At 64.6% G+C, this 99,603-nt stretch carries 99 protein-coding genes and 1 pseudogene; 45 read left to right on the forward strand and 55 right to left on the reverse strand.

The window, feature by feature from the left end; translation table 11 throughout:
* Window positions 1-46: 46 nt before the first annotated feature.
* The 3 genes from CV770_RS12530 to CV770_RS12540 all read right to left on the reverse strand — a co-directional run bounded on the left by CV770_RS12530 (window position 47) and on the right by CV770_RS12540 (window position 869).
* The gene (locus CV770_RS12530) at window positions 47-298 is read right to left on the reverse strand and encodes a hypothetical protein (RefSeq protein ID WP_028140285.1); all 252 of its coding nucleotides are present in this window, start codon (window positions 296-298) and stop codon (window positions 47-49) included.
* A 23-nt stretch (window positions 299-321) separates the two neighbouring features.
* A complete protein-coding gene (locus tag CV770_RS12535) occupies window positions 322-540 on the reverse strand; it encodes a hypothetical protein (protein ID WP_028140284.1) in 219 nt (72 codons plus the stop codon).
* 122 nt (window positions 541-662) lie between these two features.
* Window positions 663-869 (reverse strand): YdcH family protein, encoded by a 207-nt coding sequence (locus tag CV770_RS12540; RefSeq protein WP_008546179.1) that lies wholly within the window; start codon window positions 867-869, stop codon window positions 663-665.
* A 329-nt stretch (window positions 870-1,198) separates the two neighbouring features.
* Here CV770_RS12540 and CV770_RS12545 point away from each other — a divergent pair, with 329 nt between their 5' ends.
* Complete coding sequence (locus CV770_RS12545) at window positions 1,199-1,378, forward strand: YdcH family protein (RefSeq protein WP_026201910.1); 180 nt, start codon at window positions 1,199-1,201, stop codon at window positions 1,376-1,378.
* 173 nt (window positions 1,379-1,551) lie between these two features.
* On the opposite strand, the gene CV770_RS12550 is transcribed toward CV770_RS12545, so the two are convergent.
* Entirely contained in the window at window positions 1,552-2,655 is a 1,104-nt protein-coding gene (locus CV770_RS12550; RefSeq protein ID WP_104462561.1) for an NAD(P)/FAD-dependent oxidoreductase, read from the reverse strand.
* A 202-nt stretch (window positions 2,656-2,857) separates the two neighbouring features.
* Between CV770_RS12550 and CV770_RS12555 the strand changes: the two genes are divergently transcribed.
* The 6 genes from CV770_RS12555 to CV770_RS12580 all read left to right on the forward strand — a co-directional run bounded on the left by CV770_RS12555 (window position 2,858) and on the right by CV770_RS12580 (window position 10,634).
* On the forward strand, window positions 2,858-5,545 hold the full coding sequence (locus tag CV770_RS12555) for a sensor domain-containing protein (protein WP_104462562.1): 2,688 nt from the start codon (window positions 2,858-2,860) through the stop codon (window positions 5,543-5,545).
* A 139-nt stretch (window positions 5,546-5,684) separates the two neighbouring features.
* Entirely contained in the window at window positions 5,685-7,145 is a 1,461-nt protein-coding gene (locus CV770_RS12560) for a glycerol-3-phosphate dehydrogenase (protein WP_104462616.1), read from the forward strand.
* Between the two features lie 74 nt (window positions 7,146-7,219).
* Complete coding sequence (locus CV770_RS12565) at window positions 7,220-8,392, forward strand: ABC transporter ATP-binding protein (RefSeq protein ID WP_104462563.1); 1,173 nt, start codon at window positions 7,220-7,222, stop codon at window positions 8,390-8,392.
* Window positions 8,389-9,303, forward strand: a complete 915-nt coding sequence (locus CV770_RS12570; RefSeq protein WP_104462564.1) for an ABC transporter permease — start codon at window positions 8,389-8,391, stop codon at window positions 9,301-9,303. The genes CV770_RS12565 and CV770_RS12570 overlap by 4 nt, the downstream gene beginning before the upstream one ends.
* A 4-nt stretch (window positions 9,304-9,307) precedes the next feature.
* A complete protein-coding gene (locus CV770_RS12575; RefSeq protein ID WP_091956459.1) occupies window positions 9,308-10,120 on the forward strand; it encodes an ABC transporter permease in 813 nt (270 codons plus the stop codon).
* Window positions 10,121-10,136: 16 nt separating this feature from the next.
* The gene (locus tag CV770_RS12580; protein WP_091956460.1) at window positions 10,137-10,634 is read left to right on the forward strand and encodes a DUF6622 family protein; all 498 of its coding nucleotides are present in this window, start codon (window positions 10,137-10,139) and stop codon (window positions 10,632-10,634) included.
* Here the strand turns inward: CV770_RS12580 and CV770_RS12585 are convergent, their stop codons facing one another.
* The 5 genes from CV770_RS12585 to CV770_RS12605 all read right to left on the reverse strand — a co-directional run bounded on the left by CV770_RS12585 (window position 10,635) and on the right by CV770_RS12605 (window position 16,152).
* Complete coding sequence (locus CV770_RS12585) at window positions 10,635-11,627, reverse strand: hypothetical protein (RefSeq protein WP_104462565.1); 993 nt, start codon at window positions 11,625-11,627, stop codon at window positions 10,635-10,637. It abuts the gene before it with no gap.
* Window positions 11,628-11,740: 113 nt separating this feature from the next.
* Window positions 11,741-12,592, reverse strand: a complete 852-nt coding sequence (locus CV770_RS12590; RefSeq protein ID WP_091956462.1) for a carbohydrate ABC transporter permease — start codon at window positions 12,590-12,592, stop codon at window positions 11,741-11,743.
* Complete coding sequence (locus CV770_RS12595; protein ID WP_104462566.1) at window positions 12,589-13,461, reverse strand: carbohydrate ABC transporter permease; 873 nt, start codon at window positions 13,459-13,461, stop codon at window positions 12,589-12,591. The genes CV770_RS12590 and CV770_RS12595 overlap by 4 nt, the downstream gene beginning before the upstream one ends.
* A 95-nt stretch (window positions 13,462-13,556) precedes the next feature.
* Window positions 13,557-14,942, reverse strand: a complete 1,386-nt coding sequence (locus tag CV770_RS12600; RefSeq protein ID WP_091956464.1) for an ABC transporter substrate-binding protein — start codon at window positions 14,940-14,942, stop codon at window positions 13,557-13,559.
* A 229-nt stretch (window positions 14,943-15,171) separates the two neighbouring features.
* The gene (locus CV770_RS12605) at window positions 15,172-16,152 is read right to left on the reverse strand and encodes a LysR family transcriptional regulator (protein WP_091956465.1); all 981 of its coding nucleotides are present in this window, start codon (window positions 16,150-16,152) and stop codon (window positions 15,172-15,174) included.
* Between the two features lie 118 nt (window positions 16,153-16,270).
* Between CV770_RS12605 and CV770_RS12610 the strand changes: the two genes are divergently transcribed.
* Entirely contained in the window at window positions 16,271-17,344 is a 1,074-nt protein-coding gene (locus CV770_RS12610) for a 4-oxalomesaconate tautomerase (RefSeq protein WP_104462567.1), read from the forward strand.
* A 68-nt stretch (window positions 17,345-17,412) separates the two neighbouring features.
* Window positions 17,413-18,798, forward strand: coding sequence for a C4-dicarboxylate transporter DctA (dctA, locus tag CV770_RS12615; RefSeq protein WP_104462568.1), 1,386 nt, complete (start codon window positions 17,413-17,415; stop codon window positions 18,796-18,798).
* 115 nt (window positions 18,799-18,913) lie between these two features.
* Here the strand turns inward: dctA and CV770_RS12620 are convergent, their stop codons facing one another.
* The gene (locus tag CV770_RS12620) at window positions 18,914-20,854 is read right to left on the reverse strand and encodes an AsmA family protein (protein WP_201759828.1); all 1,941 of its coding nucleotides are present in this window, start codon (window positions 20,852-20,854) and stop codon (window positions 18,914-18,916) included.
* 272 nt (window positions 20,855-21,126) lie between these two features.
* Between CV770_RS12620 and CV770_RS12625 the strand changes: the two genes are divergently transcribed.
* From CV770_RS12625 to CV770_RS12635, 3 genes are read left to right on the forward strand one after another with little or no spacing between them, the layout of a single operon-like run.
* A complete protein-coding gene (locus tag CV770_RS12625; RefSeq protein WP_104462570.1) occupies window positions 21,127-21,834 on the forward strand; it encodes a CoA transferase subunit A in 708 nt (235 codons plus the stop codon).
* 18 nt (window positions 21,835-21,852) lie between these two features.
* A complete protein-coding gene (locus tag CV770_RS12630; protein ID WP_011089829.1) occupies window positions 21,853-22,503 on the forward strand; it encodes a 3-oxoacid CoA-transferase subunit B in 651 nt (216 codons plus the stop codon).
* Between the two features lie 22 nt (window positions 22,504-22,525).
* Window positions 22,526-23,170 (forward strand): GNAT family N-acetyltransferase, encoded by a 645-nt coding sequence (locus tag CV770_RS12635; RefSeq protein ID WP_104462571.1) that lies wholly within the window; start codon window positions 22,526-22,528, stop codon window positions 23,168-23,170.
* 77 nt (window positions 23,171-23,247) lie between these two features.
* Here CV770_RS12635 and CV770_RS12640 read toward each other — a convergent pair whose 3' ends face one another.
* The 4 genes from CV770_RS12640 to CV770_RS12655 form a co-directional block, all read right to left on the reverse strand.
* A complete protein-coding gene (locus CV770_RS12640; protein ID WP_104462617.1) occupies window positions 23,248-24,126 on the reverse strand; it encodes an SUMF1/EgtB/PvdO family nonheme iron enzyme in 879 nt (292 codons plus the stop codon).
* Between the two features lie 52 nt (window positions 24,127-24,178).
* Window positions 24,179-25,276, reverse strand: coding sequence for a copper-containing nitrite reductase (gene nirK / locus CV770_RS12645; RefSeq protein WP_201759824.1), 1,098 nt, complete (start codon window positions 25,274-25,276; stop codon window positions 24,179-24,181).
* A 123-nt stretch (window positions 25,277-25,399) separates the two neighbouring features.
* Window positions 25,400-26,275, reverse strand: coding sequence for a copper chaperone PCu(A)C (locus tag CV770_RS44035; RefSeq protein WP_104462573.1), 876 nt, complete (start codon window positions 26,273-26,275; stop codon window positions 25,400-25,402).
* A gap of 25 nt (window positions 26,276-26,300) precedes the next feature.
* Entirely contained in the window at window positions 26,301-26,486 is a 186-nt protein-coding gene (locus tag CV770_RS12655) for a hypothetical protein (protein WP_104462574.1), read from the reverse strand.
* Between the two features lie 204 nt (window positions 26,487-26,690).
* Here CV770_RS12655 and hemN point away from each other — a divergent pair, with 204 nt between their 5' ends.
* Window positions 26,691-28,043, forward strand: a complete 1,353-nt coding sequence (gene hemN / locus CV770_RS12660; protein ID WP_104462575.1) for an oxygen-independent coproporphyrinogen III oxidase — start codon at window positions 26,691-26,693, stop codon at window positions 28,041-28,043.
* Between the two features lie 109 nt (window positions 28,044-28,152).
* Complete coding sequence (locus tag CV770_RS12665; RefSeq protein ID WP_028140266.1) at window positions 28,153-28,350, forward strand: DUF1858 domain-containing protein; 198 nt, start codon at window positions 28,153-28,155, stop codon at window positions 28,348-28,350.
* A gap of 330 nt (window positions 28,351-28,680) precedes the next feature.
* Here the strand turns inward: CV770_RS12665 and CV770_RS12675 are convergent, their stop codons facing one another.
* On the reverse strand, window positions 28,681-29,391 hold the full coding sequence (locus tag CV770_RS12675) for a Crp/Fnr family transcriptional regulator (protein ID WP_104462576.1): 711 nt from the start codon (window positions 29,389-29,391) through the stop codon (window positions 28,681-28,683).
* 127 nt (window positions 29,392-29,518) lie between these two features.
* On the opposite strand from CV770_RS12675, the gene CV770_RS12680 reads away from it, so the two are divergent.
* Window positions 29,519-30,730 carry an NnrS family protein gene (locus tag CV770_RS12680; RefSeq protein WP_104462577.1) on the forward strand — a complete coding sequence of 404 codons (1,212 nt, stop codon included), beginning with the start codon at window positions 29,519-29,521 and terminating at the stop codon, window positions 30,728-30,730.
* Window positions 30,731-30,732: 2 nt separating this feature from the next.
* Here CV770_RS12680 and CV770_RS12685 read toward each other — a convergent pair whose 3' ends face one another.
* Entirely contained in the window at window positions 30,733-31,770 is a 1,038-nt protein-coding gene (locus CV770_RS12685) for an AraC family transcriptional regulator (protein WP_104462578.1), read from the reverse strand.
* Window positions 31,771-31,976: 206 nt separating this feature from the next.
* On the opposite strand from CV770_RS12685, the gene CV770_RS12690 reads away from it, so the two are divergent.
* Together CV770_RS12690 and CV770_RS12695 are read left to right on the forward strand one after the other, a co-directional pair.
* Window positions 31,977-32,597, forward strand: a complete 621-nt coding sequence (locus tag CV770_RS12690) for a response regulator transcription factor (protein ID WP_104462579.1) — start codon at window positions 31,977-31,979, stop codon at window positions 32,595-32,597.
* 171 nt (window positions 32,598-32,768) lie between these two features.
* A complete protein-coding gene (locus CV770_RS12695; protein ID WP_104462618.1) occupies window positions 32,769-34,445 on the forward strand; it encodes a mucoidy inhibitor MuiA family protein in 1,677 nt (558 codons plus the stop codon).
* Window positions 34,446-34,449: 4 nt separating this feature from the next.
* On the opposite strand, the pseudogene CV770_RS12700 reads toward CV770_RS12695, so the two are convergent.
* From CV770_RS12700 to CV770_RS43285, 4 genes and pseudogenes are all read right to left on the reverse strand, one after another.
* Window positions 34,450-35,277 (reverse strand): annotated as a pseudogene (locus CV770_RS12700) (heme ABC transporter ATP-binding protein).
* Window positions 35,274-36,365 (reverse strand): FecCD family ABC transporter permease, encoded by a 1,092-nt coding sequence (locus CV770_RS12705; RefSeq protein WP_104462580.1) that lies wholly within the window; start codon window positions 36,363-36,365, stop codon window positions 35,274-35,276. The pseudogene CV770_RS12700 and the gene CV770_RS12705 overlap by 4 nt, the downstream one beginning before the upstream one ends.
* Window positions 36,362-37,315, reverse strand: a complete 954-nt coding sequence (locus CV770_RS12710; RefSeq protein ID WP_091956481.1) for a heme/hemin ABC transporter substrate-binding protein — start codon at window positions 37,313-37,315, stop codon at window positions 36,362-36,364. Before CV770_RS12710 ends, CV770_RS12705 begins: the two co-directional genes overlap by 4 nt.
* A 6-nt stretch (window positions 37,316-37,321) precedes the next feature.
* Window positions 37,322-37,528, reverse strand: a complete 207-nt coding sequence (locus CV770_RS43285; protein ID WP_165637320.1) for a hemin uptake protein HemP — start codon at window positions 37,526-37,528, stop codon at window positions 37,322-37,324.
* A gap of 267 nt (window positions 37,529-37,795) precedes the next feature.
* On the opposite strand from CV770_RS43285, the gene CV770_RS12720 reads away from it, so the two are divergent.
* The 6 genes from CV770_RS12720 (at window position 37,796) to CV770_RS12745 (ending at window position 43,191) form a co-directional block, all read left to right on the forward strand.
* The gene (locus tag CV770_RS12720) at window positions 37,796-40,147 is read left to right on the forward strand and encodes a TonB-dependent hemoglobin/transferrin/lactoferrin family receptor (protein ID WP_201759825.1); all 2,352 of its coding nucleotides are present in this window, start codon (window positions 37,796-37,798) and stop codon (window positions 40,145-40,147) included.
* A 94-nt stretch (window positions 40,148-40,241) separates the two neighbouring features.
* Window positions 40,242-40,574, forward strand: a complete 333-nt coding sequence (gene hmuQ, locus CV770_RS12725) for a heme-degrading protein HmuQ (RefSeq protein WP_104462582.1) — start codon at window positions 40,242-40,244, stop codon at window positions 40,572-40,574.
* A 24-nt stretch (window positions 40,575-40,598) separates the two neighbouring features.
* Complete coding sequence (gene hutX, locus CV770_RS12730; RefSeq protein ID WP_104462619.1) at window positions 40,599-41,114, forward strand: heme utilization cystosolic carrier protein HutX; 516 nt, start codon at window positions 40,599-40,601, stop codon at window positions 41,112-41,114.
* A gap of 26 nt (window positions 41,115-41,140) precedes the next feature.
* Window positions 41,141-41,917, forward strand: a complete 777-nt coding sequence (gene exbB / locus CV770_RS12735) for a tonB-system energizer ExbB (RefSeq protein WP_104462583.1) — start codon at window positions 41,141-41,143, stop codon at window positions 41,915-41,917.
* A 3-nt stretch (window positions 41,918-41,920) separates the two neighbouring features.
* A complete protein-coding gene (gene exbD / locus CV770_RS12740; RefSeq protein ID WP_104462584.1) occupies window positions 41,921-42,361 on the forward strand; it encodes a TonB system transport protein ExbD in 441 nt (146 codons plus the stop codon).
* Window positions 42,361-43,191, forward strand: a complete 831-nt coding sequence (locus tag CV770_RS12745) for a TonB family protein (RefSeq protein WP_104462585.1) — start codon at window positions 42,361-42,363, stop codon at window positions 43,189-43,191. Before exbD ends, CV770_RS12745 begins: the two co-directional genes overlap by 1 nt.
* Before the next feature lie 137 nt (window positions 43,192-43,328).
* Here CV770_RS12745 and CV770_RS12750 read toward each other — a convergent pair whose 3' ends face one another.
* The 5 genes from CV770_RS12750 to CV770_RS12770 form a co-directional block, all read right to left on the reverse strand.
* Window positions 43,329-44,393 carry an esterase-like activity of phytase family protein gene (locus tag CV770_RS12750; RefSeq protein WP_104462586.1) on the reverse strand — a complete coding sequence of 355 codons (1,065 nt, stop codon included), beginning with the start codon at window positions 44,391-44,393 and terminating at the stop codon, window positions 43,329-43,331.
* Between the two features lie 85 nt (window positions 44,394-44,478).
* Complete coding sequence (locus CV770_RS12755) at window positions 44,479-45,381, reverse strand: carbohydrate ABC transporter permease (RefSeq protein WP_038948453.1); 903 nt, start codon at window positions 45,379-45,381, stop codon at window positions 44,479-44,481.
* Window positions 45,374-46,330 carry a carbohydrate ABC transporter permease gene (locus CV770_RS12760; protein ID WP_018317857.1) on the reverse strand — a complete coding sequence of 319 codons (957 nt, stop codon included), beginning with the start codon at window positions 46,328-46,330 and terminating at the stop codon, window positions 45,374-45,376. Before CV770_RS12760 ends, CV770_RS12755 begins: the two co-directional genes overlap by 8 nt.
* Window positions 46,331-46,470: 140 nt before the next feature.
* A complete protein-coding gene (locus tag CV770_RS12765) occupies window positions 46,471-47,811 on the reverse strand; it encodes an ABC transporter substrate-binding protein (protein ID WP_104462587.1) in 1,341 nt (446 codons plus the stop codon).
* A gap of 85 nt (window positions 47,812-47,896) precedes the next feature.
* The gene (locus CV770_RS12770) at window positions 47,897-48,940 is read right to left on the reverse strand and encodes a C-terminal binding protein (protein ID WP_028140247.1); all 1,044 of its coding nucleotides are present in this window, start codon (window positions 48,938-48,940) and stop codon (window positions 47,897-47,899) included.
* Window positions 48,941-49,198: 258 nt separating this feature from the next.
* Here CV770_RS12770 and CV770_RS12775 point away from each other — a divergent pair, with 258 nt between their 5' ends.
* The gene (locus tag CV770_RS12775) at window positions 49,199-50,884 is read left to right on the forward strand and encodes a methyl-accepting chemotaxis protein (protein WP_104462620.1); all 1,686 of its coding nucleotides are present in this window, start codon (window positions 49,199-49,201) and stop codon (window positions 50,882-50,884) included.
* Window positions 50,885-51,118: 234 nt separating this feature from the next.
* On the opposite strand, the gene CV770_RS12780 is transcribed toward CV770_RS12775, so the two are convergent.
* From CV770_RS12780 to CV770_RS12790, 3 genes are all read right to left on the reverse strand, one after another.
* Window positions 51,119-52,096, reverse strand: coding sequence for a Bug family tripartite tricarboxylate transporter substrate binding protein (locus tag CV770_RS12780; RefSeq protein WP_091956490.1), 978 nt, complete (start codon window positions 52,094-52,096; stop codon window positions 51,119-51,121).
* A gap of 97 nt (window positions 52,097-52,193) precedes the next feature.
* Window positions 52,194-53,129, reverse strand: coding sequence for a DMT family transporter (locus CV770_RS12785; protein WP_165637299.1), 936 nt, complete (start codon window positions 53,127-53,129; stop codon window positions 52,194-52,196).
* Window positions 53,130-53,417: 288 nt separating this feature from the next.
* Window positions 53,418-54,350 carry a DMT family transporter gene (locus tag CV770_RS12790; protein ID WP_104462589.1) on the reverse strand — a complete coding sequence of 311 codons (933 nt, stop codon included), beginning with the start codon at window positions 54,348-54,350 and terminating at the stop codon, window positions 53,418-53,420.
* 421 nt (window positions 54,351-54,771) lie between these two features.
* Between CV770_RS12790 and CV770_RS12795 the strand changes: the two genes are divergently transcribed.
* Window positions 54,772-56,064: an adenylosuccinate synthase gene (locus CV770_RS12795; protein ID WP_104462590.1), complete on the forward strand. Its 1,293-nt coding sequence runs from the start codon at window positions 54,772-54,774 to the stop codon at window positions 56,062-56,064.
* A gap of 37 nt (window positions 56,065-56,101) precedes the next feature.
* A complete protein-coding gene (locus CV770_RS12800; protein WP_104462591.1) occupies window positions 56,102-57,709 on the forward strand; it encodes a hypothetical protein in 1,608 nt (535 codons plus the stop codon).
* Between the two features lie 75 nt (window positions 57,710-57,784).
* On the opposite strand, the gene CV770_RS12805 is transcribed toward CV770_RS12800, so the two are convergent.
* The 3 genes from CV770_RS12805 to CV770_RS12815 form a co-directional block, all read right to left on the reverse strand.
* Window positions 57,785-58,051, reverse strand: coding sequence for a hypothetical protein (locus tag CV770_RS12805; RefSeq protein WP_165637300.1), 267 nt, complete (start codon window positions 58,049-58,051; stop codon window positions 57,785-57,787).
* A 259-nt stretch (window positions 58,052-58,310) separates the two neighbouring features.
* A complete protein-coding gene (locus CV770_RS12810; protein ID WP_026202008.1) occupies window positions 58,311-58,541 on the reverse strand; it encodes a hypothetical protein in 231 nt (76 codons plus the stop codon).
* 36 nt (window positions 58,542-58,577) lie between these two features.
* Window positions 58,578-58,820, reverse strand: a complete 243-nt coding sequence (locus CV770_RS12815; protein WP_201759826.1) for a hypothetical protein — start codon at window positions 58,818-58,820, stop codon at window positions 58,578-58,580.
* A gap of 143 nt (window positions 58,821-58,963) precedes the next feature.
* Between CV770_RS12815 and CV770_RS12820 the strand changes: the two genes are divergently transcribed.
* Window positions 58,964-59,389, forward strand: a complete 426-nt coding sequence (locus tag CV770_RS12820; protein WP_091956494.1) for a DUF5413 family protein — start codon at window positions 58,964-58,966, stop codon at window positions 59,387-59,389.
* A gap of 59 nt (window positions 59,390-59,448) precedes the next feature.
* Window positions 59,449-60,003 carry a DUF4112 domain-containing protein gene (locus CV770_RS12825; protein ID WP_104462593.1) on the forward strand — a complete coding sequence of 185 codons (555 nt, stop codon included), beginning with the start codon at window positions 59,449-59,451 and terminating at the stop codon, window positions 60,001-60,003.
* 136 nt (window positions 60,004-60,139) lie between these two features.
* Here CV770_RS12825 and CV770_RS12830 read toward each other — a convergent pair whose 3' ends face one another.
* The 4 genes from CV770_RS12830 to msrA all read right to left on the reverse strand — a co-directional run bounded on the left by CV770_RS12830 (window position 60,140) and on the right by msrA (window position 62,072).
* Window positions 60,140-60,433 (reverse strand): hypothetical protein, encoded by a 294-nt coding sequence (locus tag CV770_RS12830; RefSeq protein ID WP_018318374.1) that lies wholly within the window; start codon window positions 60,431-60,433, stop codon window positions 60,140-60,142.
* 213 nt (window positions 60,434-60,646) lie between these two features.
* The gene (locus CV770_RS12835) at window positions 60,647-60,811 is read right to left on the reverse strand and encodes a DUF3309 family protein (RefSeq protein ID WP_165637301.1); all 165 of its coding nucleotides are present in this window, start codon (window positions 60,809-60,811) and stop codon (window positions 60,647-60,649) included.
* Window positions 60,812-60,916: 105 nt separating this feature from the next.
* Window positions 60,917-61,336, reverse strand: coding sequence for a peptide-methionine (R)-S-oxide reductase MsrB (msrB, locus tag CV770_RS12840; RefSeq protein WP_091956496.1), 420 nt, complete (start codon window positions 61,334-61,336; stop codon window positions 60,917-60,919).
* Window positions 61,337-61,367: 31 nt separating this feature from the next.
* On the reverse strand, window positions 61,368-62,072 hold the full coding sequence (msrA, locus tag CV770_RS12845; RefSeq protein WP_091956497.1) for a peptide-methionine (S)-S-oxide reductase MsrA: 705 nt from the start codon (window positions 62,070-62,072) through the stop codon (window positions 61,368-61,370).
* A gap of 240 nt (window positions 62,073-62,312) precedes the next feature.
* Between msrA and CV770_RS12850 the strand changes: the two genes are divergently transcribed.
* Window positions 62,313-63,995, forward strand: a complete 1,683-nt coding sequence (locus CV770_RS12850) for a tetratricopeptide repeat protein (protein ID WP_104462594.1) — start codon at window positions 62,313-62,315, stop codon at window positions 63,993-63,995.
* Window positions 63,996-64,293: 298 nt separating this feature from the next.
* Here the strand turns inward: CV770_RS12850 and CV770_RS12855 are convergent, their stop codons facing one another.
* The 7 genes from CV770_RS12855 to CV770_RS42120 all read right to left on the reverse strand — a co-directional run bounded on the left by CV770_RS12855 (window position 64,294) and on the right by CV770_RS42120 (window position 69,844).
* On the reverse strand, window positions 64,294-65,409 hold the full coding sequence (locus tag CV770_RS12855; RefSeq protein ID WP_104462595.1) for an ATP-dependent DNA helicase: 1,116 nt from the start codon (window positions 65,407-65,409) through the stop codon (window positions 64,294-64,296).
* A 100-nt stretch (window positions 65,410-65,509) separates the two neighbouring features.
* Window positions 65,510-66,163, reverse strand: coding sequence for a NapC/NirT family cytochrome c (locus CV770_RS12860; RefSeq protein WP_104462596.1), 654 nt, complete (start codon window positions 66,161-66,163; stop codon window positions 65,510-65,512).
* Window positions 66,160-66,630: a nitrate reductase cytochrome c-type subunit gene (locus CV770_RS12865; protein WP_165637302.1), complete on the reverse strand. Its 471-nt coding sequence runs from the start codon at window positions 66,628-66,630 to the stop codon at window positions 66,160-66,162. Before CV770_RS12865 ends, CV770_RS12860 begins: the two co-directional genes overlap by 4 nt.
* A complete protein-coding gene (gene napA / locus CV770_RS12870; protein WP_104462597.1) occupies window positions 66,627-69,140 on the reverse strand; it encodes a nitrate reductase catalytic subunit NapA in 2,514 nt (837 codons plus the stop codon). Before napA ends, CV770_RS12865 begins: the two co-directional genes overlap by 4 nt.
* Window positions 69,141-69,157: 17 nt before the next feature.
* The gene (locus CV770_RS12875) at window positions 69,158-69,472 is read right to left on the reverse strand and encodes a chaperone NapD (RefSeq protein WP_104462621.1); all 315 of its coding nucleotides are present in this window, start codon (window positions 69,470-69,472) and stop codon (window positions 69,158-69,160) included.
* A gap of 26 nt (window positions 69,473-69,498) precedes the next feature.
* Window positions 69,499-69,684, reverse strand: coding sequence for a periplasmic nitrate reductase, NapE protein (gene napE, locus CV770_RS12880; protein ID WP_018318384.1), 186 nt, complete (start codon window positions 69,682-69,684; stop codon window positions 69,499-69,501).
* Window positions 69,671-69,844 carry a hypothetical protein gene (locus CV770_RS42120; protein ID WP_161499988.1) on the reverse strand — a complete coding sequence of 58 codons (174 nt, stop codon included), beginning with the start codon at window positions 69,842-69,844 and terminating at the stop codon, window positions 69,671-69,673. The genes napE and CV770_RS42120 overlap by 14 nt, the downstream gene beginning before the upstream one ends.
* A gap of 106 nt (window positions 69,845-69,950) precedes the next feature.
* On the opposite strand from CV770_RS42120, the gene CV770_RS12885 reads away from it, so the two are divergent.
* From CV770_RS12885 to CV770_RS12895, 4 genes are all read left to right on the forward strand, one after another.
* Complete coding sequence (locus CV770_RS12885) at window positions 69,951-71,153, forward strand: LLM class flavin-dependent oxidoreductase (protein ID WP_104462598.1); 1,203 nt, start codon at window positions 69,951-69,953, stop codon at window positions 71,151-71,153.
* Between the two features lie 237 nt (window positions 71,154-71,390).
* A complete protein-coding gene (locus tag CV770_RS12890) occupies window positions 71,391-72,167 on the forward strand; it encodes a helix-turn-helix transcriptional regulator (RefSeq protein ID WP_104462599.1) in 777 nt (258 codons plus the stop codon).
* A gap of 244 nt (window positions 72,168-72,411) precedes the next feature.
* On the forward strand, window positions 72,412-72,600 hold the full coding sequence (locus tag CV770_RS41585) for a hypothetical protein (RefSeq protein WP_129590837.1): 189 nt from the start codon (window positions 72,412-72,414) through the stop codon (window positions 72,598-72,600).
* A gap of 164 nt (window positions 72,601-72,764) precedes the next feature.
* Window positions 72,765-73,142, forward strand: coding sequence for a hypothetical protein (locus tag CV770_RS12895; RefSeq protein WP_104462622.1), 378 nt, complete (start codon window positions 72,765-72,767; stop codon window positions 73,140-73,142).
* A 292-nt stretch (window positions 73,143-73,434) separates the two neighbouring features.
* On the opposite strand, the gene CV770_RS12900 is transcribed toward CV770_RS12895, so the two are convergent.
* Window positions 73,435-74,610 carry a hypothetical protein gene (locus CV770_RS12900; RefSeq protein WP_245453749.1) on the reverse strand — a complete coding sequence of 392 codons (1,176 nt, stop codon included), beginning with the start codon at window positions 74,608-74,610 and terminating at the stop codon, window positions 73,435-73,437.
* A 222-nt stretch (window positions 74,611-74,832) separates the two neighbouring features.
* Window positions 74,833-75,195 (reverse strand): DUF6984 family protein, encoded by a 363-nt coding sequence (locus tag CV770_RS12905; RefSeq protein ID WP_104462601.1) that lies wholly within the window; start codon window positions 75,193-75,195, stop codon window positions 74,833-74,835.
* Window positions 75,196-75,410: 215 nt separating this feature from the next.
* Here CV770_RS12905 and CV770_RS12910 point away from each other — a divergent pair, with 215 nt between their 5' ends.
* Window positions 75,411-76,175, forward strand: coding sequence for a bestrophin-like domain (locus CV770_RS12910; RefSeq protein WP_104462623.1), 765 nt, complete (start codon window positions 75,411-75,413; stop codon window positions 76,173-76,175).
* Between the two features lie 415 nt (window positions 76,176-76,590).
* Entirely contained in the window at window positions 76,591-77,454 is an 864-nt protein-coding gene (locus tag CV770_RS12915) for a L,D-transpeptidase (protein ID WP_201759827.1), read from the forward strand.
* Between the two features lie 310 nt (window positions 77,455-77,764).
* Here the strand turns inward: CV770_RS12915 and CV770_RS12920 are convergent, their stop codons facing one another.
* Window positions 77,765-78,016: a hypothetical protein gene (locus CV770_RS12920; protein ID WP_104462603.1), complete on the reverse strand. Its 252-nt coding sequence runs from the start codon at window positions 78,014-78,016 to the stop codon at window positions 77,765-77,767.
* A 449-nt stretch (window positions 78,017-78,465) separates the two neighbouring features.
* On the opposite strand from CV770_RS12920, the gene CV770_RS12930 reads away from it, so the two are divergent.
* From CV770_RS12930 to CV770_RS42555, 8 genes are all read left to right on the forward strand, one after another.
* Window positions 78,466-79,629, forward strand: coding sequence for a cytochrome P450 (locus CV770_RS12930; RefSeq protein WP_104462605.1), 1,164 nt, complete (start codon window positions 78,466-78,468; stop codon window positions 79,627-79,629).
* Between the two features lie 533 nt (window positions 79,630-80,162).
* Window positions 80,163-81,113, forward strand: a complete 951-nt coding sequence (locus tag CV770_RS12935; RefSeq protein ID WP_104462606.1) for a sulfonate ABC transporter substrate-binding protein — start codon at window positions 80,163-80,165, stop codon at window positions 81,111-81,113.
* A gap of 38 nt (window positions 81,114-81,151) precedes the next feature.
* Window positions 81,152-82,105: a sulfonate ABC transporter substrate-binding protein gene (locus tag CV770_RS12940; RefSeq protein ID WP_104462607.1), complete on the forward strand. Its 954-nt coding sequence runs from the start codon at window positions 81,152-81,154 to the stop codon at window positions 82,103-82,105.
* 8 nt (window positions 82,106-82,113) lie between these two features.
* Entirely contained in the window at window positions 82,114-83,280 is a 1,167-nt protein-coding gene (gene ssuD, locus CV770_RS12945; RefSeq protein ID WP_104462624.1) for an FMNH2-dependent alkanesulfonate monooxygenase, read from the forward strand.
* A complete protein-coding gene (gene ssuC / locus CV770_RS12950; protein ID WP_104462608.1) occupies window positions 83,277-84,083 on the forward strand; it encodes an aliphatic sulfonate ABC transporter permease SsuC in 807 nt (268 codons plus the stop codon). Before ssuD ends, ssuC begins: the two co-directional genes overlap by 4 nt.
* A gap of 20 nt (window positions 84,084-84,103) precedes the next feature.
* Window positions 84,104-84,946, forward strand: coding sequence for an ATP-binding cassette domain-containing protein (locus CV770_RS12955; protein ID WP_104462609.1), 843 nt, complete (start codon window positions 84,104-84,106; stop codon window positions 84,944-84,946).
* 32 nt (window positions 84,947-84,978) lie between these two features.
* The gene (locus tag CV770_RS12960) at window positions 84,979-85,560 is read left to right on the forward strand and encodes a flavin reductase family protein (RefSeq protein ID WP_091956513.1); all 582 of its coding nucleotides are present in this window, start codon (window positions 84,979-84,981) and stop codon (window positions 85,558-85,560) included.
* A gap of 96 nt (window positions 85,561-85,656) precedes the next feature.
* The gene (locus tag CV770_RS42555; protein ID WP_165637304.1) at window positions 85,657-85,815 is read left to right on the forward strand and encodes a hypothetical protein; all 159 of its coding nucleotides are present in this window, start codon (window positions 85,657-85,659) and stop codon (window positions 85,813-85,815) included.
* Window positions 85,816-85,929: 114 nt separating this feature from the next.
* Here CV770_RS42555 and CV770_RS12965 read toward each other — a convergent pair whose 3' ends face one another.
* The 10 genes from CV770_RS12965 to CV770_RS13010 form a co-directional block, all read right to left on the reverse strand.
* Window positions 85,930-87,078: a M20 family metallopeptidase gene (locus CV770_RS12965; RefSeq protein WP_104462610.1), complete on the reverse strand. Its 1,149-nt coding sequence runs from the start codon at window positions 87,076-87,078 to the stop codon at window positions 85,930-85,932.
* Window positions 87,079-87,273: 195 nt separating this feature from the next.
* Window positions 87,274-88,524, reverse strand: a complete 1,251-nt coding sequence (locus CV770_RS12970) for a vanadium-dependent haloperoxidase (RefSeq protein WP_104462611.1) — start codon at window positions 88,522-88,524, stop codon at window positions 87,274-87,276.
* A 264-nt stretch (window positions 88,525-88,788) separates the two neighbouring features.
* Window positions 88,789-90,174 carry a sigma-54-dependent transcriptional regulator FlbD gene (gene flbD / locus CV770_RS12975; RefSeq protein WP_104462612.1) on the reverse strand — a complete coding sequence of 462 codons (1,386 nt, stop codon included), beginning with the start codon at window positions 90,172-90,174 and terminating at the stop codon, window positions 88,789-88,791.
* Window positions 90,175-90,207: 33 nt separating this feature from the next.
* Window positions 90,208-90,558 (reverse strand): flagellar motor switch protein FliN, encoded by a 351-nt coding sequence (gene fliN / locus CV770_RS12980; RefSeq protein WP_018318401.1) that lies wholly within the window; start codon window positions 90,556-90,558, stop codon window positions 90,208-90,210.
* A gap of 3 nt (window positions 90,559-90,561) precedes the next feature.
* Window positions 90,562-91,185, reverse strand: a complete 624-nt coding sequence (locus tag CV770_RS12985) for a FliH/SctL family protein (protein ID WP_091956517.1) — start codon at window positions 91,183-91,185, stop codon at window positions 90,562-90,564.
* Complete coding sequence (fliG, locus tag CV770_RS12990; RefSeq protein ID WP_091956518.1) at window positions 91,185-92,276, reverse strand: flagellar motor switch protein FliG; 1,092 nt, start codon at window positions 92,274-92,276, stop codon at window positions 91,185-91,187. The genes CV770_RS12985 and fliG overlap by 1 nt, the downstream gene beginning before the upstream one ends.
* A 47-nt stretch (window positions 92,277-92,323) precedes the next feature.
* Window positions 92,324-93,934, reverse strand: coding sequence for a flagellar basal-body MS-ring/collar protein FliF (gene fliF, locus CV770_RS12995; RefSeq protein WP_091956519.1), 1,611 nt, complete (start codon window positions 93,932-93,934; stop codon window positions 92,324-92,326).
* Window positions 93,935-94,126: 192 nt separating this feature from the next.
* Entirely contained in the window at window positions 94,127-94,402 is a 276-nt protein-coding gene (sciP, locus tag CV770_RS13000; protein WP_002714638.1) for a CtrA inhibitor SciP, read from the reverse strand.
* Window positions 94,403-94,794: 392 nt separating this feature from the next.
* The gene (locus CV770_RS13005; RefSeq protein WP_091956520.1) at window positions 94,795-95,502 is read right to left on the reverse strand and encodes a flagellar hook assembly protein FlgD; all 708 of its coding nucleotides are present in this window, start codon (window positions 95,500-95,502) and stop codon (window positions 94,795-94,797) included.
* A gap of 13 nt (window positions 95,503-95,515) precedes the next feature.
* Complete coding sequence (locus tag CV770_RS13010; protein WP_104462613.1) at window positions 95,516-97,144, reverse strand: flagellar hook-length control protein FliK; 1,629 nt, start codon at window positions 97,142-97,144, stop codon at window positions 95,516-95,518.
* Window positions 97,145-97,490: 346 nt separating this feature from the next.
* Here CV770_RS13010 and mnmA point away from each other — a divergent pair, with 346 nt between their 5' ends.
* Together mnmA and CV770_RS13020 are read left to right on the forward strand one after the other, a co-directional pair.
* Entirely contained in the window at window positions 97,491-98,672 is a 1,182-nt protein-coding gene (gene mnmA / locus CV770_RS13015; RefSeq protein ID WP_104462614.1) for a tRNA 2-thiouridine(34) synthase MnmA, read from the forward strand.
* Window positions 98,673-98,753: 81 nt separating this feature from the next.
* A complete protein-coding gene (locus tag CV770_RS13020; RefSeq protein ID WP_104462615.1) occupies window positions 98,754-99,392 on the forward strand; it encodes a class I SAM-dependent methyltransferase in 639 nt (212 codons plus the stop codon).
* The last annotated feature ends 211 nt before the right edge of the window (window positions 99,393-99,603 follow it).

Here is a 99,603-nt window from a genome sequence, read left to right on the forward strand (position 1 = left end):
GCAAGGCGCACCGGCGGCACGAGCCGCGGGTCAGGCTGGGCGGCAGCTAAAGCGCGCTGAGATCTGGCGGTACGTTACCGAATTTCCGCAGCAATTTGGCGTCGCCAAACTCGCCGGTCAGGGGATCGCCGCTGCGGCTGAAGGCGACGGCGCCGATATGGCCGGCGCCGTGCGCCAGCATTTCCGCACGACGCAGGGCGGCAGCCGACGTCTGGCATTCCTCGGCAGCGCCCGCCACCGGCGATCCGTCCTCGTCGATCAGGAAGGGCAATGCAACGTAGTAGGTGACGTCGGGCATGGTCGGCTCCGATAGCTGACGGTTCAGGCGGCGCTGCTCTTGCTCCGCATCTTGCTGCGCGAGGTGTCCGGAATGCAGCCGGCGGAAATCGCCGCCTGCAATTCCTCCAGCTCGGCCTCCAGATATTCGTTGGCCATGATCAGCGCCTTGATGGTGCTGCGCAGATTGCCGTCGCACATCGCGATCGCCTGATCGCAGGCCTGTTCATAATGGCTGTTGTCGAGAAGGGCGGCTGTCGACATCTGCATTGTCCTTGTCAGTTGTCCTGGGCGTTTTCTGGGGGCGCTGGGGTCCTCAAATGTTCCTATTTTGTTCTTTTGGAGTCAAGCGGATTCATCCGCGCGAGGGAAAACCGGATCGCAGGTCAGGCGATGATGTCGGGGGTGATCTGGTCTTCGATGAACGCGATGCGGTCTCGTAACAACAGCTTGCGCTTCTTCAGGCGCTGTAACCGCAATAGGTCGGGGGCGGGCGATTGATGCAGTGCATCGATCGCCGCATCGAGATCTCGGTGTTCCTGCTGCAACCGGGTGAGCTCGGCTTCGAGCTCACGCTCGTCTTCATTGGTCATGTCTGCGGTGGCCGAAAACCGATAGGCGTGGGATTAAGGCTGTGGATGCCCTGTGGAAATTATCGTCCTTGCGCGGCGTGATCGCAAGCGATCTGCGACCATCGTTCGCCGATCTCCAGCGACATATTTCCGCTGATCGCTGCGGCGCTGCGCAAGCGCATTGATATCATGGATTTTTCCCGCGCGGTTCCTTTACTCACGCTTCGTTACATATGAATTTTCAAAAATGAAGCTGCGCCGGCGGTTACCCATCGACAGAACGAATCGCTGATGTACACTTCGGTGTCCGGATCGAATCCTGAGGTTCAACCCTACCGAGGAGGTTTCGAATGACAATTCAGGCACATCTCGTTGAATTGGAGCGGAAGCACAAACTTCTCGAAAACGAATTGCACGAAGCTCTCGTGCACCTTTCAACAGACGACCTGCAAATTGTTGAGTTGAAGCGCCGGAAGTTGATGGTCAAGGACCAGATCGAGCGTCTGAGGCACGGCGACACGCTCCACTAGTAACCCCCGTAACAGCGTAGAGTTGAACGTACCCTTATCCCGCAGGGGTGAGAGCTTTTGCGCTCATCCCTGCAGCAAGGTGCGAAACCGTGCAGGAAGTTTGCGCGGTGTTTGGTTTTTGTCGCAACGCGTAGTCTTGCCGCGAACTGATATCCACGTCGCTCGAAAACGCTTCAGATGTCTGCGAGCTCGGCGACGTGATCTGCGATCGCGAGCGACGACGTCAGTCCCGGCGATTCGATGCCGAACAGATTGATCAGGCCAGCGACGCCGTGATCGCGCGGGCCCTGCATCAGGAAGTCCTGCGTGGCCACCGCGGGCGGTACGATCTTCGGCCGGATACCCGAATAGCTCGGCATCAACGCGCCGTCAGGCAGCGTCGGCCAGTATTTGCGGATCGCCGGGTAGAACCGCTCGGCGCGTGACGGGTCGACCTCGTAGTCGATCGTCTCGATCCACTCGACGTCAGGGCCGAAGCGCGCTTGGCCTGCCATGTCCAGCGTCAAATGCACTCCTAACCCGCCGGGTTCGGGCACCGGGTAGATCAGGCGCGAGAACGGCGCCTTGGCATTGCAGCTGAAGTAATTTCCCTTGGCGAGATAGGCGCGCGGAATTCGGTCTAGCGGCATGCCGTCGATGTTGCGCGCCACATTGGTCGCCGAGAGCCCCGCGGCGTTGACGAGGAGGCTGCATTGCAGCGTCATTGGCGCCTCGCCGCCGGCGTCGATCTCGATCAGGCCGTTTGCCGCCTTGGCGCGGATCAGCGGGGTATGAAACGCGAAAGCCGCGCCGGATTCTTCGGCTTCGCCGCGCAGCGAGAGCATGTAGGCGTGGCTGTCGATGATGCCCGTCGATGGCGACAGCAGCGCGGCGTCGCAGGCCAGCGCCGGCTCCAGCGCGCGTGCCGCGTCGCCCGTGAGCTGCTGCATGTCGAGCACGCCATTGGCCTCGGCATGCGCCTTGATCGATTGCAGCTTCTCGGTCTCCTGCGGGCTGGTCGCGACGATCAGCTTGCCGCAATTCTTGTGCGGGATGCCGCGCTCGGCGCAGTAGCGGTAGAGCGCGTGCTTGCCGTCGACGCACATGCGCGCCATCCAGCTCCCGGCGCGATAGTAGATGCCGGCATGGATCACCTCGCTGTTGCGCGAGGAGGTGATGGTGCCGATCGCCTCGGCCTCTTCGAGCACGATGACCTCGCGTCCGGCCTGCGCAAGCTTTCGAGCCACCGCGAGCCCGACCACGCCGGCTCCGATGACGACGCAATCGACCTTATCCATGGTTGTGCAGGAGGTCCGCTGGAGGCGCCGGTGGCATCAGGCCTGGAGAGAATGCCGCGGGGCCATTTTCCGTTAAGGAAGAATTTATCATGTCAGGGCAATTGCCGCATTTCACGTCACATTTTTCTGTTGCGCGTACAGGCGTTTACCCGATCCAAACGCGTGAAGCCAGACAATCCGACGTTGAAATCGCGGGTGGCTGATGGCTGAGAAGAACTGGCACGAGGGCAGCACGCTTCCGATTGCTGTGCAGGCCGTTGTGTGCCTGGCCGGCACGGTTGCGCCCGCGCGCGCCTTTGCGCTGTCGGACAGCTTCGCCGCGCCGAGCTATCTCGGTCAACTCGATCCCAACGTCGTCTGGGAAGTCCTGATCGCGGGCATCGTCGTCTGCGCGTTCCTCGCCGCAATCGTGCTGTGGATCCATTCCTCGCTGCGCCGGACCAGGCGTTTGCAGTTGCGGCGCAACGCCTTCGTCTCCTCCGCCATGAACAATCTCAATCAGGGCGTGGTGATGACGGATGCGCAGCGCCGCATCATCTTCTGCAACGACCGCTATCTCGATCTCTACGGCCTGATGCGGTCGGAACTCTGGGCCAATATGGACGGCCATGAGCTTCTCGATCTCAGGCGCAAGCGCGGGGTGCTCGGCGGCATCTCCGACGATGAATTCTACGAGAAGGCGGCGAGCCACAACGGCCTGATCACCGAGCTGCCCGACGGGCGAGCCATCCTGGTGAAGTTTTTCGTGCTGCCGAACGGCGGCTCGGTGGCGACGCATCTGGATGTCAGCGAGCAGCGCAAGCTGTCGCGACAGCTCGCTTCCACCAAGCAATTCCTGGAATCGGTGCTGGACCATGTGCCGGCCTGCGTGGCCGCGAAGAACATCGAGGACGGCTGCTACATCTTCGCCAACAGCGCCTATGAGCGGTTCTGGGGGCTCTCGCGGGATCATGCCGTCGGCAAGAACGCACGCGAGCTGTTTGCGCCGGTCTCGGCAGCCAGTATCGAGGCGACCGACCGGGCGGCGCTCAACTCCCCGGACGGCCAGTTCCGCAACGAGTTCGAGGTCGACCGCGGCGGCGAGCGGCGCATGGTCGCCTCGATCCGGATCGTGGTTCGCAACGAGAGCAACAAGCCCGAGTTTCTGCTGCTGGTGTTCGAGGACATCACCGACCGCCGGTCGCTGTCGCAGGAATTGGAGAGCACCAAGAAATTCCTCGAGCTCGTGGTCGACAACATCCCGGTGGCGCTGATCGTCGAGCAGGTCAAGGACGGCCGCTATCTGCTCGCCAATCGCAGCGCGGAGACGATCCTCAACCGCCGGCGCGAGGAGGCCACGGGCCTGACCGCGTCCGACATCTTCAACCCCAAGGAAGCCAAGCTGATCATCGCGCGCGACGAGGCCGCGATCAAGAAACGTGGGATGATCACCGAGGAGCATCCGATCTCCACCAAGGACGGCCTGCGGCTGTTCCTGACCCGCCGCGCCACCGTGCTCGGCGATTCCGGCGAGCCGCAATACCTGATCAAGACCCACGAGGACGTCACCGACCGCCGGCAGACCGAGTCGCGCATGGCGCACATGGCCTATCACGACGGCCTCACCGATCTGCCGAACCGCGCCGCCTTCCTTCAGGCGCTGACCCAGATGATCGAGGCCTGCGAAGGCACCGGCGAGGAGTTCGCCGTCCTCTGCGTCGACCTCGACGGCCTCAAGGAGGTCAACGACGTCTTCGGTCATGCGCTCGGCGACAAGCTCCTGATCGAGGTGGCCCAGCGGCTCCAGGACTCCGCCCGTGGCGGCGTGGTGGCGCGCCTGTCCGGCGACGAATTCGGCCTGATCATCGACGGCAAGCAGCCGGACGCAGGTCTTGCGCTGGCGCAGCAGATCGGCGACGCCGTCGCCAAGGACTTCCAGATCGACGGCCGGCCGGTCCGCGCCGGCGTCACCACCGGCATGTCGATCTTCCCGCACAACGGCACTGACGGCGCCTCGCTGCTCGCCAATGCCGGTGCGGCGCTGTTCCGCGCCAAGCAGAAGTCGCGCGGCACGATCAGCCTCTACCAGCCCGAGATGGACCAGCAGATCCGCGACCGCCGCGTGCTGCACCAGGACCTGTCGGTGGCCATCAAGAACGGCGAGCTCTCGCTTGCCTTCCAGCCGCAGGGCGCCGCCGGCCACAGCGTCGCCGAGAGCGAGATCATCGGCTTCGAGGCGCTGGCGCGCTGGCAGCATCCGGTGCGCGGCCAGGTCTCGCCGGCCGAATTCATCCCGATCGCCGAGGAGAGCGGCCTGATCGTCGAGATGGGCGAGTGGATCCTGCGCCAGGCCTGCCGCGAGGCGGCGTCCTGGCCGAAGCCGCTCCAGGTCGCGGTCAATCTGTCGCCGGCGCAGTTCATGCACGGCGACGTGGTTGGCCTCGTCCATTCGATCCTGATCGAGACCGGCCTGGCACCCGGCCGGCTCGAGCTGGAGATCACCGAGGGCGTGCTGATCGAGGACTTCGACAGGGGCCTCGCGCTGCTGCGCCGCCTGAAGGCGCTCGGCGTGCGTATCTCCATGGACGATTTCGGCAGCGGTTACTCCTCGCTGAGCTATCTCCAGGCGTTCCCTTTCGACAAGATCAAGATCGACCGGGCCTTCATCACCAATCTCGGCCGCAACCCGCAATCGGCTGCGATCGTTCGCGCGGTGATCGATCTCGGCCACGGCCTCGAGATGTCGATCATCGCCGAGGGCGTCGAGACGGTCGAGCAACTCGCCTTCCTCGCCAAGGAGGGCTGTGACGGCGTGCAAGGCTATCTGCTTGGCAAGCCCCTGCCGATCGGGAAATATGCGGGGCTGGTCGGCCGCGCTGAAGTCATGGAGCTTGCGCTCAAGACCGGTTAGAGCTTTTTCGAGCGAAGTGGACGCCGGTTCGCGTCAAGAAAAAACCGTCAGAGTAGGAATCTAGAGCCCCGTTCCGATTTCATCGGAACGGAAATGGCTCTAGTGATGATGGGGCGCTTTGCTCCCATTCGACGGCTTCATGGCGGATTACGATCTCGCGATCATCGGCGGCGGCCTGAACGGTGTCAGCCTCGCGCGCGATGCGGCAGGCCGCGGCCTGCGGGTGATCCTGTTCGAGCAGGGCGATCTCGGCGGCGCGGCTTCCTCGGCAACACCGCGGCTGATCCACGGCGATCTGTCGGTGCTGGAGCGGCGCAGGTTCCGGCGGGTGCGCCGGGCCCTGGCCGAGCGCCGGATCTGGCTCCGGATCGCGCCGCATCTGGTCCGGCCGATGCGCTTCGTGATCCCCGCGCATTCCGACGAGCGGCCGCCATGGCTGCTGCGCGCCGGCCTGTATGTCTATGACGGTCTCACGAACCGGGGCGGCCTGCCGCCATCGGCCACCCTCGACATCACGCATCATCCGGTCGGCAATGCGCTGAAGCGCCCGTTCGGCACGGCCTTCGAATATTCGGACTGCGTTGTCGATGACTCTCGCCTCGTCGTGCTGACGGCACTGGATGCCGCTGAGCATGGGGCGGCGATCCGGACTGGTGCGCGTTGTGTCCGTGCGGACAGAACCGACACATGGCGGCTCGCGGTGGTCGATCGCGGCCACCGCCGCACGGTCACGGCGCGGGCGCTGGCCAACGCCACCGGCGGCTGGACGCCAATGGTCGCTGAGACCGTGCTGCGGCAGCCGCAGCCCGCGATGGCGGCCACTCAGATGAGCCAGATCATCGTGCCCAGGCTGTTCGATTCCGAGAACGTGTACGTCTTTCAGAACAATGATGGGCGGCTGATCTTTGCCCGGCCCTTCGAGCGCGACTTCACGCTGATCGGCACGGTCACACACGCCTTCACCGGCGATCCCGCAATTGTGGCGATGCCGGGGGCCGACGTCGGCTATCTCTGCGAAGCGGCGAGCCGCTATTTTCGTGAGCGCGTCGCCCCGACCGACGTGGTCCGGACGGTCTCCGGCGTCAACCTGACGCTGGCGTCCGCGCGCGGCCGCGACGGCACGATGCTGTTCCATGCGCGCCGGCGCAAGGCGCCGCTGCTCACGATGTTCGGCGGCGACGTCACCACCTCGCGCCTGCGCGCGGAGTGGGCGGTGACGAAGCTGACGCCGTTCTATCCGATGTCGCCGCCCTGGACTGCCGGCGCCGCGCTGCCCGGCGGAGATTTTGCCTGGGACCGTTTCGACACCGAAGTCGACCTCGCGCGCGACCGCTGGCGCTTTCTGTCGGAGCCCGAGGCGCAGTGTCTGGTCGGGGCTTATGGGACGCGATTGCCGGCTGTGCTAGGCGAGGCGAAGACCCGCGACGAACTTGGCCCGGTGTTCGGCCCCGAGCTGACCGGTGCCGAGGTGCGTTATCTGATGGCCCGCGAATGGGCGCGCTTCCCCGAGGACGTCCTGTGGCGCCGCTCCAAGCTGGGCTTGACCATGCCTGCGGCGGACCGCGACGCGCTGGCGGCGTTCATGGCGAATGTGATGTGAACGATCTCCCCCGGCACGGTTGAGCTGGGGACGATCGGCCGCTAGCGTGCGGCGGAATCGGGGTTGGCAGGATCATGAGGGACGAGTTGCCCAGAACAGGGGCCGCGGCTGATGCGGCCGGCGGAGATGCGCATCCTGCGGCGGGCCAGCCGCTGCTGCGCATCGAGGGCGTTGCCAAAACCTTTGGCACCTTCCGCGCCGTGGATGGCGTCTCGCTCGACATCAAGGCCGGCGAGTTCTTTGCGCTGCTCGGCCCGAGCGGCTGCGGCAAGACCACGCTGCTGCGCATGCTCGCCGGCTTCGAGGCGCCGGACGAGGGGCGCATCCTGCTCGGGGATAAGGACATCGCGCAGGCGCTGCCGCATGAGCGCCCGATCAACATGATGTTCCAGAATTACGCGTTGTTTCCGCATCTGTCGGTGCGCGACAACATTGCCTTCGGCCTGAAGCGCGCCGGCATGGCGCGCGCCGACATCGCCGCCCGTGTGGCCGAGATGGTCGCCCTGGTGAAGCTCGAAGGGCTCGAGAAGCGCAGGCCGGACCAGCTTTCCGGCGGCCAGCGCCAGCGCGTCGCGCTTGCCCGCGCACTGGCGCGCCGCCCGCAACTGTTGCTGCTCGACGAGCCGCTCGCGGCGCTCGACAAGAAGCTGCGCGAGAATACGCAAGGCGAGCTGATGGAGCTGCAGCGCCGTCTCGGCATGACCTTCATCGTCGTCACGCACGACCAGGAGGAAGCCATGACGATGGCGAGCCGGATCGGCGTGATGAACGCCGGCAGGCTTGCTCAGGTCGCTAGCCCCCGCGAACTTTACGAAGCGCCGCGCTCGCGCTGGATCGCCGAGTTCGTCGGCGACGTCAATGTGTTCGACGGCGAGACCAGATTGCGCGACGGTCATCGTCTGGTCATTGGCACGCGTGATGCGGGTACGTTGGTGGTGGCCGAGCCGCGCGAACCGGTCGGTGCGGGAAAATTCTCGATCGCGATTCGTCCCGAGAAGATCAAGTTGTCGCGCCGCGCCCCGGTGAGCGAAGTCGGTCGTGAAACCACGATCAACAGCATAGACGGCGTGATCGCGGACATCTGCTATCGTGGCGGCACCACCACCTACAAAGTGAAGCTCGATACCGGCGGAATCGTCCGGGCCTCTGTCGCCAACAGCGCGCGTCTGGACGTCGACGCCTATAGCGTGGGCCAGCAAATCGTCGCCTGGTTCACGCCCGATGATTGCGTGGTGCTGCCGTCATGAGCTCCCGCCGCATCTTCGCGCGCCCAGCGCGCTTTGCCGCGATCACGCCCTATGTCTGGATGGCGCTGTTCTTCCTGGTGCCGTTCGCCTTCGTGCTCAAGATCAGCCTGTCGCAGACGGCGATCGCGCAGCCGCCTTACGAACCGGTATTCGACCTGATGGCGGGGTGGGATGCGCTCAAGACGGGCTTTGCCGCACTCTCGATCGACAATTTCAAACTGCTCGTCTCCGACGACATCTATGTGTTCGCCTATGTGCGCAGCCTCACCGTCGCTCTGACCGCGACTGCGCTGCTGCTGCTGATCGGCTATCCCATCGCCTACGGCATGGCGCGGCTGCCGAAGAGTTGGCAGGCGGTGGCGATGGTGCTGGTAATCGTGCCGTTCTGGACCTCGTTCCTGATCCGCATCTATGCCTGGATCAACATCCTCCAGCACGACGGCCTGCTGAACCAGATCCTGCTGGGTCTGCACCTGGTCAGCCAGCCCGTGGTCTGGCTTTCCACCGACAGCGCGATGTATATCGGCATCGTCTATTCCTATCTGCCGTTCATGATCCTGCCGCTCTACGCCACGCTCGCCAAGATGGAGCCAGCGCTGGAGGAGGCGGCCTCCGATCTTGGCGCGCCGCCATGGCAGGTGTTCTGGCTCGTCACCTTCCCGTTGTCGCTGCCCGGCGTCGGTGCCGGCGTGCTCTTGTGCTTCATTCCCATCGTCGGCGAGTTCGTCATTCCGGACCTTCTGGCCGGCTCCAATTCGCTGATGATCGGCCAGACCCTGTGGCTCGAATTCTTCACCAACAAGGACTGGCCGGTCGCCTCTGCCGCCGCCATCGTGCTGCTGGTGGTGCTGCTGGTGCCGCTGCTGCTGTATGAGCGGCTCCAGAAGCGGCAGCTGGAACACGGGCGCTGACGCGATGCGCAAGGTCTCACGCCTGTCCCGTTTCAACGTCGCCTCGCTCGCGCTGGGGCTGGCGTTCCTTTATTTGCCGATCCTCATTCTCGTCATCTATTCCTTCAATGCCTCGCGGCTGGTGACGGTGTGGGGCGGCTGGTCGCTGCGCTGGTATCACGAGTTCTTCAATGACCGCGCCATGATCGAGGCGGCCTGGATGAGCTTTCGCGTTGCGGTCTCCTCCGCGACCATCGCCACGCTGCTCGGCACGCTCGCCGCGGTCGCATTGTCGCGCGGCGAGCGCTTCCGCGGCCGTACGCTGTTCTCCGGCATGCTCTACGCGCCGCTGGTAATGCCCGAGGTGATCACGGGCTTGTCGCTGCTGTTGTTGTTCGTCGCGCTGAACGCCGAGCGCGGCTTCTGGACGGTGACGATCGCCCATACCACGCTGACGATGTGTTTCGTCGCCGTGGTCGTGCAGTCCCGCCTCGGCTCGCTCGACCGTTCGCTGGAGGAGGCGGCGATGGACCTTGGCTGCGACCCGGTGCGCGCCTTTCTTTCGGTGACGCTGCCGTTGATCGCTCCCGCGATCGTCGCGGGCTGGATGCTGGCCTTCACGCTGTCGCTGGACGATCTCGTCATCGCGAGCTTCACGACCGGGCCGGGCTCGGCGACCTTGCCGATCCGGATCTATTCCGAGGTGCGGCTGGGCGTGAAGCCGGAGATCAACGCGATCTGCACGCTGGTGATCGCCCTGATCGCGGTGGTCATCGTGATCGCCTCGCTCGCCTCAAAACTGTCGAGCTCGCAGGGCGAGAGCGCGGCGCCGCTGTAAGCCGAGGAGGGCGACCATGACGATGGCCTACCAGATCCTGACCCATACGCCGCTCTGGGTCTGGATCTTGCTCGCTTATCTCGTCTGGCAGGGTATCCAATCGATGCAGCCACGCACGACGCCGATCTGGCGTGCGCTGATCCTGCCGGTCGTGTTCATCGTCTGGGGGGTGTCCCGGATCGGCTTCGGGCCTCAGGGCAGTGCGTGGCCGCTGATGGCGTGGATCGCGGCCGCGCTGGCACTGCTGCCGCTGGGCGTGCTGACGCCGCGTCCTTTCGACGTCGATCACAAGACAGGTGAGATGATCCGCCCGGGCAGCGCGTTTGCCCTGATCCGCAACCTTGTCGTGTTCTCGCTGCAATATGCGGTCGGCGTGATCTCGGCGATAGACGCGGCCGACCGTGCATTTGCGATGATGTTCGGCCGCGCCGTCTCGGGCGCGACCGCCGGCTACTTCATCGGCTCGACGATCGCGCTGGTGATTGCCTATCGACGAAAGCGCGCCCTCGGATAATCAGCGCGACCGGGGCGGACGTTTCGAGCCTCTGGTGCCTGTGGGGCGCGGCCGCGTTGCGGTGGCTGCGACGGGGGCGGCATACCGCGCGCGCACTGCGCCCTGCACTGCCGCCCCGAGCTGCCGCAGCGCCAGGGCGTCGAGCGGAAATTCCAGCAGGATATGGATCAGGCTCAGCGCCAGCAGGAAGGTGAAACCGAACGCGTAGTCGTAGAAATAGAGCGCGGTGGAAGCTGCGCTGGCGGCGGCCATCGCCGCCAGCCGCGCCTTCGGGACTGCGGTCCAGCGGATCACGTCGGCTTTGATGAACCAGTTGAGGTAATGATAGGTGTAGACGAAGGCCAGCAGGCTCGTCAGCCTGGTGTCGAGGACGAGGCCGGGCACGCCGAACAGCCGGCTGAGCGCCGGGCCGACATTGCCGAAATAATCCTGTCCGACCCGGGCAAAGCTTGCGATCCGGATTTCAGCGGTTGGCGGCAGCAGCAGGATCGTAGCAATCGCGATGAGGTAGACAGCCACCAGCGCAGCCTGGACGCGGCTGCCGGATCGGTGCGCGCCGAGCACCATGAAGATCAGCGTGAACAGCGAGACGTGGATCAGGGTCGGAATCAGGATGCCGATCACGGCGAGCGAGGATCCGCTCGAATACATGAGCGCGGACAGCGCGATCGCCGTCATGAACAGCAGCATGCTCTCGATCGCCGAGGTGGTGGCCGCTAGCATGGCGCAGACGATCAGCGCGCCCCACATCGCAAAACCGAACCAGGAGGCGTTGTCGATCAGGGCCGCGATCACGGCGATGATTGCGAGGGCTGCCGCAATCCCGCGATGTGGCAGGTAGTAGCTGCGGTCGTGCAGCCACGAAATCTCGGTGAAGTAGTGCGCCGGGCCGAGCACGACATAAGCCAGCAGCAACAGCTCGAACGGCATCAGATAGGCTGCCGCGAGCGCCAGCAGCATCAGGCCGAGATGGATCGCGTCGTTGCTGCGCATGATGCCGTGCCCTGCATTGGGGCACGGAGGTTAGAGCAGGCGTGGACAACCCGCAATTGTCCACGTTGTCGCTCGAACGTCCTGCTTGCGGCGACTCGATGCGTCCTGTCGCGTCAGGACTTCACCGCACCTGCCGTGAGCCCGCCCACCATGTAGCGGCGGAAGGCATAGTAGATCGCGGCCGGCGGCAGCGCATAGATGAAGCCGGTCGTCATCAACAGCTCCCACGGCGAGTCGTCGGCGGCGAGGAAGTTGCCGAGCGCGACGGGGAGGGTGATCTCGCGGTCGTTCGACAGCAGCAGGAACGCGTAGAGATATTCGTTCCAGGCCAGCAGCACCGCATAAGTGCCGATCGCGACCAGCGAGGGCATCATCAGCGGCAGATAGACCAGGCGGAAGATCTGGAGCGTCGTCGCGCCGTCCATCACGGCGGCCTCGTCCAGCTCGACCGGCAGCTTGTCGGAGGCCTGCTTGAGCACCCAGATCGCGTAGGGGCTCGCAATCGTTACCATGGCCAGGATCAGCGACCAGTGATTGTTGAGCAGGCCGTAATTGCCCATGGTGCGGTACATCGGCACGGCGAGGAACGCCGCCGGAATGAAGTAGGTGAAGAGCGCGAGGTTCATCACCGCGCGTCCGCCCGGCACCTTCAGCCGGGAGATCGAGAACGCAGCGGCAGTCGCGATGAACAGCGTCAGCACGCCGACAGAGGCGGCGATCACCAGCGAATTCCAGAACTGGATGTAGAAGTCGCGCAGGAAGTAGTGCTGCTGCTTGAACACGATTTCGAAGTTGTGCAGCGTCGGATGGTCCGGCCACAGCTTGCCGGAGAATGCGTCCTCCTTCGGCGAGATCGCGAACAGGAACATATGGTAGATCGGAATCATCGTCCAGAGGAAGACGGGAATGCCGATCAGCAGCAACCGCGCTTCGGTTGCGACTTCGCGCAGGGTGGGGAGCTTCATCGCGACAACCGTTTCATCATGAAGTACACGAGCGGCAGGACGAACGGCATTGCGCAGACGATCGACGCCATGGCCAGGCTGAGCTGGTCGAGCCGGAGATAGCGGATGCCGAGCGTCGCCAGCACATGCGTGAGGTCGGCCGGGCCGCCGCCGGTGAGCAGATAGACGCTGTTGAAGTCGCCGAGCGTCCAGATCATCGAGAGCAGCGTGCAGGTGATGTAGAGCGTCTGCATCGACGGCCAGGTGATGTAGCGGAATTTCTGCCACCAGCTCGCGCCGTCGACCTCGGCGGCCTCGAACAGATCGTGCGGGATCGCAAGGCGGCCGGTGATCAGGATCAGCGTCCAGAACGGCAGCGACTTCCAGATGTGCACGCCGATCGCCATGGTTAGCGCCACGGTCGGGTCGTTCAGCCAGTTCGGGCCGTCATCGCCGGTCAAGGAGAAGATGAGGTGGTTGATCACGCCCCATTCGGGATTGAGCATGAACCGCACCGACAGGATGGTCGGGATCGACGGCACCGCCCAGGGCAGAATGAAGATCACCGAGAGCCATTTGATCCAGGTGCGCTGCACCGCGAAGAAGCCGGACAGGAACAGCGCGATCAGCATCTTCACGTTGATGCCGATGACCAGGAAGATCAGCGTGTTGACCGCGGCGCGCGCGAAGATCGGATCGTTGTAGAGCGCGACATAGTTTGCCGGGGCGCGCGCCAGCCAAAGCCCGTAGCAGACGGGATAGACGACGAAGGCGAGGAAAACGAGCAAATAGGGCGCGGGCAGCACGATGCCCCAGACCTGCGCCGGGGTCAGCCGTGACGACAGGGGCGGGGCGGGCATTGCCTGATCGCCAGAGAGCGTGATCGCCATTCTTTTCGGACTCTTCAAAGAGATGCCGGCCGCGAAACGCGGCCGGTGTTGTTCTTACACCTCTCCCCGCACAGCGGGGAGAGGGAAAGGATGATTTAGCCCGCGACCTGCTTGATGCGGGCGATCAGTTCGTCGACGGCCTTGTCGACCGGAACCTTCTCGCTGACGACGCGATTCATCGCCTTCGCCCACACGTTCTCGTTGTTAAGGATCGTGAACTTCCAGTTCTTGGTGAAGTCGAACGCCGCGGTGCCGCCCTTGAACTGCGTGTAGACGGCCTTGCGGTGCTTGTCAGCCTGCCAGAACGGGCTTTCCTGGCTTTCCTTCGTCACCGGGAACCAGCGGCCGAGCGCGCCCTCGATGTAGGGACGGACGTTCTCTTCCTGGAGCAGGAAGCTGATGAACTGCTTGGCCTCGGCCTTGTTCTTGGCCGCGGTGAAGACCAGTCCGGTCTTGACGTCGGAGCGGTAGCGGATGGTCGAACCATCCGGCGCCTTCGGGAAGGACGCCGTCACGATGTCCTGCTCGTAGGCCTTCTTGCCGGCTTCGCGCTGCTCGGGCGTGAGCGCCTGGTTCTGGGAGTCCTCGAACCACTTCGCGGCGATCGAGATCGTGAAATTGTGGGTCATCACGATGGTCTTGTTGTGGAACGCGACGTTGTTGTCGGGGTCCTTCCAGGTCGTGGAGGATGGCGGCGTGCAACCCTTGATGTAGGTGTCGGTGTAATCCTTCATCGCCTTGATCAGGTTCTCGCGAACCTTGGGATCGTCGACCGTGAGCTTGCCGTCGTCGTCGACCAGCTTGACGTGGTAGGCGTCCATGAAGGTGTAGAACGACTGGAAGGCGTCGGTGGATTCCACGCCCATCGGCTGGCCGACGGCATAGATGCGCTGGCCGGTGGCCTTGCGGATCCCCGGCTGCACCTTGTCGCACCAGAACGTCCAGTAGCCCGTCCAGTCGTTCGGGATATCGGTGAGCTTGAAGCCGGACTTCTCCAGCATGTCGTTCCAGATCTGGACGTGCATGCTCTGCTGCTTCAGCGGGAAGCCGTAATAGGCCTTCTTCTTGGTGACGTCGTTATAGAGGATCGACGCATCCAGCGTGTTCTGCACGAACCGGCCCTTGATCGGCTCCATCACGTCGGAGAGATCCTCGAGCTTACCTTCATAGGCCCACTTGCCCTGCGCCTGGACGTCATAAGAGTCGGAATAGGCGACATCGGGAACGGTGCCGGCATCGAGCGCGGCGACCGTCTTCGGAATCATGTCCTGGATTGCGTATTGCGACAATTCGACCTTGATGCCGGTCTTGGCTTCGAACTTCTTGATGGTCTCGATCAGTGCGTCGTCTTCGGAGCGATAGAAGCCCTTGCCCCACCAGACCGTGATCGTCTTCTGCTGCGCAAATGCGGGTGCAGCGGCTGCAAACAGCCCGGCCGCAGCGACCGCCAGTGATACTGCGCCAATAACCTTGGATTTCACGTTTTTCTCCCTCAAACGGCCGGTGTTTTTAACCGGTCGTATAAAACACTAGCCCATGGCGTTAGCTCGATCTAGCGGCATGTTGTCAGACATAGGTCGTGGGGATGGGCCTTGCGGAGATGCTTAACCCGTGCATCGATCCAATCGCCGCATCAATTCGCGGCAATCAATTCGCGCCATGCGAGGAACTCCAGTTTGGGGAACGGTCTCGTCCCGCTCTGGCGAGCCGTCAGCGTTTCCGCTTTAGACCCGTCGATATCGTGTTCGAACTTGCCTCAGCGGATCGGGGCCGCGGCTTGCCATGCCCGCTGGCTCGAGAAGGAGAGCGCCATGCCTCGAGGAGCATCTTCAAAAACTGGCTGGCATGCGGCGATAGCGTCGCCCCGCGCCTGCGCACGATTCCGATCGTCCGTGACACTTCCGGCTCGATCAGCCGAACGGTGTGAATGATCGGATGACCGGCGGCGGGCGTCGCGAGCCTCGGCAGCACGGCGATGCCCAATCCCTCTTCGACCAGACCAAGCGAGCCGGAGAGGTGAGCGACTTCATAGGACCAGTTCAGCTGCAGGCCCTGCCGCGCCAGCGCATTGTCGATCAACGCGCGATTGCCGCTGTTGCGACCGACGGTGATGACCCGGTGCGACACGATCTCCGACCAGCTCACCTGCTTGCGCGATGCCAGCGGATGGTCGTGACGGCAGGCCAGGACGAAAGGGTCCTCGACCAATTTCTCGAATTCGATTTCGGCATGCGAAGCGCCGATGAAATTGATGCCGAAGTCAACTTCTCCGCGCGCCACCGCTTCCAATCCCTCGTTGGCGCCGATGTCCAGAATGCGGATGCGAATGCGCGGATAGGCTTCGGCAAACCTGCCGATCGCTCGCGGAAGAAAATAGAACACCGCCGTCGGCACTGCGGCCACGGAGACCAAACCCGAACTTCGCGCGCCGATATCATGGATGGCGAGCACTGAGGTCTCGAACTCGTCGATGAGGCGGCGGACCTTCGGCAGGAAGTCGCGGCCCGTCATGGTGAGATTGACGTGGCGCGTGGACCGTTCGAGCAACGGCGCACCAAGGCTCTCCTCCAGCTTCTGAATGCGTCGGCTGAGCGCCGGCTGTGACAGGTTCAGCGCCTTCGCGGTCCGGACGAAGCTGCCCATCTCCGCGACGGTGATGAACGCCTTGAGGTCGAGCAGTTCTGCGTTCATGGCAAGACTCCATTATGTCGGTCAGCGAAATAATACCTCAGATATTTGCATTTCACAAAAGAGTTCGGAGAGAGGATGCTCTCGTTCAGGCGAACATGTCGCCGAACGGAAGAACATCATGAACGATCAGATTGCCATTCCCTGTGTGGTCATGCGCGGTGGGACCTCGCGCGGACCGTTTTTCCTGGCCCGCGACCTTCCTGCAGACCCCAGCTCGCGCGACGCGGTCCTGTTGTCGGTGATGGGAGGTGGGCACGATCTCGGAATCGATGGAATCGGCGGCGGCAATGCCGTGATCAACAAGGTCGCGATCATCGGACCGCCATCGGTGCCCGGCGCCGATGTCGACTACCTGTTCGCCCAGGTGCGCGTCCGTGAAGGGATCGTCGATACCTCGCCGAACTGCGGAAACATGCTGGCGGCCGTCGGCCCGTTCGCAATCGAAGCCGGCCTCGTCGCCGCTACCGCAGATCGCACCCATGTACGCATTCACAATGTCAATACCGGCAAGCTGATCGACGCGACGGTCGCCACCCCCGGAGGACGGGTGACCTATGAGGGCGAAGCGCGGATCGACGGTGTACCGGGAACGGCCGCGCCCATCGAGCTGTCGTTCCCCAACGCGGCCGGCGCACGCACCGGTCGCCTGCTGCCGACAGGACGTCCGGTCGACCGCATCGGAGGGATCGACGTGACCTGCATCGACGCAGCCATGCCCGTCATGCTGGTCCGCGCGGCCGATCTCGGATGGACCGGCCGCGAGGCCCCTCCGGCCTTCGCCGACGGCGCCTTCCGCGGGCGGCTCGAACATTTGCGCATCGAGGCTGGACGCCGGATGGGTTTTCCGGATTCCGCGTCAATGGTGATTCCGAAGCCGGTTCTGATCGCGCCCGCAAGCGGGGCGACGTTGAACGTCAGGTACTTCATGCCGCACGACTGCCATAGCGCGCTGGCGGTGACCGGCGCCGTCGCGATCGCGACCGCGTGTGTGACGCCCGGGACGATCGCCGCAGAGATGGTCGGATTGCTGGCACCGCCGGTGCCGATCACGCTCGCCCATCCCTCCGGCCAGCTCGTGGTTCGGCTGGAGTCCGGCCCGGTTGCCCGGGTGCAGCGGACAGCCCGGCGAATTCTCGAGGGCCATGTTTTCGCCCGTCGATCGCACGTCCCTCATTCGGTCCTGGCGGCCTGAAGCCGGACCGCTTTCAAAGCCTTCAAAAATCAGAGCCATGAAAAATCAGAGCCATGGGAGAAACGAGAATGCAGAAGCAAGCGCTGGTCGGGCCCGAGAACAGTGAGGCGCGAAAACCATTTTACCGGATCCTCTACGTCCAGGTGCTGATCGGTCTCATGCTCGGCGTCCTCACCGGCCACCTCTGGCCTGAGTTCGGTGCCGCGTTGAAGCCGTTTGGAGACGGCTTCGTCAAGCTGGTCAAGATGATGATCGCGCCGATCGTGTTCTGCACCATCGTCAGCGGCATCAACAGCATCAGCGATTCCCGCGAGGTCGGCCGCACGCTGGTGAAATCCATGGCGCTGTTCTACCTGCTGACGGTGCTCGCACTGCTGGCCGGGCTGGTCGCCGTGTCGCTGATCCAGCCGGGCGTCGGCATGCATGTGTCCGTCAGCACGCTGGATCCGTCGGTGGCTGCGAAATTCACCAAGCAGGCGAGTGCGACCGGATTTGCGGACTTCATGCTGCACATCATCCCGCATTCCTTCTTTGGCGCGTTTGCCGATGGTGAAGTGCTGCCGGTCCTGCTGGTCTCCATCCTGATCGCCTTTGGCTTGAGCCGCGCCGGCGATGGGGGTGCCGTGGTGACGAAGGCCGTCGATTCCTTCTCTCAGGTCCTGTTTGTGTCCTTTGGCTTCGTCATGAAGCTCGCGCCGCTCGGCGCCTTTGGAGCCATGGCGTTCACGGTGGGTCGCTACGGCATTCGATCGATTGGCTCGCTCGGATTGCTGATCCTGACCTTCTATATCGCCTGCTCCGTCTTCGTGGTCGTCGTGCTCGGCACGCTGGCGCGGCTGAACGGCTTCAGCCTGTGGAAGACCATCCGCTACTTCAAGGAAGAACTGCTGATCGTGCTCGGCACGTCATCGTCGGAACCGGCGCTGCCGGGAGCGCTGCGCAAGCTGGAGCAGCTCGGATGCCGGAAAGGCGTGTCCGGCCTCGTGTTGCCGATGGGATATTCCTTCAATCTGGACGGCAGCGCCATCTATCTCACCCTGGCTTCCATCTTCATCGCGCAGGCCTGCGACATCCACCTGTCGTGGGGGCAGATTGCGGCGATGCTCGGACTGATGCTGCTGACGTCCAAAGGCGCGGCCGGCGTCACCGGCAGCGGCTTCGTGGCGCTTGTCGCAACCCTCTCAGTCATGCCGGATCTGCCGGTGACCGGCGTGGCGCTGCTTGTCGGCATCGACCGTTTCATGTCGGAAGCGCGGGCGCTGACCAGTATGATCAGCAACTGCGTCGCAGCCATTACCGTTTCCCTGTGGGAGGACGCCTGTGACCGCGAGGTGTTGGCTCGCGAACTGGGAGGAAGTGGCTCTCTCAAGGTCGCGGCCGGATCGAAGATCGGTGGAGGAGCAGTGCTGCAGGGGGACAAGGCCTGGATTTCAACGACGCAATCGGCCGCTTAACGCCACCTCCGGGATGAAATCGGACGCACCACTCGATTTGGATTTGGCAAGTCGCCGGCATGTCGAGCGTCTTGAGCTCGGGCTACCGAAATCCGCGAAGGCTGCGTTGATCAGCCTAGTTGGATTTGGCGTTTTCCTTCGCGTTCTCTTTGGCGTTCTCCGCCGTCGGCGATTCCGCCGGTGGAGGACGCTTTCCGCTGCCGGTGATGCGCTCGATCGCGGAGCGCACGGCGTCGCCCCCCTTGCGGTCCTTCAGCATGTCGAGCAGCGGCGCGGAGGCCGGCGAGCGGCGGATCAGGCTTTCCGGATCGGGGAAGATCAGGGGATCGTCCCAGGGGCCCTGCACCACGAATGGCAATTCGAAGCCCGACGTGCTGTTGAGGCTCGCCACGCCCTTCATGTCGTATTCGCGCGTCGGCACCGAGGCGGTGCCGGTGAGCGTGATCTTCGCCGCCGGCCCTTCGACACGGATGTCTTCGGCGGTCGCGACCCCATCGGAGAATTTCACGGCGATGGTGAGATTGTTGTACGGCGTCGAGCCGTTGCGGAAATTGCCGCCGCCCGACAGCGGCCGCCGCTCCAGGCGCTTCAGCAGCTGCTCGGCATTGAAGCCCGAGATCGCGCCGTCATGACCGGTGACGGTGGCGCTGCCGTCGAGCGACTGCACGAGGCCGAACGGGCTCGAGCCCGAGGCGAAGAGCGACACGTTGATGTTGCCGCGACCGGATAGCTTGCTGAGGCCGAACAGTTCGGTGGCGCAGGCCTGGAGATCGACGTCGGTGAACTGGAATTGTGCCTTGATGTCGGCGACGGTGTCGGAGCGTGCGATGCCGAACGAGCCCTTGGCGATGCCGCCATAGACCTGCGCCTCGCCGACCGAGAGCGCCAGCGTGCCGTTGCGCAAATTGGCGCCGATCGCGGTGCGGCCGAGCCTGGTCGGCCCCACCGTCAGCCTTGCTGCCGACAGGCGCATGTCGAGGTCGGTCGTCGACAATCCGTTGAGATCGAACAGCTGCCTGTTCCAGTCCCGCGCGCCGCTCGCGAGCAGGCGGAAGGTGGAGATATAAGGAGTGAAGTCGAGCGCGTCGGCGGCAAGCGTCGCCTGCAGCGTCTGCCGGCCGTTATTTGCGTAGGTCATGACGCCTTCGGCGGCGTTGCCGTCGAGCTCGACATTGACGTTGGTGAGTGCGATCGAGGCGCCGACGACGTTGGCGCGCGCCTTCAGCACGAAGCGGCCGAAGCCGCCACTGGCGGGTTGCGGCTGCCCGGTCCAGCGTAGCGCGTTGCGCAAGGAGGGGCTGTCGATCGTCAGCGTCCCTTCCATCATCGGGCTGGTGCGGTTGGCGACGCTGCCGTCGAAAGCGAGCTTGAGCGGTGCGCTGGCGATCCGCGCCTTCAACCCCGAGCGCTCGCCGGAGAGGGCGGCGACGAAATCGGAAAAGCTGATCGAGCCGTCGACACGCTCGCCGCGCCAGTCGAACTGTCCGGTCGCGGCGAAGGAGCGCGAGATCGAGGGCCAGGCCAGCGACAGGTCGATGTCCTCGAATTTCTCGGTGCCGTGCGTGGCGGCGTCCTGGTAGTCGAGCACGCCGTCCTGGATCCGGATTTCGGAGAACGAGACCTGGTTCTCGGCCCCGGGCTTCATGGTGCGCGCGATGGTCTGGATGAAGGGCGTCCAGTTGCTCTGGCCGTCCGGCTTCAGGCTGACATGGATGCGCGGCCGCAGCAGCGTCAGGTCGGCGATCTCGAACCGTTGCAGCAGCAAAGGCAGCAGCCGCAGATTGGCGGTGAGCACGTCGACCTGGAGCGCGGGATCGCTGGTGCCACCGCCCTTGAGGCCGACGTCGCGGAAAGAGATGTAGCTCGCCGGCAGCACCGAGATGTCGATTGCGCCCGCGACACTGAGCTCGAGCCCGGTGACGTCGCGGATCTGCGCTTCGACCGCCTTGCGCAGCGCGTCGCGGTTGATGAGCCATGAGGTCGCGATCAGGGCGATCAGCGCGACGCCGAGCAGCGCCGCGATCGGCGTCCCGAGGCGCTTCATTCCTTGGGCCATGGTCAATGGCATGTCCTGATCGGGTTGGTCGTTGGAGCCAGGAGGGCGGGTCGGAAAACCTGCGTGCCCACGCCCAACCCCCGCAACTTGATGGGTTTTCTTGTCGCTTTCAAGGCCGGGGACGGTTCTGCCCACGGTGTGGGCAGCTTCTATCACCCGGGCGCGGTGCGGAGAACCCCGTATCATTGACGGCTTTGGAGGATTTCGCCTAATAATCGCCGCCAATAGGGCGCGCCGCCTCCAAGCCGAAGGTTCAGTCGAAGGTTATTTGCATGAACAAGGTCTATCCCGACGCCAAGTCGGCTCTGTCAGGCATTTTGAATGACAACATGATGATCATGTCGGGAGGCTTCGGCCTCTGCGGCATCGCCGAGGAGCTCTCGGACGCGATCCGCGAGTCCGGCGTCAAGGGCCTGACGGTGGTCTCCAACAATGCCGGCGTCGACGGCATCGGGCTCAGCCGCCTTTTGGAAACCCGGCAGATCAAGAAGATGATCTCGTCCTATGTCGGCGAGAACAAGCTGTTCGCCCAGCAATTCCTCGCCGGCGAGCTGGAACTCGAATTCAATCCGCAGGGCACGCTTGCCGAGCGCATCCGCGCCGGCGGCGCCGGCATCCCGGCCTTCTACACCAAGACCGGCGTCGGCACGCTGATCGCCGAAGGCAAGGAAGTGAAGGAGTTCGACGGCGAGAAGTATCTGATGGAACGCGGCCTGTTCGCCGACCTCGCCATCGTGCATGCTTGGAAGGGCGACACCGCCGGCAACCTCATCTACCGCAAGACCGCGCGCAATTTTAACCCGATGATGGCGACCGCCGCCAAGATCACCGTCGCCGAGGTCGAGCATCTGGTTCCGGCGGGTGAACTCAATCCCGACCACATCCACACGCCCGGCATCTTCGTGAAGCGCATCGTCGAGGTCGGCACGGCCAAGAAGCGCATCGAATTCCGCAACACCCGCCCGCGTACCGCCGCTTAAGCGTATCAGGAGACACACATGGCCTGGACCCGTGAACAGATGGCCGCGCGCGCCGCAAAGGAACTGCGTGACGGCTACTACGTCAATCTCGGCATCGGCATCCCGACGCTGGTTTCGAACTTCATCCCCGACGGGGTCGATGTCAGCCTGCAGAGCGAGAACGGCATGCTCGGCATGGGCCCGTTCCCCTATGAAGACGAGGTGGACGCGGACCTGATCAACGCCGGCAAGCAGACAGTGAGCGAGCTGCCCTCGACCTCGTATTTCTCGAGCGCGGATTCCTTCGGGATGATCCGCGGCGGCCACATGGACCTGTCGATCCTCGGCGCCATGCAGGTGGCCCAGAACGGCGATCTCGCCAATTGGATGATCCCTGGCAAGATGGTCAAGGGCATGGGCGGCGCGATGGACCTCGTCGCCGGCGTCAAGCGCGTCGTCGTGGTGATGGAGCATTCGGCCAAGGACGGCTCCAAGCTCCTGAAGAAGTGCAATCTGCCGCTGACCGGCGAGCGCGTGGTCGACATGGTCGTCACGGATCTGGCGGTCTTCACCATCGACAAGCACGGCGACGGCGGCATGGCCCTGATCGAGCTCGCCGACGGCGTCTCGCTCGACGAGGTCAAGGCGAAGACCGAAGCCGAGTTTCGCGTGGCGCTGAAGAACACGTAAGGTCTTCGAGAATGGGGCGCGTATGACGATAAGGTCAGCGCGTCCCGAGGACGCTGCTTTCATCGCAAGAACCATCCTGTACTCGATGCGCGGCTATCGGCCGCGCGGCTGGTTCGACGTGGCGCTCGGCTGGCCGGAAGCGGAGTGCCTCGATTTCATCGCGCGCGTCGCCGTCGCACGCGCGGTGTCGATGTGGCACGCGTCGCAGTTCCTGGTCGCCGAGATCGATGGCAAGCCTGCTGCTGCACTTTGCGCTGTGCCTGCGGCCGGCACCGGACCTGCGGCCTGGCGCGCGCTCGAAGAGGTCGGTCTCTCAACTGGGCTCACGGCGTCAGAGCTGGACGCCATCCGCCGGCGCGGCGCCTATTCGCGGGCTTGCTGGGTCCAGGGCGGCGAGGGCGACTGGATGATCGAGCATGTCGCGACCGATCCTGCCCATCGTGGTCGCGGCCTGATGCAGGTGCTGATCGCGCACGCGCTGGACAAGGGGCGGGCAGCCGGGTTTGCCCGGACGACGATATCGTTCCTGATCGGCAACGAGCCCGCCGAGCGCGCCTACGCCAAGGCCGGATTTGTCTTTGCGGAGGAGAAACGCGATCCCGCGTTCGAGACGATCATCGGAGCACCGGGCTTTCGCATGTTCGCGCGCGATTTGACGTGTCCGTAGCCCGCATGTGCGAAGCGATATGCGGGACCTTCCCGGGTGTCGCTTCGCTCACCCGGGCTACGCGGCGATAATCTTGGCTACGACCTCACCGCCCACACCTTGCTCCACCGCGCCGACACGCTCGCGACCCAGGAGGTCTCCTCGCGCACCAGGCGGAAGCCGAGATTGGCGGGCGGCACGCCCTGGGCGCAGCCGCCGGCGCGGGCGTCGCGGATGAAGTCGGTGACATAGGCGCGGTGGGCGCCCTCGACGACACGCACGCCGCAGTTCACGGTGGGGCGGCCGGCATTGCCGGCGGCGTCGACACGCGAGCGCACGAAGCAGGTCGAGGTCCATTCCCAGACGTTGCCGGCGAGGTCTTCGACGCCGTGCTCGTTCGGGCCGAACTTGCCGAACGGATAGGCCGTGGTGTCGGAGAGGTCGCGTTCGGATTCGCGCTCGTAGCGGCTGATCCAGCGTTTTGAAGGATCGTCGGCATCGACAGCGACGCCATCGTCCTTGAATCTGGAGCCGGCTGCAAAGGCCCATTCTGCATCGCTCGGCAGGCGGTAATGGTGGCCTGTCTTGCGCGACAGCCAGCCTGCATAAGCCTCGGCATCGTGCCAGCTCACCTGCACCGCGGGGCGATCGGCGGCGACCGCGACGTCGCGATCGAGCGCGCGGCAGGCGCCATCCCGCACGCAGAGCTGATAGTCGGATGAGGAGACCTGATTTCGCATGATGTGGAGCGGTCGGTCGACGCGCATCGCGCGCAGTGGCGCTTCCGCCTGCTGTCCGCCGCGCGTGAAATCGCCGGCCTCGCGATAGGACAGGCTGCCCGCTGCGACCCTGACGATCGCAGGCTCCGACGCCGTGCCGTGGACGGTCATGTCCGAGACCAGCGGCGCCATCGCGATCGGCCCGGCGAGTCCGGCGGCGCAGGCGAGTGCCAGTTTGAGTTTGAATGCGATCAGCATGGTCATTCCTCGAAGAAAGAAGGGGCCGGTGATGACCGGCCCCTTGTCGCGTTTAGTTGGTGTTGGCTGCCGGTATTTCGGCAGGGGCCTTCACCTGCATCATCAGATCGTCGTTCCACTTGCCTTCGACCTTGAAGTGCGCGGTGGCGCCGAGGTCGGCGGCCTCGATCAGATTGTGCGTGACGTAGGCGTAGATGCCGGGCTGCTGGAACTTGTACAGTGCAGCTCCCGCCGAGCCGCCGCGGATGAACCAGGTCTCGAGCCCGACTTCGGGGGCATTGCCGAACTTGCCAGTCTCCCAGACATAGTCGCCATGGCCGCCGATCAGGTGCGGACGGCTGTCGCGGTTGGCTTGCGAATGCACGATCAGCACGTTCTCGCCGACATTGGCCGTCAGCGCGTTCTTGCCGGTCAGCGCACCGGCCTTGCCGTTGAACACGACATGGGTCGGGATCAGCTTCTTCATCACCTCTTCGGTCTCGGTGAAGGCCTCGCCAGGCGACTCGTAGGACTTGAAGTTGCCTTTCTCGTCGCGCGGCACGTACATGTCCTGCTCGCCGATGTAGTAGACCTTGTCGTATTTCAGCGCGCGGCCTTTGCCGTCGTTGAGGCCGTCACGCGGCAGCACCATCACGGCGCCGTTCATGCCCGAGACGACGTGCCAGGGGATCATCGGGCCGCCCGGAGCGCAATGGTAGACGAACACGCCGGTTTTGGTTGCCTTCCAGCGCAGCACGACCTGCTCGCCGGGATTGACCAGGGTGAGCGCGCCGCCGCCGAGCGCGCCGGTCGCGGAATGGAAGTCGATGTTGTGCGGCATGGTGTTGGTCGCGGGATTGACCAGCGTCGTTTCGACGTAGTCGCCCTCGTGCACGACCATCAGCGGGCCCGGCATCGAGCCGTTGAAGGTCATCGCCTGGAAGGTGGTGCCCTTCTCGTCGATGACGACCTTCTTCTCCTCGATCGTGAGCTTGAATTCGATGATCTTGGGGCCTTGCTTGGTCGCCTGCTCGTGCGCATGCACGAAGGGCGGAGCGACCAGCTCTACCTTCTGGCGCGGCAGCTTGAGATCATCGGCCGCGAAGGCGGGGGTCGCCAGCATCAGCGCGGTCGCGGCGGCGCTGATCAATGCGGCTCTGCGGGTGAACATCGGAAGCATCCTTCATCTGGAAAGGTTTTTGATGACGGATGCAGTGTGCGCCGATCGTGGCAAGAGTGTTTGCGCTGCGACAAGGTTTTGCCGGATTCGGCTCCGCAACAGTCCTTAGGTGTCTCAACGGAGCAGGATCGGTGACACGACGTTGACTGCATCCGAGGGCGTGATGCGGATGTCGAGGCCGAGCGACCAGCGGCCTGACAGCGGTGCCGACATTCTGACTCGCCACTGATCGTTGCCGACGCGTTCGGCGTTCGCGGTGATCGGCGCGACGCCGTGCTCGGGGTTGCCGAGCGTGACAGCAACCGCGTCGGCGCTCAGCGGCAACTCATTCGCATCTTCAAGCTGGATTGCGATTTCAACCGGACCGGCGCGCCCGGGCGAGACCGTGACGTTGGCCATGGCCTTTTCAGCATGGAGATGCGTGAAGAAGCTCTCGTCAGCTTCGGTCGTCGACGCGGGTGGGACCGCCGCAGCCTGCTCCACGCGATGTGCAGGCTCTGCGGCCGCCGTTGTCTTCGTGCTTTCGGGAGCCTGTGCGCCGATGGCCTGCACGTCCAGCGTCACTTTCACTGCGCCGGCATGCTGGAACGACAGCGTCACGGGCATCTGGTCGCCGGCATGGAGCGGCACATCGAGACCGATGAACATCAGGTGTCCGCCGCCGGGTCCAAGCGTCACGATTTGTCCGGGTGCGATGACAAGGCCCTTGTCGAGCGGACGCATGGTCATGACACCGTCGTTGACGGTCATCTCGTGGATCTCGGTTCGAAGCGCATGGGCGGCCGATGCGGCCTGCAGCCGCTCCGGCGCGCGGCCCCTGTTCTCGATCGTCAGATAGCCGCCGGCGACCCTGGCTCCGCCGGGCGTCGCCCGGCTCCAAGCCCTGGTAATGACCAGATCGCCGCTGGTCGTGTCGGCCGCGAAGGCCGGCGCTCCGACAAGACATGTCAGGATGATCGTGCCGGCGAATGCGCGCTTGGATGAGATCATGGTCGAGGCCTTCGCGAAGACGTGACTAAAATAGACGTGTGGCAAGCCAGACCGTTGCCCAGATCGCCAGCGACAGCACGGCGAAGACAGCAATGGCCGCGGCCAGAGCGCGCGCGGTGCCGGCCGGGGCCGGCCGAAAGTCGTCGAAACGCGGGATATGGCCGCGGACGTCGAGCAAGGAAAGAATCAGTTCGAGTGCGAGAAGCCTCATGGGCAAACGCTCCGGATGGCGTGCGAATTGCCATGATCATGGCCCCGAACCGGCCGCTGCGCTTTGCGCGAGCGCAATGTCTGCTGCACCCCCGGCCGACTTTGCGCGAGCGCAAGGTCGCCTCCGCGGATCCGGGTTATTGGAGTGCATTCCGTGATTTGCCGTGATGTCTGCGCACGGCGGAAATTTACGAATGGGTAAGACATGAGAGCTGATCTTGCGGCGAGCTACGGCGAAGAACGATTGCCACGCTACACGAGCTATCCGACCGCACCGCATTTTTCGACGGCGGTCGGACCGGACGCCTACGCCAGTTGGCTGGCGGATCTGCCGGCGGGCGCCAGCGCGTCACTCTATCTCCATGTGCCGTTCTGCCGCGAGATGTGCTGGTATTGCGGCTGCCATACCCAGATCGTCCGTCGCGACGAGCTCATCGCCGGCTATCAGCGGACGCTGCGCAACGAGATCGAGCAGGTCGCCGAAACCATCGGGCGCCGCATCAAGGTGGAGCACATCCATTTCGGCGGCGGCACGCCGACAATCATGCAGCCGGAAGCTTTCGCCGAGTTGATGGCGACAATGCGCCAGAAGTTCTTCGTGCTGCCCTCGGCCGAGATCGCGGTCGAGATCGATCCCCGCACATTGACCGCCGACATGGTCGATGCCATGCGGCTCTCCGGCGTCAACCGCGCGAGCCTTGGCGTGCAGAGCTTCGATCCGGTGGTGCAGCGGGCGATCAACCGCGTGCAGAGCTTCGAGCAGACGGCTTCCGTGGTCGACATGCTCCGGCGCGCCGGCATCGAGGGACTCAATTTCGACCTGATCTACGGGCTGCCGCACCAGACCGTCGCGTCATGTCTGGACACCGTCCGGCGCAGCCTCACGCTCGCGCCCGACCGCTTCTCCGTGTTCGGCTACGCTCATGTGCCCAGCTTCAAGAAGCACCAGCAGATGATCAACGAGGCCGTGTTGCCGGACGGACTCGCGCGCCACGACCAGGCTTGCGCGATCGCGAATGCATTGAAGGAGGCCGGTTACGTGCAGATCGGGCTCGATCATTTCGCGCGTCCCGGCGATTCCATGGCAGTGGCCTTCGAGGAACGGACGCTGCGGCGCAATTTTCAGGGCTACACCACTGACAAGAGCGAAGTCCTGCTCGGTTTCGGCGCAAGCGCGATTGGGCATTTGCCGCAGGGTTACGTCCAGAACGAAGTGCAGATCGGCGGCTATGCGCAAAGCATCGCCGCCGGCCGTCTTGCCACCGCCAAGGGCTATGGGCTCACCGACGACGACCGGCTGCGCGCCGACATCATCGAACGCATCATGTGCGAGTTCAGCGCCGATCTCGGCGACATCTGCGCGCGCCATGGCGCGGAGGCGGGTGCGATGCTGAATTCGGCGGCGCGTCTGAAGCCGCTGATCTCCGACGGCATCGTGAGGTTGGACGGCAACCGCCTCGCAGTCGCAAAGGATTCCCGCTTCCTGGTCCGCAGCGTCGCGGCCGCGTTCGACGCGCATCTCAATCCGGCGAAGCAGCTGCACAGCCGGGCTGTGTAGTTCCTCTTCCTCGCTCCTCGCCGGGCGAGGGAGAAGCCGCCGCCAGCTTGCGCTTCGACAAGGAGTCTCCGGTCCATTCTGCTATCGTCGTATTGGAACGGAGTTGTCCATGTCTTTTGGATCCGACGATCTGGTCGATGACATCATGCGTACGGCGCCGCACACGATCCGCGTGTTTCTGGCCTTCAGGATGGCTTGTGTCGGTTGCCCGATCGCAACCTTCCACACGGTGGATGATGCCTGCCGCGAGCATGGCATCGACCGCGAAAAATTCCTCGCCGCGTTGTGCGATTGCGTGCCGGCGTGAAGCAGTCTCGAATTCGCGCGGGCGCGCGCGGATTCCCGGGTGAGGGACGGCTTTCGCCGTAAGCGGAAGCGCCCCTCACCCCTAATTCCCGAGGTCGAGGTGGTGTTCACCTCTCCCCGCTTGCGGGGAGAGGTCGGATCGCCTCGGCGATGCGAAGCATCGTCCGGTGCGATCCGGGTGAGGGGGTACAGGTCTCACCGTGATCTAGCGTGTGGAGAGAGAGAGAGAGAGAGAGAGAGAGAGAGAGAGAGAGAGAGAGAGAGAGAGAGAGAGGCCGCTCACCCCAACCCTCTCCCCGTAAGAACGGGGAGAGGGAGAACAAAAGCTACGTCACGCGGCGCCGCTGTCGGCGCTCCGCTCCGCCAATACGACGATCCTGTGCGGATCGCGCAGGATGATGCGCTGACGGCCGCTCTCGACGAGGCCTTGGCTCTCCCAGCCGCTCAGGATGCGGCTGACGGTGTGCAGCGTGGTGCCGGTCATCTGGGCGATGTCCTGGCGGCTGATCGGGAAGTCGATCTCGATGCCGTGGTCCAGCTTCTTGCCGGACTGCTTGGCAAGGCGCAGCAGCGCATGGGCGACGCGCTGCTCGACCTGCTGGGTCGACATTTCCAGGATGCGGGTGTGGCTCTCCTGGAGACGCGCGCCGACGGTCTGGAGCGTGTTGGCGGCCAGCGAGGGAAATCGCTCGACCAGCCGCGGCCAGGCCGAGGTTGGCCAGATCAGCACCACGCTGTCATCGACAGCGATCGCGGTCGCTGGATATTGCACGGCTCCGATCGCCATGGCGAGCCCGAACGTTTCGCCGGGCGCGACGTAGCGCACCACGATCTGCTCGCCGGTCGGCGTGGTCTTGGCCGCGCGGACATGGCCGTGCAGCAGCAGGAAGAAGGACTGCGCATCCGCCCCCTGCTCGAAAATGGCGGTGTTCTTGGGATAGTGCGCCGAACGGGCCTCACGCAGGATTTCATCCAGAGCTTCCGGCGTGACCCCGGCGAACAGCGGCAAATGCGCAACCAGCGATGTGTCGACCTTGGCCATTCTGCCTCCTTGGCATCAGGGAGTGTGATGGCACCTGCAATCGTTCGATAGTTTGCGATAGCGCAAAACGGGACGGCTGAGTGGCAGTATTTTTCCAGACAACGACTGAATTTATTGGAGTTGACCCATGGCTGGCGCCCGATCCCGCAACTTTGAGGGCTGGCCGCTGTTTGCGAACAGTTTTCGGCCCTTTTTCCTGCTCGCCGCGATCCAGGCGGGGCTATCGATCCTGGCCTGGCTGCCGATGTTCTACGGCGAATTGTCGGTGAGTTCCGCATTCGTGCCGCGCGACTGGCACGTCCACGAGATGCTCTACGGCTTCCTGCCGGCGGTGATCACCGGGTTCCTGTTCACGGCCATCCCGAACTGGACCGGGCGGCTGCCGATCCAGGGCACCTCGCTGGGCGCGTTGGTGATGGTCTGGCTTGCCGGGCGTGTCGCGGTGACGTTGTCGGCCGATACCGGCTGGGCGTTTGCGCTTCTCGTCGATGGCGCCTTCCTGGCGCTGGTCGTCGCCGCCGCGGCGCGCGAGATCATCGCAGGCGGCAACTGGCGCAACCTGCCCGTGGTGGCGCTGGTGTCCATTCTGCTCGCCGGCAACGTCGCTTTTCATCTGGAGGCGCACTACCAGGGCGCGGCTGATTTCAGCATCCGCGTCGGCATCGGGGTGGTCATGCTGCTGATCTCGCTGATCGGAGGCCGCATCATTCCGAGCTTCACTCGCAACTGGCTGGTCAAGTTCAATCCCGGTCGCCTGCCGGTGCCGTTCGGACGCTTCGACGGCGCAGTGATCAGATGCAGCGCGCTCGCGCTCATCTTCTGGATCGTGGCGCCGCTGAATGTCGTCACAGCTGTCCTGATGGCGCTGGTCGGCGGGCTGCATCTGGTGCGGCTTGCGCGCTGGGCCGGCGATCGCACTTTTCGCGAGCGACTGCTGGTGATCCTGCATATTGGCTACGTCTTCGTGCCGCTCGGCTTCATCCTGCACGCCGTCGCGGTTTTCGGAGCGCTGCCGCCAAGCGCAGGCATCCACGCCTGGATGGCGGGCGCGGCGGGAACCATGACGCTGGCGGTGATGACCCGCGCGAGCCTCGGCCATACCGGACAGGCGTTGACCGCTTCGCCGGCGACCCAGGCAATCTACGCTGCAATCATCATCGCAGCCCTGGCACGGGTCGCCGCCGTGGTGTTGCCCGCGCACAGCGATCTGTTGTTGCACATCGCCGCCTGCGGCTGGCTCGTCGCGTTCTTCGGATTTGCCGTCGCGTTCGGCCCGCTGCTCGCCGGCAGCCGGCGGCGTGCCCTCGCCATAATGGGCGTGCCTGCTCCGGCGCGCTGAACTCAAGCGGCGGTTGCCGAGGGCGCATCGGGCGGCGGTGTCAGAGGCCGCGCGCCCTTGCGCCAGTCGGTGATGGTGCAGCCGAACCGGCCGCGGAACCAGCGCGCCATGGCGCTCTGCGCGGAGAAGCCGAGCTGCACCGCGATGTCAGCCAACGGCCGGCCGGGGTCCTCGATCAGCTGGATCACGAGATCGGCACGTTGCGCATCCAGGATGGCCGAGAAGCTGGTGCCTGATGCAGCGAGGTGGCGGTGGATGGTGCGGCGGGTGCAGGCAAGATGCTCGGCCACGCGCTCGACCGTGCAGTCGCCGCCGGCGAGCAGGATGCGTACGACCTCGTCGACCTTCCCCTCCCAGCTTGCGGGCCGGGTTTCGATCGCCTCGATCCGCTTGCGCAGATAGCTCGCGATCAGCGGATGCGCGCTCGGGATCCGGCGCTCCATGTCGCGCGCCGAGAGCAGGATCGCATCGTGCTCGGCGTTGAAGGTCACGCGGCAGCCGTAAAATTCGCGGTAGCGCTTGCGGTCGCGCGGCGGCGGGTAATGCAGCTGGACCTCCTGCGGCCGCCAGTCATGGCCGCGCAGCGATTGGATGATGCGGTGAATGCTGCCGAGCGCCATGTCGATCGCCTGGCGCGGCGCGCTCGGCCGCCGGCCGCGCAGGTGCAGCGTGACCGTCACGATCTGCCCGTCGCGCGCAACATCCAGCCGCATGCCGTCATGATGGATGTGGATGAAGCGCGAAAATGCGTCGATCGCCTCGCCGACAGTCGCCTGTTCGCGCACGATCAGGCCGACCGCACCGAAATTGGTCAGGCCGCCACGCTCGGCGAGACGCAAGCCGAAATCTTCGGCGCCGGAGGCCTCCGCCGACAATTCGAGCAGACGGCGCAGGCCTGCGACGGCAATGGGCGTATCGGGCTTGTCGAGGCAGGCCAGCGGCAGCCTGGCCTTGCGCATCATCTGTTTGGGATCGAGCCCGACCGACCGGGCGATCTCCGGAAAATAGCTCAAGCCTGCGCTGCGAACGAGGTCGGTCATGCGAACCGTTCCTGCCAGCCATTCCCGCAGATGTCCCGAAATGTAAAGTTTCTGTCTCGATCCGTCAAATCCAGGAACCGACCGGAACATACATAGGGAGAAACCGAAGCACTGGCGTGAATGCCGTGCTCACGACGGCGCGGCAGGGCGATGCGGCCCGCTTTCCGTCTCGGACCATTTGACCAAGACATTGCTGGATCGGGATTATGCCGGGGAACATGCTTTCCAAGGGCGAGGTATTCGTCATCGACACCGACGCTGCCTCCCGCGAACAACTTTCGACTGCGCTCCAACAGAGCGCCTATGACGTGATCTGCTTCGCTGACGGTGCCTCACTCCTGTCCGAAGCAAAGGCGCGGATGCCGGCCTGTGTGCTGATGGAGCTGCCGCCGGATCGCTCCGGCCTCGACATGCTCAGGCGCCTGCGCGAGGAAAATTGCATGGCGCCGGTGCTGGTGACCTCGGCGAATGGCAGCATCGCCATGGCGGTCGACGCCATCAAGAGCGGCGCGGCCGACTTCATCGAAAAGCCGTTCCGCACCCACGACGTCATCGGCCGGATCGATGCCGCCATCGACGAATTCGCGCAGCCCGGCACGGGCCGGCAGCGCTGGTTGCCCGGCTGCGAGCCCTTGACCGAGCGTGAGGGCGACGTGCTCGAGCACCTCGCTGCCGGCCTGACCAACAAGGAGATCGCCCGGCGCATGCATCTGAGCGCGCGGACCGTCGAGGGCTATCGCGCCGGCGTCCTGAAGAAGGCGGGCGCCAAGAACGTGACCGATCTGCTCCGCCGCATCTTCGGCCAGGGGGCGTCGACCCAGGCCTGAGGCCTGCCGCGGGGGGCTGCGATACGTTCCTCAGCCTTGGTGCTGCCGCCGCGGCGCCCCACGGAAACCCCAATCGAACCAGTTCCTTCCCTGCCGCGTCCAACCATGTTGGCGAGGCATTTGATCGCGCGCGTCCGGCTGGCGGCGCGGCGATACGGCAGGAGGGACTTCATGCGCATCACCGCAAAATATTTGGCAACGACAAGCCTGGTTCTGGTCACCATGGCGGCGGCGTCGCCGTCATGGGCCGCCGATCTGGACGCCAGCTCGGCGATCGATACGGTCACGGTTTACCCCGATGGCGCCACCGTCACCCGCGTCATCACGGTTGATTTGCCGTCCGGGGATTCGACGCTTGTTGCCAGGGACTTCCCGCTTGGTCTCGATGCCTCCTCGATCCGGGTCGAGGGTGAGGGCGGCGCAAAGCTCACCATAGGCACGATCGATGCGCGGTCGCCTCGCGCCGCGCCGGTCAATCTGCCCGAGCTGGAAAAGCGCATCGAGGCCCTGAACGATCAGCGCGCCGATTTGCAGGGCGCGATCGACTCGGCGAATGCGCGGCGCAAGTTTGCGGAGCACTTTGCGGAAACCTCTCCCGCGGGGATCGGCGACAAGGGCGAGGCACGGCCGATCGCCGAATGGCGCGCGGCCTTTGCTGCGGTCGGCGAGGAAATTGCGAGCGCCGACACCGTCGTCCGCGACGCCACGCGCAAGACGCGGGAGATCGACCGGCAGATCGCCCAACTCGAGGTCGAGCGCAAGGCCAAGCCGCCGAGCAAGCTCGAGGTTCGCATGGACGTTGCCGCGACTGCTGCGACGAAGGCGACGCTGCGCGTGACTTACGCCGTGCGCAATGCGCGCTGGATGCCGCTCTATGACGCTCGGCTCGACACCGGCGCCAAGGATCGCAAGCCGCAGCTCGAGCTGGTCCGCCGCGCCGAGATCACGCAATCGACCGGCGAGGATTGGTCCAACGTGACGCTCGGCGTCTCCACGACCCGCATCAGCCGCGGCGGCAGCGCGCCGGAGCTGCATTCGCTGGTCGCGCAATATCCCCAGGTGCCGAAGCCGCTGGCAGCAGGCTCGGTCTCCGATCTGGCGCGGCCCGCGCCGGTTCTGCGACAGATGCAATCGCCGGCGATGGCCAAGATTGCGGAAGCGGCCGAGCCGCGCGAACGTGCCGACGAGCAGCAGGCAATTGCCGAGATCGGGGATTTCCAGGCGACGTTCAGAATTCCCGGCCGGGTCAGCCTCGGCGCCGCCGAGGGCGCCAAGAGCCTGCGCATTGCGGCGATGACCGTGCCCGCCGACCTCGCGGTCCGCGCCGCGCCGGTGCTGGACCCGACCGCCTTCCTCGAAGCCAGCTTCAAGCAGACCGACGATACGACGCTGCTGCCGGGCAAGGTCGCGATCTACCGCGACGGCGTCTTTGTCGGTCGCGGCAAGCTCTCCGCTTCCGCCAAGGACGACATCGTGCGGCTCGGCTTCGGCGCCGACGACAAGGTGAGAATCGAGCGGGCCGTGCTCAAGCGCAACGAGGGCTCGGCCGGTCTCCTGGTCACGACGTCGAAGACCGACGAGCGCACGTTCAAGACCACGGTCCGCAACGGTCATGATTTCCCGATCAAGGTTGCGATCGAGGATCAGTTGCCGGTCAGCGAGAGCGAGGACATCGTCGTCGAAATGCTGCCCGCGACCACGCCGCCGACCGCGAGCAACATCCGTGACCGCCGCGGCGTGCTGGAATGGTCGTTCGACGCCAAGTCGGGCGAAGTCAAGGATATCAACTTCGCCTGGCGCATCCGCTGGCCGAAGGACAAGAGCATGGTGATCGTCCCGGCGGGGTAGGCGGCTAGGTCCTCACCTCTCCCCGCTGGGGAGAGGTGAGGAGCGCCGCGCGCATCGATTGCGGCAATACGTAAGGCACGCCGTCGTCGCCCTGGTGCACGACGGCGTCGATCTCGAAGATCTCGCGGATGGTTTCGCGGGTGACGACATCGGCGCGCGAGCCATCTGCGGCGAGCTTGCCGCCGTTCAGCACGATCAATCGGTCGGCGAAGCGGATCGCGAGATTGAGGTCGTGCAGGATCGCGATCACGGCCGTGCCGCCGGCCGCGCGGCGACGCGCGGCTTCGACGAGATCGATCTGGTGGCGCAGATCGAGGCTCGAGGTCGGCTCGTCCAGCAGCAGAAGTCCCGGGCCGTGCTCGGCTTCGCCGCAGGCGAGCTGCACCAGCACGCGGGCGAAATGGGCGCGCTGCTGTTCGCCGCCTGATAGCGTTGGCAATTGCCGTTCGCGGAAATGCGCGAGCCCGACTTCGTCGAGGGCAGCGTCCACGAGCGAGCCTGCTTCACGCACGCTGCGCTCACCCGCGCCCATCAGCACGATCTCCTCGACGGTGAAGGGGAAGGTGACGTTGATATGCTAGGACAGCATGGCGCGCCGTGCGGCGAGCTCGCGCGGCGTATAGCTGCTGATATCGCGCTGTTTCAGGCGCACCGCACCCTCGTTCGGGCGGAGATCGCCGGAGAGCAACCGCAGCAGGGTCGACTTGCCGGCGCCGTTCGGGCCGATGATCGCGACCATCTCGCCGGCCGCAACCGTCAGGCCGACGCCATCGAGCAGCGTCGCGCGGCCGGCGCGCTTGCTCAAGCCGCGCGCCTCGATCACGGCGCTCATAGCGAGGCCAGCCCGCGCTGTCGCAGCAGGATGAAGAGGAAGACCGGCGCGCCGACCGCCGCGGTCAGGATGCCGATCGGCATCTCCGCCGGCGCGACGATCGTGCGCGCCAGCGTGTCAGCGCCGACCATCAGGATTGCGCCGAGCAGCACCGAGGCCGGCAGCAGCAGCCGATGCGCAGGTCCAATGACGAGACGGAGCAGATGCGGCACGACGATGCCGACGAAGCCAATGACGCCGCTGATCGACACCGCGACGCCGGTCATGGCGGAGACCATGACGATCGAGATCCGCTTGAGACGCTCGACATCGACCCCGCCGTGAAAGGCATCGGCCTCGCCGAGCACCAGGAGATCGAGACCGCGTGCGATGAAGGCGCAGGTGGCAAGCCCGATGATGAGGATCGGCGCGAGCACGGCGGCCTTGGTCCAGGTCACCCCGCTCATGGAGCCCAGCAGCCAGAACGTGATATCGCGGAGCTGGCGGTCGTCGGCGATGAACACCAGAAGCCCGATGCCGGCATTGGCGATGGCGGTGATGGCGACGCCGGCGAGCAGGAAGACCGCGATCGAGGTGCGCCCCGAGCGGCTCGAGATGCCGTAGAGGATCGCGGTCGTGGCCAGCGATCCCGCGAATGCCGCGAGCGGCAGGAGCTCGGTCTGGAGGAAGCGCAGCGTCTCGCCGAAGCGCGAATCGGTGAAGACGATCGCGCTTGCGGCTGCGAGCGCGCCGCCGCTGGAGACGCCGACCAGCGCGGGATCGGCGAGCGGGTTACGAAACAGCCCTTGCATGATCGCGCCGGCCGCGGCGAGCAAGCCGCCGACCATCGCCGCCGCCGCGATCCGGGGGACGCGGATCGACCACAGCACGAGCTGGTCGCGGGCCGTCATCGCCGTGCTTTCGCCTGATAGCCCGAGTGCAGCAGGCAGGCGGGAGAGGGGGATGCCGGCGGCGCCGAAGCTCAGCGCGACGATCGCGGCGACCGCGAGCACCGCGATCAGGAGAGGGATTGCGAACGATGCGGACCGCCGCCGCGCGCTGGGGCGTCGTTCCGTGCTGCGCGCTTCCGTGCCGATCGCCACGCTCATTGCCGGCAATTCGCCGCCGACAGCGCCGAGGTGAATGCATCGCCCGGTTCGGCCAATGCCGGATAGAGTTTTACCGAGAGATCGCGCGCCGCCGCGGCCGTCCGTGGCCCGAAGCCGAGCAGATAGAGCCCGTCCATTGTGATGAGGCTCTTGTTGGCCACGACCGGCGTCAGGGCGAAGCCGGGATGGGCATAGATCGCGTCGGCCTGCAGCGAGTCCTTGCCGCGCTCGATCGACAGCACCACGTCGGGCCTTGCCGCCGCGATCGCCTCGTCACCGATGATCTTGTAACCGTCGAAATCGTCGACGGCGTTGGCGGCGCCGGCGAGCTGGATGATCTCGTCGGCCGCGGTCTTGTGGCCCGCGACCATGGCGCGTCCGTTCTGCAGTGACATCACGAACATCACGCGCACCGGCTTGGTCACCTTGGCACGCAGGGTGCGCAGCTGCGCAAGATCGGCGCCGACCGCGGCGCTCAGGCACGCGGCGCGCGCGTCGACACCCATGGCGTGGCCGACCAGTTTTATCTTCTCGATCAGGCCGTCCTCGGAGAAGGTGTCGGGCACCAGCACCAACGGCACTTTCGCCGCTTCCAGGATCTCCATGGTCGCGTGCGGGCCCGAGCCCTGGATCGCCAGGATCAGGGTGGGGTTGAGGCCCAACACGCCTTCGGCGGAGATCTGGCGCATGTAGCCGACATTGGGTTTGTCGTGCAGCGCCGCCGCTGGATAAAGGCTCGTCGTGTCGACGCCGACCAGCCGGTTCTCGAGCCCGAGCGCATAGATGATCTCGGTGATGGCGCCGCCGATCGAGACGGTGCGCGCGAAGTCGGTCACGGCGATGTCGCGATTGCGCGCGTCATGCACGGTGATCCCGGCGGCGTGCGCGACAGAGGCGAGCGCGATCGTGCTGGAGAGCAGGACGCTTGTGAGGGTGCGACAAAATGTCATTACAGGTCACTTCGTCAGGATCAGCTTGTTCTGCGAGGTCAGGCGAAGCCGATAGCTGTCCTCGCCATGCGCGATGATGATCTCGCGCTCGGCCGCAAACAGCTCGCGACTGTCGATCCGGCTCCCACGCATGGTGAGGGTTCTCGTTGTCGCAGAAGGGCTTCCTGCCGACCCCGCCGCGCTGCCGCTGCTGTCTCCTGATGTTGCTGACATGTCGGGTGTGATGCGCTTTCGAAACTCTGGAGTGCTGCTTGCTTGTTTGTATAAGCGGCACGAAGCGCATTCCAACGGCTGCAATTTACAATCGATATAAACTGCAACCTGATGTCATTGACCGTCAGAGTGTTGCCACGTAACCAATTATGGCGGCGGGGTGACTTGCCCGCGTCTTGAGAAATCAGCCAGCCAGTCGTTCGCGTTGCGAACGCACGCCAGCCAAAAGACCTGAAATAATAGAGTGAAGTGCAGGCTGGGGCTGATATGGCTGACGGGGCTAGGTATTCGCGCGCCTTGATTTTGGGCGCGTCGGTAATTTCATTTGCGGCAATGACGACGGAAAGCGGTCTTGCACAGACCGCCGAGCCGCAGGCTGAGCGCGCGTCGACGGAACGGCCGAAGCAGGCCAAGCGCAAGCCGGCGAAGCCGCTAGCCGCGCAGCAGGCAACGCCGGAGGTCCTCAACGCCCGAGCCCAGGCCGGCGGCACGGCGCAGGTTCAGGCGCTCGACACCATCACCGCGGCTGCAACGAAGACCAAGGAGCGCGCCATCGACTCGCTCGCACCGGTCAGTTCGATCTCGCTCGACCAGATACAGGGTCTTCAGCCGAACCGGCTGTCGGGCATCTTCTATGCTGTGCCCGGCGTGTCGTTCCAGGAACGCGGCGATGATCCAGCGACTGTCATCAACATTCGTGGTCTGCAGGATTTCGGACGCGTCGCTGTCGTCGTCGACGGCGCGCGGCAGAATTATCAGCGCACCGGCCACAACGCCAACGGCTCCTTCTTCCTCGATCCCGAATTGATCGGCGGCGTCGACGTCGTGCGCGGTCCGACCGCCAACATCTACGGCTCCGGCGCAATCGGCGGCCTGGTCTCGTTCCGCACCAAGGACATCGACGATGTGCTGCGTCCCGGCGAGCGCTGGGGCGTCGATCTCTCCGGCTCCTACGGCTCCAACAACAATCGCGGCCTCGGCTCGGTCTTCGGCGGCGTGCGCGCCACGCCCGACGTCGATATCTTCGGCGGCGCGGTCTATCGCACGCAAGGCAATTACAAGGACGGCAACGGCACCGAGATCGGCAACACCGGCAACCAGGTCGAAGGCGGGCTGATGAAGCTCACCGTGCGGCCCGCGATCGGTCACGAAGTCAAGTTCGGGGCCGTCTTTCAGGACTACCAGTACGATGTCGGCCAGTTCAACCGGGGCCCGGTCGCGACGGCGGCGCAGCGCGCGCTGTATCAGGGCTCGTCGGTCTATGCGTCCGATACCAAGAACTACACCGGAACGGTGACCTGGAACTATTCGCTGCCGAGCGACAATCTGTTCGACTCGCACATATCGCTCTACGGCAATCGCACCGACAACGACCAGACCAAGACCTATCACTACTCGACATCCGGCTCGGCCTATTGCGGCGCCGGCAATGTCGGCAACAACATCTCCGGCTGTGTCGGTGACAAGCGCGGCTATATCCTCGATACGTTTGGCTTCGACGCCAACAACACCACGCGCTTCAACGTCGGCGACTGGCGCAACGCGGTGACCTACGGCGTCGACGCATTCCAGGACGACGTCATCACGACCGACCGCCGCGGTAATTCCAACATCACCACGCCGGGCGGCATCCGCACCGTGTCGGGCGGCTTCATTCAACTGAAACAGAACTACAACACCTGGTTCGAGGCGGTGAGCGCGATCCGCTATGACCGTTACAATCTGCAGTCCGGCGGTACCAATGCGAGTGGCGATCGCTTCTCGCCCAAGATCACCCTCGGCGTGACTCCGGTCCCGGGCTTCCAGCCTTATGTCAGCTACGCCGAAGGCTATCGCGCCCCATCGATCACCGAGACGGTAATCTCCGGCGCGCATGCGACCGGTGGCGGACCGGCCTTCTTCCCTTGTCCGGACGGCACCGTCGGCCTGTTCTGCTTCCTGCCCAACCCTAACCTGCGTCCTGAGGTCGGCAAGAACAAGGAGGTCGGCTTCAATCTGAAGTACGACAACATATTCAGCGCCAGTGACTCGTTCCGCGGCAAGATCAATCTCTTCCGTAACGACGTCAGTGACTATATCGACCTCGTCGCCTCGGCGCCGGTCGCGGTGCCGCCGTTCGGCTCTTTCAGCCAGTTCTACCAGTACCAGAACATCGCGCAGGCCCGCATCCAGGGTTTTGAGGCGGAAACGATGTACGATGCCGGCAACTGGTTCATCGGTGTCGCCGGCCATTACATCCAGGGCAAGAACGCCGTCACGAATGTCGGGCTCGCGACCATCACCCCGCGCAAGGTTGTCACGACCGGCGGCGTCCGGCTGCTCGATCGCACCCTGATCCTGACGGCGCAATGGGCCTCGTTTGGTGCCAACAACGATGTACCCGCCGGCTATCTGCCTGCGACCGGCTACGAGCTGGTCAATTTGTACATGACCTACAATGCGACCAGGGACATCGTGTTTACGGCCTCGATCGACAATCTCTTGAACCAGTACTACCGGCCTTACGCCATTCCCGGCAGCTCGACCGACGGCACGTCGCAGAACGATGTGCTGTGGTCAGCCCCGGGACCGGGCAGGGTCTACAAGGCCGGCATGAAGATCCACTTTGGAGGTGCGTAGCCGCCAGCTTCGCAGCGCCACATCTCCGCCGGGCCGCGCTGATGCTCCAGCGCGGCTTCGACGTGTTTCGTTTTGATCAGAAGGAGAGACTTTGATGTTCATCGCCATGAATCGTTTCCAGGTGAAGAAGGGCGCGGAGACCGCGTTCGAAACCGTCTGGGCCACCCGTGAATCCTATCTCGGCAGCATGCCGGGCTTCGTCGAGTTTCACCTGCTGAAGGGCCCGGAGGCGGAGGACCACACGCTCTATTCGTCGCACACCACCTGGGTCGACAAGGCGGCGTTCGAGGCCTGGACGCGCTCGGACCAGTTTCGTCGTGCCCATGCCCGCGCCGACAACTCCACCGGCGAGAGCCTGTATCTCGGCCATCCCAAGTTCGAAGGCTTTGAGGTGATCCAGAGCGAGCGCAAGGCCGTAGCCGCTTAGATTGCAATGGCAGAGGAGCCGGACATGTTGAGTACCGATCTTGCCGATCTCAAGGTCCATATGGCCGACAATCCGGGCGCGGTGATCGAGGACGTTGCGCGCGAGCGCAAGGTCAGCCCGCGCAGCGTGATCGAGGCGCTTCCATCCTCCATGGTGCACATTGGCGGCGGCGAGCATTTTGCCGCTGCCATGCAGGACATCGCGGAGTGGGGCGAGGTCACGCTGATCGTGCACAGCGATGATGCGATCTTTGAGTTCACGGGCGCTATTCCTGCGGGCGAGATCGGCCGCGGCTATTTCAACCTGATGCAGCCGAAGGGTCTGCACGGCCATCTTCGCCACGAGCGCTGCGCAGGCGTCGCCTTCGTCGAGCGCCCGTTCATGGGCAAGTCATCGGCCTTCGTCGCGTTCGTGAACGTCGAGGGCGGCATCATGTTCAAGGTCTTCGTCGGCCGCGACGAGACAAGGGCGCTGCGGGCGGATCAGCTGGCGCGGTTCCGGCAACTCGCGGCCCGGATCGCAGCACAGCCCATGGCGTAGCTTCCCTCTGTTGTCGGGAGATCAGGATGCAAGGCAAGTCCAGGCTTCGGCACGTGGTCATTGCAATCGCGCTGGCGCTCGCGCCGACACCGGCCTTCGCGATCGACGAAGCCCTGTTACCGCGCAATTTGTCGCCCTGGGGCATGTTCGTCAGCGCCGACATCATCGTGAAGACGGTGATGATCGGGCTCGCCGTCGCCTCGCTGGTGACATGGACGGTGTGGCTCGCCAAGACCATCGAGCTGCGCCGCAAGGGCGCGCTCGCCTTGCAGCGGACGCGCGGGCTCGAAAGCAACATGACGCTGGCTGAGGCATCGGCACGGGCCGGTGACGCGCACGATGCCGTCGCCCAGCTGATCCAGTCCTGCGCCAGGGAAGCCGAGCTCTCGGGCGGCATCCTCGATGACGGCCTTCAGGACCGGGTGGCGCTGCGGCTGGAGCGGGTGGAGGCGGCAATGTCGCGGCAGATCGCGCGCGGCACCGGCGTGCTCGCGACCATCGGCGCCACTGCGCCCTTCGTCGGCCTGTTCGGGACCGTCTGGGGCATCATGAACGCCTTCATCGGCATCTCCGAGAGCCACACCACCAGCCTTGCGGTGGTCGCGCCCGGCATCGCGGAGGCGCTGCTCGCCACTGCGCTCGGACTCGTCGCGGCGATCCCGGCGGTCGTGATCTACAATCACCTGGTCCGCGGCATCGCCAACTATCGCGCTCTGCTCGGCGATGCCTCGGCGCAGCTCATGCTGCTGGTCAGCCGCCAGCGCGACCATAGAGAATTCCGTCTGGCGCGAGCGGCGGAGTAGGCCATGGGCGCAAAGCTCGGCGCACGCTCGCCGCTCAAGCGTGGCGACCCGGATGATCTCGAGGTCACGCATGAGATCAACGTCACGCCGTTCATCGACGTGATGCTGGTGCTGCTGATCATCTTCATGGTGGCGGCCCCGCTCGCCACCGTCGACATCGGCGTCGATCTGCCGGCAACCGCGGCCGAGCCGGCGCCGCGGCCCGACAAGCCGGTCTTCGTCACCGTCAAGCCGGACCTGTCCATCGCGGTTGGCGAAGACGTCGTCGCCCGCGACGCACTCAGCACTTCGCTCGGTGCCGCCACCAAGGGCCGCAAGGACGAGCGCATCTATCTGCGTGCCGACAAGGCAGTCTCCTATGGCGACCTGATGGAGGTGATGAACACCTTGCGCAACGCCGGCTATCTCAAGGTCGCCCTCGTCGGCCTCGACGGACGCAGCTGATGAGTGCCAACGCCTTTGCCCTGCACGAGCCGCTCTGCGAGAGTGAAGCCACGCGCTGGGGCCTCTCGGCGGTGGTGATCGTGATGTTGCATGTGGCCGCCGCGCTGCTTGCGATGAATTGGATCAGGTCGCAACCGGAACAGGGCGTCAGCCTGCCGGCGATCATGGTCGACATGGCACAGGTGACCTCGGCGCCACAGTCGACGCAGGATGACGTTGCGCCGGGACCGGTGATGCAGGAGGCCGACGCCTCGCCGCCGGAGCCCGTGCAGCATCAGATGGCCGAGGAGACCATTGCGCCGACGCCGCCGCAGGAGAAGCCTGATGTCGTGGCGCCGCCGGAGCAGAAGCTGGAACCGACCCCGGCCGAGCCGGAGCCCGCGAAGATCGTGCCGGTCGAAAAGCCCGCCCCAGCGAAGCCGAAGGTGGTTCGCCGCGAGGCCAAGAAGCCCTCGGATGCGGCGCCCGCGCCGCGCACCAGCGCACCACCGCGCGCCGAGCGTGAGGCGCCGATGGCATCGGCCCAGAGCGCCGGCGCGGCGGCCCCCGCGATTGCATCCTACAATCAACGCGTCCGCGCGCATCTGATGCGCTTTCATCAATATCCGAGCGGTGGCGGCGGTCAGCGCGGCGTTGCCAGGCTGAGCTTCACCCTCAGCCGCAGCGGGCAGGTCACGTCCAGCCGCCTTGCCGGCTCATCCGGCGTTGCCGCCTTTGATGCCCTGGCCATGTCGACGGTGCGTCAGGCCTCGCCGTTTCCGCCGTTCCCGGATGAGATCAAGAACGGGTCGATGAGCTTTTCGATACCGGTGGAATTTACGGTGAGGTGAGGCTCTTCCTCACCTCTCCCCGCAAGCGGGGTGAGGGGACTCTCCACGAATCGTCTCTCACCGTGATCGTTGAAGCAGCCCCTCACCCCAACCCTCTCCCCGTAAGAACGGGGAGAGGGGGAGGAGAGAGCGTCAGTTTACTTTGCCTTCAGGAAGTCCGCGACCTCGAGCAGCATGAACTCGTCGTCGTCGGCCTTGTTGGGATCGCGGCTGGAGGAGAACGGCAGATTGTTGTCGTTGCCGACGATGATGTGGGTGTCGTCGACGCGATCGACGTTCTCGATGGTAAAGAGCGGGAAGGTGTAGACGCCGTCGTTGAGCGGCTTCCTCGCCTTCTTGTCGGGATCCCTGATCTTCATGAGGTCGATATAGCCGATCTTGCGCACCGGCTTGCCGACATTGGCCTCCGTGAGCTCGATCTTGTAGATGCGCTTGAACTTGGCAAGATCCGGAAAACAGTTCTCGCCGCGCTGGCCTTGCGGGCAGGCCTTGTCGGCCGTGCCTTCGCCGTTGTCACGCTCGATGATGAGGCCGGAGGCCTGATCGATCATGTTGAAATCGCCGATGGCGTTGCCGTTCTGCTCGAACACATACTGCCAGTAACGGCCGGTGAATTTTTCCGCGGCGACGTCGAATTCGAGGATGCGGGAGGCTTCCTTGCCGTCGACCTTCTCCCAGTCCTTTTTCTCGGCGTCCCACAGCGGTCCCTCGAGCAGGCCGTAGAGGAACTTGCCGTCCTTGGAGGACGCAAAGCCCTCATAGCCCTTGGAGCGGCGGAGGTTGACGTTGGTGTAGGTCGCGCCCGGCGCGCCCGGCGTGCGGTTGAGGTACAGCATCGAATCCGGCGAGTTGGCGCGCGCGCCCATGCCGTTGTCGGTGATGACCCAGAAGCTGCCGTCGGGCATGGTCTTGATGCCGGAATGGCCCTGGAGCGGCTGGCCCTTGAACGGCAGCGACACGCCGGTCGCGCGCTCATAGGACTTGCCCATCACGGTGCCGAGCGCGTCGACCCGCTTGCCGGTGGTGTATTTCCCTGAAGTCTTGAGATCGGCGGGGGCATCGGCGGGGGCGTCGATGAAGGTGGCGGCCGGCATCACCACGTGGCCGGCGAGCTTGGCGGGGAATTCACCTTCGCTCTGCGCGAGCGCTGGGCTCGCGGCGAGAATGATCGTTGCGACGGTGCTGAGAAAAGTCGCGCGCATGTGCGTCTCCTGTTGGCGGACGCACGCGTTATGCGGATCGCGTGTTGCAGTTTTGTGAAACCGGGCCAAACGCCGCAGCCGCGATCTACTCCTTTACCGCGCCGGTCAGCGAGGACACGTAGTAGTCCACGAACAGCGAGTAGAAGATCGCGACCGGCAGCGAGCCCAGCAGCGAGCCTGCCATCAGCGCCCCCCATTGGTAGACGTCGCCGGTGACGAGCTCGGTCAGGATTGCGACCGGCACGGTCTTGTTGGCGCCGCTCTGGATGAAGGCGAGCGCGTAGATGAACTCGTTCCAGGAAAGCGTGAAGGAGAAGATGCCGGCCGAGATCAGCCCGGGCACCGCGAGCGGCAGCGTGATCCGCCGCAGGATCTGAAGTCTGGTGGCGCCGTCGACCAGCGCGCATTCCTCGAGTTCATAGGGGATCGACTTGAAGTAGCCGATCAGGAGCCAGGTGCAGAACGGCACCAGGAAGGTCGGATAGACCAGGATCAGCGCCAGCGGTGAGTCGAACAGGCCGAACTGCACCACGACGGTGGCGAGCGGAATGAACAGGATCGACGGCGGCACGAGATAGGCCAGATAAATGCCGAGGCCCACATAAGGACTGCCGCGGAAGCGCAGGCGCTCGATCGCGTAGGCGGCGAGCGTGCTCGCGATCAGGGACAGCGTGGTCGAGCCGATTGCCACCAGCATCGTCGTCTTGAGCCAGCGCGGATAGGCAGTGTCGAACAGCAGATGCTTGATGTGCGCCAGCGTCGGCGAGGAGATCCAGAACGGATTGTGATCCTTGTAATTCATCAGCTCCGCGTTCGGCTTGAACGAGGTGATCGCCATCCAGTAAAACGGGAACAGCAGGATCAGCACGAAGCAGCCGAGCGGCAGATAGATCATCATCAGCCGCCGCAGCCCGGAATCCCAGGCCATGGTGTCAGGTGCCGCTTTCGCGTCGGCCACAGTGGCGGTTTGCGCGACGGTATCAGTCATTGGCCTCTCCCTGCTGCCATTTGCGGCGCGCCAGGCCGAAATAAGAGAACAGCGTCGCGAAGATCAGGAACGGGATCATCGACACCGCGATCGCCGCACCTTCGCCGAGCTCGCCGCCGGCGATGCCGCGCTGGAAGGCGAGTGTCGCCAGCAAATGGGTCGAGTTGACGGGCCCGCCGCGGGTGATGGCGTAGACCAGTTGGAAGTCGGTGAAGGTGAAGATGATCGAGAACGTCATGACGATGGCGAGGATCGGCATCATCATCGGGAAGGTGATGTAGCGGAAGCGCTGCCAGGCGCTGGCGCCGTCGAGCATCGCGGCCTCGTAGAGCGAGGGCGAGATGGTCTGCAGGCCTGCGAGCAGCGAGATCGCGACGAAGGGAATGCCGCGCCAGATGTTGGCGGCGATCAGCGAGAAGCGGGCCGGCCAGGGCGAGCCGAGGAAGTCGACATTGCCCGACCGCCAGTGCAGCACGTCGACCAGCAGGTAGGAGATGATCGAGAACTGCGGATCGTAGATCCACCAGAACGCCAGCGCCGAGAGCACGGTCGGAACGATCCAGGGCAGCAGGATGATCGCACGCAGGATGCTCTTGAACGGAAAATGGTTGTTGAGCAGCAGCGCGAGCCAGAAGCCGAGCGCGAACTTCCCGAAGGTCGCGATGCCCGTATAGACCACGCTGTAGAACACGGCGTTCCACCACAAGGGATCGGTGAGCAGATACTGGAAATTCTCCAGGCCCACGAAGACGCCGCGCCGGCCGATCGTGGTGTCGGTGAAGGCGAGCCAGATACCGAGGCCGAGCGGATAGGTCAGGAACACCGAGAGCAGCCCGATCGCGGGCGCCAGGCACATCACGATCAGGAACGGCTTGTAGTCGAACAGCCGCACCAGCCAGTTCGGTTGCCGCTGGGCAAGTACGGGAGAGGAGAGTGTCGTCACGGACATTAATGTGTTGTCCTATCGTTGAACGTCACCACACCGTCATTGCGAGCGAAGCGAAGCAATCCAGTCTGTCGCCGCGGCTGCAGTCTGGATTACTTCGTCGCAAGTGCTCCTCGCAATGACGACGGCTCTATCGTCGCGCGTTACCGCTGTCGCCGGAAGTACCGCTTGCAGCGCTGCTCGGCTTCCGCGGCGGCGGCCTCCGGCGTGGCCGCACCGGTCGCAACGGACGCGCACATCTGAATCAGCACGTAGTCGGCGCTGACAGCTCCGGTCGCCGTCGAGATCGGGCCTTTGTAGCCGTCATAGTAAGTGCTGTTCATCGTGTCCTTGAACAGCTTCACCTTGGGATCCTGCGACCACACCGCGGCCTCGGCATAGGCGGCCAGCGGCTGCGACCAGTAGCCGGAATTGGCGTTGAGCCAGGGCTCGTACTGGTCCTTTTCCAGCATGTATTGCAGGAAGGCCTTTGCGGCGTTGGGGTACTGGCTGTGCTTGAACACCATGGCATTAAGGGTCAGGCCCGCCATCGGAGAGACCTTGGCCAGGCCCTTGGGCAGCAGCTGATGCTCGCTGTCCTCGGCGATCGCCTTGGTCGCCGGGTCGTTCTTGAGCGAGAAGTACAGCGAGACGCCGTTGGCGGTCAGGGAGATCTCCTGCGAGGAATAGGCGCGGTTGTTGCTGACGTCGTTCCACGATGGCGTGCCGGCGATGAAGGTCGGGTAGATCTGCTTGACCCAGTTCAGCGCCGCGATGGTCTCCTTGCTGTTGATGACGACATTGCCTTCCTCGTCGAGCAGGGAAGCATTGTGCGACCACAGCGCCCAATTGGCGAAGCCGTTGCCGTCGCCCTTGGCGTTGCCGAGCGCGAAGCCGGCTGGTTTGCCGGCCTTGTGCAGCTTCTGGCACAGGTCGAGGATTCCGGCATGGTCTTCCGGCACCTTGTCGAAGCCGACCGATTGCAGGATCGACTTGCGGTAGATCAGGGGCCCCGCGGTTGCACCGAACGGCAGGCCGATCCAGGCGTCGCTCTTGTTCTTCTTGCCGTAGCGCTGCGCAAGCGGCAGCCAGCCGCCATAGCGCTTGCCGACATAGTCGGCGACGTCGGTCAGCTCGATCAGCTTGTCGACGTAGATGTGGGGAGCGTCGGAGAAGCCGATGATAATGTCGGGGCCCGCGCCGGAGTTCGAGGTGACCGCGGTCTGCTGGTTGATGTCCTCCCAGCCGACGAAATCGACCTTGACCTCGACGCCGGTCTCCTTGGTGAACTTTGCTGCATTGGCGCGGAACACATCCTCGTCGGCCTGGACGAAGCGCACCGGGCGCAGCATGCGCAGGGATGCGCCCTTCTCGATCTCGCGCTTGGGCGCCGCCACGTCGGCGGCCTTGATATTGGATGTTTGCGCTGCAGCACCGGTGGCGGCGAACGTTGCAGCGCACAGGCCCAGCGCCAAGGCATCACGACGGGTGATGTCGTTCCTCATCAGTTCCTCCCTATGATATCTCCCTTCCCGGCGTTGATCGCCGGTGAAGGGTCGTTTCGGATATCGGCGCCTCGGCGCCTGCCGCTTAGCTGTTCGGCCCGCGATCCATGCTGACGGGTTGCCAGCGACGGAGCGTGGTGTCTTGCAGCACCGACGGATTGACGCAGCTTACCGGCCACATGCCCTGAAGCACCAGTGACAATTCGTAGCCCACCCGGCGCTTGCGCGCTTCGTCAAACCGTGCCGAGGCCGAAGCGACGTGGGCGGTCAGGGTCACGTTCTCCATGCCGAGCAGGGGATTGTTGTGCGAGGGCGGTTCCTTCTCCAGCACGTCGAGGGCGGCGTGCGCGATCCAGCCTTCCTGCAGCGCCTTGATCAGGCTCTCCTCGTCTACGGTTGCGCCGCGCCCGGTGTTGATGAAGATCGAGCCCTTCTTCATCTGCCGAAAGTGCTTCTCGGTCAGCATGTGATGCACCTCGGGCCTTGCCGGGGCATGCATCGAGACGAAGTCGGATTGCGACAGCACCTCGTTCAGCGTCGCCGGGATCACACCGTGATCGTACATCAGCGTTTCCTGGATGAAGGGATCGTAGGCCATCATGCGCAGGCCGAACGGCGCCGCGCGTTTCGCAACCGCACGCGCCACGCGGCCGAACGAGACGAAGCCGAGCGTCTGGCCCATCAGCCTCGGGACCTTGAGCAGCGCCGGCCGTCCCTCGGCCCAGCGGCCGCTGCGCACCATGCGGTCCTGCTCGACCAGGCGGCGGAAGCCGGCGAGCAGCAGCATCATGGCGTGGTCGGCGACCTCTTCGATGAAAGTGTCCGGAATGTTGGTGACGGGAATGCCGCGCGCGGTGGCGGCCTTGACGTCGACGCTGTCGACGCCGACCGAGCCGAGCGTGATGACCTTGCAGGTCTGCAAGCTGTCGATGATGGTCTTGGTGATCGGGATGCCCTTGGCATAGATGGCGTCCGCGGTCTTTGCGGCGGCGATGAACCCGGCCTCGTCGGCGGGAGCCTCGATGATCTCGGCGTCGATCGGATCGAGCGCCTCGCGCTCAAAGGAATAGTCGCTGCCCGCGACCGTGAAGCTCGCGCCCTTCGGCGTCACCACCCTGTATTTCGGCATTTTCTCGCTCCCGATTTGGTTTGTCGGTTCTTGTTGTGGCCCGCCTCCGCGGGCGGGCCTTTGCGTCTTTTACGCGAAATCGGAGCGGCTGCGTACAATCGTCGGTTGCCGGCGCGGGGATAAATTGCCGTTTTTGGCGGCTGCGTCCGGGCTTCTACGGAGGCACGTAAGTAACTTGCTAAGGCTCTCTCCCTAAAAGTTATTTCGATTTCGATCGATCTGTCGCGCGCCCGTATCCCATTATTGCCGGAGCTAATCGTGAAATTGAGCAATCTGAAGATCGCCCCGAAGCTCGGCATCCTTGTCGGCGTCACCTTGTTCGGCCTGTGCATCTCCGGTGTCCTCGCCGGCTATCTGATGAAGCGCGAGATGGTGAATGCGCGCATCGATCAGGCCAAGGCGATCGTCGAGCTGGCACGCAATTATGCGGGCGCTCTGAAGAAGCGCGTCGACGCCGGCGAGCTGACGAAGGACGCGGCCATGGCCGAGCTTCGCCGCTACGGCAATTCGATGACCTACGACAACGGCGCGGGCTATCTGTTCGGTACGTCGTATGAAGGCATCACGCAGCTCGCGCCGGATCCCAAGCAGATCGGCACCAACCGCATGGATGTCGTGACCAACGGCCGCAAGCTGTCCGTCGAGCTGATGGACGGCGTCAAGGCCAACGGTTCGATCCTGCTGCATTATGAATATATGAAGCCCGGTCAGCCGACGCCGATCCGCAAGATCGGCTACGCGGTGGCGGTGCCCGGCTTCGACATGTATCTCGGCACCGGCGCTTATCTCGACGACATCGACGCCAAGATGGGCCCGGTCTATTGGCTGCTCGGCTTTGCCATGCTCGGCATTTTCATTGTCGCCGGCAGCGTCGCCTGGCTGATCGGCCGCGGCATCAGCCGTCCGCTGGCGCTGCTTGGCGCCCGCATGAAGGATCTCGCCGACGGCAAGCTCGAGGGCGACATTCCCGGCGTCGGCCGCGGCGACGAGGTCGGCGCGATGGCCGCCACCGTCCAGATCTTCAAGGACAACGCGGTCCGCATCCGCGACCTCGAAAGGACCGAGGCCGATGCCAAGGAGCGCGTCGCAGCGGAACGTCGCAGCGCGATGGAGGGCATCGCCAGCGACTTCGAACGCAGCGTCAACGGCATCGTTCGCTCGGTCTCCTCGGCCGCGGCCGGCATGCAGACGACGGCGCAGTCGATGACCGCGACCGCCAGCGACGCCTCCTCGCGCGCGGCGACGGTCGGCGCTGCCTCGCAAAAGGCCTCCGGCAATGTGGGCACGGTCGCGGCGGCCGCCGAAGAGCTGTCGAGCTCGGTTGCGGAAATCTCCCGCCAGGTCACGCGCTCGACCGAAGTCGCCAGCCGCGCCGTTAGCGACGCCGAGCGTACCAACGCCACCGTGCAGGTGCTCTCGACCGGCGCAGAGAAGATCGGCGAGGTCGTCAAGCTGATCCATTCGATCGCCGCGCAGACCAATTTGCTCGCGCTCAACGCCACCATCGAGGCGGCACGCGCCGGCGAATCCGGCCGTGGTTTCGCGGTCGTCGCCTCCGAGGTCAAGGCGCTGGCCAACCAGACCGCCAAGGCGACCGAGGAGATCTCCGCGCAGGTCGCGGCGATGCAGACCTCGACCAGCGACGCAGTCACGGCCATCTCCGGCATCACCCAGACCATCGCCGAGATGAGCGAGATCACCGCCGGCATTTCCGCCTCGATCGAGCAGCAGGGCGAGGCGACCCGCGAAATCGCCCGCAACATCCAGTCGGTCGCGGCGGGCTCCAGCGAGATCAACGCCCATATCGGCAGCGTCACGTCGGCTGCGGAAGCAACCGGCACCGCGGCCACCGACGTGCTCTCCAACGCCCGCGAGTTGGACAACCAGTCCGGCGCACTGCGCAGCGCCGTCGACGGCTTCCTCGCCAAGGTGCGCGCGGCGTAAGGCCAAACGCTCGAAATTCGTAGGGTGGGCAAAGGCGCGGAAGCGCCGTGCCCACCTTTCTTTTTTGCGACGACCTAACGGTGGGCACGCCTCGCTTTGCCCACCCTACGAGAGCCTGGGCCTTGCGCCGTCATTCCGGGGCGATGCGAAGCATCGAACTACGGTGCGCAATTGCGCACCTGAGAATCTCGAGATTCCGGGCTCGCGCTAGCGCGCGCCCCGGAATGACGGAGCTCACTGTTTCTCGATCTTCGCGTTGGTGATCAGCTTCTCCCACAGCACGAGCTGTTCGTTCACGAACGTGCCGAGCTGCTCCGGCGTGCCCGAGAATGCGTCCATGCCGAGGGTGGCGAGCTGGGCCTTGATCTCCGGCTTCTCGACGATCTTCCGGATCTCGGCGTTGAGCCGGGTCACGATCTCCTTCGGCATGCCGGCGGGGCCGAAATAGCCCTGCCAGGACGAGATGTCGAAATCAGGCACGCCGGCCTCCTGCATCGAGGGCAGGTTCGGCACCAGCGGCGAGCGGTCCTTGGTGGTGACAGCGAGCGCGCGCAGCGCGTTGCCGTTGACGTGGGGCAGGCCGGTCAGGATGTCGACGAACATCATCGAGACGCGGCCGCCCATGACGTCGTTGAGCGCCGGCGGCGAGCTCTTGTAGGGCACGTGCAGCAGGTCGAGCCCGGCATTGTGCGCAAAGGTCGCACCCGACACGATCGCGGAGGACGATCCCGAGGCGTAGCTCAGCTTGCCCGGATTGGCCTTGCCGTAGGCGACCAGCTCGGCGACGGTCTTGGCCGGCACTTCCGGATTGACGACCAGCATGAAGGGCAGGTCGCCGGTGCGCGCGATCGGCGTGAAGTCCTTGACCGGATCGTAAGTGAGGTTCTTGAGCAGATAGGGATTGGCGGAATGCGTGGTGTTGGTCGTCACCAGCAGTGTGTAGCCGTCGGGGGCGGCCTTCGCGACATAGCTTGCGGCGAGCATGCCGTTGGCGCCCGCCTTGTTCTCGATGATGATGCCGACGCCGAGCGCCTGCGACAGATGCTGCGAGATCAGCCGTGTCGTCGTGTCGGTGCCGCTGCCGGCCGCGAACGGCAAAACCAGCGTGATGTTTCGGCTCGGCCAGGTATCGGCCTGTGCAGTGGATGCGGCGGCGAGGCACAATGCGGCCGCGCTGGCGGCACGCAGGTTTCGAATCAGCCCGGAAAGCATGTTTGAACGTCCCCTCTTTTTGGTTGGCGGGGAACCTAGCGCCTCCTCGTTGAAATCGGAAGGCGCGAGTTTGTCGCCTTCTCTCCGCGTCGCGGAATTACTTCACCGCCGAGCCCTGGCGTGAGGCGATCACGACGCCGGCGAGCACCAGCGCGTAGCCGATCAGGTGGAACGGCTGCAGCTTTTCGCCGAGCAGCACGATCGCCATCGCCGAGCCGAACACCGGCACCAGATGGAAGAACGGCGCGGCGCGATTCGGGCCGATCAGCGCCACGCCGCGGTTGAAGAAGAGATAGGCCAGCGTCGAGGGAAAGATCAGGATGTAGCCCAGCGTCGCCAGCGTCGTCCCGTCGAATTGCAGCACGCGGCCGCTTGCTGCCTCCCAGATCGCGGTCGGCAGCAGCATCGTCGCGCCGCAGCAGGTGGTGAAGGACAGGAAGGAGAGCTGGTGGATCTTGGGCCGACGGGGGATGAAGGCCGAGTAGATCCCGAACGCCACCAGCGAGGAGGCGAACATGATGTCGCCCCTGTTGAAGCTGATGCTCGCGAGCGCGGCGAGATCGCCGCGCAAAATGATGATCAATACGCCGAGAAGCGAGATCGCGATGCCGGCGAACTGGGCACCCGTCAGCCGCACGCCGAACAGCACCAGCGACCACAGCGCCACGAACAACGGTCCGGCCGACTGGATCAGCAGCGCGTTCAGCGCCTCCGTATATTGCATCGCCCAGTACGAGATCGCGTTGTTGAAGGCGAAGCCCACCAGCGACAGGAACAGCATCAGCGGCAGGCTCTTGCGCAGGGCAGGCCAGTCGCGTTTCAGATGCGGCCAGGCGAACGGCAACAGGATCAGGAAAACGCCGAACCAGCGGATCGTGGTTACAGTCAGCGGCGGCACATGCGCGCCGACATGACGCGCGAGCACGATGTTGCCGGCCCAGAACAGCGAGCTCAGGCTGAGCAGCAGATAAGGCTGGTTGTTGAGCCAGCTGGCCGGACTGGAGGCTGGTGGCGCGGGCGAAGCGGTCGTCATTGGCGTTGGATACGAGCTTGCGCCGGATTGCCGACGCGGCACAAGTCACGCCGCCGCAATGCTACAATGCAGGCAAACCCTGAGGAGGCGCCTTTGGCGGTTAATATGTTGAACATGGTGACGCGGTGTGGGCTTTGCCCCTCTCCTCTGTGAGTGAGGGGTAACTCTTTGCTCGCTTGGACTCGTAGGGTGGGCAAAGGCGCACTTGCGCCGTGCCCGCCATCTCTCTCGATCGCAAAAGTGCGTGGGCACGCTTCGCTTTGCCCACCCTACGAGAGTTCGGATAAACTACGTCGCCTGCTTCCTTGACGCCGCGAACACGCCGGCCAGCACCAGCGCGAAGCCGATGAAGTGGAACGCCTGCGGGTGTTCACTCAAAAATGCCATCGCCATGATCGAGCCGAACACCGGCACGACGTGGAAGAACGGCGCGGCGCGGTTGGCGCCGATCAGGTGGACGCCGCGATTGAAGCAGAGATAGGCCAGCGTCGAGGGAAACACCGCGACGTAGAACAGCGTCAAGAGGTTCGGCCCGTCGAGCTTCATCACGGGCCGCGCGGACAATTCCCATATCTCCAGCGGAATGAGGCAGGCCGCGCCGGCCCCGAAGGTGAAGGCGAGGAACGACAGGCCGTGCATCGGCGGCCGTTTCAGCGTCAGCACCGAATACAGCGCGAAGATGACGAGCGCGACGATGAAGATGAGGTCGCCCTTGTTGAACTCGATGTTCGACAGCGTGGTGAAATCGCCGTGCAGCAGAATGGTCAGCACGCCGCACATCGACAGCAGCACGCCGAACGCCTGCGCCGCGGTGAGGCGGATGCCGAGGATGGCCAGCGACCACAGCGCCACGACCAGCGGCGCGGCCGACTGCAGCAGCAGCGTGTTGAGTGCCTGGGTATGCTGCAACGCCCAATATTGCAGCGTGTTGAAGGCGCCGATGCCGGTGACCGAGAGCGTGATCATCAGGCCGAGCCTGCCGCGGATCGCGGGCCAGTCCTGGGCAAGGTGTTTCCAGGCGAACGGCAGCACCAGCAGGAAGGCAAAGAACCAGCGCAGGAACGACAGCGTGACCGGCGGGATGTGGCCGGCGGCGAGCCGGCCGACGATGGCGTTGCCGGCCCAGCACAGCGCGGTGATGCTGAGCAGCAGATAGGGCTGGTTGGCGATCCAGCTGTGGCCGGATGTCTCCGCGCTCGTGGTCTGGCCGGTGGCGGACATTGGGATTGGCGTGCCCCGCGTGCGCCGAGGCTTCCAGCCCGGCGGGATCCGGGCCGGCTGATCGCCCGGCGCTGTCCAAAGACACGGAAATCGGGGCTGCATCAACGGGGGGCGGACGCATCGCGACCATGCAGCGGCGGATTGAGCCTCTCACGCTTTGGTCGAAGCCTCGCGCGCCCCCGCGAAGGTTTCTGGATTTTCCGGGGATATCAAAGGCTTGGAGTGGCCCCGAAGCCCTGAAAATGCCCCGTTCTTGCTTGCCTAGAGAGGCTGCTTCCTTTATCCGGTTGGGCTGCCTCGCGTGCGAACGGCCTCTGGCCGGGAATTGGGCTGGGCGCAGGCATGATTCCGGAAAAGTGGGTACCAATTTTCCGTTCGGATCATGCCACCTACAGAGAAATCTTCGAAGGATTACCCGCGAATGGCCAATGTTGTCGTCGTCGGCGCCCAGTGGGGCGACGAAGGAAAGGGCAAGATCGTCGACTGGTTGTCGGAGCAGGCGGACATCGTCGTCCGCTTCCAGGGCGGTCATAACGCCGGCCACACGCTGGTGATCAACGGCAAGACCTACAAGCTCGCGCTGCTGCCCTCCGGCGTGCTGCGCGACCAGAAGCTGTCGGTGATCGGCAACGGCGTGGTGTTCGATCCTGCCGCCTTCCTCGACGAGGTCTCCAAGCTGCGGGCGCAGGGCGTTGCGGTCTCGCCGGAGAACCTGCGCGTCGCCGAGAACGTCACGCTGATCCTGCCGCTGCACCGCGAACTCGATGCGCATCGCGAATCCGCCAGCGCGGCGACCGCGATCGGCACCACCCGCCGCGGCATCGGGCCTGCCTATGAGGACAAGGTCGGTCGCCGCGCGATCCGCCTGATGGACCTCGCCGACCTCGACACGCTCCCGCACAAGATCGACCGGCTGCTTGCCCACCACAATGCACTTCGCCGCGGCCTCGGCTTGCCCGAATTCGACGGCAAGGTGATCTTGAAGGAGTTGAGCGCGCTGGCGCCGGAGCTGCTGCCCTACGCCGAGACGGTGTGGCGGCTGCTCGACATCAAGCGGCGTGAAGGCAAGCGCATGCTGTTCGAAGGCGCGCAAGGCGCGCTGCTCGACGTCGACCACGGCACCTATCCCTACGTCACCTCGTCCAACACGGTGGCGGCGCAGGCCGCGACCGGCGCCGGCCTCGGACCGGGTGCGGTCGGCTATGTGCTTGGCCTGTGCAAGGCCTACACCACCCGCGTCGGCCAGGGCCCGTTCCCGACCGAGCAGGACAACGAGACCGGCCGCCGGATCGGCGAGCGTGGCCGCGAGTTCGGCACCAATACCGGCCGTCCGCGCCGCTGCGGCTGGTTCGACGCCGTGCTGGTCCGCCAGGCGGTCCGGACCTGCGGCATCAACGGCCTGGCGCTGACCAAGCTCGACATCCTCGACGGCTTCGACACGATCGAGGTCTGCACCGGCTACAAGCTCGACGGCAAGGAGATCGACCACTTCCCCGCCGGCGAGGGCGCCCAGGCCCGGGTCGAGCCGATCTACGAGACCATCGAGGGCTGGAAGGAGCCGACCGCCAATGCGCGGTCCTGGGCCGACCTGCCGGCCCAGGCCATCAAATATGTCCGGCGGATCGAGGAATTGGTGGGGTGCCCGGTTGCGCTGCTTTCCACCAGCCCCGAACGCGAAGATACTATCCTGGTGCAAAATCCGTTTGAGGCTTAACGATATCTTACCGGGACGCGCGTATAGTTGAGTTGAAATGGCTGATTACTATCCGCTGATCGCCCGCGCTATTGCCGCCTTGGACCCGAACGCTCCCGGCGAAAGCCGTCGCGCGCTCTATGAGCGGGCGCGCACGGCGTTGATCGCGCAGCTCCGCAGCGTGCAGCCGCCGCTCTCCGAATCCGAGATCACCCGCGAAAGGTTGTCGCTGGAGGAGGCCGTCCGCAAGGTCGAATCGGAGGCTGCCCAGCGCGCCCGCGAGGCCTCGCGCCCCGGTGGCGGCGCCCGCAGCGGCAGCAGCGGCGATGCCTTCCGCCGCGCCAGCACCCGAGCCGCCGAAGGCAGCCCGGCTGCGGCTGGGCCGGCCCCGCCGCGGACGCGTCCGGCCCCGCCGCCGCCGCGCGCCGACCGTCCCTCCTTCAACGTCGATGGCCAAGGCGAGGCCCCGCGTCCGCCGCGCGCGCCTCGTTTCGACGCCCCGCGCCAACCGGGACCGTCCGCCCCCCCACCGATGCCGGAGCCGGCGGCCGGGCGCGATCGCGCTGGTGCGCGTCGTCCGCCCGATGTCGGACCTCCGCCGCCGCTGCCGCCGGCACCGGGCGTGCGCGGCTTCCGCGACATCACGGCCGACGCCAATGATCTCGGAGGCGCTGCCGCGCAGGCCAGCCGCGCCGCGCGCCGCACCTACGCCAACGTGCCCTCGCCTTCGCCGGAATTCGACCGGCTCGAGCCGAGCCTGGAAAACCGCGCCGGCGAGCAGGACGCGCCCTATTCCTACGACGAGTCGGTCGAGGAGGCCGAGCGCTACGCGCCGCAGCCGCCGTCGCCGCGTCCGCGCATCGCGCCCGAGCGCGACGCCAAGAAGCGCGCCCGCACGCGCTCCGCCTTCCCGTTCAAGAGTGCGATCGCCGTCGGCATCGTGCTGATCCTCGTCGGCGCCGGCATCCTCTGGGGCAAGCAGCTGGTCCAGATCGCGACCAACCTGCTGAAGTCCTCGCCGACCCAGGTGGTGGAGGCGCCGAAGGATCCGTCCCAGCCGCAGAGCAAGCCGAAGATTCCGGATCGTGTCGGCCAGCCCTCGGCCAGCGACCAGCCGGTCGCGCCGGTGGCGCAGAAGGTCGTGCTCTATGACGAGGATCCGTCCGATCCGAAGGGCAAGCAATATGTCGGCTCGGTGGTGTGGCGGCTCGAGCCGATCAAGGCCTCGGGCGCCCAGAAGGCCGACGTCGCCGTGCGCGCCGACATCGAGATCCCCGACCGCAAGTTCAAGATGACGATGTCGTTCCGCCGCAACACCGATTCCTCGCTGCCGGCGAGCCATACGGCGGAGCTGACCTTCATCCTGCCGCCGGATTTTCCGGGCGGCAGCGTCTCCAACGTGCCGGGCATCCTGATGAAGTCGAACGAGCAGGCGCGCGGCACACCGCTCGCCGGCCTCGCGGTCAAGGTCACCGACGGCTTCTTCCTGGTCGGCCTGTCCAATGTCGACGCCGACCGCTCCCGCAACGTCCAGCTCCTGAAGGAGCGCTCGTGGTTCGACGTGCCGCTGGTCTACGCCAACCAGCGCCGCGCCATCATCGCCATCGAGAAGGGTGCCCCCGGCGAGCGCGCCTTCAACGACGCTTTCGCGCAGTGGGGCGATTAGGCGTTTCACCTCTCCCTCCGGGAGAGGTGAAGCAACGGCCCTTCGCGCTCAGCGGCTCAGTTTAATTGAGCCGTCTTACTGCGCCGCCGCTTCCCGCTTGCGCGATGCGACCGCCTCGCGGTCCATCACGGCGCGGCAGCCGGGGCTGACCTGGGCCTTGTTCCGCACCATGCAGGCCCTGACCCTGGGAATGTCGGGGATCTCACTGGAGCACAGCCGCATCGCGTCACCCGTGCACATCTGCTGCGCTTCGGATGAGAAGGCGAGGCCGGGTGAGGTCTGGAGTGCAATGGCGGTGGTTGCGACGGCGAAGAGCGAAGCGATCGTCTGATAGCGTGTCATGTAGAATGCGTCCCCGAGTTCCGTGAGCTTGAGCCACTTGGTTTTTGGGGCGCCGCACACGGCTTGATCTGCCGCATGTCACAGCCTTCACGTCGGGAACTCTAGTCCCGCATGTGGTCGCTCGATTTCATGATGTTCGAATCGAAAAGTGCTGCGCCGCCCGAGCGAAGTATGCGCCATTGTCACGTGGCTGCAATGGCAGGCGCAAAGGAATTTGCAATTGTTGCGTGGACGTCACGCACAAAGCGTGCGCGCGCGATCAGATCATCCGATCGAAAGATGCGCTCGCTTGTTCCACATCGCTCGCGCCGAGCGCGGCGGCGTGTTCCTCGACGGCGGTGACGCCTTTGGCCGTAAGCTCGAATAGATCGCCGTCCTTCATCACGTAGCCGTCGGCGATGAGTTCGCCGATCTTGCCGTGGCGGTCGTCGGCGAAGGCAACGGACTGGCTGATGTCCCGCAGGATCGAGAGCTGTTCGTCGCGCAACATGGCTTCACTCTCCGTTCGCTGGGGATGGTCGGTCCCTCACATGCCGTGGCTCTGAAACACCTTGCTGCAAGAGCGCGACAGCTTGGCCCGGTTGGCTTGCAGGCAGCCCTGCACGGCGCCGTCATTGCCGAGGTCCTTGCGACAGAAGCGCGAGGCGTCGCGCGAGCAGGCCTGCTGTTCCTGCGGCGAGCCCATGTGGCCTTGCGCGAGAGCGGGTGCGTTCGACAGGCTACTCAGGGCTGCCAGCGTGATCGTCGCCAGGAGAAATTTGCGGGCCATCGGCGGCTCCAATCTGACAGGGATAATTCAGGTCCTGTCTGAACTCGTCGCCTTGCCACTTGTTCCCCCAAAGGCGGAGCTCGCCGCGCTATTCAAGGTTCCCGCGGCGCTGCTATAACACCGGCGAAGTGAAAGGGTGTTTGATGAAACGCTATCTGGTGTTTGCGCTGGTTGGCCCGTTCGTCGGCGGGTTCCTGCTGCTGCTGACGACGACCTATCAGTCCGGCTATTGGACCCAGACCAGTCTCGGCGAGGTCGGCAAGCTGTTCGCGGTGTTCTTCAAGACCCTGCAATACAGCTACCTGTTCGGCTTCCTGCCTTCGCTGATGATCGGCGCGGTGGATGACATCCTGACGCATGTCAGGCGGATCGGCCCGGGCTTGCGGATGCTCCTGGTCGGCCTGTTCGCCTTCGTGCTGGCCTCGCTCACCTACAGCTCGCGCGGGCCGGATTCGGGCGCGGTGCAGTTCATCCTGTATGGCCTCGTCGGGTTCGTGCCGGCGGTGATTTCGTCCTGGCTCGTGCATAAATACATCAAGGAGCCGCAGCCGGTGGCGGCGCCGACCTGAGCGCGACGTTCGGGCGCGGCGCAGCAACCTCCGCCGCGCTAGCGCGTTCCCTGAAGGCCATGACCATGTCCGACGACGATATCCTTGCTCCACGCAGATCCCGTTCGGGGAGTTCGCGCGCGACCGCTTCCGGTAGCGAGGCACGCGGGCCGATCATCGATCAGGACGGCCGGGAAATCCGCCCTGAAACGCTGGAGCCGGGCTTTCGCGAGTTCGGTTTCGAGCTGGGCAAGGACAATCCGTTCGCCGGGAGCCCGTTCGGCAATCTCACGCGCGAGCAGCGGATCGCGCGGATCGAGGCGATCGCCAAGCTGCTCGACGTCGCCTTCATCCTGCCCGGCACCAACATCCGCTACGGCATCGACGGGCTGATCGGCCTGATCCCCGTCGTCGGCGACATCATCACCACGGCGATCTCGCTGTGGCTGGTGCGCGAGGCCCGCGCGCTGGGCGCGCCCTGGTACCTCACCGCCCGCATGCTCGGCAATGTCGCGCTCGACGGCGTGGTCGGCATGGTCCCGTTCGCGGGCGACGCTTTCGACGTCATGTTCCGCGCCAACATGCGCAACGTGCGCCTTTTGCGCCGCTGGCTTGACAAGCAGCCGCGGATTTAGCGCGGCGGCTGGGAGCGCTTGCCGCGAGTCCATCTGGTCGATGATGCGCCGCTGCGGGGAGAACCCCCCAAACGCAAAAAACGCGACAGCCTTTCGGCCATCGCGCTTTCTGCGCACATCGGAGGCTTGCGAAAACTTAGGCCGCGTCGGCGGCGTCGGTCTCGGCCGGCGCCGGCTTGGGACGGCGGGGCAACGGGAAGGCTTCGCTCTCATAGAGCGAGCGGATGCCGTTCTGGTCGAAACGCGCTTCCTCGACCTGGAGATAGGCGCCGTTCAGCGAATCCGTCGGCAATTGCTCCATCGCGAACTGCACGGCTTCAGCCGCGGTACCGAACCGGCGATAGGTGAAGCCTGCGCGCTTCTTCTTGCGGATCGCGGCGGGGAAGAGTTCGGCGGAAGTGTTGAAGTTGAACGGACGCAGTGGACGCATGGTCAAAGACCTCGTGATCTCTCTGGGGCTTTAAGCGCGTGGGGTTTGGGAGGGCAGGGGCCGCAATCGAGCGAGCCCGCCGCACATGCCATTTTCGCCCTCTAATATAGGCCGATTTGACAAAAATGCGACCCCCGCGATGGGAGATGATGAATCCGCGCATGGCAGCTCCGCGGATGAAATTAATTAAGTTATTTCAATGACTTATATGGCTTATAATTTGCCAAGCAGCAGCAGGACGACCAGCACCGCCAGCACGACGCCGCCGATGCCCATGCCGGAATGGCCCATCCCATAGCCGTAGCCGCCGACGCGGCCGGACAGGCCGCCGATCAGATAGATGATCACCAGGATGATCAGGACGGTCCCGAGTCGCATGGCATCCTCCCTGGCGGCCGCCAAATGCGATGATCGGCCGCACGCCAGACGAGAAAAGCACATCGCGCGGCCGGGTTCCATGAAGGAACCGGGCCGCGCGCAACCTTATTTCGGCTCCAGCTTCAGCGCGGCCGAGTTGATGCAGTAGCGCAGGCCGGTCGGCCCGGGGCCGTCGGGGAAGACGTGGCCGAGATGGCCGCTGCATTTGGAGCAGAGCACCTCGGTGCGGATCATGCCGTGGCTCGCGTCCCGCTCCTCGTCGATATGGCTCTCGACGGCGGGCTGGGTGAAGCTCGGCCAGCCGCAGCCGGAATCGAACTTGGCGTCTGACTCGAACAGCACATTGCCGCAGCCGGCGCACGTGTAGGTGCCGGCGCGGTGGTCGTGCTCATACTCGCCCGAGAAGGGACGCTCGGTCGCCTTCTCGCGCAGCACCGCGTACTGCATCGGCGACAATTCGCGCCGCCACTGCTCTTCGCTCTTGATGACCTTGTCGTCCGTGGTTTTCATTTTGGTGTCGGGCATGGGTCTCCCGTTTGTTTCGGTGATCCCGCGATCAGTTGGTGGCCTTGCTGGCACTCACCAGCGTCGGCTTTTCAATGTAGTTATCCGCGAACAGCTTTTTCAGGTTCTCGACCTTGGGCAGGTCGTTATAGGCGATGTAAGGCTGGTTCGGGTGCAGCGTCAGATAGTCCTGGTGGTAGGCCTCCGCCGGGTAGAAGGCCTCCAGCGCGCCGACCTTGGTCACGATCGGCTTGCTGAACACCTTGGCGCCGTTGAGCTGGGCGATATAGGCCTCCGCCACCTTCTTCTGCTCGTCGGAGGTGGTGAAGACGGCCGAGCGATATTGCGTGCCGACGTCGGGGCCCTGGCGGTTGAGCTGGGTCGGGTCGTGCGCCACCGAGAAGTAGATCTGGAGGATCTTGCCGTAGGAGATCTTCTTCGGGTCGTACTTGATCTCGACCGCCTCGGCATGGCCGGTCCGGCCGCTCGAGACCGTCTGGTAGTCGGCGGTCGCCTTGGTGCCGCCGGCATAGCCGGAGACCGCGTTGACGACGCCCGCGGTGTGCTGGAAGACGCCTTGCACGCCCCAGAAGCAGCCGCCGGCGATCACGGCGGTCTGGATCCCGCTCGCAGGGGCCGTATCCATGGCGGGGGCGGGGATCACGACCGCATCCTCCGCAGCCCGGGACGGCGCGGCAAAGGTTAGCGAAAGGGCGGTGGTTGCGGCGAGCAGGGAGGCGAGGGCAGGTCGGCGCATGGCGGATCCTCTTTCGGAAGGTCTGACAGTCTAGGGCGGTCGGAGCCGGACGAACAGTTGCCCGGCTGGGTTTTCGCACCATCCGAGGTACGGACGCGGCCGCCGATTGTTACGGTGGGACGGACACGAGTCTGTGAAACGCGCCGCGCGGGATAGCCGGGCGCCAGCAGCTCCGCGCTAGATGAACCGGTGCTATCGATGATCGACTTAAGAAGAATCTGGCTGGAGCAGGCCTGACCCATGCTGCGCGTCGTTTCCCTGACCCTCGTCATCCTGACCGCCGGCCTGTTCAGTGCGGCGGCCGACCCGCAGGCCGACGATCTCACGCTCTGCCGCGACCGCCAGGCGGAGGCCCAGGCCCGCGCGAGCGCCTGCGACAATCTGCTGAAGGCCGACAAGCTCGGCGGCAAGGACAAGGCCATCGCGCTCTCCGTGCGCGGCAACACGCTGATCAGCAAGCGCGATTACGACCGCGCGATCGAGACCCTGTCCATCGCGATCGATCTCGATCCGGATTATGTCATCGCCCTCAACCTGCGCGGCCTCGCCTATGAGCGCAAGGGCCAGGACGACCTCGCCATGGCGGACTACAACCTCGCCCTCCAGAAGCGCCCCACCTACGGTGTCCCCTACAACAATCGGGGCGTCATCTACGCGCGCCGCGGCGCGTTGCAAAGCGCGATCGACGATTTCAGCCTGTCGATCAAATACACGCCCAAATTCCTGCTCGGCTGGACCAATCGCGCCCGCGCGCGCACGCTGATGAAGGATTTCGACGGCGCGATCGCCGATTTCGCTGAGGCCGAGAAGATCGACCCGGCTGCGCCGCAGATCGCCAGCAACCGCTGCATCACTTACGGCATGATGGGCAAGTATGCGCAGGCCCTTGCCGACTGCAACGGCCTGATCGAGCGGCAGCCGAAAAACGTGTTCGCGATCAACAACCGCGCCGACGTCAGCATGATGAAGGGCGACCTCGACGCCGCGCTGAAGGACTACAACACGGCCATCCAGATCAATCCGAACAACATCCGCGCGCATTCCGGCCGCGGCCAGATCTACGAGCGGAAGAAAGATCTCGCGCAGGCGCGCGCCGATTACCGCGCGGCCGCCTATTCGCTGACGAAGTTCGACGAGCCCGACGTCGCTCGCGCCCGTGCCGTCGCGCAGGAGCGCCTCGCCGCGCTGACGCTGCAGGCGCCGGCCGGAGCAACCGGGCGCCGCGTGGCGCTGGTGATCGGCAACGGCGCCTACAAGAACGTCCATGCTTTGCCCAATCCGCCGCGCGATTCCAAACTGATCGCGAGCGTGCTGCGCGACGTCGGCTTCCAGAGCGTGATTTCCGTCAATGACCTTACCCGCGACAAGTTCTTCGACGCGTTGAAGGCCTTTGCGGAGGAAGCAGAGAAGGCCGACTGGGCCGTGGTCTATTACGCCGGCCACGGCTTCGAGATCGGCGGGGTGAACTATCTCGTTCCCGTCGACGCCAAGCTCGCTGCGGACAAGGACGCCGAGACCCAGGCGGTCGCCCTCGAGCAGGTGATCGCCGCGGTCGGTGCCGCGCGTAAAATGCGCCTCGTGGTTCTGGATGCCTGCCGCGACAATCCGTTCGCGCCGAGCATGCAGCGCACGCTGTCGCTGAAGCTGGTCGACAAGGGCTTTTCCAACATCGAGCCCGGCGCCGGCTTCATGGTGGTCTATGCCGCCAAGCACGGCGAGACCGCGATGGACGGCGACGGCAGCGCCAACAGCCCGTTCGCCACCGCGCTGGCCCGCGAGATCAAGCAGCCCCGCATCGAGATCAGGAAACTGTTCGACATCATCCGCGACGACGTCTGGGCCGCCACCAGGCACGAGCAGCAGCCGTTCACCTACGGCTCGCCGCCGGGACGCGAGGATTTTTACTTTGTGGCGGGGAAGTAGGGGGTGTATGGGCGCGACGGCGGAGCATCAATCTCCGACGTCGTCCCCGCGAAGGCGGGGACCCATAACCACAGGGAGGAGTGTGGGGCAAAGGTCCCACTCCGAGTTTTCGCCAAACATCTTCCTGTGGGTATGGGTCCCGGATCTGCGCTTCGCTTGTCCGGGATGACGAGCGGAGGTTGAGGCGGCGGTGCCGTAGGGTGGGCAAAGGCGCAACGCGCCGTGCCCACGATCTCTCTCCATAAGCAACAAAGCGCGTCGGCACGCTGCGCTTTGCCCACCCTACGGGAGCGGAGTTTCAGACGACGATGCTGAGCCGCTTCGCCGCCCGCGTGATGCCCGTGTACAGCCACCGCGCCCTTGAGTCCTGAAACGCAAAACTCTCGTCGAACAGCACGACGTCGTCCCATTGCGAGCCCTGCGACTTGTGCACGGTGAGCACGTAGCCGTAGTCGAACTCGTCATAGGGCTTGCGCTGCTCCCAGGCGATCTGCTCGACGCCGCCCTCGAAGCAATCGGCGCGCACCGAGACCTTGGTCACCTTGTGGCCGAAATCCTCGTCCGGCGACAGCCGCATCGAGAGAATGCGCGATTTCGAGCGCGAGGTGTTGCGCGACTTCACGCGCCACAGGCCGCCGTTGAACAGGCCCTTCTTGCGGTTGTTGCGCAGGCACACCAGCTTGTCGCCGGCGACCGGGAAGACGTCCTCGATGTTCTGGCGCTGGCGTACCCGCATATTGTACGCGCGCCTTGTGTTGTTGCGGCCGACCAGCACCTGGTCAGCGCCCATGACGCGGTCGGGATCGAGCTCCTTGCGCGACACCACCTCGCTCTCGCCGTAGCGGCCGATGTCGAGCTCGCGGCCCTCGCGGACGTCCATCGACATCCGCACGATCGGATCGTCCTGGGCCTGGCGGTGCACCTCTGTCAGCATCGCGTCGGGCTCGGTGTTGGTGAAGAAGCCGCCGCCCTGGATCGGCGGCAGCTGCGCGGGATCGCCGAGCACGAGCAGCGGGCAGTCGAACGACATCAGGTCGCGGCCCAATTCGGCGTCGACCATCGAGCATTCGTCGATCACGATCAGCTTCGCCTTCGAGGCCGGCGCGTCGTCCCACAATTCGAAGCTCGGCTGCTCCTCGCCGGATTCGCGGGCGCGGTAGATCAGAGAGTGGATGGTGGAGGCGTCGTCGCAACCCTTGTTGCGCATGACGAGGGCGGCCTTGCCGGTGAAGGCGGCGAACTTCACCTCGCCGTCGACGCCGTCGGCGATGTGCCGGGCCAAGGTCGTCTTGCCGGTGCCGGCAAAGCCGAACAGGCGGAAGATCGGCGGCGTGCCATTGCGGCCCGGCTTGGCCTTCAGCCAATCGCCGACGGCCTTGAGAGCGGCATCCTGATGCGGTGTGAAACTGGCCATATCTGTCTTGAGGAAGGGCGAAACGAGGCGATTCGCCGTCCCCCAAAACTAACCATTCGCCCCGCCGGTTCAAGCGGGGCGAAGCCGGTGCCTTTTGGTCTTACTGCCAGCCGGGAACGCCGCGCATGTCGGGCAGCTGGTGGGCGATGCCCTTGTGGCAGTCGATGCAGGTCTTTTCCTTCGTGAACAGGAAGCGCTGGTGCGCCACCGAGGCCCGCGGCGACTGCTTGGTGATGTCCATGGAATCGGCACTGTGGCAGTTGCGGCATTCCAGGGAATCGTTGGCCTTGAAACGCGCCCATTCGTGCGCGGCGAGCTCCAGCCGGTGGTCCAGGAATTTTTCCCGGGTGTTGATCGTGCCGAAGATCTTGCCCCAGACCTCCTTGGAGGCCTGCATCTTGCGCGCGATCTTGTCGGTCCAGTTGTGCGGAACGTGGCAATCCGGGCAGGTCGCGCGCACGCCGGAGCGGTTGCTGAAGTGGATGGTCGATTTCAGCTCGGCGAAGACGTTGTCCTTCATCTCGTGACAGCCGGTGCAGAACTTTTCGGTGTTGGTCAATTCCAGCGCGGTGTTGAAGCCGCCCCAGAAGATCACGCCGGCGATGAAGCCGGCCAGCACCAGGGTGCCGAGGGCGAACACCGAGCTCGGCCGGGTCAGCACCCGCCAGAGCTCCAGCGCAAAGTCCCAGCTTCGCGCGATGAAGCCGCGCTTGGTTTTCAGCTCTGCATTGGGCTCGCCGGCAGTCGTCGTCATCGGCGGCCACCCGGGCTTGCGCGCGACAGCAGCGTGTCGATGTCGATGAAGTCGTTGCTGACGGGCGGATTGGCGCTGTTCTGTGGCACGTGGCATTCGGTGCAGAAGAAGCGCCGCGGCGAGATCGAGGCCAGGAACTGGCCGTCGCGGTCCATGAAATGCGTGATCGAGACCATCGGCGCCTGCGATTCCGCCGTGCGTGCCCGCGCATGGCAGGACAGGCATTTGTTGCCGTTGAGGTCGATCTGATAGCCGTCGATGGTGTGCGGGATGACCGGCGGCTGCTCCGGATAGTTGCGCACCTCCTTCTCGGACGTGTTGCGGTTCGGCAGCATCGGTGGCGCCGGGCCCTCGTCATTGAGTGGGGCCGGACCGCGCAGGCCTGAGGTGACGGTCTGTGCGGTCAGCGAGCTCGCGCCCGCGGCGATCGCGAAGGCGAGCAGGGCGATTGCGGATCGTTTCATCATGACAGGTTCACCCGCTCGATGCGCACGGCGCATTTCTTGAAGTCGGTCTGCAGCGAAATCGGATCGGTCGCGTCCAGAGTCACCTTGTTGATCAGCTTGGACTCGTCGAACCACGGCACGAAGACGAGGCCCTTCGGCGGCCGGTCGCGACCGCGCGTTTCGACCCGAGCGCGGATGAAGCCGCGGCGGGAGACCACCTTCACCTCGTCCCCGCGACGGAGCTTGGCATCCGCCGCGTCGTCGGGATGCATGAAGCACACGGCTTCGGGGAAGGCCTTGTACAGCTCGGGCACGCGGCGCGTCATGGTGCCGGAATGCCAGTGCTCCAGCACGCGGCCGGTCGAGAGCCAGTAGGGATATTCGTTGTCGGGCGATTCCGCCGCCGGCTCGAACGGCAGCGCGAAGATGCGCGCCTTGCCGTCGGGATAGCCGTAGAACTGCACGTCGGTGCCTTGCTTGACGTAGGGGTCGCGGCCCTCGCGGAAACGCCACTTCGTCTCCTGGCCGTTGACGACGGGCCAGCGCAGGCCGCGCTCGCGGTGATAGGTCTCGAACGGCGCGAGGTCATGGCCATGGCCACGGCCGAACTGGGCATATTCTTCGAACAGGCCCTTCTGCACGTAGAAGCCGAATGCCTTGGCTTCCTCGTTGGAATAGCCTTGTTCGATCTCCGTAACAGGGAATTTATCGACCTGGCCGTTCTTGTAGAGCACATCGAACAGCGTCTTGCCGCGAACGTCCGGCTTCTTGGCGATCAGCTCCTCGGGCCAGACCTCCTCGATCTTGAAGCGTTTTGAAAATTCCATGAGCTGCCAGAGGTCCGACTTGGCTTCGCCGGGCGCGGTGACGAGCTGGTGCCAGAACTGGGTGCGCCGCTCGGCATTGCCGTAGGCGCCTTCCTTCTCCACCCACATCGCAGTCGGCAGGATCAGATCGGCGGCCAGTGCCGTCACGGTCGGATAGGCGTCCGAGACCACGATGAAATTGTCGGGGTTGCGGAAGCCGGGATAGGTCTCCTCGTTGACGTTGGGGCCGGCCTGGAGGTTGTTGTTGACCTGCACCCAATAGGCATTGATCAGGCCGTCCTTCAACATTCGGCTTTGCAGCACGGCGTGCGCGCCGTTCTTGTCGGGAATGGTGCCTTCGGGCAGCTGCCAGATGTGCTCGGCGTGGTCGCGATGCGCCTTGTTGGTCACGACCATGTCGGCGGGCAGGCGGTGCGAGAAAGTGCCGACCTCGCGCGCGGTGCCGCAGGCCGAGGGCTGGCCGGTCAGCGAGAACGGGCTGTTGCCGGGCGAGGAGATCTTTCCGGTCAGAAGATGGATGTTGTAGACGAGGTTGTTGCACCAGACGCCGCGGGTGTGCTGGTTGAAGCCCATGGTCCAGAACGAGACCACCTTGGTCTTGGGATCGGCGTAGAGCTCGGCGAGCGCCTCCAGCCGGTTCAGCGGCACGCCGGACATCTCGGCTGCCTTTTCCAGCGTGTATTCCGACACGAACTTGACGTACTCGTCATAGCTCATGTCGGTGGAGTCGTTGGCCTTCGCTGCACCCGTTGCCTTTTTCTGAAGCGGATGCTCCGGCCTCAAACCGTAGCCGATATCGGTCTGCCCCCGCCTGAAAATCGTATGCGCGGCGACGAAGTCCTTGTTCACCCGACCGGTCTTGATGATGTGATTGGCGATAGCGTTGAGGATGTAGAGGTCGGTCTGCGGCTTGAACACCATGCCGATGTCGGCGAGGTCGAACGAGCGGTGCTCGAAGGTCGAGAGCACGGCGACGCGGACATGCGGCGCGGACAGCCGGCGGTCGGCGAGGCGCGTCCACAGGATGGGGTGCATCTCCGCCATGTTGGAGCCCCACAGCACGAAGGCGTCGGTCGCCTCGATGTCGTCGTAGCAGCCGGGCGGCTCGTCGATGCCGAAAGTGCGCATCATGCCGGCGACGGCGGAAGCCATGCAGTGCCGCGCATTGGGATCGATGTTGTTGGTGCGGAAGCCGGCCTTGAACAGCTTCGAGGCCGCATAGCCTTCCCAGATCGTCCACTGGCCGGAGCCGAACATGGCGACGCCGTTGGGCCCGCGCTTCTTGAACGCCTCCTTCCACTTCACCTCCATGATGTCGAAGGCTTCGGTCCAGGACACGGGCGTGAACTCGCCGTTCTTGTCGTATTTGCCGCCCGTCTTGCGCAGCATCGGCTGGGTCAGGCGGTCATGGCCGTACATGATCTTGGAGAGGAAGTAGCCCTTGACGCAGTTGAGGCCGCGGTTGACCTCGGCCTTGATGTCGCCGTGGGTGGCGACGACGCGATTGTCCTTCGTCGCGACCATCACCGAGCAGCCGGTGCCGCAGAAGCGGCAGGCGGCCTTGTCCCATTTCATTTCGCTGTTGTCGCGCTCGGTGACGAGATTGGCGGCGAGCGCCGGAGCCGGCATGCCTGCGGCGGCGGCCGCAATCGCGGCAGCCTCGAGCTTGAGCATCTGGCGGCGGTCGAGCTTTGGCGATGTCATGATGGCTCTCCCGGCCCTTAGGCGGTTTCGATGGCGTGGAAGACCAGCGCTGCGGAATAGACGTTGGGCAGCGACTGGATGGTGTTGAGCAGGGTGCCAAGGCTGCCGGCGTCCGGCGCCTCAGTGACGACGACGAGCTTGCCGCGCGCATCGCGGCCATGGATCTCGCAGCCGGGCAGCGCGGCGATCTCAGCTTCGAGTTCGGCGAGGCGCTCGGGGCGCGCTTGCACGATGATGCTGGCGATCTCGCAGCCTGGCGGAGAGATGACGCGCTCGGCGCTGAGGACCCGGCCGGTGATCAATGCGCGGCGGTTGAGTGAGGCTTGGGCCATGATGCCTGTCTTTCGCTTGGAGGAGATCAATGCGGGGAGGGCGGTGGGCCGGGAGGACCGGCAAACATCTGGTAGATCCAGACGCCGAGCCCATAGGAGCCGACTGTTCCGACCGCGAGGACGGGCATCACGATCGCGGTCAGGAACAGGAAAGCGAAAATCTCCATGCGCTTGCGGCGCACGCGCGAAGTCGTGTCGTCAGGGGCCGACATATTCGGTCTCTTCGGGATGGTATGGGAAGCGGGACGGCATCCGGGCCGTTGCCTTGCAGCCCTTTTGCTGCAATCGGCCCGCGGTGGCGTTGATCTGGATCAACCTGTCGACTTGCGCGGATGTCGCAGCGGCGGCGCCGAGGCGGGTATGCGTCGCCATGCCAGGCTCGGGATCATTCTCCCGCGCGGCGGAATTGCTGCTCCGTAGACAGCTCCGCCTCACACCCTAAGATGAGCTTAACAAAAATAAGCGGGAGAGCGACGCCATGAAGTTCGGCATCTTCTACGAGCTGCAGCTGCCGCGGCCCTGGGTGGCCGGCGACGAGCTCCGGCTCTACCAGAATGCCCTCTCGCAGATGGAACTCGCCGACAAGCTCGGTTACGACCATGCCTGGGTGGTCGAGCATCATTTCCTCGAGGAATATTCGCACTCGCCGTCACCGGAATCCTTCCTGGCTGCCGCAAGCCAGCGCACCAGGAACATCCGGCTCGGGCACGGCATCCTGCAGCTCACCACCAATCACCCGGCGCGCGTTGCCGAGCGTGTTGCGGTGCTCGATCTGCTCTCGAACGGCCGCTGCGAGTTCGGCATGGGCGAGAGCGCCTCGATCACCGAGCTCACCCCGTTCGGCCGCGACATGGAGACCAAGAAGGAAGTGTTCGAGGAAGCCGTTGCCGCGATCTTCCCGATGTTCAAGGATGCGGGCAGCGAGCATCACGGCAAGTATTTCGACATTCCCCTGCGCAACGTCGTGCCAAAGCCGGTGCAGAAGCCGCATCCGCCGTTGTGGATGGCGTGCTCGCAACTGCCGACCATCGAGCGTGCCGGCCGTCACGGTTTTGGCGCGCTCGGCTTCCAGTTCGTCAGCGCCGACGCCGCGCACGCCTGGGTGCACGCCTATTACAACGCGATGACCAAGCGGCTGCATAAACTGGCCGACTACCAGATCAACCCGAACATGGCGCTGGTGTCGTTCTTCATGTGCGCCAAGACCGACGAGGAGGCGCGCGCCCGCGCCGACGGCGCCACCTTCTTCCAGTTCGCGCTGCGCTTCTACGGCGCCTCGCAGAACCGCCAGCGGCCCGCGCCCTACACGATCAACATGTGGGACGAGTACAACAAGTGGAAGCGCGACAATCCCGAGGCACAGGAAGCGGCGTTGCGTGGCGGCCTGATCGGCTCGCCGGAGACGATCCGCAGGAAGCTCAAGCGCTTCCAGTCCTCGCATATCGACCAGGTCATCCTGCTCAACCAGGCCGGCAAGAACAGCCACGAGCACATCTGCGAATCGCTCGAGCTGTTCGGCCGCGAGGTGATGCCTGAGTTCCAGAACGATCCGGCGCAGGAGGCCTGGAAGCAGGGCGTCATGAGCGGCGAGATCAAGCTGGAGGAGATCGACACCGAGGCTTTCACGGATCGCTACGGCAAGCTCGCGATCAACGTCGCCCCGGCGAAGGCGGCGGGGTAGGGAATCTGCATCCGGCATGGGCCCCGGCTCTGCAGCGCATCACTCCGTGCTGCGCTGCGTCCGGGGCACGAGACTGTCGATCGACGCACTCGCTCCCGTGTCCCGGACAAGCCACAACGCGCCAGCGTTGCGGCGCAGAGCCGGGACCCAGAAGCGGCATATGCAGGCGCCGCCGACTTTCAGCGCCCAATCGTTGCTGCTATCCTACCGCAAAACGGCCTCTGACGGAGGAAACCAATGCGGCCCCACGGCACGGCCTCGACTGCAGCGGCTGGCGATATCACGCCCGCGGTGCTCGCCATCGGCCGCTCCGATTTCCCAAAAGTCCTGATCGACACGCTGCGTCGCCAGGCCGATGTCGGTCATTGCATGGTGTTCGCGCTGAGCCGTGCCGGTGCCGCGACCTGCCTGCTCGATGCCGGCAATATCCCGATCGGCGGCGATCTCGGCGCCGCCTATGCCGGCCAGTTCCATGAATCCGATCCCAACCGCGATGCGCTGTTCGAAGGCGAGGGCACTGCGCCGATCATGCTGCCGAGCTTCGCACCCCGCATGTACGGCGCGCGCTACCGCAAGATCTTCTTCCACGATTCCGGCATCGTCGACAAATGCGCGACCGCGATCTGGACGGGCGACACCTGCTTCTACGTCAATTTCTATCGCATCACGTCCCAGGGTCGCTTCAGCGCCGCGCAACGCCAGCGGCTTCAGGCGATCGCGCCGGCGATCGGCGCGAGTATCGCGCGTCATTTTCAGGAGAAGCTGGCGCCCGATCTCTCGACACTGTTCGCGACGCGCGCGCCACTCTCGAACCTGACACCGCGCGAGCAGGAGGTCTGCCGCCGCATCCTGCTCGGTTTCAGCTCCGAGGCGATCTCGCAAGGGCTCGGCATCAGCCTGCATTCGACCCTGACCTACCGCAAGCGCGCCTATCAGCGGCTCGGCATCTCCTCGCAGAACGAATTGTTCTCGATCGTGCTGCGCCTGCTGGCGGGGCCTCACGGCCTAAATTGACGAGACTCTAAGCCCGCGATACCTGCTTCCGAGAGCAAAGCGGACACGCAGTCCACCCTCGGGGATCGTCGCCTTTTGACCCGAAGCTGACGTTTCGGATCCGTGGGCGGAACGTTGATCTAGATCAACTGAAGCGTTGCGGATTGAGCCTCGGGTAGCGTCCACAGGGTTCTTATGTCTCCGAGAGGGAGCTTTCGATGACCCGTGCCCGTCAGGTGACGATAGCTCAAGGCCAGAAAGCCGCTTGGTAAACCGCCGCAACTTGCTGCTTTGTGGCACCGCACTCATCGCCGCTTGTTTGCTGTGCGCGCAGGGAACCAGCCTTGCGCAGCAAACCATCGGCACGCCGGGCTCACCCGGGTCTACCACGACGATAGATGGAAAATATCTTCCGCCGCCGCCGCCGAAGTTTGGCGGCGACATCAACCTGTAGGCCAGTCAGTCCAAACCGTACTGGGCGCGGTATGTCACAGCTCCTGGCCCGTAGCGGATATTCGCGGCGATGCGAGTTTTGCCGAAGTAGCACAGGCTCGCAAACGTCGATCGGCTACTATCAGACGTGGCATTGTGCCACGGTTCAAGCGCAAGGAGGAAGCCATGATAAATCTAAAAGTTCTTGCTGCGGTCGTGATTGCGGCATCCGCCCTGTCCAGCTCTGCTGCACTGGCGCAGGCGGCCCTTTCCAATCCTGACGAATGCCAAGCTGAATTCGCGAGCTGCACGGGTCTTGGAACCGGGAGTACTCCCACCGGCGGCTATCAATATCGGCAATCGAATCGGCGAACGGTATATCGGCAGCCGGCGGCGGCGGCGGGCGCTACCGTTGGCAGCTGGGGCAATTCGTACGCGATGTCCGGGGCCGACGAGATGGGCTGGCACGGCAACTGGAATGCGTATGCTGCCCGCAACGGCATCGTCTGCAGGCCCGGCACCTATTTCAAGGGTGCTGACGGTCTCCGGCATCTCTGCCAATAGGTCATCCGCTCTGAGGCTGAATCAGGCGGCCCCAAAAGGGCCGTCTGTTTCATGCCGGAGAGTAGCTCTCGTTTCTGAGTGCGCCAGCATGGAGGCGGGCAGGCACTTGTCTGCCAGCTGACGACCGCTTCTGGCCCTTCACCGAAGTAGCGCCGCGTCTGACGGAGGTCCGCTCACCGCTGCCGAGCGGACCAGATTTGCTCAACCTGAGTTATTCGCAGTTTGACCCTTTGCGGACATATCGAAATCAAAACAGACCGAAACGGCTGAGACGAGAAGCACTGCGGCTCAGCTAGGGAAGTCCTTTTGTCATCGTAAAGGGATTGAACCCACGTTCCGCGAGGGCAGCCCACGAAGCTGCGCCAAGATGTGACAATCGGAAATAGTGTCGCGGCTTGGTCGGGTCGGTGTCCAACACGAACCCCGTCGGTAACGCGCGGACAGTCGTGGCATAGAACCCACCATCGGGCGACCTCTGGGATTCGATGACAGCGATCAACGATTCTGCCCTCTCAGTCCTGCCGAGCAATTTCATCAAGAGAGCCATTTGGCCCGTCCCTTCGGTCCACACACCGTCCCGGTCTTCACCGTAAGAAAAGCCTCCGCCGACACTCATTCGCTGTTCGGCGGTCGTCATTGCCGATGCAAATTTCCCGGCCGCTCCGTGAAGCGCTGTTAAAGGCCAGATCTGGGCATCCAGAGCCAAAATCGGATTATGCGTGATCCCGTCTTCAGCGGTCCCTGCGGCGAAACAGGCGCACCCCGGATCCCACATCGCATTTACGAAGTAATCAGCAACCGTTGCCTTATCGCGCCAGCGCGAATCGCCTGTACGGATCGCAAGAAGGCCAAACGCGGCAGCGAGGTCAGTATTATGTTCAGTCGATTTCCATGTCCGCACTTCCCGCGTCGGTTCGTGCCCAAACGTACCGCCAGTGAAACCGCCAGTACCGCGCGTATCGGCCCATTGCGCGACCCAGGCGCCGAGCCGTGCGGCACCATCGCGGAACCGAGAGCCGGTGTTCACATCATCAATCGACAGCAACGCCAACATGGCCCATGCCATGTTACCAACATCGCTGCCCACCTGATATCGATCCTCTAACCATTTGTTCTGAGTATTGTCCCACCACCCTGGAAGTTTGACGGGACCATTCGCCACCACACCCGCGGCGTACGCGTTCCTGAGCCGTCCATCATGCCAGGTGCGGTCGTTGTCGATGGCCCAGAGAATCGCCGAGCCAATCCGATACGCTTTGTCTTGCTCACCGCAACCGACCAATGCGATGGCGGCTACCGCATTGTCATAGAGGTAGGCGGCGCCATGCAGAGGCCCCGATTCGACGGTCGGATAGCTGGGCAGGAACAACGGCCCTGTTGGCGGTGCCTTATCAATTAGACCAGCGAGGTATCCGCACGCTGACGTTTTTGGTGCTGTTGAAGCCTGCAGTGGAGCGGCGGCCATCATGATTGCGAAAGTCGCGACGACCCAAGTGTGAAGGCAGAGCCCGCGACAACGGTAGAAGCAATAAGTGATTGGTGCCGGTAGCATTTCGCTGCCTCTCGTGTCTTTTCAACCAAGATAGACTTTAGGGCATCGGGAAGAAAGCCGGTCAGGATCGAGTAAAACATGTGGCTCGTCTTCAATGGCAGCTTATGACCCGTTGCAGACCTGGCTGAGCCGAGTTGATCAAGGCTTCGAGGCTGGTTCAGCCGAGCGTCTGTGGCGCACCAACGTTGGAGGGCGGAGATCACTAAGGGCTGCGATCCGTTGTAGCGGCGAAAAATCCACTTTCCAAAAATCGAGTTCATACAATTCCCCCCGCTGATCGATGTTTAGCGCGACCGAGACCGGCACTCCATCTGCATCATCGAATTCAGCTTCGCCAATGCACTTGCCCAAACGCCGGTCTGCGCTACCGACAAAGCGAAGGCTACCCATCCCGCCGTCGTTCATTTCCTCTACGAGGTCAAAATGGCCGTGCGAAGATGAAGACTGACCAAGAATATAGACGATTAAGTCGCGCTCTTGGAGGGTAAGTGGGCGTGGCATCTTTCCTCTCGTGGCGGCTGGCGTGCATTGGCTATATCACGCCGCGCCTCAATGTCCGATTGTGGCCCCTAGCTGACCTTCACGGTGATGCCCGCTGAGGGCCGCTTGTGACCCAAAGCCGACTTGAGCGGTTGAGTTCGCCACTTGCCCGCGCCAATCGCCGCTATGGGAGACATTCAGTTTTGGAGTAAGTTGGTAGCCCAATGGGGTTAGCCATGGACAAACTGACACACTACCCTCTGCTTTTGTTCATGCTTTTTTTCGTGGCGCTATCGGTAATCGCACTGGCAGGCTCCTGGTTGCGCAGGCGCTTTCCAGAAACTGACGCTGAACACAATGAACATCTCGGTATCATCCTCGCGGCTACACTGACGCTGCTTGGCCTGATTATCGGCTTCAGTTTCTCCATGGCGATGAATCGCTATGACCAGCGCAAGAATTTCGAGGAGGCTGAAGCCAACGCCATCGGGACCGAAATATTGCGCTCGGACTTTTTGCCGTCCGCCAACGCTGCGAACGTTCGCAAGCTTCTTGCGGAATACACCCGTCTGAGAATCCTGTTCTACCTCAACAAGGACGACGATCAGCGCAAGGTGATCGACGAGCGGACAAGCAAATTGCAAGCAGATCTCTGGTCTGCAGTCCGTGCCTCGTCGGCAGCGCAGCCGACACCGGTCGAAGCGCTGGCACTTGCGGGCATGAACGACGTAATCAACTCGCAGGGCTATGCGCAGGCTGCATTCTGGAATCGGATCCCCATTGCTGCGTGGTATCTGATGGCGATCATCTCGTTATGCGCCAACGCGCTGGTGGGCTATCGATCTAGAAGTGGTAAGGCGGGGAGAGCGCTTGTGTTTGTGCTGCCTCTGATCATTTCGATTGCGTTCCTCCTGATCGCCGATATCGATGCTCCCCGGCATGGCCTAATCGAGGTGCGGCCGCAGAATTTGGAAAGCTTGGCCAAATCCCTCGGTGGTTAGTACGTACGTCCGCGGGCGATCTCGCCATCGGAGTTTATCGTATCCTCGGTTCTAAAAGGCGTCGGCCATAGGGCAATTTTGGGCCCTTAACAGAGCACATCGGACTCGTTCGATGTCCGCTGTTGGCCCTTAGCTGTCGTCTGTCTCTGGCCTCAGAATGTCGGCTGTCGGGCTTGAAGCGGTCAAGGTCGGAGCGGGGCCGCTCCGCCGGGCGATTCAGGCCTCGCTCGTTCCGCGATGAGAGGCGCGTTGTCCACGTCGCTAGCTCAATATCAAGCGGTACTCCGAATTTTGATGCCGCCGAACAAGAGCCGGCGTTAACCATCGCTGACGGTTCCAGCCTGGACGGCATCGCTTCGAAGTTTCTTAAATTTTGCTGGGTACCTCTCTTGGGCATGGTGACCAGGGGAAAGCGATGAAGAAGCGGGCCAAACGTGGAAAGGCGGAGACGCTCGCAATCCCAATGGCCGCGAGAGTTGCCATTGGCGCCGTGGCTGTCGCCGCATTGGGCTACGGTTTGCTGTCCGGCCCGGCGAGCGTGCAGCCGGCACGCAAGCCGTCCGCACAGGAAGCCAAGGCATCGTCAAGTCCGGTTTACGTGGCACCTCCGGTTCATGCAGCAGCGCCGGCTCCCGCTCCGATTCCGGCCCCGGCGCCGCTGGTCGAACCACCAAAAGCCGACGCTGATGGTCCCGGAGCATTGGTCCGGCAGGTGGTTGACTACGCCAGCCGCCAGACGCCCGGCACCGTGATCATCGATACCAGGAACACATTCCTCTATTTGGTTCTGAACGACACCCAGGCGTTGCGCTACGGCATTGGTGTTGGCCGCGAAGGTTTCACCTGGTCCGGCGAGCAGACTGTGGCCCGTAAGGCGGAATGGCCGGATTGGCATCCGCCTACGGAGATGGTCTCGCGTCAGCCTTATCTGCCGCGGTTCATGGCAGGTGGCCCCGGCAATCCGCTCGGCGCCCGGGCGATGTATCTGGGCGAGACCGAATATCGAATTCATGGCACCAACAAGCCCGATACGATCGGCAAGCGGGTGTCGTCCGGCTGTATCCGGCTGACCAATGAGGACGTCATGGACCTCTATGAGCGTGTGAAGGTCGGAGCGAAAGTGATCGTGCTTCCGGCAAGCGCTGCCCGCAGACCATCCCAGGGCACGCCGGCCGACGCCGCGTTCCGGTTGCCGGACCCGGCACCGCCATCGAAGCGGCCCTTGGCAGCTAACGCGCAGATGCTGCCATCTGGAGCGAAGATCGCCGAGGCCCGGTAGCTCGGCTCCGAAGCCGCACATCCAGGCTGATCTACCGATCAATCTTCTTGATGCAAGTGGGTTCGCTGCTGGGGTGAGGTGTGCAATCCCAGTCGGGTCCGAAGCCCGCACTGGCCTTTCGCTGTGACAGGAAAGGGTAATAAATCACAACGGCTGCAAAGATGGCGACAGTGATCATTGCGGTCAAAAGCATCCACGCAATGTCCGCGCGATCTGGAGTCCAGCGGTCTCGCCAAATGGATCGATGCCTTCTTGGATTGGGGTGCTCACCGTCGTACCATCGATTTCGTTTTGCGGACGCTTTGCGCGTTCAAGCGGTTTCGCCATCCCTGTCAGCCTGGGATCGTGCCGTGCCAATCCCAAGCTCGAGAGCAGCAGCGATCCGCTCCAGTCCTGCGTTCGTTCGGCGCGTTTCGGCAATCTGCTCCTCATAGAGATCGATCATCGTAGCGCCTGACGAGGTGCGTTGGCGCATCGCGCGCATCGCCAGGATCGATCCACCCACGATCAGGATGAACGGCCACCAGGAGTACATCGCAAGCAGTATGTCGGCCACAGCCATCCTCAACCTCCAAAGCCAGTAACATTGATCATTTCCCGCGGTTCTTCTCGAGAACGGCTGCGATCCTCTCCATCACAGCGCTCATCCGGTATGTTTCTGCGAGGTGCTGCTCCCGCAATTCGATCATCGACGCTCCGGAAGCTGCGCGTTCCCGGCACAATCGCCCCAAGACGAGCCATCCCGCGGGTATCAAGATGATGGGCCACGCGTAGTACAGGACAATAGCCCAATCATATGGTTGCATGCGGCTTGCACCAAAGCGTTCGATGACGTCGATTGCAACTTAGGCGATAATCGATCAAATCGCACGTGAGGCACGCGCTCACGATTAATAGATCGTTGCCGGCGGACACCCGCCAATTCCGTCTGTCCCAATCGCTAGGGACAGACCCGGTTGCCCGAATTCGCTAATCTGGCCTGAAGGAAACGTGACCCCAGGGGAGGCCGCTTTGAGCACCGCGCCGCGCATCGACATCGACCCTGTCGCGTTCTGGGTTGATCCCTATCCGATGCTCGCGAAGATGCGGAAAGAGGCACCGATCGCGTTCGTGCCGCAGCTCGGCTCCACGCTGCTGACCAGCCGCGACGACATCTCGATCTCCGAGAAGCAGATCGACGTGTTCTCCTCGCACCAGCCCGCAGGCCTGATGAACCGGCTGATGGGCCACAACATGATGCGCAAGGACGGCGAAGCGCACCAGGTCGAGCGCCGCGCGATGTTTCCGACGGTGTCGCCGAAGACGGTGAAAGCGCATTGGACCGCGCTGTTCCAGGCCCATGCCGACCGCATCCTCGATGCGATCGCGCCGGGGCGGATCGACTTCATGCGCGAGTTCGCGCTGCCGTTCTCCGGCGAATGCCTGAAGTCGATCACCGGCCTCACCAATATCGGCTTTGGCGACATGGACGCGTGGTCGCAGGGTATGATCGAGGGCATCGCCAACTACGCCGGCGATCCTGAGGTCGAGGCGCGCTGCCATGCCGCGACGTCGGGCATCGATGCTGCGATCGACGACATCCTGCCCGTGATGCGCAAGCAGCCCGACCAGAGCATTTTGGGCGTGCTTCTCGCCTCCGGCATGCCGATGGAGAGCGTGCGCGCAAACGTCAAACTCGCGATCTCAGGCGGCCAGAACGAGCCGCGCAAGGCCATCGCCGGGACGGTGTGGGCGCTCTTGACCCATCCCGAACAGCTCGATCTGGTGCGCAGGGGCGAGGTGACCTGGCTCGAGGCGTTCGAGGAATATGCCCGTTGGATCTCGCCGATCGGTATGTCGCCGCGCCGCATCGCCAAGCCGTGGAGCATCCGCGACGTCGCCTTCGAGACGGACGAGCGCGTGTTCCTGATGTTCGGTTCCGCCAATCGCGACGAGAGGCATTTTGAGCGCGCGGATCAGTTCGACGTGCGGCGTGATACGACCAAGAGCGTCGCGTTCGGCGCCGGCCCGCATTTCTGCGCCGGCGCGTGGGCCTCCCGCGCCATGATCGCCGACGTCGCGCTGCCGACCGTGTTCGCGCGGGCGGCGCAGATCGAGATCGCCGATGACGAGCCGGTGCGGATCGGCGGCTGGGCGTTTCGCGGACTGCAGAATCTGCCGGTGCGGTGGCATTAGCTTGCAGCGCGAACCCGCGCCGCAAGGACGGTGTCATCGCTCGGCCTTGTGCGCAATTGCGCACTGGAGCGGGCGATCCAGTACGCCGCGGCAGTCATGTGAAGTATTGACGTCTCTGGAATACTGGATTCCCCGCCTACGCGGGGAATGACAGCGGAGGTGGTGGCGGGAGCTTCACGCCACGACAGCTCCTACTCCGCGATCATGCCATCATGCTCCTGTTTTGCCCGACGCAGCAATCGGTATCGCCTGCCGCGCAAGTCGCCTGCCACGTAAGTCATTGATCCCGCTATTGCCGGCTACTGTGCATGGGGTCGTTTTCGACATTTTGAGTCTCGGGGCGGTGCGCTCACATTCGCGTGCAGAAAAAATCCCTCTGCATCATCGCGGCCGCTTGAAAGATTAATCATGCGCGCTGCCGCACGCGCAGTGCTCGCATCGCTATTTTTCCGCACGTCTCGACACCTCCGACAACCCGCACCATCATTCCCGAACTGGAATGAATGACGGCCGCACGCGGCCGGGAGTGTGGAATGCAGCGTCGTGATTTTCTCAAACTCTCGATCGGAACCGCGGCCGCCGCTGCGTTCGCCTCGCCCGCACTTGCGCAAGGCGCGGTGAAGGAAATTCGTATCGGCTTTCAGAAGAACGGCGTGCTGGTCATCACGCGCCAGCAGGCCGCGCTGGAAAAACATTTCGCGCCGCTCGGCATCGAGGTGAAATGGGTCGAGTTCTCCTCGGGCCCGCCGACGATGGAAGCGATGAATGTCGGCAGCGTCGATTACGGCGCAGTCGGCGATTCCCCGCCGGTGTTCGCGCAGGCCGCTGGCGCCGCGATCGTCTATGCCGCGGGCCAGCCCATCACCAACGGCCAGGGCATTCTGGTGCCGAAGGATTCGCCGATCCGCGCCATCACCGAGCTGAAAGGCAAGCGCGTCGGTTTCACCAAAGGCTCGAGCGCGCACAACATCGTGGTGCAGACGCTGGAGAAGGCGGGCCTGGCCTATGCCGACATCACGCCGGTTTATCTGACGCCGCCGGACGCAGGCCCCGCCTTTGCCAATGGCAGCATCGAAGCCTGGGCGATCTGGGATCCGTACTTCGCGATCGGCGAGACCAGGCAGAACGGCCGCATCCTGATCAACGCGCGCGAGGTCACCAAGACCAATTCCTTCTACATCGCCAACCGCGACTTCGCGAAGAACCACGGCGCGATCCTGCAGCAGATCGTCGACGTCACCACCGCGACAGCCAGATGGGCCGAGCAGCATCGCGACGAAGTCGCGAAGTCTCTCGCCGCGGTGACCGGCATTCCGCTGGAGATCCAGACCATCGCGGCGAACCGGTCGTCCTTCGTCGTCGGCCCCGTCACCGACGACATCGTCGCGACCCAGCAGGGCGTCGCCGATCGCTTCTACAAGCTCGGCCTGATCCCGAAGCCGATCGCGATCCGCGACATCGTCTGGCGCAATCCGGCAGCCTGATCGTGCCGACCAGCCTTCCCACACACAGGGGTTTGAACATGAGGCGTATCATCCAGCGTCTGATCGCGGCCTTCGTGCTGTCGATCGGCATCGTCGCCGCCGCGGTCGGCACGTCCTACGGTCAGGACAAGGTGGTCCGCATCGGCTACCAAAAATACGGCAAGCTGGTGCTGCTCAAGAGCAAGGGCACGCTGGAGCCGAAGCTCGCCGCCGACGGCTACAAGGTGGTGTGGACCGAATTCCCCTCCGGACCGCCGCTGCTCGAAGCGCTCAATGTCGGCGCGATCGATTTCGGCAACACCGGTGAAGCCCCGCCGATCTTCGCGCAGGCCGCCGGCGCGCCGATCCAGTATGTCGCCTTTGAGCCGCCGGCCCCACAAGGCGAGGCGATCCTGGTGCCGAAGGACAGCCCGCTGAAATCGGTCACTGAGCTCAAGGGCAAGAAGGTCGCCCTCAACAAGGGCTCCAACGTCCACTACCTCCTGGTCAAAGCGCTGGAGAAGGCTGGCGTGAAATATTCGGAAGTTGAGCCGGTCTTCCTCGCGCCCGCCGATGCGCGCGCCGCCTTCGAGCGCGGCGCGGTCGATGCCTGGGTGATCTGGGATCCGTTCCAGGCCGCCGCGGAAGCGGCCACCGGCGCGCGCACGCTCGCTGATGGCACCGGCATCGTCGCCAACTACCAGTTCTATTTCTCCTCGAAAAAATTCCTCGATGCCAATTCGAAGATCGTCGACGTCGTGCTCGCCGAGCTCAGCACGGTCGACGACTGGGCCAAAGGCGACATTCATGCAGTGGCCGAGCAGCTTGCTCCGGCGATCGGATTGTCGGTGCCCGTGGTCGAAGTGGCGTTGAAGCGACAGTCCTACGGCATCAAGCCGATCACGGATGCCGTCATCGCCGACCAGCAGCAGGTGGCCGACGCGTTCTTCGCGCTGGGCCTGATCCCCAAATCCATCAAGATCTCCGACGTCGCTCGGAAGTCAGGATCGTGAGCAAAGTCATGAGCACGCAACCCAGCGCCAATATCCTCTGGTTCCTGCCGACCCACGGCGACGGCCGCTATCTCGGCACCGGCATCGGCGGCCGCGAGGTCAACTTCAACTATCTGCGCCAGATCGCGCAGGCGGCCGACCAGCTCGGCTATTTCGGCGTACTGTTGCCGACCGGGCGGTCCTGCGAGGATTCCTGGATCGTCGCCTCGTCAGTTGCGCCGTTCACCGAGCGGCTGCGCTACCTCGTCGCCGTCCGCCCCGGCCTGCAATCGCCTGGTGTCGCCGCGCGCATGACCGCGACGCTCGATCGCGTCACGGGCGGCCGGCTGCTCGTCAACGTCGTCACCGGCGGCGATCCCGTCGAGAACAAGGGCGACGGCATCTTCCTCGGCCATGACGAGCGCTACGAGGTCACCCGCGAATTTCTCAACGTCTATAGCGACCTGCTCGCCGGCAAGACCGTCAATGTCGAGGGCAAGCACATCCATGTCGAGGGCGGCAAGTTGTTGTTCCCGCCGGTGCAGTCGCCGCACCCGCCGCTTTATTTCGGCGGCTCGTCCGATGCCGGCATCGACGTCGCCGTCGATACCGTCGACAAATATCTCACCTGGGGCGAGCCACCGGCCCTGGTCGCCGAGAAGATTGCGAAGGTGAGGGCGGTCGCAAGCGCGCGGGGCCGAAAACTCTCCTTCGGCATCCGCCTTCATGTCATCGTTCGCGAGACCAACGAGGAAGCCTGGGGTGCCGCGAACGAGCTGATCAAGCATGTCAGCGACGACACCATCGCGCTGGCGCAGAAGAACTTTGCCCGCATGGACTCCGTCGGCCAGCAGCGAATGGCGCAGCTTCACGGCGGCAAGCGCGACAAGCTCGAGATCGCCCCGAACCTCTGGGCCGGCGTCGGCCTCGTGCGCGGCGGTGCCGGTACGGCGCTGGTCGGCGATGCCGAGACCGTCGCGGCCCGCATCAGGGAGTATCAGGACATCGGCATCGATACTTTCATCATGTCGGGCTACCCGCATCTGGAGGAGGCCTATCGCTTCGCCGAGCTGGTGTTCCCGCTGCTCGCGCTGGAGCAGCCCTCCAACGTGACCAAGCTGCACTTCAACGGCGGTCCGTTCGGCGAGACGGTCGGCAGCGACTTCCGTCCGCAACATCGGGTGTCGCAGTCATGAGCGTGATCGACAGCGTTTCACTTCCGCGCAGCTTTCGTTTGCCGCGGATCGACGGCCTGATCCAGTGGATCGTGCCGCTCGCCATCATCGCGATCTGGCAGGTCGCCAGCGTGACCGGCTTCGTGCCGACGCGGGTGCTGCCGGCCCCGAGCGACGTCCTGCTCGCCGGCTGGAAGCTGCTGCTCTCCGGCGAGCTCGTTCGCAACATCTGGGTTTCGTTCTGGCGCGCTTCGATCGGCTTTTTGATCGGCGGCAGCATCGGCTTCGCGTTCGGCCTCGCCAACGGCCTGTCGCAGCTCTCGGCCAAGCTCACCGACACCACCTTGCAGATGGTGCGGAACGTGCCGCATCTGGCGCTGATCCCGCTGGTCATCCTGTGGTTCGGCATCGACGAGAGCGCAAAACTGTTCCTGGTGGCGCTGGGCGTGTTCTTCCCGATCTACCTCAACACGCTGCACGGCATCCGCACCGTCGATCCGCAGCTGATCGAGATGGGCCGCATCTACGGCATGACCGACGGCGAATTGTTCCGCCGCGTGATCTTCCCGGGCGCGCTGCCGTCGATCTTCGTCGGCATCCGCTTCGCGCTCGGCATCATGTGGCTGACCCTGATCGTCGCCGAGACCATCGCGGCGTCCTCAGGCCTCGGCTACATGGCGATGCAGGCGCGCGAGTTCATGCTGATCGACGTCGTCGTGCTCTCGATCCTGATCTACGCCCTGCTCGGCAAGCTCGCCGACAGCGCCTCCCGCGTGCTGGAACGTTTGACGCTCTCCTGGCACCCCGCCTTCCAGAAAAATTGAGCAGAGATACTGAGAATCACATGCAGACAGCCGTTCGTAGCTCCCTTCCGGAAACCGAGCTCGCCAGCCGCGCCAATTTTGCGCCTCACGCCCGAATCGTGCGCGAGGCGCAGAGCAGCGGGCTGCCGCTCAGCATCCGGGGCTTGCGCAAATCCTTCGGTAGCAACGAAGTGCTGCGCGGCATCGATTTGCACATTCCCGCCGGCCAGTTCGTCGCCATCGTGGGAAAAAGCGGTTGCGGCAAGAGCACGCTGCTGCGCTTGATCGCGGGCCTCGACAAGATCGACGCCGGCAGCATCAGCTTCGGCCGGGACATTCAGCCAAAAGGCATCCAGCCCGAGGACATCCGCGTGATGTTCCAGGAGCCGCGGCTGTTGCCCTGGGCCCGCGTGCTGGGCAATGTCGAGGTCGGTCTCGGCCGCGATCGCGCCTCCACCGATGCGCATGCACGCGCCGAGAAGGCCTTGAGCGAGGTCGGCCTTGCCGACAAGCGCGACCAATGGCCCTCGGTGCTGTCGGGCGGACAGAAGCAGCGCGTCGCGCTGGGCCGGGCGCTGGTCTCGCGCCCGCGCGTGCTGGCCTTCGACGAGCCGCTCGGTGCGCTGGATGCGCTGACCCGGATCTCGATGCAGCGTCTTCTGGAGCGCGTCTGGCGCGACCAGGGCTTTACCGCGATTTTGGTCACCCATGACGTCGCCGAAGCCGTGGCGCTGGCGGATCGGGTGCTGGTGATCGAAGAGGGCCGCATCGCCCATGATGTCGTGGTTCAGGCAGGCCGGCCGCGCCAGCGCGGCTCGGCCGAGCTTGCGGGTCTGGAAGGCTCGATCTTGAGTCACCTGTTGTCGGCGGACGATCGTACCTAAATACAAGGGAACCCCGCCTCGGGAACCATGCCATGAATGTAGTGCCCCGCGATCTCATGACTGAAATCCCCGTCTCGTCCGCCGATTTCCGCGGCGCCATGCGCCACCTCACCGGCGGCGTCAGCGTCATCACCGCCGGGCGCGGCAAGGACGTCACCGGCATGACGGTGACCTCGGTGACCTCGCTGTCGGTCGAGCCGCCGACGCTGCTGGTCAGCATCAATCGTGATGCCTCGTCTTTCCCCTTGATCCGGCGGCACAGCGCCTTCGGTGTGAACATCCTCAATGCCGACCAGCTCGATGTCGCCGAACGCTTTGCCGGCAAGGGCGGGCTGAAGGGCGCTGACCGTTTCAAAGGCGCCAAATGGGTGACGGCGGTCTCGGGCGTTCCGCTGCTCGTCGGCGCGCTGTCGGCCTTCGATTGCGAGGTCGAGGAGATCGTGGAGCGGCATTCGCACGGCATCGTCATCGGCCGTGTCAGGGGCATCAGGAGCTCGACGCGGACCGCAGCGCTGGCCTATTGGCACGGCCAGTATGTGGCGGTCGACCAGGACGAGGACGTCGCGCGGCTTGCAGAAGTGAGCGTTCCCGCGCACGGCCGGCGCGGCCTTTGATCGCGCGGGCAGGCGGGCCGGAAGGCTGGCCTTTTCCCCCTCATCGCTCTAGAAGCGCCTGAGCCTCCCGTTTCGGGACGGCAATGGAGTGGATCGATGAAGCGCGTCGCGACCTTCGCGTTCTATGCCATCGGCGCGCTGGCGATCGCCTATCTCGCGCTCTACGCCTACGCGATGTACTCAGGCCAGCCCGTGATCATCCCCGGCGATCCCATCCACATCTTCCGCAAGCCGGACGCGCCGAGTTATTCGTGAGGCTCGGGAGGTCCGTAGGGTGGGCAAAGCGAAGCGTGCCCACGACTTCCATCCAGCGCAGATAAATCGTGGGCACGGCGCAAGTGCGCCTTTGCCCACCCTACGGCACCTTCATCACCCCCGCAAAATCGCCAGCGCCAGCGCCTGCGCGCGCGGCACGATGCTGTCGATCTCCAGATATTCCTCCGGCGTGTGCGCGAGGCCGCCAACCGGCCCGAGGCCGCAGATGGTCGGCGTTCCCACCGCGGCGGTGAAGCCGGAATCGGCGCAGCCGCCGGAGAATTCGCCCTGGAGCGTGGTGAGGCCGACCTGCTTTGCTGCGGCCTGATAGCCTTCGAACAGCGCCTTTGAATCCGCGCTCTGCACCACCGGCACGAACTCGCCCTTGATCGTCAGCGTCGCACTCGTGCCCGGCACGAAAGATTTCGCGACGATGGTCTCGATCGCTTCCATCACCCTCGCACGATCGGCCGGATCGACGTAGCGCAGGTCGATCTGGCCCTCGGCGTAAGGCGCCGTGGTGTTGACGGACTGTCCGCCCGAGACCAGGCCGACATTGAGCGTGATGCCCTTGTCGAGATCCGTGAGCGCGTGGATCTGCACGATCTTGTGCGCGAGTTCGCCGATCGCGCTGATGCCCGCGGCGAAATTGGCGCCGGAATGCGCGGCTTTGCCGGTGATAGCGAGATGCATGAAGATGCCGCCCTTGCGCCCCGTCACGATGTTGCCGGTGGGGCGGCCCGGCTCGGAATTGAACACGGCGCGGGCGGTGCGGCCTTCGCGCTCGATCACGGGCCGGGAGGAGGGCGAGCCGATCTCCTCGTCCGAAGTGATCAGCAACTTGATCGGATGCGGGTTGCCGCCGAATTTGTGGAAAGCGGTGGCCACGAAGATGTTCATCACGACGCCGGACTTCATGTCGGCGACGCCAGGCCCATAGGCGCGGCCGTCCTTGACCGTGAACGGGCGCCGCTCCGCCTCGCCCTTGCCGAACACGGTGTCGCGATGTCCCATCAACAGCACCGGCTTCTCGTTGCTGCCGGGTTTTGCGACGTCGGCATGGATGGCGTCGCCGAACGTGGCATTGGCCTCGCGCCGGAACGGAATGCCGTGCTCGGCAAAATGCCGCTCGAACCGCGCACCGACCGCATCGACGCCTTCCTTGTCATAGGATCCGGAATCGATGTTCACGACATCGCGCAGCAGATCGATCATCGCCTGCCGCTGCGATGCCAGCCAGTCCGTGATTTGAGCTTGAGACATGTGGTTCCTCGCGTGTTCTCACGCGGGGTTATAGGACCTTGCGCAGGGGCGGCCTAGTCGCTGGATGCGGTGCGGCCATGTGTTCGGTTCGGTAGCTCCCGTAGCCCGGATGAGCGAAGCGATATCCGGGGAAGCTGGCGAGCCGTCCCGCATGTCGCTCCGCTCATGCGGGCTGCGGCGTTCAAACAGGCAGGACTACCGGCTTGGCTCGGCCTTCGCCTCGGCACCGCGAAGCTGCGTCGCGACGACCAGGGCACCTATCTTTCGGCCCATGTCCTTGCCGACCTCGGTCGAGAACCGGTAGTGGAAGCCGGCGTAGATGCGGGCACTGGCGACTTCCTCGCTATAGTCCTGCAGCCGCGACCATCTGCGTGTGACCCCCGGTGCCGTCGGGCTGGTCAGGGAGAACTCGCCGAAATCTCCGACGACAGTCTGGAGCACGGTCGAAATCGCGGCCGAGACGATGCAGTGCGCGCAGGGATATTCCGGATGCATTGGCGTGTCCCCGAGCGGCAGCCAGGACGGATCGCGAGGCGTCGCGGCATTCGAGGTTAGATCGGCGTTGCGTATGGCCGTGATCGGACGCCAGAAATTGTAGTGATACTTGGCCTCGAACACGGCGACGATGGCATCGTTGCCGGTCATCGACGTCAAGGCGAACAGGCGGGCGCAGTCGACGAGATCCATTCCCTTGGCCAATGCCGCCTGCCTGACGATGGGATTGTAGGTACGGGCGCCGACGAAGAACCAGAAGCGGCCGATCGTCGTTTGCTCAGGCGTCCGGGTCAGGCTGCCGCGGCCGCCGACCTCGCGGATTTCGTTGACGTCCTTGGTCCAGACCTCTGAATCGAGCGCCGGTGGCGGTCCGGGACGGAATTGCGATCCCGACGCCATGACCCAGGGCGTCGTCGCGCCCGTGGTCTGGAACAACGGAACGGCGGTTGGAGCATAGACGCCCGCTGTGGTGAGGGGGCGGTAGGACTCCGGAGCGTTGCTGCCGTCGTTGGCGCGAAGCTGGATGATCTGCACCGCGGCGTCCTTCCCGAGCGCGATGCCGGCGATCTTGGACTCGCCCTCGGCAATCGGCGCCAGAGAGCTCGTCAGCGCCGAATCCAGATCGGGTTTGATATCCGGATAGATCGACAGCAGCACATCGTGAGCCGCAGCCGCCGCTGCGGCTTCCCGCGAGGTCGAACGCTCCGCGGACAACGCGAGCTTGTAGGGCGCGTAGCGGCGGTCGATCGCGTTGACAGCCTCGAACATCGCAACGTGCATCATGGACAGGACACGGCTGTGCGGCGCCGGAAGAATTTGCTTCTCGGCGGCGATCGCGTCGGCCTTTGCGTTCCAGTCCATGATCACGTCGGCGCGTGCGAGCGGCGCCGTGGCTGCGATCAGCGTTGCAATCAGCGATAAGCGGGAAATCGTCCACGAAGTGCATTTCATGGCGTGCCCTTTCGGTTGAAGGAGGTTCGCAAAACGCGGATGCGGCCCCTCGCCGGCATCCTGGCAAGCGGCCCCGGGACTCTAGCGATGTCGCGGCGTGTTGATTGTGAACTGCTTCACGCGCCGTACCTCCCGGCGTCGTCCGGCCTCTTACGCAGTTGCGCACGCGGCCGGGACGGCGCCAGCATAGCACCAACCCTTACTCCGCAAAGAAAATGCCCGGGGCTGACCCGGGCATCGCATCCTCAATCTTGTCAGAAGCCCTTACGCTCCTATCATCGGCATCCGTGGATACTCGCCCGGCGCTCCCGCCGGGGTGATCGGGATGCCGCCGTCGGAATATTCGTTGAGCTTGTTGCGCAGCGTGCGGATCGAGATGCCCAGGATGTTGGCGGCATGGGTCCGGTTGCCGAGGCAATGCTTCAGCGTCTCCAGGATCAGGTCGCGCTCGACGTCCGCAACCGTGCGGCCGACCAGAGCGCGCGTCACCTGCTCAGCGGCCATCGTGGCGTGCGCCACCGCCGGCGCGGTCTTGGCGAGGTCGAGGCGGTCGCCGTCCGGGGTGATGATGGCATCGGGGCCGATCTCGTCGCCCTGCGCCATCAGCACCGCGCGGTGTATGGTGTTCTCGAGCTCGCGGACGTTGCCCTGCCAGCGGTTGCTGGAAAGCACGCGGCGCGCGTCCGCCGAAATCGGGCGCATCGGCACGCCGTTGGCCTCGGCATATTTCTTCACGAAATGCTGGGCGAGCTCCAGAATGTCGGCGGGGCGTTCGCGCAGTGGCGGGATCTTCAGGTTCACGACGTTGAGGCGGAACAGGAGGTCCTCGCGGAACGTGCCTTCGCGCACCGCTTCCGCGAGGTTGCGGTTCGAGGTCGCGATGATGCGGATGTCGACCGGCACGGGCTTGGTGCCGCCGACGCGGTCGATCACGCGCTCCTGGATGGCGCGCAAGAGCTTGGATTGCAGGCGGACGTCCATCTCGGAGATTTCGTCGAGCAGCAGCGTGCCTCCGGTCGCCTCCTCGAACTTGCCGATGCGGCGCGCAACCGCGCCGGTGAAGGCGCCCTTCTCGTGGCCGAACAGCTCGGATTCCAGGAGATGCTCGGGGATCGCGGCGCAGTTGATCGAGATGAAGGGGCGCTTGGCGCGGGCCGAGCGGGTGTGGACGTAGCGGGCCAGCACTTCCTTGCCCGTTCCGGACTCGCCGGTGACCATCACCGAAGCGTCGGAGCCGGCGATCTGCTGCGCCAGCTTGATCACCTTCGCCATCGCCTCGTCGCGATAGACCAGCTCGCGGGAATCGTTGGCGACCGCGGCCAGCACGGCGGCGATCAGCTCCGGCTCCGGCGGCAGCGGGATGTATTCCTTGGCGCCGGCGTGGATCGCGGCGACCGCGGCGCGGGCGTCGTTGGTGATGCCGCAGGCGACGATCGGGGCGTGGATGTGCTCGGCCTCGAGCCGCATCACGAGGTCGCGGATGTCGAGGGCGACGTCGACCAGCAGGAGGTCGGCGCCCTTGCCGCCGCGCAGCACGCGCATGGCCTGCTCGTGGTCCTCGGCATGGGTCACGGTGGCGCCGTTGTCCATCGCGATCTTGGTGGCAGTGGTGAGCTGGCCCTTCAATGTGCCAACGATGAGAAGCCGCATGTCAGTCTCCTGTCCGTCTGGCCGCGCGCGCTATCAGCTGCGTTCGGTCTTGATGATTTCGGTCATGGTCACGCCGAGCTTGTCCTCGACCAGGACGACTTCGCCGCGGGCGACCAGCTTGTTGTTGACGTAGATGTCGATGGCCTCGCCGACGCGGCGGTCGAGCTCGAGCACGGTGCCGGGTCCGAGCTTCAACAGCTCGCTGACGTCCATCTTCGAGCGGCCGAGCACGGCCGAGACCTGCACGGGAACGTCGAACACCGCCTCGAGGTCGGCGGCGGCACGCGCCGCGTATTCGTCCTCGTTGTAGCCGACGTCCGTGCCGGTGGGCGGCATCGGGCCGTTGAGATCGGGCAGCGGGACCTGTCCGTCGGTGTCGCTCATGGCTTAGCTCCCCCTGCGGGACGCGACATAGCGTCCAACCATCTCGTCGATCTTGGCCGCGATGGCGCCGCGCTCTAGCACGACGCCGCCATCGGCCCATTCGATCCGGCAGTCGCCGGTCGCAATCTCCGGCTCGGCCAGGATCACCAGCCGTCCTTCGAAGCCGCTCTGCTTGGCGAGCCGCTCGATCTTCTCGCATGCGCTGTCGTAGAGCGCGTCGTTGATGCGGACCACCAGATGCGGCGTCGCGACCAGATGCGAGAAGCAGTCCTTGACCAGCGCGACGATCTCGCCGAGCGGCTCGGCGGCGACCAGGTCGGCGCACAGCTTGCGCGCGACCGCCACCGCGACGTCGACCGCCTCGGTTTCCATCTTGGATTCGATGTTGCCGATGCCGGATGCGATACCGCGGATGCCGATGTTGATCTCTTCCATGGCAAGCGCGACGCGGCGGTCGCTCTCGGCTTTGGCCTCCTGCTGGCCAGCGGCAAAGCCGTCCTGATAGGCGCGCGCCTCGGCTTCGGCGACCTTCTGGGCGATCTCCGCAGCGGTCGCGGCCTTCTCGCGCGTCGTCCGCTCGGGCGCCGCGAAGTCGGTATCGAACAGGAATTTTGCCGGAGCGCCCATCAATACACCAGCTCGTCGTCGGCGCGGTTCTTGGTCAGCATGATCTCGCCCTTGGCGGCGAGATCCTTGGCGAGGTTGACCAGCAGCGCCTGGGCCTCGTCGACGTCGCGCAGCCGCACCGGGCCCATCGCCGCCATGTCGTCCTGGAGCATCTTGGCGGCGCGCGAGGACATGTTGCCGAAGAAGAAGTTGCGGACGTCCTCGTTGGCGCTCTTGAGCGCGACGCCGAGCTTGTCCTTGTCGACGTTGCGCATCAACGTCTGGGCCGAGCCGGAATCCAGCTTCACGAGGTCGTCGAAGGTGAACATCAGCGCCTTGATGCGCTCGGCCGATTCGCGGTTGTCCTCTTCCAGCGAGGTGATGAAGCGGGTCTCGGTCTGGCGGTCGAAATTGTTGAAGATTTCCGCCATCACCTCGTGGGCGTCGCGGCGCCGGGTCTGGGACAGGTTGGACATGAATTCGGTGCGCAGGGTCTTCTCCACGCTCTCGATCACCTCCTTCTGCACCGCCTCCATCTTCAGCATGCGGTTGACGACATCGAGCGCAAGCTCCTCGGGGAAGATGCCGAGCACGCGCGCGGCATGCTCCGGCTTCAGCTTCGACAGCACCACCGCGATGGTCTGCGGGTATTCGTTCTTGAGATAGTTGGCGAGAACTTCTTCCTGCACGTTGGAGAGCTTCTCCCACATGTTGCGCCCCGCAGGACCGCGGATCTCGTCCATGATGCCGTTGACGCGCTCGGGTGCCAGATATTGCTGCAGCAGCCGCTCGGTGGCGTCGAAATTGCCCATCAGCGCGCCTGATGCCGACATGCGCGAGACGAATTCGAGCAGCATGTCCTCGACGGTGTCGACCTCGACGGTGCCGAGCGTCGACATCTCCAGCGAGAGCTGACGCACCTCGTCGTCGTCGAGCAGTCCCCAGATCTTGCCGCCATATTGCTCGCCGAGCGCCAGCATCAGGATCGCGGCGCGCTTCGGCCCCGACACCGTTTCGACCGGCGCGCCCGCGCGGGTGCCGGCACGCTGGCCGAGCGTGGAAATGACGCTGGTGATGTCGTTCGAGTTGGCGTTTTGCAGACTGGCGGCCATGTCAGATCACTTCTTGATTCACTTGGCGAGGGATCACTTGGTGTGGATTACTTGGTTGGTTCGGTCAGCCACTGGCGGATGATGGCGACGGTTTCGTTGGGGTTGCGCTCGGCGAGTTCGCCGACGCGATGAACGGACTGGGCGTGGACCTGGCCCTGGATGGTGGCGACGTCGATCGCGCTGGCGGCGCCGCTCGGCAGCAGTGCCTGGCCGGCCGGCGCGGTCTCTTCCGAGGCCGCCGGGCCGGCGAGCACGCCGGAGATGGCGGCGGCGACTTCGTCGGAGGCCAGGATGCGCTTGACCAGCGGGCGGATCACCAGGAACAGCACGATCAGGCCGAGCAGCATCATCACGCCGAGCTCGACGAAGTACATGACGTCGTCTTTGGTGAACTGGAGCATGCCGAGGAAGCCGCCGGGCTCGCCGATCGGGGCAGTGGAGGGCGCATCCGCAAAGCGCAGATTGACGACCTCGACCTGGTCGCCGCGCTTCTGGTCGAAGCCGATCGCCGAGCGCACCAGCGTGGCGATGCGGTCGAGCTGCTCCTTGGTGCGGTCCTGATAGGCCAGCTCGCCCTTGTCGTTCTTGGAGTAGATGCCGTCGACCAGCACCGCGACCGAGATGCGGTTGACCCGGCCGGCCTCGGTCACTTCGGTCTTGGTGGTGCGGGAGATCTCGTAATTGTTGGTCTCTTCGGACTTCTTGCTCTGGTCCTTGGCCGCGACGCCGTTGTTCTGCTGGTTGCCGGGCAGCTCGTTGTTGACGGTGACCTGGCCGTTGTTGTCGGCGGTCATGCTCTGCTCTTCGCGGGTCTGGCTCGAGCGCAGCACGCGGCCCTCGGGGTCGAACTTGTCCGAGGTCTGGGTGATCTTGTTGAAGTCGAAATCGGCGGAGAGCTGGACGCGGGCGCGGCCCGAGCCGACCACGGAGGAGACGATGTCCTCGACCTGCTTGCGCATCCGCTTCTCGAAGGAGATGCGGCGCTCGTCGCCGACCGCCTGCTCCGGATCGGTGGCGGCGCCGTCGGCGAGCAGCTGGCCGGCCTCGTCGACGATCGAGACCCGCTGCGGCTTCAACCCGTTGACGGCGGAGGCGACGAGGTGGCGGATGGCGCGGATCTGCTGGGCTTCCAGCGAGCCGCGGACGCGGACCACGATCGAGGCCGACGGCTCCGGCGCCTCGCGCGCAAACAGTGGGCGCTCGGGCAGCACCAGATGGACGCGGGCGGCCTGGATGCGGTCGATGGCGCGGATGGTGCGGGCGAGCTCGCCTTCCAGCGCGCGGAGGTGATTGATGTTCTGGACGAAGGAGGTGGTGCCGAGCGCGTCCGACTTGTCGAACACCTCGTAGCCGACGCCACCGCCCTTGGGCAGGCCGCCCTCGGCGAGCTTCATCCGCAGGCGCGTGACCTTGTCCTTGGGCACCATGATGATGCTGCCCTCGTTGCGGATCTCGAACTGGATGCCCTGACGCTCCAGGTCTTTGATAATGCCGGAGGAATCCTCGACGCTGAGGTCGGTGAACAGCGTCGTCATCTGCGGCGTGGTGACGCGCATGATGACGAACGCGAAAAAGCCGACGAGCGCGGCGGTGACCGCGATCATCGCCCCGAACCGGGCGGCGCCGATACTCTTCAAAAAGTCCGCAAGACCTTGCAAGCAACCGCCCCAACAGATTCGGCCGCTTTCACCGGAAAGGCCGACTGGGCAATTATTGCCTAGGTGATGGTTTCGATATGGTTAACGAAGGTTAAGAGGTCGGACAAAAGTCGCGCAAAGGGCGGATATGAAAAAAATCGGCCTCGCTGGGCGAGGCCGATTTTCGTCAAAAGCCGCAGATTTCCGGATCGCCTACTGGCGATATTGCTGGATGCGGGTGGTGCGAAGACCCGCCAGACCATGCTGGTCGATGGAAAACTGCCAGGAGAGGAATTCGTCGACCGTTAGGGTATAACGGCTACAGGCCTCCTCGAGCGAGAGAAGTCCACCACGGACGGCGGCGACGACTTCGGCCTTGCGGCGGATGACCCAGCGTTTGGTGCCGGGTGCAGGCAGATCCGCGATCGTCAACGGACTGCCGTCCGGCCCGATGACGTATTTTACCCTCGGGCGATGGGGTTCTGTCATGGCGTACTCACAAACTCTCAACCACTGAACTCACGCCCGTAACCCTACGCCCGGCGGCTTAAAAATCCGCTAAGCCTAAGGCTTCAATACAATTCTCGTTGAAAATGGCTGGAACGGCGCCGTGTCGGCCGGCGGAACGGTGGAATCCGGGCCGGTCGAGGGGGTCTTCGTAAATACTTTACTAAGGAATGGAGCCGCAGCGGGCTCTCTAGCCGTCGTCCCGGGGGCGGGCACAGCGCGAGGACCCATACCCCAGGAAGTAGCTTGACGAGGCCTCGGGGTTACGACCTCAGGCGAAAACGACTTGCTGTGGCTATGGATCCCCGCCCCCGGTGCGCAATGGCGCACTAGGCGGGGATGACACCTGTACGTGGTGAGCGCGGCGCGCCCCTTTAATTGCTGCTGGTGGCGATGATGCTCTTCACCTGGCTCAGGGTGTAGCTGGCGCCGTCGATGGTGAGCAGGGGCGGCGACTGGGTCAGGTCGACCGACGACACGACGCCCTGCACCTGGGCGGCGATGCCGACATTGTTGTTCGCCACGTCCTTGCCCGTCGCCGTGATCGTATACTTGCCGTCGGGCCATTGCGTGCCGTCATTGCCCATGCCGTTCCAGGTGAAGGGAATGTCGGTGCCGGCGGCGGCGGTATATTTGCCGGTGAACACGGTCTGGCCGCTGGCATTGGCGACGGTGATGTCGACGGTGGAGTCGGTCGGCACGTTGAGATGCCAGGTGGCTGTCGACTTGGTCATGGACGCGGTCGAGCCGTCGACCAGGGCGGTCTTGCCGACGAAGCCCAGCGCCTGGGTCGCCTGCGTGGTCTGCTGCAGGGTGACGAGCTGCGACAGCGCATCGTTGGTCTTGAGCTGCTGCTCGACGCCGGCGAACTGCACCAGCTGCTGTGTGAACTGGTTGGTGTCGAGCGGATCCAGCGGGTTCTGGTTCTGCAGCTGCGTGGTCAGCAGCGTCAGGAAGGTCTGGAAGTTGCCGGCGAGCGTCGATCCCGTGGTCGAGCTCAGCGAGTTCGACGAGGAGGATTTCGGGAGGTCGGTCGTCCCGGAGACGACAGCAGGAGCGGTAGCGCCAGTCGTGGTGGTCATGTCGGATACTCCTTTACACTCTGATGTCGACGCCGCTGCTCGGCCCGTACATGCGGCCATAGCCGCGCCCGGCGGGTGCGGCAGCAGCGGTGTCGTCCTCGCTGATGATCAGCCGGCGGGCATTGCCGCCATTGTCGTTGTTCTGGCCGGAGTTCTGGCCCGACGAATTCTGGTCGCGCAGGCTGAAGGACAGCCCGTTGCTGCCGGACTTGAGGCCGGCATCGTCGAGCGCACGCTGCAATTGCGACGCGTCCTGGCGCAGCATCTGCAGCGTCTCCGGCTTCTCCACCGTGAGATGCGAGGTGACGTTGCCGTTGCGGTCGACATTGATGCGGACGTCGATGCGGCCGAGCTCGGCCGGGTCGAGGCTGATGTCGAAGCGGGACTTGCCGGAGCGGATGGCGGCCGCGATCTCAATCGGCACGCCGTTGATCGGCACCGCCGTCGCACTGGCCGCGGTCGCGGTCAGCGTCGCGGTCGAAGTCGAGTTCGTGTTGGTCAGCGGCGCCTGCATCGCGGAGGCGGCCTGCGCGCTGGTGTCGGCGGTGTTGAAAGCGGCCTGCGCATTGGCATGGGCCTGGGCGGCCGGTGCGGCCGGGATCGCGTCGGGCGTACGGTCCGCTGCGCCGGGCTTCGCCTCGGTCGCGCTGCCATCTGCCTGCGGCTTGGCGCTTTGCGCATGCGCGGCGGCATTGGCGGTCGCAGCGCCCGGCGCTTGCGTCGGGGCGGCGTTCGCCGCGCCGGCGTCCTGGCCGATATTGGAGACGTCGGACTGTCCTTGCGCGGTGACGACGGCGGCCTGGAACGAGGTCTTCGGCGTGCCCTGGTTGACGGGGATCAGCCCGCCGTTCGCCTTGGCGTCGGTCGTGGCCCCGTCGGTTGCTCCGGTCGCGGCATCGGCCAGCGTCGCGGTGGTGTCGGCATCGACCTTGGCGCCGGCGGTCTTGGCGCTCTTGTCGGCGGGCGTGGCGGTGTCGGTCTTGGTGCCCGCGATCTGCGCCGCGGTCGAAGCGCTGGCGGCGATGCCGGCGGCGGCGATCGTCAGCGGCGAGGCGGTGGCGGCCTGGTTCGCAGCCGCGTTGGGATCGGCCGGGACGACCGGCGCGGCAACCACGATCGCGTTCGGATCGGGCATGGCCTGTGCCGCGTCGGCCGGCGCCGTTGCTGCGGCATCGACGGCGGCGGTGAGCGTGTCGGTGCCCTCGGTCTGGTCGTCCTTGGTCTTCTCGGATGCATCGGCCGATTTGGCGTCTGACGCCTCGGACTTGTCCTTGACCTTGTCCTTGGCCGTGCCGGCGTCCTTGGCCGCATCCGTGGTCGTGTCGTTTGCCTTGTCGTCCGTCTTGTCGTTCCTGGCGGGCGCGGATGTGTCGGTGTCGTCGCTCGCCCTGCTCTGCGAGGATTGATCCGTGGACGAGGTGTCGCGCGGGCCCTTGTCCGCGGAGGACGAATCGTTCCGCCGCGGCGCGCTATCCTGGGCCTGCGAGGCCGCATTGGTGTTGATCGCCTGGGTGTTGCTGTCGACCAGCGACCCGAAGGAGTCGTTCGCGGACGGCTCCCTGGTGCTCTGCGACCGCGCAGGCTTTTGCTGCGCGCTGGAAACTTGCACGCTGGCCACGACATCTGACGTACGACTGACCACAGGCGACCCCTTGGAAACATCTTCGGCATCAGGGGAGCAAGGAGCGGGCCAGTGCCCTTCCTGGTATATTTTTATAGCAAAATCAATATCTTATAGATTCGAGCCCGTCGCCGCAGGGCCCGCTGCGACCCCGCCATTTCTGCCTCCCCGGCAAGAATTGCCCTAAGCTGGCCGCCCCCGTGATTGCTTCACCGGAACGCCGCCTATATTAAAGAGGTTACTCTCAGCCGCTTTCGACCGGGCAGTCGTGCCTTGCGGGAACTAAAGTTCCCGGGGATCGACGACGTCCCGCGAGAAGCATGAAATCGCGGATCGCCGCACGCCGCCGTCACAACCCTTAAGGCCCATGCTCAACAGTCTGGATCTCGAAGGCCGTCCTGAGGACACCAGGGTCGTCGTCGCCATGTCGGGCGGCGTCGATTCGTCGACGACGGCTGCGCTCTTGAAGGCGGAAGGCTACGACGTCGTCGGCATCACGCTGCAGCTCTACGACCATGGCGCGGCGACCCACCGCAAGGGCGCCTGCTGCGCCGGCCAGGATATCCACGACGCCCGCGACGTCGCGGCAAAGCTCGGCATTCCCCATTACGTGCTCGACTACGAGGATCGTTTTCGCGAGTCCGTCATCGACAATTTCGCCGACAGCTACGCGCTCGGCGAGACGCCGGTGCCGTGCATCGAGTGCAACCGCAGCGTCAAATTCCGCGACCTCCTGAAGACCGCGCGCGAGCTCGGCGCGCAGGCGCTCGCCACCGGCCATTACGTCGCCTCGCGCCGCCGCGAAGACGGCTCGCGCGCGCTGGTCTGCGCCGCCGATGCCGACCGCGACCAGAGCTATTTCCTGTTTGCGACCACGCAGGAGCAGCTCGACTTCCTGCGCTTCCCGCTCGGCGACATGACCAAGCCCGAGACGCGCGAACTCGCGCGCCGCTTTGGCCTCAGCGTCGCCGACAAGCACGACAGCCAGGACATCTGCTTCGTGCCGACGGGCCGCTACACCGACATCATCACGCGCCTGCGTCCGAATGCGATGGACCCCGGCGACATCGTCGATCTCGATGGACGCGTGCTCGGCCGGCACAATGGCATCGCCAATTTCACCGTCGGCCAGCGCCGCGGCCTCGGCATCGCGGCTCACGCGCCGCTGTTCGTGGTGCGGTTGGAGGCCGCCACCCGCCGCGTCGTCGTCGGCCCCCGCGATGCGCTGAAGATGCACCGCATCTCCTTGCGCGACGTCAACTGGATCGGCGGCGGCGACATCGACCGCGCCATCGGCGCCGGCCTCGAATTGTTCGTGCGCGTGCGTTCGACCCGCGCGCCGCAGCCGGCATGGCTGCGCGGCAGCGATGGTCATTACGAGGTTGAGCTCGTCGCCGGCGAGGAGGGCGTCTCGCCCGGCCAGGCCTGCGTGTTCTACGACGCGCCCAGTGGGCAGGCGCGCGTCCTCGGCGGCGGCTTTATTCAAAGCGCCGCCGCGAAAGTCGCGAGCGACATGGCAAGGCCGCTGGTGGAAGCCGCGCGCGGCTGAGCGAGATGATGACATCAGGCACGACCGGTTGGGCTGGGTTCACCTCTCCCCGTGGGGAGAGGTGAAGTAAGGGCAGGGGGCATGGCAGCAGACATCTCGCGGGCCGGGGTCGAGAAGGCCTATGGCCGCTGGGCGCCGGTCTATGATCTCGTGTTCGGCAAGGTGTTCGACGCCGGACGGCAGTCGACCATCGCGGAGGCCGACCGCATCGGCGGCCGCATCCTCGACGTCGGCGTCGGCACCGGCCTCTCGCTGTCGGACTATTCGCGCACCACGAAAATCTGCGGCGTCGACATCTCCGAGCCGATGCTGCGCAAGGCGCAGGCGCGCGTGCGTGCGCTACGCCTTTCCAATGTCGAGGTGCTCTCGGTGATGGATGCGAAAAACCTCGCCTTCCCCGAAAACTTCTTCGACGCGGTGGTGGCGCAATATGTCATCACCGCCGTGCCCGATCCCGAAGGCACGCTCGACGAGTTCGTGCGCGTGCTCAAGCCCGGCGGCGAGCTGATCCTCGTCAACCACATCGGCGCCGAAACTGGCCCGCGCAAACTGTTCGAGCTAGCCTTCGCGCCCGTCGCCCGCCGCCTCGGCTGGCGCCCGGAATTCCCGTGGGCCCGCCTCGAGGGCTGGGCCGCCAGGCACGGCGGCGTCACGCTCGCCGAGCGGAGGCCGATGCCGCCGATGGGCCATTTCTCGCTGATCCGCTACGTAAAGTCATAATCGCGACCGCTGCGGCCGTGTGTCGCTCAGTGCGATCGCATTCGAGAGCAGCTTCCCGCGGCACATCCTTCGAGACGCCCGCCTTTGGCGGGGCCTCAGCATGAGGGCGGAGTGCGCGGTAGCAGCTACACTGGTTGAGCCTCATCCTGACGTGACCGAGAAGCGGTCGTCTCGACGGACGAGGCGCTTGCTCAATCGTTCCCCCGATCAC

Source organism: Bradyrhizobium sp. AC87j1, from assembly GCF_002936975.1.
GTDB classification, from domain to species: Bacteria; Pseudomonadota; Alphaproteobacteria; order Rhizobiales; family Xanthobacteraceae; genus Bradyrhizobium; species Bradyrhizobium shewense.

Coding starts and splice junctions, on each gene's coding strand:
- CV770_RS12530 (WP_028140285.1), bottom strand. CDS start 298: ATGCCCGACGTCACCTACTACGTTGCATTGCCCTTCCTGATCGACGAG.
- CV770_RS12535 (WP_028140284.1), bottom strand. CDS start 540: ATGTCGACAGCCGCCCTTCTCGACAACAGCCATTATGAACAGGCCTGC.
- CV770_RS12540 (WP_008546179.1), bottom strand. CDS start 869: ATGACCAATGAAGACGAGCGTGAGCTCGAAGCCGAGCTCACCCGGTTG.
- CV770_RS12545 (WP_026201910.1), top strand. CDS start 1,199: ATGACAATTCAGGCACATCTCGTTGAATTGGAGCGGAAGCACAAACTT.
- CV770_RS12550 (WP_104462561.1), bottom strand. CDS start 2,655: ATGGATAAGGTCGATTGCGTCGTCATCGGAGCCGGCGTGGTCGGGCTC.
- CV770_RS12555 (WP_104462562.1), top strand. CDS start 2,858: ATGGCTGAGAAGAACTGGCACGAGGGCAGCACGCTTCCGATTGCTGTG.
- CV770_RS12560 (WP_104462616.1), top strand. CDS start 5,685: ATGGCGGATTACGATCTCGCGATCATCGGCGGCGGCCTGAACGGTGTC.
- CV770_RS12565 (WP_104462563.1), top strand. CDS start 7,220: ATGAGGGACGAGTTGCCCAGAACAGGGGCCGCGGCTGATGCGGCCGGC.
- CV770_RS12570 (WP_104462564.1), top strand. CDS start 8,389: ATGAGCTCCCGCCGCATCTTCGCGCGCCCAGCGCGCTTTGCCGCGATC.
- CV770_RS12575 (WP_091956459.1), top strand. CDS start 9,308: ATGCGCAAGGTCTCACGCCTGTCCCGTTTCAACGTCGCCTCGCTCGCG.
- CV770_RS12580 (WP_091956460.1), top strand. CDS start 10,137: ATGACGATGGCCTACCAGATCCTGACCCATACGCCGCTCTGGGTCTGG.
- CV770_RS12585 (WP_104462565.1), bottom strand. CDS start 11,627: ATGCGCAGCAACGACGCGATCCATCTCGGCCTGATGCTGCTGGCGCTC.
- CV770_RS12590 (WP_091956462.1), bottom strand. CDS start 12,592: ATGAAGCTCCCCACCCTGCGCGAAGTCGCAACCGAAGCGCGGTTGCTG.
- CV770_RS12595 (WP_104462566.1), bottom strand. CDS start 13,461: ATGGCGATCACGCTCTCTGGCGATCAGGCAATGCCCGCCCCGCCCCTG.
- CV770_RS12605 (WP_091956465.1), bottom strand. CDS start 16,152: ATGAACGCAGAACTGCTCGACCTCAAGGCGTTCATCACCGTCGCGGAG.
- CV770_RS12610 (WP_104462567.1), top strand. CDS start 16,271: ATGAACGATCAGATTGCCATTCCCTGTGTGGTCATGCGCGGTGGGACC.
- dctA (WP_104462568.1), top strand. CDS start 17,413: ATGCAGAAGCAAGCGCTGGTCGGGCCCGAGAACAGTGAGGCGCGAAAA.
- CV770_RS12620 (WP_201759828.1), bottom strand. CDS start 20,854: ATGGCCCAAGGAATGAAGCGCCTCGGGACGCCGATCGCGGCGCTGCTC.
- CV770_RS12625 (WP_104462570.1), top strand. CDS start 21,127: ATGAACAAGGTCTATCCCGACGCCAAGTCGGCTCTGTCAGGCATTTTG.
- CV770_RS12630 (WP_011089829.1), top strand. CDS start 21,853: ATGGCCTGGACCCGTGAACAGATGGCCGCGCGCGCCGCAAAGGAACTG.
- CV770_RS12635 (WP_104462571.1), top strand. CDS start 22,526: ATGACGATAAGGTCAGCGCGTCCCGAGGACGCTGCTTTCATCGCAAGA.
- CV770_RS12640 (WP_104462617.1), bottom strand. CDS start 24,126: ATGCTGATCGCATTCAAACTCAAACTGGCACTCGCCTGCGCCGCCGGA.
- nirK (WP_201759824.1), bottom strand. CDS start 25,276: ATGTTCACCCGCAGAGCCGCATTGATCAGCGCCGCCGCGACCGCGCTG.
- CV770_RS44035 (WP_104462573.1), bottom strand. CDS start 26,275: ATGATCTCATCCAAGCGCGCATTCGCCGGCACGATCATCCTGACATGT.
- CV770_RS12655 (WP_104462574.1), bottom strand. CDS start 26,486: ATGAGGCTTCTCGCACTCGAACTGATTCTTTCCTTGCTCGACGTCCGC.
- hemN (WP_104462575.1), top strand. CDS start 26,691: ATGAGAGCTGATCTTGCGGCGAGCTACGGCGAAGAACGATTGCCACGC.
- CV770_RS12665 (WP_028140266.1), top strand. CDS start 28,153: ATGTCTTTTGGATCCGACGATCTGGTCGATGACATCATGCGTACGGCG.
- CV770_RS12675 (WP_104462576.1), bottom strand. CDS start 29,391: ATGGCCAAGGTCGACACATCGCTGGTTGCGCATTTGCCGCTGTTCGCC.
- CV770_RS12680 (WP_104462577.1), top strand. CDS start 29,519: ATGGCTGGCGCCCGATCCCGCAACTTTGAGGGCTGGCCGCTGTTTGCG.
- CV770_RS12685 (WP_104462578.1), bottom strand. CDS start 31,770: ATGACCGACCTCGTTCGCAGCGCAGGCTTGAGCTATTTTCCGGAGATC.
- CV770_RS12690 (WP_104462579.1), top strand. CDS start 31,977: ATGCCGGGGAACATGCTTTCCAAGGGCGAGGTATTCGTCATCGACACC.
- CV770_RS12695 (WP_104462618.1), top strand. CDS start 32,769: ATGCGCATCACCGCAAAATATTTGGCAACGACAAGCCTGGTTCTGGTC.
- CV770_RS12705 (WP_104462580.1), bottom strand. CDS start 36,365: ATGAGCGTGGCGATCGGCACGGAAGCGCGCAGCACGGAACGACGCCCC.
- CV770_RS12710 (WP_091956481.1), bottom strand. CDS start 37,315: ATGACATTTTGTCGCACCCTCACAAGCGTCCTGCTCTCCAGCACGATC.
- CV770_RS43285 (WP_165637320.1), bottom strand. CDS start 37,528: ATGTCAGCAACATCAGGAGACAGCAGCGGCAGCGCGGCGGGGTCGGCA.
- CV770_RS12720 (WP_201759825.1), top strand. CDS start 37,796: ATGGCTGACGGGGCTAGGTATTCGCGCGCCTTGATTTTGGGCGCGTCG.
- hmuQ (WP_104462582.1), top strand. CDS start 40,242: ATGTTCATCGCCATGAATCGTTTCCAGGTGAAGAAGGGCGCGGAGACC.
- hutX (WP_104462619.1), top strand. CDS start 40,599: ATGTTGAGTACCGATCTTGCCGATCTCAAGGTCCATATGGCCGACAAT.
- exbB (WP_104462583.1), top strand. CDS start 41,141: ATGCAAGGCAAGTCCAGGCTTCGGCACGTGGTCATTGCAATCGCGCTG.
- exbD (WP_104462584.1), top strand. CDS start 41,921: ATGGGCGCAAAGCTCGGCGCACGCTCGCCGCTCAAGCGTGGCGACCCG.
- CV770_RS12745 (WP_104462585.1), top strand. CDS start 42,361: ATGAGTGCCAACGCCTTTGCCCTGCACGAGCCGCTCTGCGAGAGTGAA.
- CV770_RS12750 (WP_104462586.1), bottom strand. CDS start 44,393: ATGCGCGCGACTTTTCTCAGCACCGTCGCAACGATCATTCTCGCCGCG.
- CV770_RS12755 (WP_038948453.1), bottom strand. CDS start 45,381: ATGACTGATACCGTCGCGCAAACCGCCACTGTGGCCGACGCGAAAGCG.
- CV770_RS12760 (WP_018317857.1), bottom strand. CDS start 46,330: ATGTCCGTGACGACACTCTCCTCTCCCGTACTTGCCCAGCGGCAACCG.
- CV770_RS12765 (WP_104462587.1), bottom strand. CDS start 47,811: ATGAGGAACGACATCACCCGTCGTGATGCCTTGGCGCTGGGCCTGTGC.
- CV770_RS12770 (WP_028140247.1), bottom strand. CDS start 48,940: ATGCCGAAATACAGGGTGGTGACGCCGAAGGGCGCGAGCTTCACGGTC.
- CV770_RS12780 (WP_091956490.1), bottom strand. CDS start 52,096: ATGCTTTCCGGGCTGATTCGAAACCTGCGTGCCGCCAGCGCGGCCGCA.
- CV770_RS12785 (WP_165637299.1), bottom strand. CDS start 53,129: ATGACGACCGCTTCGCCCGCGCCACCAGCCTCCAGTCCGGCCAGCTGG.
- CV770_RS12790 (WP_104462589.1), bottom strand. CDS start 54,350: ATGTCCGCCACCGGCCAGACCACGAGCGCGGAGACATCCGGCCACAGC.
- CV770_RS12795 (WP_104462590.1), top strand. CDS start 54,772: ATGGCCAATGTTGTCGTCGTCGGCGCCCAGTGGGGCGACGAAGGAAAG.
- CV770_RS12800 (WP_104462591.1), top strand. CDS start 56,102: ATGGCTGATTACTATCCGCTGATCGCCCGCGCTATTGCCGCCTTGGAC.
- CV770_RS12805 (WP_165637300.1), bottom strand. CDS start 58,051: ATGACACGCTATCAGACGATCGCTTCGCTCTTCGCCGTCGCAACCACC.
- CV770_RS12810 (WP_026202008.1), bottom strand. CDS start 58,541: ATGTTGCGCGACGAACAGCTCTCGATCCTGCGGGACATCAGCCAGTCC.
- CV770_RS12815 (WP_201759826.1), bottom strand. CDS start 58,820: ATGGCCCGCAAATTTCTCCTGGCGACGATCACGCTGGCAGCCCTGAGT.
- CV770_RS12820 (WP_091956494.1), top strand. CDS start 58,964: ATGAAACGCTATCTGGTGTTTGCGCTGGTTGGCCCGTTCGTCGGCGGG.
- CV770_RS12825 (WP_104462593.1), top strand. CDS start 59,449: ATGACCATGTCCGACGACGATATCCTTGCTCCACGCAGATCCCGTTCG.
- CV770_RS12830 (WP_018318374.1), bottom strand. CDS start 60,433: ATGCGTCCACTGCGTCCGTTCAACTTCAACACTTCCGCCGAACTCTTC.
- CV770_RS12835 (WP_165637301.1), bottom strand. CDS start 60,811: ATGCGACTCGGGACCGTCCTGATCATCCTGGTGATCATCTATCTGATC.
- msrB (WP_091956496.1), bottom strand. CDS start 61,336: ATGCCCGACACCAAAATGAAAACCACGGACGACAAGGTCATCAAGAGC.
- msrA (WP_091956497.1), bottom strand. CDS start 62,072: ATGCGCCGACCTGCCCTCGCCTCCCTGCTCGCCGCAACCACCGCCCTT.
- CV770_RS12850 (WP_104462594.1), top strand. CDS start 62,313: ATGCTGCGCGTCGTTTCCCTGACCCTCGTCATCCTGACCGCCGGCCTG.
- CV770_RS12855 (WP_104462595.1), bottom strand. CDS start 65,409: ATGGCCAGTTTCACACCGCATCAGGATGCCGCTCTCAAGGCCGTCGGC.
- CV770_RS12860 (WP_104462596.1), bottom strand. CDS start 66,163: ATGACGACGACTGCCGGCGAGCCCAATGCAGAGCTGAAAACCAAGCGC.
- CV770_RS12865 (WP_165637302.1), bottom strand. CDS start 66,630: ATGATGAAACGATCCGCAATCGCCCTGCTCGCCTTCGCGATCGCCGCG.
- napA (WP_104462597.1), bottom strand. CDS start 69,140: ATGACATCGCCAAAGCTCGACCGCCGCCAGATGCTCAAGCTCGAGGCT.
- CV770_RS12875 (WP_104462621.1), bottom strand. CDS start 69,472: ATGGCCCAAGCCTCACTCAACCGCCGCGCATTGATCACCGGCCGGGTC.
- napE (WP_018318384.1), bottom strand. CDS start 69,684: ATGTCGGCCCCTGACGACACGACTTCGCGCGTGCGCCGCAAGCGCATG.
- CV770_RS42120 (WP_161499988.1), bottom strand. CDS start 69,844: ATGGCGACGCATACCCGCCTCGGCGCCGCCGCTGCGACATCCGCGCAA.
- CV770_RS12885 (WP_104462598.1), top strand. CDS start 69,951: ATGAAGTTCGGCATCTTCTACGAGCTGCAGCTGCCGCGGCCCTGGGTG.
- CV770_RS12890 (WP_104462599.1), top strand. CDS start 71,391: ATGCGGCCCCACGGCACGGCCTCGACTGCAGCGGCTGGCGATATCACG.
- CV770_RS12895 (WP_104462622.1), top strand. CDS start 72,765: ATGATAAATCTAAAAGTTCTTGCTGCGGTCGTGATTGCGGCATCCGCC.
- CV770_RS12900 (WP_245453749.1), bottom strand. CDS start 74,610: ATGATGGCCGCCGCTCCACTGCAGGCTTCAACAGCACCAAAAACGTCA.
- CV770_RS12905 (WP_104462601.1), bottom strand. CDS start 75,195: ATGCCACGCCCACTTACCCTCCAAGAGCGCGACTTAATCGTCTATATT.
- CV770_RS12910 (WP_104462623.1), top strand. CDS start 75,411: ATGGACAAACTGACACACTACCCTCTGCTTTTGTTCATGCTTTTTTTC.
- CV770_RS12915 (WP_201759827.1), top strand. CDS start 76,591: ATGAAGAAGCGGGCCAAACGTGGAAAGGCGGAGACGCTCGCAATCCCA.
- CV770_RS12920 (WP_104462603.1), bottom strand. CDS start 78,016: ATGGCTGTGGCCGACATACTGCTTGCGATGTACTCCTGGTGGCCGTTC.
- CV770_RS12935 (WP_104462606.1), top strand. CDS start 80,163: ATGCAGCGTCGTGATTTTCTCAAACTCTCGATCGGAACCGCGGCCGCC.
- CV770_RS12940 (WP_104462607.1), top strand. CDS start 81,152: ATGAGGCGTATCATCCAGCGTCTGATCGCGGCCTTCGTGCTGTCGATC.
- ssuD (WP_104462624.1), top strand. CDS start 82,114: ATGAGCACGCAACCCAGCGCCAATATCCTCTGGTTCCTGCCGACCCAC.
- ssuC (WP_104462608.1), top strand. CDS start 83,277: ATGAGCGTGATCGACAGCGTTTCACTTCCGCGCAGCTTTCGTTTGCCG.
- CV770_RS12955 (WP_104462609.1), top strand. CDS start 84,104: ATGCAGACAGCCGTTCGTAGCTCCCTTCCGGAAACCGAGCTCGCCAGC.
- CV770_RS12960 (WP_091956513.1), top strand. CDS start 84,979: ATGAATGTAGTGCCCCGCGATCTCATGACTGAAATCCCCGTCTCGTCC.
- CV770_RS42555 (WP_165637304.1), top strand. CDS start 85,657: ATGAAGCGCGTCGCGACCTTCGCGTTCTATGCCATCGGCGCGCTGGCG.
- CV770_RS12965 (WP_104462610.1), bottom strand. CDS start 87,078: ATGTCTCAAGCTCAAATCACGGACTGGCTGGCATCGCAGCGGCAGGCG.
- CV770_RS12970 (WP_104462611.1), bottom strand. CDS start 88,524: ATGAAATGCACTTCGTGGACGATTTCCCGCTTATCGCTGATTGCAACG.
- flbD (WP_104462612.1), bottom strand. CDS start 90,174: ATGCGGCTTCTCATCGTTGGCACATTGAAGGGCCAGCTCACCACTGCC.
- fliN (WP_018318401.1), bottom strand. CDS start 90,558: ATGAGCGACACCGACGGACAGGTCCCGCTGCCCGATCTCAACGGCCCG.
- CV770_RS12985 (WP_091956517.1), bottom strand. CDS start 91,185: ATGGGCGCTCCGGCAAAATTCCTGTTCGATACCGACTTCGCGGCGCCC.
- fliG (WP_091956518.1), bottom strand. CDS start 92,276: ATGGCCGCCAGTCTGCAAAACGCCAACTCGAACGACATCACCAGCGTC.
- sciP (WP_002714638.1), bottom strand. CDS start 94,402: ATGACAGAACCCCATCGCCCGAGGGTAAAATACGTCATCGGGCCGGAC.
- CV770_RS13005 (WP_091956520.1), bottom strand. CDS start 95,502: ATGACCACCACGACTGGCGCTACCGCTCCTGCTGTCGTCTCCGGGACG.
- mnmA (WP_104462614.1), top strand. CDS start 97,491: ATGCTCAACAGTCTGGATCTCGAAGGCCGTCCTGAGGACACCAGGGTC.
- CV770_RS13020 (WP_104462615.1), top strand. CDS start 98,754: ATGGCAGCAGACATCTCGCGGGCCGGGGTCGAGAAGGCCTATGGCCGC.